The organism is Candidatus Zixiibacteriota bacterium, from assembly GCA_016933955.1.
GTDB lineage: Bacteria > Zixibacteria > MSB-5A5 > GN15 > PGXB01 > JAFGTT01.
In genome coordinates this window covers 1-115,343 of record JAFGTT010000004.1, presented here as the reverse complement: position 1 = coordinate 115,343, position 115,343 = coordinate 1, and the positions used below count along the sequence as shown (strand labels likewise).

The following is a 115,343-nucleotide window of genomic DNA, read 5'->3' as shown; positions in this document are numbered from 1 at the left end:
AGATCAAGGCCTGGATGGAAGGCGGTCAGATGCCGATTCAGCGCCGTATCCCCAAGCGGGGTTTTACCAATAACTTCAGGGAAGAATATCAGGTCGTCAACCTGTCCTCGCTGGGCCGGTGCGAACCGGGCGAGGTGACTCCCGAAACTTTGAAAAAACTGGGAATCATCAAGTCGACCCGCCTGCCCGTCAAGATCCTGGGTATGGGCAAACTCGAGTCGGCGTTAACTATCAAAGCGTCAGCCTTTTCAAAGTCTGCAGCGGAAAAGATAAAAGAGGCCGGCGGCAGTATTGAGGTGATATAGTGTTTGGTACTTTTCAATCGATATTCAAGGTGGAAGAACTCCGCAAACGGATTCTCTTTACCCTGGGTATTCTGGTGGTTTATAGAATCGGCGGTCATATCCCGACCCCGGGCGTCGATGGTTCGATGCTCCAGCAATTACTGGCCGGGGATACTATTTTCGGACTGCTGGACCTGTTTGCCGGAGGGGCTTTTGCCAAGGCGACCATTTTTGCCCTGGGTATTATGCCCTATATCTCGGCCTCGATCATGCTGCAGCTTCTCGGAGCCGTGGTGCCATATCTGCAGCGGTTGCAGAAGGAGGGCGAAGAAGGCCGGAGAAAAATCACCCAGTATACCCGTTACCTGACTGTTCTGATTGCCGCCCTGCAGGCCTTCGGAACCGCCCAGTTCCTGTCTTCCATTCAGGGTCCATCAGGTTCGGTGGTTCATATGCCATACGGTCAGTTTGTCATACTGACCATGCTGACTTTCACCTGCGGGACTATTTTCATCATGTGGCTGGGTGAACAGATCACCGAACGCGGAATCGGAAACGGTATTTCATTGATTATCTTTATTGGTATTGTGGCCCGATTCCCGGAAGCCGTAATTCAGGAAGTCCAGTATCTTTTCGCGGGAACCCGTAGTTTGTTCTTGGAAGTTGTACTGGTTGTTCTCATGGTTGGTGTTGTTGCCGCGGTCATCATGGTGACCCGCGCTCAGCGTAAAGTGCCGGTCCAATACCCGAAGCGGATTATCGGCCGCAAGGTATATGGCGGGGCCACCACCCATCTGCCGCTGTCGGTCAACTCGGCCGGTGTGATTCCGATTATTTTCGCCCAATCAATAATGTTTCTGCCGGCAACAGTTCAGCAACTTTTCCCCAATGCCGAGTGGATTTCGAATGTTGTTACCGATTTTCTCAATCCGGGAGGCTGGAGTTATTCAGTCATTTATGCTTTGATAATTATTTTCTTTGCCTATTTCTACACGGCTATTGTTTTCAACCCGATTGACATCGCCGACAACATGCGGAAAAACGGCGGTTTCGTCCCCGGTATTCGGCCGGGAAAGAAAACAGCCGAGCATATTGAACGAATTCTAACCCGAATCACTCTGCCGGGGGCCATATTTTTTGCCATAATTGCTGTTCTCCCGTGGGTGTTGATGGCGCAATTTGATGTAAATTATTTCTTCGGCGGCACGGGACTGCTTATCGTGGTTGGTGTTGCTCTGGATACTCTGCAGCAGATTGAATCGCATCTGCTCATGAGGCATTATGAAGGATTTATGAAAAAAGGCAAAATTCGAGGGAGATCGTACTGATGAATTTAATCTTCTTGGGTCCGCCCGGGTCCGGTAAAGGAACCCAGGCCAAAAGAATATGCAAAGAGTTGAGGATACTCCATCTTTCCACCGGTGACCTGTTGCGGGAGGCAGTTAAAAACGGCACCGAGTTGGGTCATAAGGCCCGGAAATATATGGAGGCTGGAGAGCTGGTTCCAGATTCACTGATTATCGGTTTGATTGAAAACAAACTTAAAAGCGGTGATCTGGATAAAGGTTTTATTCTGGACGGTTTTCCACGAACGGTTCCTCAGGCTGAAGCACTCAAGGAGATGTTTGCCAAAAATGATAAAGCGGTTGATCGCGCCATTCTTCTGGATGTTTCGGATAACGAGGTGATTAAACGTCTATCGGGCCGTTTTTATTGCCCTAAATGCAATGCCGGTTATAATTACCCGGCTCAGATGCCCAAAAAAACGGGTATCTGCGACCATGATGGCGAAAGGCTGTTACGCCGTCCCGATGATGAGGAAGATGTCGTAAAAAACCGCTTGGAAGTTTATAAAAAACAGACCGAACCGATTGTTGATTTTTATAAGAAGGAATCTCTGCTGGCCAGCGTTGATGGCGAAGGTAATATTGACTCCATTTTCACGGAATTGCTTCGGGTGGCCAGGGAGTCGGCATAAGAGTGATTTTTATTAAGACCGATGCCCAGATTGAAATAATGCGTAAAGCCGGCAGAATAGTGGCCAAGACCCTGGCTCTGGTCGAGAGAGAAATAAAGCCGGGGATTACCACCGCGGAACTTGACAAAATGGCTGAGGAATATATTTTGTCAGAGGGTGCCCGGCCGGGTTTCAAGGGATATCAAGGTTTTCCGGCGACGGCCTGTATTTCTATTGACGATGAGGTTGTCCACGGAATCCCTGGCTCCCGGAAACTGGTTGAAGGGCAGATTGCCTCGGTGGATCTTGGATGTATTGTCGATGGTTTTTATGGTGATGCTGCCGCGACTTTTCCAGTTGGGGAAATTTCTGAAGAAAAAAGGAAACTTCTCGAGGTGACCAGACGTTCTCTGGAGGCCGGGATTGCCCAGGTCAGGGATGGTGTTCGCCTCGGCGCGATTTCTTCGACCATTCAGAAAGTCGTGGAAGAGGCTGGTTTTTCGGTTGTCCGGGATATGGTCGGTCACGGGGTGGGGAAGAATCTGCATGAGGATCCCCAGGTTCCGCATTTTGGCCCGGCCGATGCCGGCCCGGTGTTAAAAAAAGGAATGGTTCTGGCCATTGAGCCCATGGTGAATATCGGTGATTATAAAGTCCATCAGAAGACCGATGGGTGGACAATCGTAACGTCAGATGGATCTGACTCGGCTCATTTCGAGCATACGGTTGCCGTCACCGCTGATGGGGCGGACATTTTGACTTTATTATAAGGAGTCTATGGCAAAAGAAGATACAATACAGGTGGAAGGCAAGATACTGGAACCATTACCGAATGCTATGTTTAAGGTCGAGCTTGATAACGGTCACGTTGTCCTGGCCCATATCTCGGGTAAGATGAGAATGCATTTTATCAAGATTCTGCCGGGTGACCGGGTGACCCTGGAATTGTCGCCATACGATCTTAGTCGGGGCCGAATTATATATAGATACAAATGATCTGATGGTTGCATGGAAGGTAAGGTATTATGAAGGTACGTTCGTCGATCAAGAAAAGATGTGAACACTGCAAGATTATCAAGCGTAAAGGCGTTTTGAGAGTTATCTGCAGTAAAAACCCGAGCCACAAACAGCGGCAGGGTTAGAAATTATTTAGTGTATTAGGAGGTCATTTTGGCGCGAATTGCCGGGGTGGATTTACCCAAGGACAAAAGAATAGAGGTGGGCCTGACATACATTTTCGGTATCGGCCAGACTTCGTCCCGCAGAATTCTTAGCATAACCGGTATCGACCCCGATACCCGGGTCCGTAAGCTGACGGAAGAAGACGTTGCCAAACTTCGTAATGTCATTGAAAGCGAGTTTAAGGTTGAGGGTGCGTTGCGCGGTGAAATCTCCATGAATATAAAAAGACTGATAGATATCGGCAGTTATCGCGGGCTCAGACATCGCCGCGGCCTGCCTGTCCGAGGTCAGCGTACCAAGACCAATGCCCGAACCCGCAAAGGGCCCAGAAGAACCGTGGCCGGCAAGAAAAAGGCTCCTACGGCGAAGTAATTATAAAGAGGTAAAACTGTGGCTGAACAGAAGAAAAAAGTCAAAATCAAAAAACGAATTGGCAAAATTGATAGTTTCGGGGTTGCCCATATCAAGGCCACCTTTAACAATACCATTGTAACCATAAGCGATTCACAGGGGCGGACTGTTTCATGGGCCTCGGCCGGCAAGGTCGGTTTTAAGGGTTCTAAAAAATCCACGCCGTTCGCGGCTCAGATGGCGGCCAAATCGAGCGCCACTGAGGCGATGGATGCCGGAATCCGTAAAATCGAAGTTTGGGTTAAAGGTCCCGGGGCAGGACGTGAAGCGGCTATTCGTTCGCTTTCCGCGGCCGGGTTAGAAATCACCGCCCTGAAAGATGTGACGCCGATTCCACACAATGGTTGCCGTCCGCCCAAACGGCGGCGGGTCTGATTGATAAATGAAATGTATCTGAGTTTTTGATAGGAGAAACATGGCTCGATATCGTGACGCTAACTGCAAGCTGTGTCGCCGCGAGGGCGAAAAGCTCTTTTTGAAGGGGCATCGGTGTGTGACCGATAAGTGCGCTTTCGAGAGAAGGGCCTTTGCTCCCGGACAGCATGGGCAGAGAATGCGCTATAAGGTTTCCGATTATGGAAAACAGCTTCGGGAAAAACAAAAGGTCCGTCGTATTTACGGTATTCTTGAAAAACAATTTCGTAATTATTTCGCCGAGGCCGACCGGAGAAAGGGCGTAACGGGGGAAACCCTTTTGCAACTCCTGGAAACACGCCTTGATAATATCGTTTATCGGCTGGGATTTGCACCGTCACGAAAAGCGGCCAGACAGCTGGTTCGCCATCGTCATTTTCTGGTCAACGGCCGTATTGTGGACATTCCGTCATTTCAGGTCAAACCGCATGACGTTATCAAGGTGAAGGATCGATCCAAGAATATGGATTCGATTCATTCGTCATTGAAGGAATTCGCCCAGACCGATGAACTCGGTTGGCTCCGGTTGAACAAGGCGGCACTCGAAGCGGAACTGCTGGAAATCCCCAGCCGGGGGAATATCCCCGTTTCCGCCAATGAGCAGTTAATCGTGGAATTGTATTCTAAATAGAAATTGATCAGCCTTATTGGAGGCTTTAGCCTATGAAATGGAAACCATTGCAGATGCCGAAAGAAGTCATTTCGGACCAGTCTTCGGCGACTGAAAACTATTCAAGGTTTATTTTCGAACCTCTCGAAAGGGGTTTCGGGAATACCCTGGGCAATTCACTTAGACGCGTCCTGTTAAATTCCATCCAGGGTGCGGCAGTGGTGTCAATAAGGATTGATGGCGCCCTGCATGAGTTCGACTCGCTTGAGGATGTCTACGAAGATATCACCGAGATCGTCCTTAATGTCAAAAAAATGCGGGTCAAACTGCATGCCGATGAAATGAAGACGGTTTTTCTTAAAATCAATAAAAAAGGAAAAATTACCGCCGGGATGTTTAATATCGATCCCGAGATTGAAATTCTCAATCCCGATCTGCATGTTGCCGAACTGGTCACGGATCGCGATTTTTCCATAGAAATCGATATCGATTCCGGGCGCAGTTATGTCATCGCCGAGCAAAATAAACGTCCCGATGCACCGGTCGGCACCATTTTCATCGACGCCCTGTTTTCACCGATCATCAAGGTCAATTACGAGGTCGAAAACACTCGGGTCGGTCAGCGAACCGACTATGATCGTTTGATAATGGAAATAACCACCGACGGTTCCATTACGCCGGAGGATGCCCTTTCGTTCGGAGCCAAAATTCTCAAAGATCATCTTCAGCTACTCATCAACATCGATGAGGAAATCGAGATCGAGGAGGAAGAAGAAGAAGACGAGGAAACCGTCAGGATTCGGCAATTGCTTCAAACAAGAGTTGATGAGTTGGAACTTTCGGTTCGTTCCTCAAACTGTCTCCGGGCCGCCAATATTCAGACTCTGTCCGATCTTGTCTCCAAAACGGAATCGGAAATGCTCAAATATCGTAATTTCGGACGTAAATCGCTTAACGAATTAAACGCCATTCTGGATGAATTGAATCTGTCATTTGGAATGGATATCTCCAGGTATCTGGAGACCAAGTCATAGAGGATTGAAATGCGACATCAGATAAAGGTCAGAAAACTAAGCCGAACCAAATCCCACCGGGATGCCATGCTTGCCAATATGGCTATATCGCTTTTTGATAATCGGACCATTGAAACGACCGAGGCCAGGGCCAAAGAGCTGAAAAAAATAGCCGATCGGTTAATTACGACAGCCAAAAAGGACAGTCTTGCGGCGCGGCGGGAAGTGGCCCGAACTATTAAGAATAAGGCTGTATTGAAAAAGCTGTTTAATGATATTATCCCGCATTTTAAGGAACGCCAGTCGGGTTTCACGCGTGTGATGCGGGTCGGTTATCGCCGTGGTGACAGTGCTGTGATATCAATGGTGGAACTTTTGACCCCAAAACCAAAGATTGAAAAAGAGAAAACCAAGAAGGAAAAGAAGGTCGCCAAGAACTAATCGATGTCGCTTTTGCGATAACTCATGATTTCAGGATACAACCGTTCCCGAAGGGGAGCGGTTTTTTTATTTGGAAATTCCATTTGCTATTTTCCGATCATTATCGTATAGTAAATTATCTTAAACGACAATATTAAGTGCGTTCTTTATTTGGTTGTGAGATAACCTCTTAGACTGCAAGCCAAATGGCCGTGTAAGGCTTGGCCGGCTTTGAAAGGAGTCCAACAATGACGGAAGGCAAAAAGGGAATGTCAAAAGGGTGTCTTATTGGTCTGATCATTCTTGGTGTAATAGCGGTTCTGATTATAGTAACCGGCATTGTCTGTTATATCTATCGGGATGAGTTGATCGATATGGGCATCAGTAAAATAACCGATTCTGTTGCGACCGAAATTAAGGCCAATCTTCCTGATGGCGTAACCGAAGAAGAGGTGGATGAGGTCCTGACCAAGTTCCGGCAATCAATTAAGGAAGGGAAAATCGACCAGGCGGAAATGCAGGCCCTGTCTTTGACCTTCAAGGATGCCACGGAAGATAAAAAAATCGATAAGGATGAAGCCCAGCAATTATTCGAGCAAATTAAAAAGGCCATTGAATAATATATTTTCAATCCTCTTGACTTTGATGATGGAGTGAATTCGGCACCTTTGGAGAGGATTTTCACCGGTTCAGTATTCAGGTGCTGAAATATTCATTTTAACCTGAAAAGTTGGGCATAAATTGGCATAATGTACGGTACAGCGGCGATTATCAGCGGTTACCTTCTGGGAGCCATTCCCTTTGCGCTGATTATTGCCCGGATGTTCGGCATCGGGGATATCCGCAGGGTTGGCTCCGGGAATATCGGTGCCACCAATGCCTGGCGGGCGGCAGGGCCGGCCGCGGGGATTCTGGTGGCTGTTTTCGATATTGGGAAGGGTGTTCTGGCTGTGTTACTTGTATCGATTTATCCCGATTCGTCGATTCCGGCGGAATACCTTAAGCTGATTGCCGGAATGGCCGCTGTTGTCGGCCATATCTTTCCGATTTTTTTGTTGTTTCGCGGCGGTAAAGGAGTCAATACCGCCTTGGGTGTGATGCTAACCCTGCTTCCTATCGAAGCCCTAATTGCCTTACTGGTTTTCATCCTGACCGTGTCGCTCAGCCGATATATTTCTCTGGGTTCCATTCTGGCCGCCTTCGCTTTTTTTGTCGCGGTTGTAATTGCTTGGAGCCTGAAACTGGCGGATATACCTATTCTTTATGTCCTGATCGCGGCGTTGTTGATGCTTTTAATTATTTTCAGCCACAGATCCAATATTAAAAGACTCCTGAATGGTACCGAAAACAGGTTTGCCATTCATTCCGGGCAATCAGCGGAAGGGAAGGGTGATAATGTCTGAAAAAATAGTGGTTCTGGGTGCCGGTAGTTGGGGAATTGCCATTGCTAATCTTCTTTCCGAAAACGGTCACCGGGTAATCATGTGGGAATTCAATAAAACCGATTTCGAATATCTAAAGAATAACCGCATGCATGAAAAGAAATTGCCTGGAATAACAATTGCCGATTCCATTTCGATTACCAATGATCTCGGAGATACTGTGGTCGACGCCGCCTATATCGTTCTGGCCATTCCGGCTCAACGAATCAGGGCCGTCTGTCTGTCTCTGAATAAATTTCTAACTGGCCCAATGGGTTTTATTAATCTGGCTAAAGGTATCGAGATGGAAAGCCTGATGAGAATGTCGGAAGTCATTGAATCCGTCATCTTCCCGGAATATATAGCCAATGGCCATGTTGCCACCCTATCCGGTCCCAGTCATGCCGAGGAGGTCGCCCGTCATATCCCTACCAGTGTGGTGGCGGCCTCCGTGGATGTAGATTACGCCCGCCGAATCCAGCATCTTTTTAATAATCGTCATTTCCGAGTCTATCGCTCCGGCGATTTGATTGGTGTGGAACTTGGCGGAGCTCTGAAGAATATCATTGCCATTGCTTCCGGCGTTACCCAGGGGCTGGGTTTCGGGGACAATACCACCGGGGCTTTACTGACCCGGGGATTGGCCGAGATCACCCGGATGGGTGTCAAACTGGGAGCCGACCCACTAACCTTTGCCGGATTATCGGGGTTGGGCGACCTTATAACGACTTGCATTTCCAGACATTCCCGGAATAGATTTGTCGGCGATCGAATCGGGCGGGGTGAGATCCTGGCCGATATTCTGGCCGGGATGGCAATGGTGGCCGAAGGGGTTGATACCTGCCGTTCGGGTTATGCCATGGCCGGGAAATACGAGGTGGAGATGCCAATAACGGTCGAAGTGTATCGAATTCTATTTGAAAATAAACCACCGGGTGAAGCCCTTGCCGACCTGATGGGGCGTTCTTTGAAAGAGGAAGTCTGGAGCTAAATCCATAGAGGTGAGTATGCCACGCCGCAAAACCAAAACCGAAGAGAAGCTCTATTATTCAATCAGCGAAGTGGCCCGGATAACCCGACTGGAGCCATATGTTCTTCGTTTCTGGGAAAAGGAATTTCCAATGCTGAAACCCAGAAAAAACCGGGGCGGGAATCGCATTTATCAGAAAAGCGATATTGAAATGATTAACCGGATCAAGCATCTTCTTTACAAGGAAAATTATACCATTGAGGGGGCGCGCAACCGGTTGAAAGAAATCAAACCAACCCCCGAGAAAAAAGAGCTGCAGGCAACCGCCAGGTACCTGACTATCATCGGCGCCATTAGAAAAGATATCGAGGATTTACTGAAACTTTTCCCTTGCCTTTTAGGGCTGTTAATTTACATTGTGCATACCGTCGGGGCGTAGCGCAGCTTGGTTTAGCGCACTCGCTTGGGGTGCGAGAGGTCGGCAGTTCAAATCTGCTCGCCCCGACCATTTTTCGCCGCAGATCATGAATAAAATTTCCGGAAAAACACTGGTTTTAGTTCCCGCTTACAATGCTGCCCCGTACCTTTCCGATCTGGTCAACCGCGTAAGAAAAGCCGCTCCCAATATTGATCTGTTGATTATCAATGATGGTTCCCTCGATAACTCCGCCGAAGTTCTTGAAGATCTTAATGTTACGTTCCTGTCAAACGATACCAACCGGGGGAAAGGGTATTCCCTTCGCCGCGGGTTGGACTACGCTATCGATAGGGGGTATGAATATGTTCTTACTCTCGATGCCGATCTCCAGCATCTCCCGGAGGAAATCCCGAATTTTTTAAATCATCCCCAAAAGGCCGATCTTTATATCGGTACCAGGACCCGGCACGGATCAAACATGCCGGCCATGAGAAGGCTCTCCAATAAACTGACCTCTGGAATCATTTCCTTTTTATCCAAAAATCGAATCAGCGACAGTCAATCCGGCTATCGGATGATTTCAACTGAATTGCTTAAAAGAATAAAAATAGATTCTGATGGCTACGATTTCGAATCCGAATTTTTATTCAAGGCGGGTCGGCTGGATATCAGAATCGTCGAAATACCGATTTCCACTGTCTATGCCGGTTCCTCGTCCTATATCGACCCGGTTGCCGACACCCTGAGATTTATCCGACTGACATTGAAAAGGATATTTTCGTAAATATTTATAAAACAATCTGGAATTAAGATGAGAAAGAAATGTATGCAGATTCTTATAACAAATGATGATGGTATTTACGCCGAGGGTATCAACGCTCTGGAAAGAGAATTAAGCAAGATCGCCAGCGTAATCATGGTTGCTCCCGATAGAGAGCAGTCAGCCTCCAGCCATTCGTTCACTCTTAATCGGCCCCTGCGTATTTACCAGCGCGGTCCTAACCGCTATACCTGCGACGGCACTCCAACTGATTGTGTCATGCTCGGTGTTCACGGTATCATGAAACACCGGTTACCCGATCTTCTTATTTCTGGTATAAATCATGGAGGGAATATGGGTGAAGATGTTACTTATTCCGGGACTGTTGCGGCGGCAATTGAGGGTTCGATTCTGGGTATTCCTTCGCTGGCCGTTTCCAATACGGATACAGAGCGAATTGCATCATATACTGCGGCCGCCAAATTTATCGCCAAATTCGTCAGTCAACTGGATCGCTTTAAATTACCGGTTGATACCTTCTTGAATATAAATTTCCCGATGCTTATGGGAAATCGTTTTATCAGATACCGCTATACCTGTCTGGGAAAACGCATTTATAACGATATCGTAATAGAGAAAACCGATCCGCGCGGAAGAAATTATTACTGGATCGCTGGAGAATCAGTTTGGAATGATGTGGAGGGTTCCGATTTCGAAGCCATTTCGTTGGGAGCCGTTTCTATCTCGCCTCTCAAGGTTAATTTTTCTGATCTGGATGAATTGGAGAAGATGCGACCAATCAGGTTAAAATTTTAATTAGTCAAATCCACGCGATAAATAACTTGACTTCGGGGGCCGATTATGTATAATGAAATTCTACTTAAATCGGGGCGTAGCGCAGTTTGGTAGCGCACTTGGTTCGGGACTAAGGGGTCGCTGGTTCAAATCCAGTCGCCCCGATTTAATTGAAGGACAATCTGTAGTATCGAAATTTCATGGGACACATAAAATGGCAGGAAAGGCACGGCCGATTATAGGTGTTATCGGAGCCGGGCAATGTCCATCTGAAATAAGTCAAATGGCGGAAGCAGTTGGTCGGGCCATTGCCCAAAAGGGGGGAATTTTGGTTTGCGGCGGCCGGGGAGGCATTATGGAAAGCGCCGCAAAAGGAGCCCGGGAAAACGGTGGAATAACAATCGGGATTTTGCCCGGATCGTCGCGAAATGAGGCCAATCCGTATATCGATATAATAATTCCTACAGGTCTTGCGGAAGCCAGAAATCTTGTTATTATTAATACAGCCGACGTGGTTATTGCTCTTCCGGGAAAGTATGGGACGTTATCCGAAATGGCTTTTTGTCTTAAGGTTGGTAAACCGCTTTTATCTTTGGGGGCCTGGGATATTTCAAAGGATATAGAGAAATTCGAATTTCCGGAGGAGGCTGTGGCCAGGGCTTTTGATCTGGCCGGAAAATAAAAATGACAATGATCGGAGCGAAAATAAATATTCGGGGAGTCGTTCAGGGAGTCGGGTTCCGCTTCTGGACCCTGAGAAAGGCGCAGGATTATGGTTTATCGGGATATGTTGCTAATCTTCCCGATGGTTCCGTGGAAGTCAAGGCCGAGGGCGAGCGGGGCCTGATTGAGTCTTTTCTTGCGGATCTTAAGGTTGGTCCCAGTTATTCCCATGTAAGCGATCTCAATCTTGAATGGTATGAACCGCCTCGCGGATTTGAAAATTTCAGTATAAGGCATGGAGACTATTGATGATTGATTTTAAAACTGCTATTCGTTCCATACCGGATTTCCCCAAAAAAGGGATTGTATTTCGGGATATAACCACGCTTTTACTTAATCCGGAAGCCTTTCGGACAGTCCTGGACAAAATGCAGGATTTTTGTCTGGATAAAAAAGTCGATTACGTTATTGGGATTGAATCCCGGGGATTTATTCTGGGAGGCGCCCTGGCCGATCGGCTGGGAGTCGGCTTTATTCCCATACGTAAGAAAGGCAAACTGCCCGGGCAAACAATCCGTTATGATTACCAGCTCGAGTATGGCGCCGACACCATTGAAATTCATGCCGATGCCTTAAGTCAGGGACAATCGGTTTTGATTGTCGACGATCTGGCGGCCACCGGAGGGACCCTTGCGGCGGCGGCGGGCTTGGTCGAAAAAACCGGCGCCGAAGTGGCCGGGATTGCATTACTGGTCGATTTAGCCTATTTGCCCTGGCGGGAAAAGGTCAATAAATACAAGGTTTTAAGCCTGGTTACATACGATTCGGAATAAAATTCCGCGCCCCCGTAGCTCAGAGGATAGAGCAGTGGTTTCCTAAACCATTGGTCGCAGGTTCAACTCCTGCCGGGGGTAGTTTTTTTGCTTAAGATTCCTGCTGATATAGGATTTTATGATATTGGGCCGTATCGTTTCCGGGTCTGGCCGCCCGATTTCATCGATTCCCAATTGAAATTCTGCTATTCCCTTGATTGAGGGGATTTTAATAAGGAGTAATATCCAAAAAAAATTTGACATGTAGGGGGGCGATTGTTATATTTTCCGTCTGATGTTTTATGAGGTTATGCGTCTGTTATTAAGATAATGAAATGAAATATCCTATTATGGGAGGCTCGAATATTATGAAATTGTCGTTGTTCAAAGTTGTCATCCTATTATCATTAATCCTCGCAACGACAGCCTTTGGCCAGCAGCAGGGTCTGACCTTTAATTTTTTTGGCGGCGGTGCTCGATCTGAGGGTATGGGGCAGGCGTTTACGGCGGTTTCCGATGATGCCACGGCGGCCCGATGGAATCCGGCCGGGTTATATGTTCATGAAAAAACTCTTATGGTCTTCAGTTATGCCAGTCTGATGCCGCGCGGAGAATATTCATTTTATCCATATAATTCGGGCAGCAGGGTTGATGTTTTTGACCATTCCGGGAATTTTGGTTCACTGAGTAATTGGTCTATAGTAACGCCGTTACGAGTTAAGGGACACCATGTGGTCGCCTCGGTCGGCTATAATGATGATTTTGATGTCTATTATAAATTTGGAGAAAATCTTTTTGGAGATTGGACCGGGGAAAATCCCAATGCATTATTTGAGAAGCATGGTCGGATCAGCAGTCTCAATCTGGGTATGGGGACGAGAATTTATCAGAATATTTCAATCGGGGCAACCGGCAACATCTACACCGGTAAAGTCGTTACCAATGAAGGCCGTTATTATTATCGCGATGTTGATTACAATAATGGTTATGCCACCTATGCCAGTAATGTAACGGTTTTGGATTCAACCTCGTTTTCCGGTTTCAACACGACTCTCGGAATTCTCTATTCCGGTGATAATTTCCGGGCCGGTTTCACGGTGAAAACGCCATTTAATCTTGATGGTGAATCGGATACATCGCAATACCGGATTTCCACCAGAAACGGGGTTGGGATCATTCAGGATGATTGGAATATCACCGGATTCGGTATATTTAAGACCGATACAATTTATGTCGATAACAGAACCTTCAAAATTGAAATGCCCCTGATGATGACCATGGGTATGGCCATGAACACCGATATCAAACTTCTCGGCAATCTGCTGGGAGTTCAGGATGAATCTCTTCTTTTATCGGCTGATGTGGAATATCGGAAATTCTCGGATAGAATGATAAAGAACCTGGTTAATTTTGTTATCAACGCCAACGGCGATCGAATTGAAACTTATGAAATCAGAGATCCTAATTGGAGTGATGTCTGGCAGGTCAGGTTGGGTGCGGAATATTTATTCAATACCGGTTTCGGCGAAATACCAATACGTCTCGGTTATCGTAATGAATCTTATCCCCAGGGTGATATCGCCTCTTATTCCGTTGAATATGTTAATGAACGTGATCAGGTTGGTGATACCACTAACACATTGAAAGTATTCTATGTTTTCGATTACGATAAGGGCAATACGACGGGATATAGTCTTTCTTTCGGGACGGGTATTCACTGGTCTCGGATTTTGCTTGATTTCGCCTATACATATACCACTTACAATCAGATGATTTATGTCAGCGATAACGTGTTGCGTTCGGAAAATGACTGGAAGAATCATCATCTCAATTTTTCCTTTACAGGGTACTTTTAATCAACAAGGAATTTATACGGGGCCGGCTTTCGGCGGCCCCTTCATATATCAGGGTAATGGAAGTTGACAGGGGCGCCGATAAATATTGTAACCAGGTGTAAAAAAGAAAGAATCAATGGCGATGCGAAATAAGGTTAAAATTACCAAGCGGCAGATTAAGGAAGACCGATTCACCACCAATATGCTTCTGGCCAAAGACTGGATTATGGAAAACTGGCAGATGGTGTCGATTGTGGCGGCAATTGCCGTTATTATTATTGTGGCGGTGGCATACTTCATAAATGTCGGCAAATCCCGGGAAACGGAGGCGTCGGATCGTTATTATCGGGCGATGGCGGAATTTCGGCGTCAGAATTACCAACCGGCAATTCTGGAATTCACGAGTATTGCCGATGATTACAGCGGCCAGATTGCCGGACTGGCTCAGTTTAATCTGGCCAATGCCCATTTCGAAAGCAAAAACTATGATGAGGCGATAACCAATTTTCAAAAGTATATCGATAAATTCCATGGCGATAAACTGATGACGGCCTCAGCCTACGCTGGGATCGGAGCCAGCCTGGAGAATAAAAGCGAATTCGGGGCGGCCGCCGATAAATTTATGGAGGCAATCAATTATTATCCGGATTCACCCGGTGCTCCAGATTATTACCTCGGGGCGGTACGCAATTACGTGATGGCCGGCGATGCCGACAAAGCCGATAAAACATTGAAAGAACTCCAGGAGAAATTCTCGGGTTCAAACCAGGCCCGTTCCGCTACCAGGTTGGTGATGCGCCTTAAAATCCAATAGAGTTTTTAAATCATGCCGGGGGATACCAGATTAAAGGTTGCCTTTCTCTGGCACATGCATCAACCGTTTTATCTTAATCCGGAAGATAATAAGTTCTTTATGCCTTGGGTTCGATTGCATGGGCTCAAGGATTATCTTGATATGCCGCTTCTGGCCGCGGAAAATAATATCAAGGCCACTTTTAATCTCGTTCCGTCACTTCTGGATCAGATAGAAATGTATTGTCGGGGATACACCGATCGTCACCTTGAATTATCACATATTCCGGCCCGGCAACTTCTTCATGAAGAAAAAAGGGAGATTCTTCAGACTTTTTTCATGGCGCATTACCCGACCATGATCGAACCCTATCCGAGGTATCGCCAGCTTTATCGGAAAAAAGATAGCTGTGGCAGTGATATTAATCTGGCCTGTGAAATATTTTCGACTTCGGAGCTTCGAGATCTTCAGGTATGGTCCAATCTGGTCTGGATCGATCCCATGTTTCGCAACCGTGCTCCCATTCAGGATCTATATGAAAAGCAGCGTGATTTCACCGAGGAGGAGAAAAGCCAATTGCTCGGGTTTGAAATCGAATTGCTGAAAGAAATTATTCCGACCTACCAGAGGCTGTACAAAGAGGGGAAAATCGATATTTCCTTTACTCCCTATTATCACCCGATTCTGCCTCTTTTAATCGATACTGACTCGGCCAGGGAAGCGATGGCGGATATCCATTTACCGGAGAACAGATTCAGGTATCCGGAAGATGCGACCTGGCATATTGACCGTGCGGTTGAAAGATATCACCAATTGTTCGGAGGAGAGCTGGCCGGGATGTGGCCATCGGAGGGATCGGTGTCCGAGGATGCCCTCGGTCTGATTTCGAAAAGAGGAATTCGCTGGGTGGCCACCGATGAGGAAATTCTGTATAACTCACTCCTGAAATCCGGGTTAAGCAAACGGGACTTTTCGCCACATCAGGTATATTCCCTTGAGGGCATTCCTGGAACGAAAATGTTATTCCGTGATCACGGGTTATCGGATAAAATCGGCTTTGTATATTCGGGCTGGGAAGCCGAGCGGGCGGTCAGTGATTTTATCGGGACCATTAAAAGCATCCGTGATTTCTATGGCGATAGAGCTGGCAACTGCGTTATCCCAATTATTCTCGATGGAGAAAATGCCTGGGAATATTTCCCTGATGATGGTCAGGATTTCCTGCGCCGATTATACCGGGGTCTTGGGGAGTGCAATCATGTTGAAATAGTATCGATGACCGAGGCGGCCGATTGTCTTAAGCCCATAACTCTGCCGTCTCTTTTCCCCGGCTCCTGGATAAACCATAATTTCCGGATATGGATCGGCCATAATGAAGATAATCAGGCCTGGGATTTCCTCTATGAGGCTCGACGCGCCTTGGTTCATTATGAAAAAAGCCACCCCAAGGCCGATCCGGGCAAAATCAAAGCCGCCTGGGAAAAACTCTATATAGCCGAAGGATCGGACTGGTGCTGGTGGTACGGCGACGATCATCTGGGTGCCCATAACAGCCTTTTTGACCGGTTGTTCCGTAGGCACCTGATGGCCATGTACAGAACGCTCGAACTTGAGGTGCCTCCAGAATTAATGATGCCGATTCACCGCGCCAGAGTGGATTCATTTATTACTCCTCCCGAATCCTTAATTACGCCCCGGCTCGACGGTCTTTTGACGCATTATTATGAATGGACTGGCGCCGGGTGTTATGATTGTGTCAAAGCGGGCGGCGCCATGCATCGCGTGGAACTGATAATTAAAGCCGTCTATTTTGCCTTCGATTATGACTTCTTTTATATTCGTCTTGACTTTGATGACAATTTTGGTTTAGTTGGCAAAAATAAATTTAGAATCGTATTGGATTTTAAAGATATCGGTATCAGGGAAATCCCCCTGGAAAAGACGGTGGAGAAGGATCTCGGCCAGACGATTTTTTCATTTAAACAGATTCTGGAAGTTAAAATAGGTAGAAAGACATTAACAGATACCGGATGCGGTAGAATAGGCTTTTTCGTATTGTTCTATTCTGAAAACGAATTGATGGAAAAGTGGCCCTTTGGCGGGCCAATCACCGTTACTCTACCGGAACGGGATAAAGAAATCTTCTGGCAGGTTTAATCAGCGAGGCAATTATGGAAGATTCATTCTTTGGCAAAGATGAAAACCAGGGTGGTCAGACAGAAATACCGCGGTTTGAGGAGGCCCAGGATGTTCGGGATGATTCCACCTCGAGTCTCGACCGGGACAGGGGATTAATTGCGGCCATTTTATCCTATATACCGTTTCTCTGCCTGATACCGTTATTACAAATGCGCGATAACGAACAGGCTCGCTTTCACAGCCGGCAGGGATTGATACTTTTTCTTATTGAGCTTATGGCAGTTCTTTTCCTTATTCCGGGATTGTCAAGTATGTTCTGGAAGACAATTATCATCGCGGCTCTTGGGGCCTCGGTAGCCGGTATCATTCTGGGGATTCAGGGTCGTAAATATAAATTGCCATTGATCGGCGACCTTGCCGAGAAAATTAATCTGTAGTAATTTATATTTATTTTCTTAACCCATAAGAGCTACTCAATCCCTTGAAATTTAAATCAATTTTATGCTGGTAATTCAGCATAAAATTATTTATATATCACACCTATAGCGGAATCGGTACAAAACCAAAGTATATCTCGATTACTACCTGTTACTTCTGTAAGTGACTGATAGTCAAGGCCGATTTTGAAAAAATAAATACATTATTTGTAATATTTTTGTTGACAATAGGTTATATAAAGATATATGGTTATAAAAAAGTATGGGGCAAAACCAATATTTGGTTAAATGATATGGCCAAAAAGCCGACATTATCAATAGGTATGTTCAATATTTGAACCTTAAATGTAAGGTCTAATATTACAATGACTTATTGTCTATGTCGGGGCTAAAGAAGGATATATGTTCATGGAAGGTGCAGGCGGGTGGATTTTTGGCCTGGACAGGGATGTTGATTTTTTTTAGGGGTGGAGATGGGCGAGTCTAAAAACTGCCGTAAGTCTTTGCATTTTAATACCATAGATTGTCATCAAGGGGCTTTCAATATTTTTCTTCACATTTCTTTGTCTTATCTGGGATGGGCATTTCCATTGCAATTCTTATCCAATAAATTATAGGGAAATGCAGAGGGTAATTATGTCGCAACGAAGTCTTTTCAAGATTCTGGTCATCTGGGGTTGTCTTATTCTGGTGACCGCCCTTCTGGGCAGAACATCAATAGCCGCCGGTAGCGGAGAGGCCATGGCGGAATTTCTTAATATCGGGATTGGTGCCAGAGCGGCCGCCATGGGAGGCGCTTTTTCTTCGGCGGCCGATGATGCGACCGCCTCGTACTGGAATCCGGCCGGCCTTGTGGAAGTAACAAATCTTCAGTTAGCCCTGTCTCATTTTTCGTGGTACCAGGATCTCAGTTATGAATATTTGTCGATGGCCTACCCGGCCTCCGATCGATTGACTCTTGGTTTGGCCTTTTCCTACATGAATTATGGTGATATTGAGGGCTATGATCAGTATGATGCTCCTACCGGGAGTATCAACGGCACCTATGATCTGGCGACAAGTTTTTCAGCCGGATACAGGGTTGGTGAATATTTTTCCCTCGGTTCTGCCGTCAAATATGTGGTAATCAGTCTGGCTGATCAATCGGCTTCAGCTCTGGCTGTGGATCTGGGTGCCAGATATCACACCGATCTTTTCGCGGCGGCAGTGACGGCCATTAATCTGGGACAGAAAATCAAATTTGATCAGATTGAGGAGAATCTTCCGGCCGGTATAAGAGCCGGGGTGTCAATCCGACCTCTGGGATCGTCTTTTCTGGCTGCTCTGGAAGTCGAGAACCAGTTTTACGGCACGATGAGTGTGAAGAACGGTTTTGAATGGAACTACGAAGGCAAATATTTTATCCGGACCGGTTATGCCTATTATCCCAACCAGGATGAACGCGAGTTTGGGCAGTCGCTTTCATTTGGCGTTGGGGCTCTTTTTGGCCCGGCCCGATTGGATTATACTTTTTCTCCCCAGGAGAAATTCAGTTCCGAGAATCTACATCGATTCAGTGTCATTCTTGATCTGTAAGACAGGTCTCAATCTATAGTTGTATGGGCCGGAATTCGATTTCGGCCTTTCTTTTTTCGTGCAATTCTTTTCGTATGTTATGCGCAATTCATTGCACGTATTGTGTTGAGTGCTTCAGGAATTCACACCATAATTTTCTTTGTTAGAGTTTTATTACAGGATTGCCATAATATTAACAATTGCAGTTGTGGCTGTAAGTGATTAACAGACAATCTATTATGTGGCAGATTCCTTATTTTTGCCGGGATTTGCCGCAAAAATGGCCATTTGGGGTGTTTGGGCAATTTATTTGCTGAAGATTCATCTGAGTGATTAAAGTATTCTAAAATAAGAAAATTAATACCGTTACAGCTGATATCGAATAATGAACGAAAACCGGATTAACAGCAGTATAGAAACCAAGGCGACTCCTTCCATTGCCATCCCCTCAACCATGGTTGGATACGGGCGGGTTATCAGTCTGAATCGTGGTGCCATTTCTGCCAGTAAGCGGCGGCAATCGCCCGGCGAATTGGCCAATTTCTATTATGGGGAAATAACAACCGGTATTTTATTTCTTTTGGCTCTGATTTCATATACTTTGATAATTCCGGAGGGAGTCTCGAACCCTTTAAAATATGTTGTTGGTATGATTGACAAATTATTCAAAAAGGTTCTGGATATTTTCGGATCGATTCTGGGTCTGATACTGGCCCTTCCCATTTTGGTAGTCATACCGATTTTGATTAAACTTGGTAGTCCCGGGCCGGTGTTTTACACGCAGGAACGCGTCGGTATCAATCGTCGCCGTCGCAACCGCAGACTATATAGGACCGACTCCGATGAAAATCGTCGGTCGCGTGACCGGCGGCGTGTCGATAATTTCGGCAAACCTTTTAAGGTTATAAAATTTCGTACAATGGTTCAGGATGCAGAGAAAAAGTCGGGACCGGTGTGGGCGACCCAAAATGATTCTCGCGTGACCCGTTTGGGGCGTTTCATGAGAAAGACCAGAATCGACGAGATTCCCCAATTGATTAATGTTCTCATGGGCGATATGTCATTGGTTGGCCCGCGTCCGGAGCGTTCGGTGTTTGTCCGGGATCTTAAAGAGAAAGTCCCCAATTATGGCGTTCGCCTGCGTGTGAAACCGGGTGTTACCGGATTAGCCCAGGTGAGTAGCGGCTATGATTCCTCGATTGAATCGGTTATCACCAAGGTGAAGCATGATGTCAATTATATCCGTAACTGGTCAATCCGGAGCGATTTGAAAATCCTTGCCCGAACAGTGTTGGTTGTTTTGACGGGCAAAGGTGCCTGCTGAGTGAATAAATTTGAACGCCGCATCACTCTCTTTGATGCGGCGTTTTTTATTTGTTGAATTATTGTTTGGATTATTTTATTTTTTTCCGATTAGATTGATAAAACAAGGAAGTGGGTTTTATTATGTCATCCAAAGGGAGTTTGATTCTGGCCCTTATCATTATTATTCCTCTGGTGTCGGCGGCCCAGGATAAGCAGGCCGGGTTGACAGTTACTTCTAATCCGCAGGGTGCTGAAGTTACCTTGAAAGGAAATCTGACCATTATTGGGGTTACTCCAGTACAATTCCTTCAACCCCTGGACGGAAAGTATAATATACAGGTAAAAAAATATGGTTTCGAAACCTATAAATCGACTCTTTATCTTCAACGCGATAAAATCTCCAGTCTGTCGGTCAATCTGAAAGCCAAAACGAGATTCAAAGGATTTGCCCGATCATTGTTTATTCCTGGATGGGGCCAATATTATGCTGACCGGAAATTCAAGGGCGGGATATTTACCGTTCTAGCCATTGGTGCGATAGGCAGTTTTTTAATCGCCGATGCCGATTATAATGACAAGGTCGATCGCTATGAGGACATGGAGGTGGAATACAATAACTTGACATCCTATGGCGAAAAGGAGGCTCTTTACTCGACCCTGGCCGAGGCACGTAAGGATGCTTATGATGCCGAAAGTCTTCGAAGAATAACCATTGGAGCCGCAATTGCGGTCTGGAGTTTAAACCTGCTCGATATTCTGTTTCTTTTCCCCGAAAATGAGGGACTTTTATCGGTTGATAATATTACCGTTAAACCAGATCTAAAACAGGGGGGAGCCCAGGTCATTTTAAGTCATAGATTTTGATGATGGGGTGAAGATATGAAGAATCTAATAGTATTATTGTTGATTATTCTAATGGTGGCCGGATGCAGTCGGTATATAGAATCTGAAAATCTTGATTTTGACCTACCGGCTGAACCGGTAATTCCCGATGCCGTAAAAATCTTGCACGCCGGTGACGGCGTGGTTCTGATCTGGGAAACCGTCGACATATCCGATGATATCTCTTATCGAGTCTATTATTCCGAGGATACGCTGGATACAAGCTACATTCTCTGGGAAACCACCACTGATACATCATCACTAATCACCTCTCTTACTCCGGGGCGAGTGTATTATTTTGCCGTGGCATCGGTTGACTCGAATGGGCTGGAAAGCAATAAGTCCGATCCGGTATTTTCGACTTTCGGGGTGGTTTCACTGAATATCAACGGCGGTTCCAGGTACACAAGTTCACGCAATGTTTCTGTTACTTTTGTTGTCCCGGTGACGGCCGCGCTGGTTGAATTATCCGAGGATCCGGCTTTTTCCGAGACGCGCTGGGAGACTTATTCGACCACCAAGAGCTTTCGTTTGAGCCAGAATGATGGGGCCAAGTATATCTATGCCAGGATTCAATTTGCCGATGGTTCGGAATCTAACAGTCTTCAGCCAATTGCAGATACAATTATTCTGGACACAAAAACGGAAATCGATACGGCCTATTTTAACCCATCTGATATCATCCTTGCCCGGGACAGTGTAATTACATTTACTGTCATTACCGGAGAAATGGATGGTTCGGCCAGTATATCATTCCCGGGGCGAAGCGGCCTTGAATTACAATATAATGTTGACGCCAGTGATTCATCGGCAGGTATTTTTGTCTATAGCTTGGATTTTACCGTGCCTTATAATTTAGAGTTAGTGGATGGAGTAGTGCGAGCGAATTTCTCGGATGCGGCCGGAAATAATGCCGAAGAATACTGGATTACAGAGCCTTTGAATATCTCCAATCCACCTCTTCCGGTTTCCCTGGTGGCCGTGGCCGAATCATCGTCTAAAATCCGTTTGAACTGGTCGGAATCGGCCAATGATGATTTTGCGGCTTATCATATATATCGGGATACGATCACGACTGTCAGTTTGGATTCCGAGCCGATTGAAGTCATCATCAGTAGCGCCACTTTGACTTATAGCGATACCAATCTTGATGACAGCACCCGGTATTATTACCGGGTTTATGTTTTCGACAACACTGGCCTTTCAGCGGCCTCTGAAGCGGTTTCGGCGATGACTCTGGTCAATGCCGCCCCGGCCGCTGTGATTCTTGCCGCCAGGGCTGAAGATGGTACTGTGACCCTGACCTGGACCTCCAATAATGATGAGGATTTTGCTTCATATCGGGTATTCAGGAGGAATTCAACCATCAATTACGGAGATATCCCATCGCTTTCACCGTTACAGATTATAAACAGCCAGGCGACGACCAGTTATGAAGATAATCCCTCCTCGGGAACATATCATTATGTTATTTGTGTCTTTGATCGGCAAGGCAAATACTCCATGTCGGCCGATGTGCAAATTACAAATTAACTTGGGGGATTGGATTTGAACTTCATAGCCAAACTGAATCGCCTTATCGGTCTCTATCTAATTTCGATCCGGTGGTTTTTCCGCGGCCGTTTGTGGCTACCATTCATACTTTACGCCATACTGCAATTTATCATACTCATAATGCTTTGTAATTATGTGAATCCTTTTATTTATACCATTCTTTCACCGCTGGTTGGATTGCTGGGAGATCGGAATGCGGAATATTTCGGGCATTACCCGAGTCTGTATTTAATGCTACCTTTTGTCTTTCAATGGCTTAAGCTGGCCGCAAGTATCATCTTTGAAGGTTTGGCAATAGGTTTAACAGCGGCCTTGTTTATCAGGGCTCTTGAGCCGAGACGAGCGAATAATGCCGAATTTCCTGCCATCTTCCGTAAATGGCCCGCTCTTCTGGTTATCTGGGTGATAATTTCGGGAATTATATTTGCCGTTAACTGGTACGCCCCGGCAATCTTCCACGATTATCTTTCTGGCTCTCCCAGGAGAATGGCGGTCTTTGATATCGCGCTCAAACTGGTAGGCGTGGTTATTTATTCAGTTTTTATTTATGCTGTTCCGGCCGTTATTGCCTATGGCGAAAATATTCTCGGGGCTTTTAAAACATCTTTCAGGTTATTTGCCGAGAATCCGGTTTTTACTTTCTTTTTAACCCTGTTTCCGTTTTTACTGACCCTGCCGATCACCTACCTGTCCGAAAAAGTCGAGATTATTGTTGACAAATTCTCTCCCGAACTGGTTTTTTACATATTGCTAATCGGGATAATAGTAGATGCAATAGTCAATTATATCCTGACCGGGGCGGTGGTCAAATTTCTTCTTGAGGAAGAATAGCAATTAGTCGACCCATTTTCATCAGGTTATAGTATCAGGGGTGTTTTTTCGGCATTCTATTCGATAACACAATAACCAATTCAGATTAGGACAATATTTTTATTTCCTGCCGGAAAGGCTTCGAAAAACGGGAAAAAGGCTATTTTAAAGGCCTTTTGCTTCTCCTGTTGACTAAATAATTCCCTTCAGAATCCGATAAATCTTAATAAATATGAAGGGTATTAACTTTTTATGAAAAATATATTGATTGTCGACGATGATGCCGAAGTTTCAAAGTCATTGGCCAATCTTTTTGATCCCGAGCGGTTCCATTTTTATTTCCTTGGAGATGGCCGCCAATCGATAGATTTTTTAAAAAGCCATGGTGATATTGATGCTGTTTTGCTGGATGTCAATTTGCCCGGGATGTCGGGTCTTGATATTTTAAAACAGGTCAAGCTCAATGACATCAGAATCCCGATCATTATGATTTCCGGTTTCATCTCTACCGAAAACGCTATGGAAGCGATGAGAGAAGGGGCCTATGAATATTTAACCAAACCATTTGAAATCCAGAAACTGATAGACAATGTCAACAAAGCCTGCGGACAGAAAAAAAACCGGAGTAAGACCATCCGACCACTGGGCGAAAGCGAACCCTATGATGTCGATGAAATCGTGGGGAAATCACCTGAAATCGTTGAAATCGCCAAGCTGATTGGACAAGTTGCCAAATCGGATGCGGCTGTTTTGATTTTCGGTGAATCCGGAACCGGGAAGGAATTAATTGCCCGGGCCATCCATCGCTCATCCCATCGTCGCAGCAAACCTTTTCTCTCGGTCAATTGCGCCGCCTTGGCCGAAACTCTTCTGGAATCGGAGTTGTTCGGTCATGAAAAGGGAGCCTTTACCGGTGCCTATTTCAAGCGTCTGGGGAAATTCGAACAGGCCAACCAGGGGACCATTTTCCTTGATGAAATCGCAGACATGTCGATGCTGACCCAGTCCAAACTGCTAAGAGCCCTGCAGGAAAAGAAATTCGAACGGGTCGGCGGTAATGAAACCATTGAAGTTGACGTCCGGGTGGTTGCGGCAACCAATAAATCGCTGGTTCAATGCATGAAAGAAGGCTCCTTCCGGGTTGATCTCTTTTATCGCCTAAAAGTGGCCTCAATCTTCATCCCGCCACTTCGTGAACGTAAAGATGATATCCCGCTTCTGGCCGATCATTTTGTCAACCGCTTTTCCGGACAACTGGGCAAAGACATCCGGGGGGTTTCACAAAAAGCTCTGACCATGCTAATGAAGTATCCCTGGCCGGGCAATGTCCGTGAACTTGAGAATAATATCCATACGGCATGCGTTATGACCAAATCGGACATCCTGCAGCCGGATGATTTTCCGATTTTTTCCGAAATCGAAAGCAGGGTGGAAATCGACCTGGATAATCTTCAAGATGATTATATTGAGGTATTCCGGAAGATTATCGATCCGGTCCTGCCAAAATTGATTAATAATTCTCAAGGAAAGATCTATTATTTCCTGGAATCGGCTTTGGAACGGGCTTTGATTTCATCATGCCTGAAGCATTTTGGCTCCAATCAAGTACGAACCTCGGAAATGCTGGGTATCTCGCGCAATACGCTTCGCGATCGAATGGCCAAGTACAATATCTTTTAATCCGTAAAATCAGTCGTATCAAAGGGCTGATCATCCCTATCCCGCATCACTTTTGTATAACAAAATGCCATCACGCCTATTATCATGCCCCATGCTAATATCATAAATATCCAACCGCCGGTAGTCATGATATGTCACCCTCCTTCTGATTCCGTTTACGCCGTCGCCAGGCCATGCGAACCATTATGGCCAGGATTATCAGGATACTCAACAGAAGTAATCTTGTCCCGAGAACATAGGGAATATTTTCATCGGGAACACCCTGCATGGTTATGACATTCCACCACTCTTCCTTGATCCACCAGGCCAGCAGGACAATCAGGGCGGTGGGGGTGATGTATTTAATGATGAATCGATAAATTCGTGGGATTTTTATTTTGCTTCCCAGGTGTAATTCATCCCAGGCTTTATCAATACCGAATACCCAGGCCAGGAGAATTATCTCGAGCGCCGCTCCAAAGACAATAACAAAATTGGCACCCCAGAAATCAAGATCATCGAGGACTCCCCGGTGCAAAAACCAGAGCGCCGGCTGGCATAAGATAAAAGCCGCGATACCGAATATTTTCACGGCCCTGGGGCGGCTGATATCGAATTCATCTTCCAGAAAGGCCACCGATGGTTGTGCGATGGAAATCGATGAAGTAATCCCTGCCAGAAACAGCATGAAAAACCATAAAAACCCGAAGATAGCGCCAAGAGGCAGTTGGTTAAAGATTTGCGGCATGGTGACAAAGCCAAGGTTAAAGGCTCCTGATTCGGCAATTCCGACGATATCATTGGGACCAAAAAATATAAAGGCGGCCGGAATAACGATGGACCCGCCCAGAATAACCTCGGCAAATTCATTGGTCGAGGCCGCCGCCAAACCGGACAAGGCGACATCATCACTTTTTCTCAAATAACTGGAATATGTCAGGATGACTCCCATTCCGACCGACAGCGTAAAGAATATTTGCCCGGTGGCGGCCACCCATACCTTTGGAGATCCTAAGGCCGACAGATCAGCATTCCATAAAAATCCCAGACCGTTGATAGAACTCCAATCGGGATGCAGGGGGTCCGGGGCGAAAAGAGTGATGACTCTGATAGCCAGGACAATCCCGAAGAAGAAGAGGATCGGCATGGCAATGTTACACAGTTTTTCTATTCCCCCGCGAATACCGAAATAGGTCACCGATATATTGAGTATAAAGGTGATAATGAAAAATATAACCCCCGGAGCAGTCCCGGCAATGAATCCGGCGCTGTCGATACCCTGATAGCCTGAAAGGAAATGTATGAAACTCTCGCTTGATGCCAGATTCGATAATTGCCCGGTAAGGGAATAGTAGGCGTATGCCAGGCACCAGGACTCAATATAAACATAGTACATATAAATTAAAAAGGGACCGAATATCCCGAAAATGCCGAAATATTTAATAAAGCGGTTTTTGTTCCAGAGAGAATGAAAAATGCCGGGGGCGCTGGAATGCCCGAATCCTCCGCCATAGCGCCCGGCCGTCCATTCGACCCACATCAATGGTATTCCAACCAATAACAGAGCGATCAGGTACGGAATCATGAAAGCGCCCTCGCCGTATTTACCGGCCTGCACGGGAAAACGAAGGAAATTCCCCAAACCGACGGCCGACCCGGCAACCGCAAGTATAACTCCGACCCTGGTTCCCCATCGTTGTCTTTGTTCCGCCATAGCAATTGTCTCCGAAAAAACGACTAAGTTCGAACCAATTCAGGGCTTGATCGTATATAATATTTTATTAAGGTTGATATAAAGACATGAGTATTTTATTGTCAAGAAAAAACCGGAGCAGTCGGTATTGCCATCGGCGGGAGTTATTTTTGTTGACATTAACGATAGGTGCCGATATTTTGCTCCAAAAATTTACAACCATTGGAGGGTTAGCGTGAAAAAAGCAATATTACCGGTAATACTTCTGGCCTTGATCGGTTTATCAGCATCAGGGACTCTGGCCGAAGAATCTATTGGGTTGGCAACCGGGTGTCTGACGACGGCCGATGCCGCTGATTTTGGAGTCGGCTATGTCGGCGGTTTTGCAGGTTTTGGAGACGACGTGACATCGGTATTCGGAACAGTGACTTATGGTTTTTCGGATTATACCGAAGGTCGACTTAAATTTGGTTTTGCCGATCTTGATGCACCCAATACGGATCCGCAGATATTACTGGGTGTGGATATGAAATACGAATTGATGGATTATTATGATAAACTGAAAAAGAATCCCTTCGATCTGGCTGTGGGCGGTTTCATCGAATACGTCGATTATGAGAATTACTCTACCTTCGAACTAGGTGCCAACGTGATCGGTTCCCTGCCTTTCAAATTCAATTCCGGTCACAGGATTATTCCTTACAGCCGGTTTAATATTCGCTGGGAGCGGTATTCTGCTAATGATGATTCCGATTCGAATTTCCGTCTGGGGGCAAATTTCGGCGGTAAATTTGAAGTTACCAGGGAATTCAGTCTTTATGCGGAATTGCAAATTGATGGTAATTCCGGGCTCTTTACCGGTTTGGAATTCAGGGCTTTCTAAAAGGCCAATAGTATTTAAAAGGAATTTGGCTCCGGTAATTGACCCCCGGGGCCTTTTATAATGAGTTATCTGGATGCCATTATTCTCGGTCTGGTCCAGGGATTGACCGAATTCCTGCCGGTATCATCTTCGGGACACCTGGTTATAGCCGAAAATCTCCTTCATGCAAAAATCCCCGGGGTCCTGTTCGAACTGGCAGTACATTTCGGGACTCTGATGTCGGTTGTCATTTATTTCCGGCGGAAGATTCTGGATTTGATAAAATCGCTCTTTATTCCCGCCATGAAGAAAGAAAGGGCCATGGTCTTTTATCTTTGTATCGGGACCATCCCGGCCGTGATAATAGCCATTCTTCTCAAGGATAGTATTGAACAGGCTTTTTCCTCACCGCTGGTGACGTCAATTCTCCTGCTGGTAACCGGCCTGATTCTTTTTTCCACGGCTATTCCCAGAAGAAATGAAAAGGATAGTACCATTGGAAATTCGATCATGGTCGGGATCGGGCAGGCCCTGGCCATCTTTCCGGGAATATCACGATCCGGAACCTCCATTTCATTCGGCCTTTTTTCCGGGTTGAAACCGGTGGCCGCCGCGGAATTCTCGTTTCTCCTTTCAATTCCCGCCATTATCGGGGCGATTGTATTCAAGGCGAATGAAATCGCCACAGTAAATCCGGCTATGATCGGGCAATATATTCTGGGTACCACCATGTCATTCCTCTCCGGTCTGGCGGCGGTTTATTTTCTTCTGGATATTATTCGCAAGGGGAAGTTCGAATATTTCGGAATTTATTGCACTATTGTCGGATTCGGCGGCATAATTATATTCGGTTGAAGGTATGCACAAAATACTTGTCATCCGACTCGGCGCAATTGGGGATGTGGTTCTGACCTCAGCGGCCGTTCTGAATTTAAAGCTGTCATATCCCGGTGCCAGAATATATTTTCTGGTCAGGGAGAAGATGGCTGGTCTGGTAAAGAAATTTGCCGGGGTCGATGAAGTTCTTACCTTTCCCCAGCATGCCGGAGCCCGCGATCTGTTTCGTATGGGCGAGTTTCTTGATTCCATCGGTTTCGATCTGCTGGTGGATTTTCACGGTAATATTCGTTCCAGATACCTGATGAAGCATGTCCATGCTTCGCGCAAGGTACAATACCCCAAACGCCGATTTCAAAGATTTGCGGCGGTAAAATGGAAAAAATTCGGTGATAATCATCCGCATACTATCGACCAGTATAATAAGGCAGTAATTAAAAGCGGGGGGAAAGTTTATGCTCGTCGCCCGATTATAAAACTCGATTATGAGAGGGGCGGTAATTCGCTGTTTGAAAATGACCGTCCGATAATTGCCATTGGCCCGCAGGCATCTTATCCGACCAAGCAATGGTTTCCGGAGAGATTTCTCGAATTGATGGCTGAAATTATTGAACAGCTTGGGGCTAATATCGTCATTCTACTGGCGAATAAGGATCCGGAAATTGAGAGTTTCGCCGAAAAAAAAGGGCTTGAAAAAGTGCGCGTCATGGTCGATACGCCGCTTGAAGAACTGGCCGGAATTATCTCACAATGCGGGCCGTTGATTTGCAACGACTCGGCTCTGTCACACCTGGCTTCCGCAGTGGGCACCCCGGTTCTGGCATTATTCGGACCGACCCACCCGGTTCTGGGTTTTTCGCCCCGCGGTTTACGTGATTATGTCATGGAGGTGGATGAATTTTGCCGACCCTGTTCACTTCATGGGAGACGGCCATGTTTTCGAGACCATCGGTATTGCTTCGAGCGTATTACCGTCACAGAGGTGCTTGACCGGGCCACCATGATGCTGGAGTCGCGGTTAAAGGAGGAGAAGGCTATTTTTATCGATCGTGACGGAACTCTGATAAAGGAAAAGAACTTTCTCCATAAACCATCGGAGGTGGAACCCGAAAGGCAATCAATCGAAGCCGTTAAACTGGCCAACCGGACCGGATTTAAAGTTGTGGTGGTTTCCAATCAATCGGGAGTGGCCCGCGGTTATTTCGGTGAGGATTCGGTCAGAGCCGTCAACAGCCGGATTCTTCAGTTATTCAGTGATCGGGGAGCGATGATCGATGATTTCCTGTATTGCCCGCATCATCCGGAAGGTGTCATTACTGAATATAAACTGATCTGCGAATGCCGTAAACCCGCTCCGGGCATGGTTGAGGCGGCCTGCCTGAAACATAATATCAATCCGCACCGGTCTTTCATAGTCGGTGATTCTCTGAGTGATATCAACCTGGCGCAAGTTATGGGTGGTCGGGGAATTCTGGTCCGGACCGGATGTGGGCATTCAACGGAGGAAAAACTCGTTGGCGATAATGCCATGCGGCCGGATTTGATTACAGATAACCTGTATGAAGCCGTAAAATATATTACGACTGATTCGACAGGGTAAATTATGATTATACCGGCCGCATATGCTGAGAAGCTTGACAATAAACGGGTAAAATGCCGGCTATGCCCGGCGGAATGCCTGCTGACCGAAGGCAAATATGGGATTTGCGGCGCCCGTTTCAACAAGCAGGGAAGACTTATGGTCGAGAATTTCGGTGAATTAGTCTCGGCCGCCTATGATCCTATTGAAAAAAAACCTCTTTTTCATTTTTATCCCGGCTCAATCATTTTCTCCACCGGGGCCAATGGCTGCAATTTCAATTGTGATAACTGCCAGAATTGGCAAATTTCCCAACAACAGGTTCCTACCCAATATGTATCTCCCGAGGATCTGGTTGGATTAGCCGGGGATCGTGGTTCGATCGGGGTCGCCTATACTTATTCCGAACCGATGATATGGTTTGAGTATATCCTCCGGGCGGGACATCTGGTTCATGAGGCGGGGTTGAAAAATGTCCTGGTTTCGAATGGCTATATTAATCCCGAACCGCTTAAAGAACTCCTGCCGCTGATAGATGCCGCCAATATCGATCTGAAGAGTATGGATCCTGAATTTTACAAGAAAGTCTGTAAAGGAAGGCTGGAACCGGTCCTGGAAAATATAGCGGCCTTTTATCGGGCCGGAGTCAGGCTCGAGATAACCAATTTAGTTATAACCGATCTCAACGATACCGATCAGGATTTTGAATTATTGGTTGATTTTGTCGCCGGTCTTTCAAATGATATCCCCCTTCATTTTTCAGCCTACTACCCGTCTTATAAAATGAAAAATCCGCCGACAAAGATTGACAGATTAATGAAGGCTTATGATCTGGCTTCGAAGAAATTGAATTATGTTTATCTGGGAAATGCTCGGTTGCCCGGCCGGGAGAATACGATTTGCCCTAAATGCGGAACAAAGCTTATAAATCGTGACGGTTATCATATAGAGATTCTATCGCTTACAGCGGGTAAGTGTGACGAATGCGGATTAGATACGGGAATACCGATGTTGCCGTTGGCGAAATCGTTCAATTAAACATTTTACGACCTCGCCGATACATAGGGATAATGCTGCTCCTGCTCGCCGGCGGAGGGGGAAAAGCCAATGACAACCATAATTGAGGCGTCGTTGTTTTAAATTTGGGAGTTATGTTCTTTAGAGTTTAAACATGTTCGGATTAAGGCTTAAAATACTGCTTCCTGCCATAATTACTCTGGCTATCCTTCCATCGGTTTTATCGGCCCAGTTCTACTTCGGCCAGAATAAGGTCCAGTATACCAATTTTAACTGGCAGGTCATGGAAACCGAGCATTTTCGTGTGTTTTTCTACCCGGAAGAAGAGCAGATTGCCAAAATCGCGGCCAAGATTGCGGAGGACAGTTATCGATCATTAGCCATGCTATTCAACCATGAAATATATAATAAAACCCCGCTCATTATATACAGCTCACCAAATTATTTTACTCAGACCAATGTTATTTCATATTTGCTTCCCGAATCAGTCGGCGGCTTTACCGAGTTTTTAAAGGGACGAGTGGTTGTCCCTTTCCATGGTTCATATTATGATTTTACTCATGTTATCCGCCATGAACTGGTCCATGTTTTTACCATTTCTAAACTGGAGGCTGTGACCTCCCACCAGCAAATATTGCGTATGGCTTCTCCGCCTTTGTGGTTTATGGAGGGAATTGCGGAATTCTGGTCGGTGGAGTGGACCAGTGAGGCCGATATGATCGTGAAAGATATGGTCATCGGGGGCAATATCATTCCTATCGAACGAATGTACGAAGTCTCCGGGTCGTACCTGATGTACAAATTGGGACAATCCATCTGCCAGTTTATCAACGATAAATACGGTTCGGATAAGCTGATTTTAATCCTGGAGAACTGGTGGAAGGGTCATGATTTCAGAGAGATAATGGAAATCACGCTTGGTGAACCTATCACAGAAGTCTCCCGGAAATGGGAATACAGCCTGAAGAAGAAGTATTTCCCGCAAATCGCCACGGCCGGACTGGCCAAGCGTGAGGCCACGCAATTGACCAAGGATGGATACTCACTGAAGGGAGTTCCAATCAAACTGGGCGATAGCAATGATTACCGGGAATGGATTATATTTAAGGCCAATAAACGGGGTTATTCCGGGATATATATGATGCCTCCGGACGGGGAGAAGAAAAAGTTGCGAACGCTGTTAAAAGGCGAACGCACGGCCGGTTTCGAATCATTACATCTTTTTCAGAGCGGAATTGATGCCAATTCTGAAGGCCGTATATTGTTTTCATCCAAATCCAAGGAAACCGACGTCCTTTATTTATATGATATCTTCCATGAGAAAGTAACCAACCGTTATGAATTTCCCGGTCTGGCCGCCATTGTCTCACCTCGCTTTTCGCCGAATGGGAATTACGCTGTTTTCAGCGGCTCCCGAATTGATGGAATCGCCGATATTTATACTCTGAACCTGTTGACAGGTGATCTTCAATCGGTCACCAACGATCTGTACTATGATACCGATCCGGCCTTCAATCAGAGCGGCGATTCGATTATTTTTGCTTCGGATCGATGTCTTTACGGAGATAAAGGCGCGGTCAATCTCTACAAAGTGCCATTTGACGGAGGAACACCGATTCAAATAACTTCGGGTAACTGGCGCGATGCCTCACCTGATGTGTCGGAAAACGGCATATATTTCTCATCCGATCGGGATGGAGCATACAATATCTATCGCTTGAATGAAGACGGCTCTATCAATAAAATTACATCGCTTCTAACCGGGGCTTATGATCCGAGACTGACTCCGGATCGCAAAAATATCATCTTTTCCGGCTATCAGGATTTCAGTTTCCATATTTATCGTCAGTCAGTTCAGGACAGTATTCTCCTGGCCGCCGATACCCCCCCAGCTGGCAAGGTTTTCTGGAAACCAGGGATGCTTAATAATGATTATCTCCGGTCATCGGTCAAGTACCATACTGAATATTCCTTTGATATCGCGCAGTCGGCCCTTTCTTTCGATCCTGTCTATGGTGCTCTGGGCGGTCTTCAGGTGGCCCTGTCCGACATGCTTGGCGATTATACCATCTACTTCCTGTTGACCAATACGGCGGAGACCAAAGACGATATCCTCAGCAGTTTTAATGCGGCCGTGACCTATATAAATAAAAAGAATCGACTTAACTGGGGTCTCGGGGCCTTTCATTTTTATGATGATAATTACTATAACGATTATGAAGGCTATTATTCCGAACGCCAGGTCGGTGGATTGGTATATGTCAATTATCCCATTTCCAGATTTAACCGCATAGAAACCTCAACCTATCTTCGTTATTCCAGAAAAGACATGTGGATGTTTCAGTACCTCCGGCGGGCGGCTTTGATGACCAATTATGTTTCTTTTGTATCGGACAATTCTCTGTGGGATATTTCCGGTCCGATAGAGGGCCATCGCTATAATCTCACTTTCGGCCTGACCACCCGTCTCGATGAGGGGCGGCAATACAATCGAATCGGGCTGGTTGATCTGCGTCATTATTTCCGTCTGGGTAAATATTCGGCCTTTGCCACCCGGATGTTCGGTTACAGCTCCAGCGGCGTGGAACCGCAGCGTCTTTATTTCGGGGGCAGCTGGTCATTCCGGGGTTATGAGCGGCGGGAGTTTTATGTCCGAAATATTGTCTTTAATTCCAATGAATTACGATTCCCCCTGATCGATAACTTGATGATCGGATTTCCATTCGGCGGGATTGGCTTCCAGGCCATTCGGGGTGCCATCTTTTTTGACGCCGGTTATTTGTCCGACCGCGAATTCCATTTCCTGGATGATGAGTTTTTCGATCGGCTGATCGGGTCATACGGAGCCGGATTCCGGATTGCCCTGGGGCGGATGGTGGTTTTGCGTTTCGATTTTGCCAAAACCACCAATTTTGCCAAGACCGCGCCGGGGACCAATTTTGAATTTTTCTTTGGCTGGAATTTCTGATGACAAGATTATTTCTTCCCCTGATAATTATCGCCGGTTTATTGGTTTTTTCCGGATGTGCCAAAAAATACCGCCTTTCGAGGGAAACTGCCGCCCCGGAAAGCGCCTGGGTTTACCCTCGAAAAGATATCCGGGCCAGTGGTCAGATCAATTCCCATTTTTCCGGTCGCCTTGATCTGAAATGGGAAGTCGATGTGTCCGAGGGCCCTATCGGCCCCATGACGATTGGAGCCGGGACTCTCGTTTTTACTGGTTCCCGAAGACGGATATATTTCTTTGATATGAAATCGGGGAAAAGCCTCGGAATTTACCGGGCCCGCCGCAATGTTCCCACCGGGGTGGTGGTGGTCGATTCTCTGGCCTATCTGGGAGTGGCTCCCGGTTGCAATGAGTTTTTATGTCTTAATCTCCATAGTCGAAAAGCAGTCTGGTCCAGAAACTTAAAGGATGTCAACGGGGGGCCGATAATTATAGATAACCGAATATATATCGGCTCGGACCCGGGTTTGCTTTTCTGTCTTGACCGTCTGACAGGAAAAGTCATCTGGAAACAGAAAGTGGATGGCAAATGCCTGGCCGGACCGAGTGGTAATAATGAGACGGTTTATTTCCCGCTCGACAACGGGACCCTGACAGGATTTGATGCAATGAATGGTGCGAAGGTGCTGGAAATAAAACTGGGTCAACCGCTGGTATCGAAGACCGTCGTGGGAGATCGGCTATATGTGGCGGGGATCGAGGGAAGTCTTTTTGCCATCGACCGCGGCTCCGGTCTGGTCGTTTGGGATCGGAAATTCGAATATCCGATCTGGACAACGCCTGCCCTGGATGACGGATGCCTGTACCTGGGTGATAACGGAGGGATCTTTCGGGCCCTGAAGGCCTCCGATGGTTCGACTCTCTGGGAATTCGAGTCCGGCGGAGTGATCCGTGGTTCTGCCATTGTCGCGGGTGATTACGTTTTATTCCCATCTCTGGACAGATTCCTGTATTGTCTGGATAAACAGACCGGCCATCTCGTGTCTCGCCGGGAATTCAAGCACGGCATCAGTTTCTCGGCCATAAGTGACGGGAAAAATATTTATGTTGCGGCGGATGACGGTACCATTCAGTGTTTTGGAGAATGATATGAATGACTATTTTTATTCGGAGAATGACCTCAATATAAATCTGAATGAGTATGTCAACGAGACTCTGCGGGAATTTTACCTGGCCTCAAAAAAAGTATCCATCTATTCAGCAACCCATCCGTTATCCCGGAAGGCCATCGGACATATTTTTCTGATGATGGATAAGCTGTTCAAATATAAAAAATATATTAATCTGCATATTGCCTCCGGTAACCTGTATGCTCTCAATATCAGAATGCGCCGTTCGGTTTTTACGGATCAGATCATGGAATTCATGCAGATCCTCGATTTGAGTGATATTCTGTTCGAGTGGCGGTTAACGGTCGATGATCTGTCTCTTTTCCTGGAACGACTGGTAAAAAAACTGCCGATTTCCGATTACCGGAATCTGATGACATCGTGGCTGGAAGAGCATAAAATCGATACCATCCATATTAATTCCGAAATCGGACAGCAGTTATTCGAACACGGAATTCAGTTTTACGGTGATCTGCCGGATGATTTTTCGGTCAGAACCCTGGTGGGACAGGTTATCGGAAGTGATTACGAGATGCTGGTCGATCTTCTGGCCAATGAAAAACTTGATGTCGACGACCTTGTCCGGATGAATAAGTATGATTATCATCCGGCGCTGATCAGATACTTAATCTCGGAAAAAATCGCCGCCATGCCCAAGGAAAAAATAATCGATGTTCTCGGGGGCCGAATACTGTCAGCCCTTGAATCGCATGACATAATTAAAGGCGTCGATCCGGCGGAACTGAACAAAGCCAGGGAAATGATAGCGGCTCTTAATTATCACCCTCAGCGGGAAGATATTCTCAATAAAATCGGCAATATTATTCTTGAAAAGGGGATCGGTCGCGATATTTATGCCGACTTGTTGCCCAAGACCAGCGCCATTAAAATAGAATCCTCCGAAAAAATCGACCAGTTTTTATATGCTACGTTTAACGATGCTCTGCCTGGATATAATCTTGATGAATTTCAGGATATCTTCAGCCGCCTGCTTCGAACCGGTCAGGAAGGTAAGGCCCGTTCGGTAGTCAATATCCTGATAAACCATCTGGCCGGACCAGACCTTAATTTCCGAAAATATGCTCTGATATTATTTCATCACATATTTGAGGTGTATCCGAAAACAACCGCTGGCTACCTGCTGGACCACATTATCATCAAGATAAACGAATATACCGCCGACGGTCGCGATACTTTCGAATTCTCAGATTTAATCTGGGAGCTGGCCCTGGCAACCCTCAAGGAGAAGAACTATCGTCAGCTGGATGCTCTGTGCGGGATTATTGAGGGAAAAAGATCATGCCATGAGGGCGTCTGGACCTATGAGTCAGTGGCTCTTAAAAAGGCCATCGAGGAATTGAACCGCCGCGAAATAATCGCCCAGCTGGTGAATGACCTGGTTTCGGGTTCGGGAACGGTCAGTCAACTGATAAAACACATTCTGGTAACAATTGGGTCCGAAGAAGTCGCTCTGGCGCTGTCTCATATCATCTCACACGAATCGCGTCAGGTAAGAATGATGGTATTGAAAATACTTTCCGAGATGGGGCGCGCTTCGCTGGTGGTGTTTTCCGATATACTCAAAAATGAAAATTTCTTCGAACGGGAAGCCGGGAAACGGGAACTGCCCGACGATAAATGGTACGTAATTCGCAATTCCATCTTTGTCCTGGGCTCCCTTAAAGATCCCGATGCTTGTCCGGCGCTTAGAATGGTCATCAGCGATGAGGATACCCGGGTGCGTCTGGCGGTGGTCCAGGCCCTTGAAAAAATAGGTGGCGATAAAGCGGTTGACCTGCTGTTAATGGCGGCTAATGACAAGGAACATGAGGTTCGCGAAGCGGCCCTGATTGCATTGGGCTTGACCGGTAATATGGAGATCGTTCCGGAATTGATCGATATTGCCGAAAAACAACCCTCGGAAATTATAAATGCAATTGTGGTGCTGGGAAAACTGGGCGGGAACGATGCTAAAAAATTTCTCAGTTGCCTTCTGAATGATCGCCAGTGGCAATCAAAATTCACTTCGGGGCGTTCCTCTCGTGATGACCTTCGACTGGCCACAATTAAGGCATTAGGACGTATTGGTGATACGGAATCATTGTCCAGCATCAAGCAATTTAACGAATCCATGAAAGCCTCGCAAAAAATTCTCTTTGGCGGTTCAAAACTCTCCAGGGCCGCTGAGGATGTCTTGAACCGCGATAATAAATAAACTGCCAAAATATCAATAATTTCGCCATTCTGGCATGCCTTGATGCCATGATGGCACATATGAAATGCCGTTGTGGCAGTATTTTTTCTTCGTAATTTTACCATCAGATATTAATATTATGTCCCATAATGTCTTACGATTATTGGCACGATTCTTGATTTAATATCTATTGAAAATTGATAAAACAAAAAAACTATATAAAGAAGGAGGTTGATGAAAATGACACTCGTACGTTACAACCCGAACAGACTGCTGAAAAACTTCGGCGGTGAATTTGATTCGTTCTTTGAAAACTTTTTCAATGCTCCGGTTTTTAAAGGCAACACGGATTGCGATTTCATGCCGAGGGTTGACATTGTAGAAAATAAGGAGGCTATCGATCTGCATTTTGAACTGCCCGGAATGGAAAAGGATCAGATCAAGGTTATGGTCGAGGATGGTGTCCTGACGGTCAGCGGTGAGCGGAGACAGGAGAGCGAAGAAAAAGACAAGAACTATATCCGTACCGAACGGTCCTACGGCTCTTTCTCCCGGTCTTTCACTCTGTCCGAAAATGTCGATCATGAGCATATCCAGGCCGAATATAAAAACGGAATTCTGAATGTATCGCTCAAGAAAACGGAGAAAGCCAAACCGAAAGAAATTTCTGTAGCGGTTAAATAATGCATCTGTAGGGTCGGATATGAGACCTGTGAAGCGGGCGGGTGTATGATCCGCCCGTTTTTTTCGAAATAAGAAAAGAAAGGAAGACAATATTATGGGTAAAACAATTGGAATAGATCTGGGAACCACCAATTCGGTGGTGGCCGTTGTCGAAGGAAAGGACCCGGTGGTAATTACCAATTCCGAAGGCGGCCGAACGACTCCATCGGTATTTGCCGTGGATAAAAACGGGGAACGGCTGGTCGGTCAGGTGGCTAAACGCCAGGCGGTCAGCAACCCGCTTAATACCGTCTTTTCCATAAAGCGTTTTATGGGACGGAAGTTCGATGAGGTCAAGGAAGAAATCAAGAATTTCCCTTTTAAGGTGAAATCCGATAACAAGGCCGATGCCGTAGTGGAGATTAACGGTAAAGATTTCGTTCCGCCCGAGATTTCAGCGGCCATCTTAACGAAAATGAAAAAAACGGCTGAGGATTTTCTGGGACAAAAGGTCACCGAAGCGGTTATCACAGTTCCCGCTTACTTCAATGATCGCCAGCGTCAGGCTACCAAGGATGCCGGGCGTATTGCCGGTCTTGAGGTCAAAAGGATTATCAATGAACCGACGGCGGCGGCGCTGGCCTATGGTCTTGACAAGAAAAAGACCGGAAAAATCGCCATCTATGATCTTGGCGGCGGGACTTTCGATATTTCCATCCTGGAATTATCCGAAGGCGTCTTCGAGGTTCTTTCAACCAATGGAGATACTCACTTGGGCGGTGATGATTTCGATAAGCGGGTGATCGACTGGCTGGTGAGTGAATTTAAGAAATCGGATGGAATCGATCTCTCACGCGATCCGATGGCCCTCCAGCGCCTTAAAGAAGCGGCTGAAAAGGCAAAGATTGAATTATCCGCAACCGTCGAAACGACTATTAATCTGCCATTTATTACGGCCGATCAGAATGGCCCGAAACATCTCAATATGACCCTGTCCCGGGCGCGGTTCGAGCAGTTGGTTGATGATCTCCTTGAGAGAACCATTGAGCCCTGCCGCATGGCGGTCGGCGATGCTAAAATCAGCTTCAATGATATTAATGAGGTTGTCCTGGTTGGCGGTATGACCCGGATGCCCAGAGTTGGGGAATTGGTTAAAAAGCTTTTTGGCAAAGAACCCAACAAGAGTGTTAATCCAGATGAAGTGGTGGCGATCGGAGCGGCAATCCAGGGGGGAGTTCTGGCTGGCGATGTCCACGATGTTCTGCTTCTCGATGTAACCCCGCTGTCGCTCGGAATTGAGACGCTGGGTGGAGTCACGACCCATCTGATCGAGCGGAATACGACTATCCCGACCCGCAAGTCCCAGGTTTTCAGCACCGCGGCGGACAGCCAGACGGCGGTCGATATTCATGTTCTACAGGGCGAACGCGAGATGGCGATTGATAATAAAACCATCGGGAAATTCATCCTGGATGGTATTCCACCCGCCCCGCGCGGGATTCCGCAGATTGAGGTCACTTTTGATATCGATTCCAATGGAATTCTGAATGTGACAGCCAAAGACGTGGCCACAGGCAAATCTCAGAATATCCGGATTGAGGCCTCCTCGGGGTTAACTGAACAGGATATCGAGAAAATGGTCAACGATGCTAAATCGCATGAATCCGAGGATAAGGAAAAGAGACGGAAGATTGATGTGCGGAATGTGGCCGATGCGACTGTTTTCCAGACCGAGAAAAATCTGAAAGACTATGGTGAGAAACTGGAACCCGACAGCAGATCGAAGATTGAAACCGCGGTGGCCAGGGTGAAAAAGGCGATGGAATCGGACAATATTCCGGAAATTGAAGCGGCCGTCAATGATCTCAACCAGGTTTGGCAGTCGGCGGCGGCAGGTATGTACCATCGGACCTCAGCCGGATCGGGTGGGCAGACCCATAAAAATATGGGCGGGGCATCATCCGGCGCAGGCGGACCCGGAGAGAAATCATCTCAGGGTGAACCAACGGTCGATGCCGATTATGAAGTGGTTGAGGACGAGTGATAAAAAGGGGGCCTTATGGCCCTCTTTTAATTGACAATGATGAGAATCTGCTTTAAGCTGTTATTGCCGTATATCTACAAGGAAGGTGGCTGATGAGAATAGATGTCTAAGAATTACTATGAAATTCTCGGGGTGCCCGAAAACGCTTCGGTTGATGAAATAAAAAAGGCTTTTAGAAAACTGGCCATGAAATTTCATCCGGATCGCAATCCCGGAAATAAAAGTGCCGAAAATCATTTTAAGGACATTTCCGAGGCATATGATATTCTTGGCGACGAACAGAAACGTCGCCAGTACGACACCATGCGAAAATACGGCGCCTTCGCCGGAACCGGTTTCGATCCCCGGCAGGGAAGTGCCGGAGGTTTTGATCCATCGAAGTCCGGGCAGAATTTTCGTTTCGAGGATCTTGGCGGACTGGGATCATTTGCCGATATTTTCAGTTCTATTTTCGGTGGTGAAGACCTGTTTGGGCGGAGGCGTGGAGGGATGCCGAGACAGCCGCAGAAACGCCGTGGAAGTGATATTACCATAAAGCTTCCGATTGATTTTTATGAGGCGGTGAAAGGTGCTACCAAGACCATTCACCTCAGCAAGCCGACTACCTGCCGGGTCTGCGGCGGAACCGGTGAACAGGCCGGAAGCGGTCAACATGTCTGTCCGCAGTGCGGGGGCAGAGGAACGGTCAGTTATGCCCAGGGGGCCTTTTCTATTTCCCGCCCCTGTCCCAGATGTCTGGGCAAAGGGATAATCCCGGGAAAGCCCTGTGACCGTTGCGGCGGCTCCGGGCGTGTAAAGGAAAAGAAAACCATTAAGATAAAAATCCCCGCCGGTATTAGTGATGGGGGCCGGATTCGCCTCAAAGGAATGGGTAATCCGGGTACCAATGGCGGGCCGGAAGGAGATTTAATAGTCATCGTGAATGCCGGAAAGAATCAGCAGTTTGATCGCCAGGGGAATGATATTTATACCCGGGTGGAGATACCCTATCCGAAGGCGGTTCTGGGCGGTAAAGTCCAGGTTAAGACTTTGACCAAAAATATCAGCCTGAATATACCGCCGGGAACCAAATCGGGAACAAAACTGAGGCTGAAGAGAATGGGTCTTTCGGTCAATGGATCACAGGGTGACCAATATGTCGAAATCGGGATTGCCGTTCCCACTGAAGTTACAGCGAAACAACGGGAACTTCTTGAAGAACTGGCCAAAACCTTTTAGGATTTACCGGAATTCAAATCGCCGGGCGGAATAAGATTCTCATCGATTGAAACCCCGGAATTATTCCGTATGAAGATTATGCCGGATATGAATGGCAGGCGGTGATATATATGAATACTAACAAGTTGACTCAGAGATCGGCCGATGCTTTGAATTACGCTCAACAACTGGCCCAATCGGAATCACACGCGGAAGTGATGCCGATACATCTTCTGGCGGCCCTTCTCAATCAGCAGGAAGGACTGGTCGGTCAGGTAATCAAGAAAATCGGGATTGATCTCGAGGAATTGAAAAATAAAGTATCCGAGCAACTCGGCCTTTTGGCCCGCCAACAGGGGGGACAGATTTATGCCTCGAACCAGCTAAGCCAGGTGCTGTATCGAGCCGAAAACGAAGCGACACAATTGAAAGATGAATATGTTTCAGTGGAGCATCTATTCCTGGCCCTGCTGGAAATTAAAAGCCGGGCGCAGGATATTCTCAAATCATCCGGTATCAGACGGAATGATGTCTTGAGTGCTCTGGCTACGATACGAGGCAAAAGCCGGGTTACCGATGATAATCCGGAGTCGAAATATCAGGTTCTTGAAAAATATTCCCGCGATCTAACCGCCATGGCCCGCGCCGGAAAGCTGGATCCGGTTATTGGTAGAGATGATGAAATCAGAAGAGTAATAAAAATACTCTCTCGCCGGACCAAAAACAACCCGGTTCTGATTGGCGAACCGGGCGTCGGTAAGACGGCTATTGTGGAAGGCCTGGCCCAGAAAATAGCCATCGGAGAGATCCCCGAAACCCTGAAGGACAGAACCGTAATCGCCCTTGACCTGGGGTCACTGATTGCCGGTTCCAAATTCCGTGGAGAATTCGAGGAACGGCTGAAAGCCATTTTGAAGGAAGTTGAAAGTTCCGGGGGCAAAATCATTCTGTTTATAGATGAACTTCACACCATTGTCGGAGCCGGTGCTGTTCAGGGGGCAATGGATGCCTCCAACATGCTCAAGCCGGCGCTGGCGCGGGGAGAATTGAGATGTGTCGGGGCCACCACTCTGGATGAGTATCGCAAGAATATCGAAAAAGACGCGGCCCTGGAACGGCGTTTCGCTCCGGTCCTGGTCGAACCGCCCAGCGTCGAGGAAACGGTATCAATTCTCCGCGGTCTGCGAGAGCGATATGAATTGCACCATGGTGTTAAAATCAGGGATGAAGCCATGGTTGCGGCGGCCCGTCTTTCAGACCGTTATATTGCCGATCGTTTTCTACCCGATAAGGCCATTGATCTGATCGATGAATCGGCGGCGGAACTTAGAATAGCTATTGACTCCATGCCCGAGGAACTGGATACGGTCGAGAAAAGGATTCGGCAATTGGAAATTGAAAAAGAGGGAATCAAACGCGAAAAGGACGCCGGTGACCGGATGAAACCGATTGAAGAAGAATTGAAAGATTTATATGTCCGGCGGGATGATTTAAAAACTCAGTGGCTTAAGGAAAAAGAAGCAGTCGATAGCATTCGAACCATCAAGTCCGAGATTGAGCAATTTAAACAAAAGGCGGCCGAGGCGGAAAGAAAGGCCGACTACGAGGAAGCCGCCAGGATAAAATATGGTTCCCTGGTCGAAGCTGATAAAAAACTTCAATTCCTCACCCACTCTCTGACCTCGATTCAATCAAAATGTAAATTGCTGAAAGAAGAAGTTGACGCCGACGATATCGCTGAAGTCGTTTCCAAATGGACCGGTATTCCGGTTTCTCGTTTGACCGAATCAGAAAAAGAGAAACTTCTTCATCTTGAAGACAAACTGCACGATCGGGTGATCGGCCAGGATGAAGCGGTAAAAGCAGTAGCCGATGCCGTCAGGCAATCGCGGGCGGGATTATCCGATCCCAACCGGCCGCTGGGATCGTTCATTTTTCTCGGTCCCACCGGAGTTGGCAAAACCGAACTGGCCCGAGCCCTGGCTGAGTTTCTATATGGCACCGAAGATGCCATTGTCCGAATCGATATGTCAGAATACATGGAGAAATTTTCAGTTTCGCGACTGATCGGAGCGCCACCGGGGTATGTCGGCTATGAAGAAGGGGGACAGCTTACGGAAGCGGTCCGGCGTCGGCCGTACGCTGTGGTCCTGCTTGATGAAATCGAAAAAGCTCATCCGGAAGTGTTTAATATCCTGCTTCAGGTGCTCGATGATGGCCGTCTGACCGATAACCAGGGACGAATTGTCAATTTTAAAAACATCATTCTGATAATGACATCAAACCTTGGAGCCGAATATATCCAGTCCGAATCAGCTCGGATCAGCGATTCCAACCGGGATGAAATCTATTCCAGGATGAAATCGGAAGTTCTTGCCATCCTCCGGCATAATCTTCGCCCGGAATTTCTCAACCGGGTCGATGAGACTATTGTCTTTGCGGCTTTGAATCGCATGGAAATCACGCAGATTGTCAAACTTCAATTCCGACGGCTGGAAAAGCTCCTGGCCGACCGGCAGATTGAGGCGAGTTTGAGTGGGGCCGCTCTGGAATATCTGGCCGCGATCGGGTATGATCCGGCCTATGGTGCCAGACCGATCAAGCGTCTGATAAACAAGGAATTGAGCCAAACAATCGCCAGGATGATTCTTTCGGGAGAATTAAAACCGACCGGACGGATTAAGATTGATTATAAGGATGGTTCGATTCATATCAACCAGGAAGAAGTTACTGATATCAAGACATCATCCAGCTGACATTCGTGGTGGAATTAATTAATAGCGGCCGCCCCTGGGATATCCCAAAGGCGGCTTTTCTTATGGGTTTACATGGGTTCTGATTCTTCTGGAAATGATATTCTCGGGATTGATACCGGCATTATTCCTGATTTTCATGAAATAGACCGTGGTGTCAGAAAGAGCTGATGGAATAAGATGACTTTCAACCATATTCCCCCGGGTCAATTGCCCTAGATACTCAACCTTCAATAGATCAATTCGTGAAAACCAGGCCGGGTGAAATGATATCGAACCGGTCAGGCTTATACAATCCGAAACATCGGTAGGTGAAGGCGGATCGGGGGGAGGATAAAGCAGCGCTGTTATGGAATTGATTTTTGATTGCGTAGCTCTGGCAAGATCAGGGCTAATAGCGGAGTAAACACATATATTCAGTTGCCCGATCGCTTCCTGCCCGATATTTTTCAACACCTCCATACCGGCTCCGGAATTTTTCCGAGCCAGAAACTGCTCATATAATTCCCCGCCGGTTCGACAGGCATAATCAGGATCCGGCAAAGCAACCTCAGTTCCGATATATTTGTTCAGGAAAGACGGTTTGGCCAGCAGAATAATCCCAAGGCCGAGAAAGATTATAAGCAGGGCGGACAGGGTATATTTCAAGGCCTTGATTTTTGCCAGAGCGGTACTCCAGAGAACTTTGATTGTCAGGAAAAGGAAGATTAAGATCAATACAATTATGACGATCCGGGCGCCGGTTCGAGCCAGACTGCTGACGAAGACTTTTACATTGTATTGTCCCTGCTCGATTATCATACCCTTTTTTTGTTCCAGTTGCCCAATCGCGTCTCCCAGGGCGGCGCTGAAGTCACCGGTAATTTCCGTAATGGAATCTTTAATCTGGGCCATTCGTTCGGCCGTGGCGCGGTCAAGACATTCCCGGTCCTGTTCGATCATCTTGTCTATTTCGCTTTTCAATTGCCCGGCCTTAGCTTTAAGTTCCTCCAGGAGTTGCATCAATTTGCCCTTGGCCGCTTCTTTAATGCCATCGGATGTACTCTTCAGATAATCCAGCACCTGAGTCATTTGATCGGTCAATTCCGTCACAGTCTGACGGATTTGCACACCCGCTTCCCCCGATACCCGACCGGCGGCATCCTGAAGATCCTGAATCAAGCCTTCTAATTCTTCTTCGGGGAATTTGAATGAAAGACATCCCGCATTGAATATCAGAGGTGCCATTATCCCCAGCATCAAGACCCATATGGCAAATAGAGATACCGGTTTTTTTAAATTCTGCGGCATAAGCTTCTCCTTAATGCCCAAATTTTCACATAAATAATTACTATGCTCTATTACTCGTATTATTAATATCCATCGGGGCAAATATCCCGATTAAAGTCGCCGGATTATGTCCCGGCGACCTTAAAGTTTGATTTACATGGAATCCCGGAATACCCGAACCGGCTGCATTATAATCGCCTCCGGCCTGACATTGGGGATTACCCTTAATTTCATGAAATACTGCGTCGTATCATGCTTTATCAGAGGCACCGCGCTTTCTCTGAGAACATTACTGCCGACCAGTCTTTGCAGTTTGTTCACCTTCAGGAGATCATACTTGGATAGCCAGGATGGATTGATTGATCTGGAACCGGTGGAGCTTTCACAATCGGATACGACTGGAGTCGATGACGGCGGATCGGGGGGCGGATATAAAACCGCGGCGATGTCGCCGATTTTATTTTGAATGCCCCGGATGAAATCGGTACTCATCGACGTGTAGGCACAAATGCTCAGATAATGAAGTGCGGAATCTCCGGTATTTTTCAGGAGCAGGGAGTCGGCCTCGGTATTTTTGAGATTCATAAACTGGCTGTAAAAATTATCGCCGTTTTCACAGGCATTATCGGATTTGGGGATTTGTACCTCATACCCGATGATTTTCCCCAGAGTGACAGGACTGAGTAAAAGAAAAACTCCCAGAGCAATGATAATTACCGCCAGGGAGGGGAGACCGTATTTCAAAGCCGCAACTTTGGGGAAAGCACCTTTCCAGAGAGCCCGAATCAACCAGAAAAGCAGGATAAAGATAAATATCAGGATTATGACTTTGGCGATTATATTAATAGTCGAATCGACCATTACTGTGATATTATAGGTGCCTCGATCTATTACCGAGATAGCTCTAAGATAGATCAGGTTCACGGCGTCACGAACGGCGGCACTGACCTGCTGAATAATATCGACGATAGAATCCTTAACCTGGGCGATACGCTCGGCCAGTGCCTGGCTGATACATTTAATATTATCCTGAATCATCTGGTTAACTTCACGCAGAAGGTTGCGTGCCTGTTTAATCAGATTGTTCAACAGGCTGCGGATCTGCGCCGCGGCGGCATTAATGACCTCGATAGCCGCCCCCTTAAGCTGGTCAATGCAATCCCGCATTTGACTGGCCATTTCGGCGATGCTTTGCCGTAGCTGAACTCCAGCCTCGCCGACAATTCTTGATCCGGCATCTTCAAGATCCTGGATCAGCCCCTCGATTTCGTCAATGGGCAGAATAATTTTAATATCACCCCCACCACCGCCGGCAATGGCATTGACTGGTATGATATTGATTGTCAGAATGGCCAGCGTTAAAAGGGCCATGGTCTTTCTCAGTTTTAACAGCATATTCACCTCCTGGTATTTTGCCCGGAAAAGCTTTATTGACCATAGACAAACGTAAATGTGGTTCCCTTGTTTTTCACAATTGTCCCGCGTCGGGTCTGGCTCCAGTTTCCAATGGTAACCTTCATATCCCAGGTCCCCGGCTTCAATTTTTTGCGCTCCAGCGAGGGAGCTGGATTAACATTGGTCGGGGTTACCTCATAGGTTTTGTTGACATTAAAGGAACCATCGCCGGTACCTTCACCGGGTGTGACTATTGTTCCCGTAAAGGCAACGGAAATATATTGAGTGGTACCCTGTGTTCCCAGGGCGGTCAAATTCTGGATTTCCAGAATCGCTTCACCACTGGCGCGAACAGGTGTCGGATCGACTTCATCCGGAATACACCCGCATCCATCACATCCCCCGCAACCCCCAATTCCAAGACCAATAGCCAGTATTATCATCAGATGCAGGATGGCCCAGCGGACAGGGATATTTTCCGGGAATCCCAAAGTCCTCAAAAGTTTTCGCGACATAACTTGCCTCCTTTTGCAGGTTGATGCCATTTAAATAAAACTTAGAAATCTCGAGATAATTGATGCCTATTTCGTGATGAACTGATCGTGCTGAAAAGCAAATCGAAATAGTCTATTTAAATTAAAGGAAAGATTCTATATACAATTTGTCAAGTTTAAAATGAACGGAATTTGATCATGAATGTTATAGGTTGTAAATGCGGTATACGATTATTCTTCAGAATCGGTTATGCGCCTCAGTTCGTTTATTGCCTGGTGAAGATGTTCTGCAATATCAGTATGGAACCTTCTCTCAGCGATATGTGCCTCATAAATAACGATTTCTGATATCAGGTCGAAATATGTGATCGAGACGATATCGTAAATCGCCCCGGGATCATCCGTTTCAAGAGTCGTGAATCTCAGGCTGTCGGAATTAATACCCGGTTTATTGGCGATAAAAGACAATCCCTCATGGGTTTTTATATAATGGGCCGAATCCCTGGTGATAAATTCCTGGAAGGCCATAGAATCTTTCGGGAAGATCCAGACATAAATTATCATATCGGAATAATCATAGGATTGACTATCGGGATACATGGCGGCCGTATATCCGTCAAGATGGGCGTTATCAAGATCAAGAATCCATCCGGATGGGGCGCGGAAGAAATAAGCATATGTCCCTCCTTCGTAATAAGCATAATCGGAGCTTTTGGCGGTCATTTCTTCCGCGCCGGAAATAAAAAAACATATAAGCAAAATAATCGCCCAATACTTCATTTCTGTCTATCCCGTTATTCGCAACCAATATAATAGTTTTAAACGGACAAGGGCAAATGGTGATTGAACTTAAGAGAATAATCACGGTTTAAAAAACTTGCGTATGGGCCAATAATCGGCTATATTAATAATCTTTATGGAAGTCATGTTCTATTTGGCGTGCCAAACGGTTGTGTTATAAACATATATAGTGAGGTAAAATATGGCAGGAATCGTCGGCTACGGCGCTCATATTCCACGCCACCGGATCCAGGTCGAGGAAATCGCCAAGGTCTGGGGGGCGGATGCGCCCAGCTACAAGAAAGGATTAATGCTCAGGGAAAAATCGGTCCCGCCGCCGGATACCGATACCATTACTCTCTCGGTGGAAGCCGCCAAAAACGCTTTCAAGAGAGCCGGTCATGTTAAGCCGGCGGAAATAGGGGCCATTTATATTGGTTCCGAATCACATCCCTATGCTGTGAAACCGTCCGGAACAGTGGTGGCCGAGGCCCTCGGCGCCACGCCTGATATTCATTGTGCCGATTATGAGTTTGCCTGTAAAGCCGGATCGGAGGCTATGTTTGTAGCCCTTGGATTGGTTAAATCAGGTTATGTAAAATACGCTTTGGCAATCGGAGGTGATACCTCTCAAGGAGCGCCCTCGGACGCTCTGGAATACTCGGCGGCAGCCGGGGCCGCGGCCTTCATTATGGGGATGGATAAACTGATAGCCGAGGCTCTTTATACTTATTCCTTTATGACCGACACTCCGGATTTTTGGCGTCGCGAACATGAGTTTTATCCTCAACATGCCGGGCGTTTTACCGGTGAACCGGCTTATTTCAGAACCACCATGGGCGCCGCCAATGGAATTTTGAAAATGTCGGGTATGAAACCGGCTGATTTTAAATATGCCGTATTTCATCAACCCAACGGCAAATTCCCGCAAAGGGTGGCCGGAATGCTTGGTTTTACGCAGGAGCAGATCGATCCCGGGTGGTTATCACCGCGGCTGGGGAATACTTATTCAGGTGCCTCACCGATCGGGTTGACATCGACTCTTGATGTAGCTCAACCCGGAGATATGATCCTGATGGTTTCGTACGGATCAGGTGCCGGTTCGGATGCCTTTATCTGGAAAGTTACCGAGCGTATAAATGAAGTCCGCGATAAGGCTGTTAGAACGACCAAACTGCTCGATGAAAATAAAGTATACGTTGACTATGGAACCTATGCCAAATACCGGCGCAAAATCCTGAAGAATAATTAGGAGGTGAGATCAATGAGAGACGTTGCAGTAGTTGGCATAGGCATGACCAAATTCGGCGAGATATGGGAAAAATCATTTCGCGACCTCTATGTCGAAGCGGCTCTGGCCGCAATCGATGATGCCGGAGTGGATCATCTCGATTCCATGGTTATCGGTTGTATGACCTCCGGATTATTTGTTGGCCAGGAGCATCTCGGTTCTCTTATGGCTGACTACCTGGGGCAGAAACAGCTGGCCGCTTCACGGGTGGAATCAGCCTGTGCCTCGGGTGGACTGGCTTTCAGGACCGCTTTTCTTGAAATCGCTTCAGCGGCCTCGGATATTGTTATGGCCGGCGGTGTGGAAAAAATGACCGACATTTCCGGTGACGGGGCAACCTACGCTCTGGCCGCGGCGGCCGATCAGGAATACGAAGTTTTCCACGGCGCCACTTTTCCGGGATTGTATGCCCTGATGGCGGTGGCCCATATGAATAAATACGGAACCACGCGGGATATGCTTTCGGCCGTGGCGGTCAAAAATCATCACAACGGTTCCATGAATCCCTATGCGCAATACCCCTTTAAAGTCACTATGGATCAGGTGGCCAAATCGGTCAAGGTGGCCGATCCGCTTAATATCCTGGATTGTTCTCCGATTACTGACGGGGCGGCGGCGGTTATTTTAACGACGGTCGAGATTGCCAAAAAACTGGGCAAGCCAATTATCAAGATAATCGGTTCTGGCCATGCCACCGATGCCATTGCGCTGCATTCCCGTGATGATTTAACCACTCTCAAGGCGACTACCGTGGCGGCCGAGAAGGCTTTCAAGATGGCCGGGAAGACCATCAAGGATATCGACTTCGCCGAGGTCCATGATTGTTTTACCATCGCCGAATTGATGGTGATGGAATCGCTCGGTCTCTATACTCCCGGCAAAGCCGGTCAGGCGGTACTAAACGGGGAGACTGCTCTTGACGGCAAGTTCCCGATTAATACCTCGGGCGGTCTTAAATCGAAGGGACACCCGGTGGGCGCCACCGGTGTGGCCCAGGTGGTCGAAGTGGTCAAGCAGCTTCGCGGCGAGGCCGAAAATGGCCGGCAACTGAAAAGTAATCCGAAAGTCGGTATGACACAGAATATGGGTGGTTCCGGTGGATCTACTCTGGTTCATATTATGGAGGTGGCCTGATGTTTCCATCACGTATCTGGAGAGAAAGCAAACATCGTTATCGGCTCGAGGCGGGGAAATGCAAGAAATGCGGGAAGATAGTTTTTCCATACCGTTTGATCTGTCCCGAATGCGGTCATCGTGAATTCGAGAATATCAACCTGCCCGATACCGGCAAGCTGGTAACCTATACAGTTATTCGCGTGGCTCCTTCGCAATTCACCGACCAGGCTCCTTATGCCGTCGGTATCGCGGAATTGGCCAACGGTGTCAGACTGCTGGCCCAAATTGCCGACTGTGAGATCGAGAAACTCAAAGTCGGGATGGATATCCGAATCGAATTCCGTCGTATCCAGACCGATGGGCACCACGGTGTCTTAAGCTACGGTTACAAATTTGTACCCAAGTGGTACTAATTAATTTTAAATAGTACAACCGGGCCGCCATTTATTGCGGCCCGGTTTCACCCGCCATCCTGAATCCATGGGCAGGGAGGATATGTTTAGAATTGAATCCAAAATCAATCCCTCATCACCAGACTTCAAGGAGAATTTCCAGAAAAACAAAGAGCAGCACCTGATTCTCAAGGAACGTCTTGAAAAAATCAAAGAGGGCGGTTCGGAAAAAGCTCGGAAAGTCCATCTCGACCGGGGGAAATTGCTAACCCGGGAGCGGGTCGGCCTTCTTTTCGACAAGAACACTCCCTTTCTGGAGCTGTCGCCGCTGGCCGCTTATGATATGTATGATAATGATGCTCCAGCCTCGGGTTTGATTACCGGGATCGGGATTGTTCACGGCCGGGAAGTGATGGTGATCGCCAACGATGCCACCGTCAAGGGTGGCACCTATTATCCCATCACCATTTTAAAACATGCCCGGGCCCAGCGGATTGCTGAGGAGAACTATTTACCTTGTGTTTACCTGGTCGATTCCGGGGGAATCTACCTGCCATTGCAATCCGGCGTTTTTCCCGATAAGGATCATTTCGGACGAATATTTTATAATCAGGCGAGGATGTCGGCCAAAGGTATTCCGCAAATATCGGCGGTTCTGGGTTCGTGCACGGCCGGCGGAGCCTATCTCCCGGCCATGTCGGATGAGACGGTGATTGTCCGCAAGCAGGGGACCATTTTCATTGGCGGCCCGCCACTGGTTAAAGCGGCCACCGGCGAGGTGGTCTCAGCCGAGGACCTGGGTGGCGCAGATGTTCACTGTCGAACTTCGGGCGTGACCGATCACTATGCTCTCAATGATAAACATGCCCTGCAGATATGCCGCAATATTATCGAGAATGTCAATCGTCAGCCGAAATTCCGGCTGGATATGGCCGAGCCGGAAGAACCTTATTATGATCCTGAGGAACTCTATGGTGTTATCCCCAATGATGTCAGGAAACAATACGATATCAGGGAACTGATTGCGCGGATCGTCGATAGTTCGAAATTCCATGAGTTCAAAGAGCTGTACGGAATAACACTGGTCTGCGGATTCGCGCGGATTATGGGATATCCGGTTGGTATTTTGGCTAACAACGGGGTGCTATTCTCGGAATCGTCGCTTAAGGGGGCGCACTTTATTGAGCTGTGTACCGAGCGCAAAATCCCGCTCTTATTCCTGCAAAATATAACCGGTTTCATTGTCGGACGGCAGTACGAAGCGGGCGGGATTGCCCGCGACGGAGCCAAACTGGTGCATGCCGTAGCCAATGCCCAGGTACCTCGATTCACCGTTATTGTCGGGGGATCGTACGGAGCCGGGAATTACGCCATGTGCGGCCGGGGTTATTTCCCCAGGCTACTCTGGATGTGGCCTAATTCGAAAATATGCGTTATGGGCGGTGAGCAGGCGGCTGATGTTCTGGCCACGGTTAAAGTCAAACAACTGGAACGAGCTGGCCAGAAACTGACGAAGGAACAGATCGAAGAAATCCGCCGACCGATTCTGGAAAAATATGAGGCCGAATCCTCGCCTTATTATTCCTCGGCCCGCCTCTGGGATGACGGCATTATCGGCATGACGGATACGCGCGAGGCCGTTGCGTTGGGAATTGCCATGTCCCTCAATGCCGATATTCCTGATCAGAAATATGGTGTCTTCAGGATGTAGGTGAAGGCTATTATGTACAAAACAATCAGTTGTGAAATACAGGATATGGTTGCCCGGGTGGATTTTTGTCGCCCTGAGGTGCATAATGCTTTCAACGACACCGTCATTTATGAAATGACCGAACTCTTTGACCGGCTTGACAAAGAAAAATCCCTTCGCGCGGTGGTCCTTTCCGGGCAGGGGAAGTCATTTTGTGCCGGGGCCGATCTCAACTGGATGAAACGGGTGATCACCCAATCCTTTGAGGAAAATTTGATGGAATCAAATGCTCTGGCTGATCTTTTTGGGAAAATATATAATTTCCGCTGTCCGGTTATCGGTAAAATCAACGGGGCCGCTATTGGCGGGGGAGTCGGCTTTGTGGCCGTGTGTGATATCGCCCTGGCCGCCGAATCGGCGGTGTTTTCCTTCTCCGAAGTCAAAATCGGGTTGGTTCCGGCGTGTATCGGGCCGTATGTGGTAAAAAAAATAGGCGAGGGCAGAGCCCGTGAGTTTTTTATCACCGGGGAGAGGATGAAAGGGGAGAAGGCTTTCCATATTGGCCTGGTTAACCAATGTGTCAAGGATGAGGCACTTGATGGTGCGGTCAAGGATTTGTTAAAAATGATTAAATCATCGGGTCCGGAAGCAATCTCGGTAGCCAAAGTATTGGTGTCATCGGTTCCCAATATGCCCGAGAAGCAGTATAAGCCGTTCACGGCCGAAATGATTGCAAAACTCAGGATCTCAGATGAAGGACAGGAAGGTATGAACGCCTTTCTGGAAAAGCGAAAACCAAAATGGGTTGATGAATAAATGGGTGACAAATTATTCAAGAAAATTCTGGTGGCCAATCGCGGCGAAATCGCGGTAAGGATATTGAATGCCTGCGGGCTTCTGGGAATTCCAACATTGGCAGTATATTCATCGGCTGATAAGGGAGCGGTACATGCCATGATGGCCGATGAGGCGGTAGAAATCGGGCCACCCCCGCCCAATGAATCCTACCTGGCGATTGACAGGATAATTAAGGCGGCGGTCGATTACAAATGTGACGCCATTCATCCCGGTTATGGTTTTCTGGCGGAGAATCCGCGCCTTCCGGAAGCCTGCGAGAAAGCCGGAATTGTCTTTATCGGGCCGACCGCGGAGGCCATGAGGCTGATGGGTAATAAGGTGGAATCCCGAAAAAAAATGGCTGAAGCCGGAGTCCCGCTGATTCCGGGAATGAAAACCGCCGGAGCGAGTCTTGTTGCTTTTGAACAGGCGGCCGATAAAACCGGTTATCCGGTTTTAATCAAGGCGGCGGCTGGCGGAGGCGGCAAAGGCATGAGGATCGTCCGCGAGTCATCGGAATTGAAAGCGGCCATAGAGGCGGCTATGCGGGAAGCCAAAAACGCCTTTGGCGATGATACGGTTTATCTGGAAAAATATATTGAAAATCCTCGCCATATCGAATTTCAGATCCTGGCCGATAACCACGGTAATACGATTCACCTGTTCGAACGGGAATGCTCGATTCAGCGCCGTCATCAGAAAATAATCGAAGAAACACCATCGACGGCGGTGACTCCCGAAATCCGAAAACGGATGGGAGAGGTCGCGGTCAAAGTGGCCGAGGCGGCCGGGTATCGCAATGCCGGGACGGTGGAATTCCTGCTTGATCAGACCGGCGGTTTCTATTTCCTGGAAATGAATACGCGAATCCAGGTGGAGCACCCCGTGACCGAAATGGTGACCGGGGTTGATCTGGCGGTGGAGCAAATCAGGATTGCCGCCGGGATGCCGATCTCGGATTATGTCATGAAGGCCGTACAGCGGGGTCATTCTATTGAGTGCCGTATCTATGCCGAGGATGGTGAGAATGACTTCCTGCCATCGTCGGGCCATATCCATTACTACCGGGAGCCGGTCGGACCGGGTATCCGGGTGGACAGCGGGGTCTGTGAGAATAGCGTGGTGGGAGTCGAGTATGACCCAATTCTGGCTAAGCTTATTGTTTATGCGCCAAATCGCGATCTGGCCATAACCAAAATGATAAATGCTCTCATTGGCTATAAAATACTTGGGATAAAAACCTCACGCCGTTTTATGATCGATGTTCTCTCCCATGAGGCCTTCCGAAAAGGGGAAACCTACACCAATTTTATAGAAAATAACATGGCCGACCGCGGGACCGGATTTGAAGATATGATCGATCTGGCCGCGGCAGTATCATCGGCGGCCTTGATGAAAAAGACAAAGTTTTCAACCGGCGGCGGACCGGTGGAGTCACCATCACCCTGGCAGACTATCGGACCGTGGGAGATTGGAATGAGGATTACCAGATGATTAATGAATTCCAGTATCAGGATGATTTAATTGAGACTAACGCGGAGTTGGGCGAAAATGGAGTAAAAGTCTCAGTCGGCGATAAAATCTACTTCATTACGGAAAAATCTCCTGGTTTATATTGTGTTATTATTAATGGTCATAAAGTGGATGTTTGCTGCATTATCCGCGATGGAAAGGCTTATCTGGATATCGAGGCAAGGTTACTGGATTTAAAGATTCCATCCGAAGATGGTGCCACCGCTTCCGGTGCGGCCGGAGGGGTCGGGGTTAAGGATAAAATTTTCGCTCCCATGCCCGGCAAGATTGTCAAAATACAGGTTGGCGAGGGTGAAGAGGTGAAAGAAAAACAGCCGATGGTGATTGTCGAGGCCATGAAGATGGAGAATCAGCTTATTTCACCGGCGGCTGGCAGGGTTAAAAAGATTAATTTTTCCGAGGGTGATCAGGTTGATACCGAAACACCGATAATCGAACTGGAATTACCTGAAGAAGAGTGAAATGACCCACGAAAAAAAACCGGGGTTGGAAGACCCCGGTTTTTTTATGGGAATTTAAAAGATCGGTCAATGGTATTAATATCCCAGAACATTTATGGTCAGGCCAAATCCCAGGAAATCGCCATTATATTCGTCATACTCAGATTCCTCGAGAGTCCTTTTGGCGTCCCCCCAGATAACACTTGCCTCCAGACACCAGTTGCGTGCGAACTCATAGCCAATACCCCCGGATATTCCCAATCCGGTTCTGGTATCGGTACCCTCGAATGGCAATGACATGGCTGAAAGACCGGCTCCGGCCGTGACAAAAATCGATGGAGCCTTGGGGCGGAAAAAGTATGTCACTCCAATACCGCCGACACCGGAAAGAAGCGTCACATCATTGTAGGGAAGGTATGATTCCTTGTCGCCGTCATAATACATTTCGACACTGGTATCGATGCCGTACCAGGCCACATTACTGAGCCAATAAACCATAAGCTGGTTACTGGGAGCATATCCGATTTTAAAGTTACTTAAAAAAGAGAATTTGCTGCCATCCTGCGTAACATCATCCTGTCCGCTTTCCACCCTGGTTTCGCTGTATGAAGTAAAACCGGGTCCCAATCCGAATCCGAGAATGAAACCTTTTCTTTCTTTGTCGAAGGCGAATCCGGGGGCTGCCATCCCGAAAATAAAAGCCATAACCAGGGCGACCAGTACCGCTCTATGGTACATCGATTTTCTCATCTGTTTCTCCTTTCTGAGAACTCGGACGCACGTCATCATAAAAAAACATCTTTATACTTATAACAAATTGTGACCAATAAGTTTGCAAAAAAAGAACTTGTCAACTAAAATAATGCAAAATTGAATCTTGTGATTGGTTTCACTTGATTTCAGCCAGTCCATGTGTTATATAAACAACACGAATTCAAAAGACCAAACAATCATTCTGGAGGAATAATGGCTGAAAGAAACGATGCCTATATAGTGTCTGCCTGCCGGTCCGCTATCGGTACCTTTTTGAGCGGGTTGTCAGGATTTACGGCAACGCAGTTGGGAGCCCTGGCCATTAAAGAGGCCGTCAAACGGGCCGGTGTGGACCCCAAGAAAATTGATGAAGTTATAATGGGACAGGTGGTTCAGGCCGGATTGGGACAGGCTCCAGCCCGGCAGGCCGCCATTTTCGGCGGGATTCCTGCTGAAGTTCCGGCCATGACTATTAATAAGGTTTGCGGTTCCGGTTTAAAAGCCGTGGCGCTGGCCGCGCAGTCGATCCGAGCCGGGGATCAGGATTGTATCGTGGCCGGGGGAATGGAATCGATGTCCGGGACACCATATGTCCTTCATGGAGCCAAGGCGGGTTTCAAGTACGGGGATAGAAAACTCCAGGATTCAATGGTTCTCGACGGTCTCTGGTGCGCCTTCAAAAATTGGCATATGGGCAGTGCCGCCGAATTGACAGGGCGGAAAGCCGGTATCAGCCGCGAGGAGCAGGATGAGTTTGCCTTTAATTCCCATAAAAAGGCCGTGGCCGCCCAGGAAGCGGGAAAATTCCAGGCCGAAATATTCCCGGTTGAAATCCCCCAGCGCAAGGGTGATCCTGTTATTTTCGATAAAGATGAGGGCCCGCGGGGGAATATTTCAATGGAGGTCCTGGCCCGGTTAAAGCCGGCTTTTGAAAAGGATGGCACCGTAACAGCCGGAAACGCCCCGGGACTCAATGATGGATCATCGGCAACTGTTGTTGTTTCCGAAAAATTCATGAAAGACAACAACCTGAAACCGCTGGCCCGAATTATCGATTATACTTCAGTCGGAATCGAACCGGAATTAATTTTCTTCTCACCCATCTATGCCGTACGGAAGCTTATGAAAAAAACGGGTGTTGATATTAATCATTTCGATCTGATTGAGGCCAATGAGGCCTTCTCCGTTCAAGCTCTGGCTGATGGCAAGGAACTTGGCTGGGATTGGAACAAGGTCAATGTTCACGGTGGCGCGGTGGCTCTGGGTCATCCAATCGGTGCCTCCGGAACTCGGGTGTTGACTACTCTTATTTATGCTCTCAAGGACAGAGGCCTGAAGAACGGTTTGGCGACCCTTTGCCTGGGCGGCGGTAACGCCGTGGCCATGTCAATCGAAATTGTTTAAGAAGGGAGAATACGGACTATGCGTGTTGACAATATAATTAAAATCGGTGTTATCGGCGGCGGGACCATGGGAAACGGGATCGCTCATATTTGCGCCATGAACGGGTATAATGTTGTTCTCGTGGAAACCAAGCAGGAATTTCTCGATCGTGCCCTGGCCACTATAACAGGTAATCTTGATCGTATGGTCAAAAAGGAAAAAATAACCGCGGCCGATAAGGATAATGCTCTGGCGAGAATAAAAAAGTCGACCAATCTGAATGATATCAAAGACTGTCAGATCGTAATAGAAGCAGTCTTTGAAAATCTGGATGTTAAACTCGATATATTTAAAAAACTCGATACGATCTGCCCGGGCGGTGTGATCCTGGCGTCGAATACCTCGTCAATTTCAATAACCAAACTGGCATCAGCCACCAAAAGGCCGGCGGATGTGGTCGGGATGCATTTTATGAATCCGGTTCCGATGATGAAACTGGTGGAGATGATTCGCGGATTTGCTACATCCGACGAGACTTTCGCCACGGTCATGGAACTGGCCAAGAAGCTGGATAAAACCCCAGTCCCATCCAATGATTATCCGGGATTCATTGCCAATCGGATTTTGATGCCGATGATCAATGAAGCTGTGCAGGCCCTTTTTGAGGGGGTCGGGACGGTCGAGGATATCGACAATGTTATGAAGCTGGGTATGGCGCATCCCATGGGGCCATTGACATTGGCTGATTTCATCGGTCTGGATGTCTGTCTGGCCATTCTGGAGGTTCTCCACGACGGTCTGGGCGATCCCAAATATCGGCCCTGCCCTCTTCTTAAAAAATATGTCGAGGCCGGATTCCTGGGACGTAAGAGCGGTCGCGGATTTTATGATTATTCCAAATAGCGAGGTCCGATATGGATTTTAATCTGAATGAAGATCAGGAGATGTTTCGGGATTCGGCCCGTGAATTCGCCGAAAAGAGGCTTTTCCCGATCGCGGAAGAACTGGATGAAAAAGGAGATCTCCCGGAGGAATTATTGCGGGAAATTGCTGAACTGGGGTACTTCGGGCTTCTTGCCCCGGAAGAATACGGCGGCCTGGGAGTCGATACTCTCAGTTATGCGCTGGTGATCGAAGAAATTTCGAAAGCCTGCGCCGGTCTGGCGATTTCGATAAGCGTTCATAATTCGCTGGCGATTAAGGCTATTGAAAATTACGGGTCGGATGAATTGAAAAAGACCTATCTTCCCAAGCTGGCCGCCGGTGAGATTGTCGGAGCTTATTCGCTTTCAGAGCCGGGTTCGGGAACCGATGCCGGGGCTATGTCCTGCCAGGCTATTCCAGACGGCGATCATTTTATATTTAACGGCACCAAAAACTGGGTGTCCACCGCGAAACATGCCGGTATCTTTATTGTTTTTGCCCTGACCGATCCGACTCAGGGTTCCAAGGGTGTCTCGGCTATTATAGTTCCCAGGGATACGCCGGGATTGACGCTTGGGGCCAATGAGAAAAAGATGGGGATGAAGTGTTCTGATACCCGGGAGTTATCCTTTATGGATGCGCAGGTTCCAAGAAAAAATCTCCTTGGTGAGGAAAACAGCGGTTTCAAAATTGCCCTGTCGTTACTCGATAACGGCCGGATAGGTATTGCGGCCCAAGCTCTGGGTATTGCTGAATCAGCCTTTAAAGAAGCCCTTAAGTATTCCCGCGAGCGCAAGCAATTCGGGCGGCCTATTTGTGATTTCCAGGCGATTCAATTTAAACTGGCCGACATGGCCACAAGAATTGAATACGCCCGGTTGATGGCCTACCAGGCCGCAGTTCTCAAGGATGCCGAAGGACGCCATTCCCGAAAGATTTCGATGGCCAAACTGGTGGCTTCGGAAACGGCCAACTGGGTAGCCAATGAAGCGGTTCAGATTCACGGAGGCTATGGCTATGTTAAAGAATATCCGGTGGAGAGATACTTCCGTGATGCCCGGGTGACCGAAATTTATGAGGGGACATCGGAAGCACAAAGGATCGTAATTTCCAGGGATATCCTGAAGGAATAGCCATGGATTTCGATATCAAGTACAAAGATTTCAGGCAGGAAATCCGAGCCTATTGCGAGGAGAAAATCGCGCCCCATGCCGTTGAGGTTGATCGGGACCAGTTTTATTCCCGAGAAATCCATGAAGATATCAACCGGAAAGGCTGGTGGGGATCAATTGTTCCGAAGGATTATGGCGGACTGGGATTGTCAACGGTGGAGTACGCGATTATTGTCGAGGAAATATCAAGAGTCTGCGGATCGACTGGTTTGACTTTTGCGGCTCATAATTCCCTGGGGACATTCCCCATATATGCTTTCGGAACTGAATCCCAACGCAAAAAATATCTCCCCGAGGCGGCCGAAAAGGGAAAGCTGATAGCCTTTGGATTGACCGAACCTGAAGCCGGGTCCGATGCGGGCGGAACCAAAAGCCGGGCCGAGAAGAAGGAATATGGATACCTGATCAATGGAACCAAATGCTGGATCACTTCGGCCAATGTCTGCGATACGGCTATTATTACTGCCCGAACCAGCGATGAGGGAGGAGTTCACGGGATATCTTCTTTCATAGTTGAAAAGGGGATGGAGGGTTTTTCGGCCGGTAAGAAAGAGAATAAGATGGGTTGCCGAGGGTCCAATACCGCCTACCTGCATCTGGATGATCTGAAAATCAGCATTGATTATCTTATCGGTAAGGAAGGCGAAGGTTTCAAACAATTCATGATCACTCTTGACGGCGGCCGGATCTCGATCGGGGCTATGGCTATCGGCCTGGCCCAGGCGGCCTTGGAAACAGCGGCTCGTTATTCGGAATCCACCCTGGAAAATGGCAAACCGATCAACCGGCATCAATCCATTCAGTTCAAACTGGCTGATATGGCCATGCAGGTTGAAGCGGCCCGGTTGCTAATGTATAAAACGGCTTGGCTGAAGGACAATAAACATCGCTATACCAAGTTGTCAGCCATGTGCAAGTTATATGCTTCCGAGGTCAGCCATTACTGCACTTATCAGGCGATTCAGATTCTCGGACTCGATGGTATTACCGAGGATTTTCCGGCGGAACGCTATTTCCGCGATATGAAGCTCTGTGAAATAGGCGAGGGGACATCGGAAGTCCAGCGGATTGTGATTGCCCGCGAGGCTCTCCATGAATTGATCCCGAAGATTTAATTTCCTGACAGCTAATTACGGGGCGGCCGGATAATTAGGCCGCCCCAGTTTCCCGAAATTAAAAAGCCAATTCCCATCCATTCTGTTAAATAATTTTATTCCCCTCTCTTGACAATCCGGCAATTCTAATTATGAATATACCTGTATTAATGAATAACTGACCCGAATAAGTGTTTTATGAGGAAAGTCGGTTAATGTATATTTATGGACCGGTTTTATCCCGCCGCCTGGGTCGCTCGCTGGAAGTCAGTCTTGTTCCGTCCAAAACATGTACCTGTTCATGCGTTTATTGTGATCAGGGAGCCACTGATCGGCTCCAGGTGATTCGGGAGTCATTTTATCCGCGACAGGATATTCTTGATTCTGTGGTTGAGCGCGCCCGGGATATAAAGCCGGACCATATAACTTTTACCGGACATGGAGAACCTACCCTGTCGGCCGATCTGGGATGGCTAATCAGGCAAATCAAATCGAAATTGAGTATTGACGTTGCAGTCATGACCAATGGTTCACTTTTGCCTGATAAAGACGTCAGACTCGATCTGAATCGGGCGGATATCATCAATATTTCACTCAATGCCGGGAACGAAAAAATGTATCGCTCAATCAGCCGGGCGCATCAGAGTCTTGATTTCAGCACTATCCTGAAAGGTTTGATAGATTTCCGGCGCGGATACTTCGGCCGTCTCTGGATCGAAACCATGCTTATCAAAGACTGGAATGACAGCGAGGAAGAACTCTGGAGTATTCGCCATGCTATCGATGAGATCGAACCAGACCGGGTTTATGTCACGATTCCGACTCATCCCCCGGCCGAAAGCTGGGTCCGGCCGCCGGATCCCCAGACCGTGATTCTGGCCCAGGAAATTATCGGCCGGGCCGTTCCGATGCTCGAGGTGGAAAAAGGGGAATATGACCTTCGGGGTTTTGCCGATGCCCGTCAGGCCATTATTGAAATCGGTTCCCGCCACCCACTTCGTTTGGACCAGGCAGAGAGAATCGAAGCGGCTTTTGTGGAACATGGGACCGTAAGTCGTTTGATCAAAGATGATGAAATGTGTGAGGTCAGATACGACGGCCGGCATTATTTAATCCCCAAGAGATTCAGCAACAAGAATCCAAACCGCTATTGAAATCGAAAACTGGCGTATTTCAAAACCTCTTCTTTATTAATTAAATAACCAAAACTCTCAAGATTTAAAAATCCGGTTAGTTCTTGAAATCGTCAGAATTATTTAATATATTTGACTGGCTCGCATTTAACCTTTTGATTTCAGGAGGAATCTATGCCTTTTAATAAAGTCGATTATATCTGGATGAACGGCAAAATGGTGCCCTGGGACGATGCGAAAATCCACGTTCTGTCTCATGTCGTTCATTATGGCTCATCGGTTTTCGAGGGCCAGCGTTGCTATAAAACACCCAAGGGACCGGCCACTTTCCGTCACCAGGAACATGTGGATCGGCTGTTCAATTCCGCCAAGATATACCGCATGGAAATTCCTTTTACCAAAAAGGAGATTTACGATGCCATGCTCAATATCATTGCCGTAAACGGACTGGAAGAATGCTATATTCGGCCGGTTGTTTATCGCGGATATGATTCCCTGGGGGTTGATCCTTCCCGTTGCCCCGTCGATGTCGCCATTGCCGTCTGGCCGTGGGGGAAATATCTTGGCCCGGAGGCCATGGAGAAAGGGGTCAAGGTATGTGTCTCGACGTGGAGGCGATGCGCTCCGGATACCATGCCAATGATGGCTAAATCAGGCGCCAATTATGCCAGCGGGCAATTGATTAAAATGGAGGCGCTTGCCCGCGGTTATGTGGAGGGTATCGCTCTTGACGCTTATGGTCTGGTTTCCGAAGGTTCCGGCGAAAATATTTTCGTGGTTTACAGGGGGAAAGTCTATACGCCGCCGTTTTCGAATTCAGTCCTGCCGGGGATCACGCGCGATACCATAATCACCCTGGCACGGGAATTCAATATCGAGATTGCCGAGCAGAGTATCCCGCGGGAAATGCTTTATATGTCCGACGAAGTTTTCTTCACCGGATCGGCCGCCGAAGTCACGCCTATTTCTCATATCGATGATTATCAAATCGGGATTGGCCGGCGGGGACCGATAACCGAGAAACTTCAGAAACGGCTTTTTGATATTCTTGAGGGGCGGGCCGATGATAATTATGGCTGGCTGACATTAGTCCCCTCACGGGAGAACGTGTAAATTTAATATAGGGGATATGGCAATGCTGGTGGCCGTTGGATCGGATCATGCCGGTTTTGAGTACAAGGAAAAGATCCGCAGGATACTTATGGACCATGATATTGATGTACTTGATTTTGGCCCCGCTGGAAAAGATTCCGTCGATTACCCGGATTATGGACTCAAAGTGGCCCGGGCCGTGGCTTCCGGTAAGGCCGACAGCGGGGTGGCCATATGCTGGACCGGGAACGGTATGGCTATGACTGCCAATAAGGTTAAGGGGATTCGCGCGGCTCTGTGTTTGACCCCGGACATGGTCTATTACGCCCGTCTTCACAACAATGCCAATGTGCTTACATTGGGGCAGAAATATGTCAAAGAGACTGATCTGCCGAATATAATCAAAACCTGGCTGGAAACCGAGTTTGAGGGTGGACGCCATATAGCGAGATTAGAGAAAATAGCGGCGGCCGAAAAAAACAAATAATCGCTTTCCGCATTTCCGGGAAGCAGGCTTTTGGAGCGCCGATCAGTATAGCTGGAGGATAGCATATCATGTCTTATCTGAAAAAAACCGATCCCGAAATCTATGATGCGATGTTAAAAGAGACGGAACGGGAATCGGATAAACTGGAATTAATCGCCTCCGAAAATTTCGTATCCGAGGCGGTTCTGGAAGCTAATGGCGGCGTCATGACCAATAAGTACGCCGAAGGTTATCCGGGCAAGAGATATTATGGCGGTTGTGAATTCGTTGATCTGGCCGAGGATCTGGCCCGCGAAAGGGCCAAAAAGCTGTTTGGTTGCGAGCATGCCAATGTGCAGCCGCATTCCGGCTCCCAGGCGAATATGGCGGTATATTTTACAATTCTAGAACCGGGTGATAAGGTGATGGGACTTGATCTGTCTCATGGCGGACATCTGACACATGGTCATCCGCTCAATTTTTCGGGCAAACTGTATCAGTTTCACGGATACCAGGTGGAGAAGGATACCGAGGTTATCGATTATGATAAATTAATCGCCATGGCCAGAGAGATCAAGCCAAAATTAATCGTGACCGGGGCCTCGGCCTATCCGAGAATACTGGACTTTATAAAATTTCGAGAGGCGGCCGACGCCTGCGGCGCCTATTTGATGGTTGATATTGCCCATATCGCCGGACTGGTGGCGGCCGGTTTACATCCGTCGCCGATTCCCTATGCCGATTTTGTCACCACCACCACTCATAAAACCCTTCGAGGGCCGCGCGGCGGGATGGTCATGTGCAAAGAAAAGTATGCCGCCGATCTTGATCGTACCGTGATGCCGGGTATTCAGGGCGGGCCATTGATGCATGTTATCGCCGCCAAAGCGGTGGCTTTCAAGGAGGCTCTGTCCGATGATTTCAAGGCATACCAGAAACGAATTCTGGAAAACGCCAGAATTATGTCGGAAGAATTGAAGGGCAGGGGACATCACATTGTCTCAGGCGGAACCGATACCCATCTGTTTTTAATGTCTTTCATTGATCGCGATTATTCGGGAAAGAAAATTGAAAGGGCTTTGGATAGCGCCGGGATTACGGTGAACAAAAATACGGTGCCGTTTGATACTCGAAAGCCGCTGGTAACATCGGGGATTCGGATCGGAACCCCGGCTATTACAACCCGGGGGATGGGGCTGTCCGAAATGAAAACTATCGCCGATTTTATTGATACGGCTATTGAGAACAGGGAAGATGAAAGGGTTCTCGAAGGGATCCGCGGTGAGGTCAAAACCTTGTGTGATAAATTCCCGCTATACGAAGAGCGTAAAAAATAACTCGGAAATTTAAGGTATTAAGGCCGCCTTTTCAATAAGTCGGCCTTCTTTATTTATTGCCTATACTATTAATCATTGATTTTAAAGCCGTAATATCTTTGAATTGGGAAACGGGAGATAAGATAATGTCTCTGACAATGGATTCCACCATTAAAGGGGAGAAATAAAATGCTGATTCAGTTTTCCATGTTTCCGGCAGGCAATAAGGAGTCGGCCTCGGCCGAGGTTGCCAAAATCATTGATTTGATCGACAAATCCGGTCTTCCCTATAAAACCTCAGCCATGTCAACCGTGATTGAGGGCGAATGGAATGAAATAATTAAATTAATTAATAAATGTCGGCTGCGTTTAAGACGAAATAATAATAGAATCTACATGGTCCTGACCATGGATGACCGGAAACAGGCCAGAAAACGTCTGATGGGGAAAATAGATTCGCTTGAAAAACGGCTTAAAAGGAAAATTAATTCGTAACATAGAGGTTTCCAGATGTCCGCATTCAGAGTTATGCTTATTACCGTTTCGGTTGACAAGGCCGAGGAGCTTTCCCAGAAAATAGTCGAAAGCCGGCTGGCAGCATGTGTCAATATCGTTGATCACGTGAAATCCATTTATCACTGGAAGGGTGTAATTAAAAAAGACGCCGAAAGCATGCTTATTGTCAAGACGACCACCAAAAAGGTAGAAAACCTGATTCGTTTTATTCGGGAAAATCATTCATATGAGGTACCCGAAGTGATTTCACTGACTGTCGCCGAAGGAAATCCCGACTATCTTGACTGGGTCGATAAGGAGACCAGCCAATGAAGTACCGGCCGGTTGAGGATGGGTATCTGGTTCTTCTGGAAAGGGGCGAAAACATCCTGGAATCACTCCGGGGTTTCGTTAAGCAACATCATATACAGGCGGGTATTATCTCAGGAGTCGGGGCGGTTACCGAGGCGACTCTGGGAATCTATGATTCGGAACAGAAGGAATTCGTCACCAAAACCTTCATGGATGAACTCGAGGTAGGCCATTTAAGCGCCAATATATCCTACCCGCCGGATAGTGATGAGCCGTTTATTCACTGTCATATGGTCGTATCCGACCGTTCTTTGAGCGCCTTTACCGGTCATTTAGTTGAAGCCACCGTGCTACTTACGCTTGAAGTTTATATTAGAACTTTAAAAGATAAAATCACCCGGACACAGGATCCGAAAAGAAATATCGGCCATTGGCAATTGTAAATACAAAATCTCCGGTAATCACTCTGACCACCGATTTTGGCTGGCGGGATAATTATGCCGGGATTGTCAGGGGGGTAATAACAGGATTGAACCCTCTGGCAAGAATCATTGATATCAGTCACGCGAGCCCGGTTTTCAATATTGAAGCCGGTAAATATCTCATTGAAACATCATACGGCAATTTTCCTTCAGGGACAATCCATGTCGGAATTATTGATCCAACCGTCGGAACCAAAAGAAAGGCCATTCTGATAGAAACTGAGGATTATTTCTTTATTGGCCCCGACAATGGTCTTTTCTCATTTCTGGCAACGGATTCGATTCTCCGGATTATTTCTCTGACTGCCGGGAAATATCACCTGAGACCAACCTCTGCCACCTTTCATGGCCGTGATATTTTCGCCCCCGTGGCGGGCTATCTGTCGCTTGGAGTTATGCCTGATGAGTTTGGAAGGAAACTGCCGAAGTTAATCAGATTGAAGGAAAGGCGGTATACAAAAAGGGGGGGGCAGCTGATCGGACGGATTATATATGTCGATCATTTCGGGAATCTCGTGACCTCCTTTCGGCAGACGGATTTACCGGAAAGCAGATATTCGGTGTATTTAAATGGCCATAAAATCGGTGCCCTTCGGGAGACATATGACCGGGCGAAAAAGGGGCGGGCGTTGTGTTATATCAATTCCTTCGGTTATCTCGAAATCGCGATAAATTGGGGCTCGGCGGCCGACTATTTTGATATCAACTCTGATCTATCGGCCAAGATTTTAATTGCGCCGGTTATTTGCAACGCGTAAATTGCACCCCATGAGTGAACATTTGAATTCCCGGCGGCCGTCATGGAACGAGTATTTCATGCGGATCGCCATGCTGGCGGCGTCGCGATCAACCTGTCTTCGACGCCAGGTCGGGGCGGTTATTGTTAAGAACAAAAAAGTCCTGGCAACCGGCTATAACGGAGCTCCCTCGGGATTGCATCATTGTCTGGAAACCGGATGTTTGCGCGAGAAAATGGGGATCCCTTCCGGGCAAAGACATGAATTATGCCGGGCGATTCATGCCGAACAAAACGCCATTATCCAAGCCGCCACATCGGGCATCTCGATCGAAGGCGGTATTCTGTACACGACAACCTTTCCATGTACCCTGTGTGCCAAGATGCTGATAAATTCGGGAATACGGGAGATTTATGTGGCCGAGGGGTATCCCGATGATCTTTCAAAGGAGATGATGGAAGAGGCCGGGGTGGTAATTCATCGGTTGCTGATAAACCAGCCCGATAAACCGATTGAGGACCTGATCAAATGAAATGTCCTTTCTGCGGACATGAGGAAGATAAGGTGGTTGATTCCCGGAGCGCCCAGGACGGGCGGGCGGTCCGCCGCCGCCGCGAATGTCTTAAATGCAAAGAGCGATTTACCACTTATGAATATATCGAAAATGTCGTTCTGACTGTTACCAAATCGGATAACCGGCGGGAACCCTTTGACCGTCAGAAAATAATTCAGGGTATCAAATTGGCCTGCAACAAACGCCCGGTTTCACAGAAGAAAATTGAGGCGATGGTCGATGAGATCGAGGCGCGGCTACAGGAACGCTCCAAAAGCGAGGTGACCAGCAAGTATATCGGGGAACTGGTCATGGAAAAGCTCAAGGAGACTGATGAAATTGCCTATGTCCGATTCGCCTCGGTTTATCGTAAATTTCAGGACAAGACGGAATTTCTTGAGGAATTGAAGAAACTTCTGAGTTAGAAATACAATACCGGCTCTTAGTAATACCCACAGCAGATTAAAAATCATTTGACTTAATTCCGAAGTTTCCTCTAATTCATTATCATTATGGCGGATAACCAAAAATCGGATACTTCGGAAGAAGTCGTTAAAAAATCCAGTATGCCATTTTTGGAGCATATTGAGGAGTTACGCCGGCGGCTGATTTGGTCCCTGGTCGCCATCGGCGTGATGACCTGCATTTCATTTGGATTTGCCCAATATGTATATGAATTTATAACCGCCCCATTGGGTGATACCAAATTGCATTTCACGGAAATCACCGGGTCTTTTTACGCCTATCTGAAAATTTCGCTTATCACCGGCATCTTTGCCGCATTACCGATAGTCTTTTACCAGCTTTGGAAATTTATTGGTCCGGGATTATATAAAAAGGAAAAGAAAACGATTCTGCCGATGGCTTTCTATTCTACCGGCCTTTTTCTGGCCGGGGCGGCTTTTTGTTTTTTTGTGGTATTGCCGTTTGCGCTTGATTTTCTGATTCACTACGGGGAAGGGGAGATGACCCCGATTATAACCGTGTCCAGCTATATTTCATTCGCCGGGATGCTTCTTTTGGCTTTTGGGCTGGCCTTTCAATTACCCGTGGTCGGTTATTTTCTGGGGCGAATCGGTGTTATTACGGGGAAAGGGCTGGGTCGTATTCGGCCCTATGCTCTGGTTGCCATATTAATAGTGGCCGCTATATTGACCCCGCCCGACGTTTTTTCTCAATTGTTGCTGGCGGTGCCGCTGTATATTCTTTATGAAATCACCATTATTATCGTTAAAATAAGCGGCAGTAAAAAATAATTGAGAAACTTGAATTATTCAAAATTGGCCATATCTTATATTTGTATAACAGGCTAATAAAAGCTTGAGGAGACGTGAATGGTATGAATGTAATAAAAAAATGGATCACGGCGGCTCGGACGCCATTCTTTACCGGAATCGGTATCCCTATAATTTTCGGTGCGGCTCTGGCCTATTATCAAGTCGGAGAATTCCAATGGATGTTGTTTTTTATCACCTTGACCGGGGGGATTTTTGCCCATGCCGCCGCCAATATGGCCAATGATTATTTCGATCATAAATCCACCGATGATGATATAAATGAAAACTACACTCCGTTTTCGGGCGGATCCCGGGTGATTCAAAAGAAGATATTAAAACCGGGATCGGTTCTGACCGCGGCACTTGTATGCTGGGGGATGGCTCTGGCGGCCGGGATTTATCTGACCATGATGACACCGGGTTATTGGATTATTGCCCTGGCTGTAATGGGTTTTATCGGTGGTTTCTTTTATACCGCATCCAGGTACGCCTTTTCATACAACCGAATCGGCGAACTGGCTATCCTGATCAATTTCGGGATACTGCCTGTTATGGGTTCTTACTACGTGCAAACAGGACAATTCACGTGGTTGTCATTCTGGTCATCGCTTCCAATAGGTTTCTTAATTACGGCCATTTTATATATCAATCAATATCCTGACTATTTGGCTGATAAATCTGTCGGCAAGAATCACCTGGTGGTCACGCTGGGCAAGAAAAGGGCCCGGTACGGTTACTATTTTCTGATTTTCGGCAACTATGCCATCATTATTCTGGCAGTGGCTTTTGCCCGATTAACGCCATATGCATTATTGGCCCTGTTGAGCCTTCCGATAGCCCTGAAAACGGTTCGTTTGTTTTCGAGGGAATTCGATAAGATTGCGGAATTGATCCCGGCTCAGGCCGGTACGATTCAGGTTCATTTGGTAACCGGGTTGCTGATGGCCATCGGCTGTGTAGCGGGAGCATTGATTTAATGGTGGTTACAAATTCCCTTGACTTGGGGAATTATTGAAATAAATTAATTAAAGCTGTCTAAGCGGGCGTAATTCAGCGGTAGAATGCAAGCTTCCCAAGCTTGACGTCGAGGGTTCGACCCCCTTCGCCCGCTTTTGCTTATGGTCATGAAAATCACTGCTGTCAATCCCGATTCACCCCTGTTCGGTCATATTCGACCAGGTTATAATCTGATTTCGGTAAATGGCGAGTCGGTTCGGGATAATATCGACTGTATGTATAAACTGGCCGAAGATATTGTGGAACTGGAAATCGAAGATAATACGGGATATAGACAGCGATTCCGATTTGATTATCCCGAAGATATCGGTCTGACCTTTGAATCCGATCGTATTAAACGATGCCGGAATACCTGCATTTTTTGTTTTATCCACCAGCAACCCCAAGGGATGCGGCGCTCGTTATATATCAAGGATGATGATTATCGACTTTCATTCACGCACGGCAATTTTATTTCGTTTTCCAATATTACTGATAATGATATCTCGAGGATTATCGAGCAGCGTCTTTCACCGCTCTATATTTCGGTTCATACGACTGATGATCAATTACGCCGGGTCATGTTCGGTAATCGTAATCTTCCTCCCATAATGGAACAACTCAGGGCGCTGACCGAAAAGGGAATTGTTTTCCATACCCAGGTGGTGATCTGTCCTGGAATCAACGATGGAATTCATCTGGAGAAAACGATAAATGATCTTTATTCATTATGCCCGGGGGTGGCGACCCTGGGTATTGTTCCGGTCGGATTAACCCGTTACAGGGAAAACCTCCCGCAACTGAGAGCCTTTGATGCTATTGGCGCGGATCTCATGATAAAATATGTTCATCGGCGGCAGAGGGAGTTTTTCAGAAGGGGAGGGTCACGTTTTGTTTTTGCCGCTGATGAGTTCTATATTCTGGCTGGTCATGATTTCCCCGGAATCTCGGAGTACGAGGAGATGGAACAATTCGAAAACGGAATCGGTATGATGCGTCATTTCCTGACCGATTTTAACCGCCGCAAGCGTTTTCTGAAACCGGGCGACAGGAGATATCGTCTGGCCATTCTGACCGGGGAATCGGCCTTTACGGTTCTTGAGAATCGAGTCAAGCCTGATTTAAAAAGAAAAGGATTTTTTGCTGATATCATTCCGATAAAAAATAATTTCTGGGGCGAAAAAATCACTGTCAGCGGTTTGTTGACCGGCCGCGATATTTTAAAAAAAGCCGCTCAGTTGCGCCGAAATTATGATATTGCCATCCTGCCTCCGAACTGCTTAAATAATGATAACCTCTTTCTGGATGATCTTTCACTGGAGGGTTTCCGGAAGGAATCGGGACTTGATATTAGAACGGGGAAATACAGCATGATTGATACTCTAAATGAGGTTTGCCAATGAGTCTTCCTCTGGTAACATTGATCGGACGCCCGAATGTCGGAAAATCATCGCTGTTTAACCGTTTTTTAAGAAAGAAAATCGCCATTGTCGATGATACCCCGGGTATTACGCGCGATCGTAATTATTCGCTGTGTGAATGGCGGGGGAAGGAGTTCTATCTGGTTGACACCGGAGGAATGATCCCGGGCAGTAAAAGCGGGATTAATCGTCTGGTTCTCGAACAATCCGAAATAAGTATCGACCAGGCCGACCTTGTTGTTCTGATTGTGGATTGTCAAGCCGGCGCTGATGAAATTGATGAGCAGATTGCCACCCGTCTGCAACGGGCCGGCAAAAATGTCATCCTCCTGGCCAATAAAGCCGACAGCGATAGCGGCGAACTGGATATATATGAATTCATGAGGCTCGGGCTGGGAGAACCACTCCCGATTTCAGCCACGGGAGGGAGAAATATCGGCGAGGCCCTCGACGCTATCGTGGATGCTTTGCCGGAGACCGATCAACAGGCAGAGGAAGCTTCGGCCATAAGAATTGCTGTTATCGGCAAACCGAATGTCGGGAAATCTCTTTTCATCAACCGCCTGATCGGGGAGGAGAGAGTGATTGTCTCGCCCGTGGCCGGAACCACCCGGGATGCGGTCGATACTCCCTTTACCCTTGACGGCCGTAAATATGTTCTGATCGATACGGCCGGATTGAGGAGAAAATCCAAAGTAACCGAGGCGGTTGAATATTTTACCACCCTGAGAACTCTGCGAGCCATCGAAGGATGCCATGTGGCGGTGGTGCTGGTAGACGCTCAGGAGGGTCTCTCGGTCCAGGATTTGAAAGTTATTGAGGATGCGGTGGAAGCTCGCCGTGGGCTGGTCCTGGCGGTCAATAAATGGGATCTCGTGGAAAAGGATCATCGCACGGCCGATATTTTCACCTCGCAAATCAAAGAATTCGCTCGGACGATTGCCTATTTGCCCATCATATATATTTCAGCCCTGACCGGACAACGGGTGATCAAGACCATTGATCTGGTCGATCGGGTTTACGAAAACTGGGAAAGACGAATCCCGACCCCGGAACTGAATACACTTCTCGAGGAGATTGTCCAGAAACAGCCGCCGGCGGCCGTTCAGGGTAAGTACGTCAAACTTTTTTATGTCACCCAGCCCGATATCCGCCCCCCGACCTTTATTTTCTTCTGTAATTATCCTCAATCACTGCAAAAAAGCTATTTGCGCTATATCGAGAATCAGATTCGAAGTCGCTATGATTTCGAGGGTATACCCATCAGGATAAAGTTTCGCAAAAAATAATTAATCGCTGTTTGGGCCAAAGCCGGAACGGAATCGGCCGGGACCGCTTATTTCCTTCAAGTTATTGGCATAACTGCCGATTTTCCGGGTATGACATTGCCAATATCTACTGAAGATGAAATTTTCGACCTCGAAAGCAAGCTTGAAAAAACCAGATTAAAACTGCTTGATTTGACCACTATGGGGGCTCTTATCACCTCGATTTTGAACCTTGAAACAATCTTATCGGTGGTGATGGAAATGTCTATCAGGACGGTCGATGGTGAAGTTGGTCTGATTCAGCTCGAAGAAAACGGCGAACTTGTTTCTAAAATAACCTGGGGCGTGGATGATACGGTTATCAGGAATATTATTTATCGCGACGACAAAAATGTCGCCGATTACTGCTTTATCCGGCAGGAACCGGTAGTCATGAGTGATTTCGGTCATAATACGGATCTTGGGCCGAATCTGACCAGTCTTCTGGCTCTTCCCATAAAATCACGATCCCAGTGTCATGGCGTTATCGTCATCATTAATAAAACCACCGATGAGTTATTTACCGATGAGGATCAAAAAAATCTGGAAATGCTGATTAATTTCGCGGCCGTCGCGATAGATAATTCCATTCTCTTGAAAGAGTCTTTGCAGAAACAGAAAATCGAACAGGAGTTGACTATCGCCCGACAGATACAGGAAACCATATTGCCCAACAGCGCCATTAAAATAAAAGGTGTGGACATTGGACGATTGTATCGACCGGCCCGTTCGGTCGGGGGCGATTTCTATGATATTGTTAAACTCAGTGACAGCGAATTCGTGATAATTGTCGGCGATGTGTCCAATAAGGGAATACCGGCGGCCATGCTTATGGCGGCCTCGATTGCGATTATTCGATGCGAATTGATGAAATGCCCTGATATCAGTCCGGGAACGCTGATGAATAATCTGAATAATGTACTTTGCAGTCGAATAATCAAAAGCCATGATATGTTTGTGACGATGTTTATCGCTCATATTAATCTTGACAGTCGGGAAATAGTTTATTGTAATGCCGGGCACCTGCCGCCGCTATTCTGGGATTCGGGGCGGCGCGAAATATCGGAATGGCGTCCCGGTGGCACTTTCGTGGGCCAGTTTCCGGATATGCAGTTTAAAGAAGACACCATGGTCTTTAATCCGGGGGATCGTTTTCTGGCCTTCACCGATGGGATTACCGAAGCAGAGGATATTAATGGACGTCAGTTTGGGACGGAACGTCTCAAGCGGATGTTTTTACGTGAAATAGATATGTCGGCGGAGAAATTTTGCAGCCATGTAAGGGACCAGGTGGACCGTTTTACCGAAGGTGCGGGAGAAGAGCCCTTTGATGATTTGACATTGCTGGCAATCAGAATGTTGCGGGATGATCAAAAATGAAAAAGGTGTTCAATTATCCATCATGTCTGGAATCCGAAAGCCGGATGTATCAGGATGTCAAAGGGACACTTTCCCTGGCTGGCCTTCCCAAAACGTTATTGTACAAAATCATACTGGCCATATCCGAAGGCTTTACCAACGCTCTGATCCACGGCAATAAGTATAATCGGGAGAAGTCCATCCAAATCTCGATTACCATTAATAAGCGCCTTGTTATTGCCGATATAATGGATGAAGGAGCGGGAAATATTGAAATTCTCAGGTCAAGAAAGGCTCCGGATTTATTTCAGGAGGGGGGCCGCGGAGTCGATCTTATGGAATCATTGGCCGATGAAATTAGGTTTGAAAAAGGCCAGAATGACTCCGGTCTGAAAATCTCAATGATTTTTGACCGAAGCAAATATATAAGCGATGATTATTCATTATCAGATATGGAGGACAAGATGGAATTCCGGAAAAAAGACGCCGGCAGTACAACCGTTATCAGCATGTCAGGGCGTCTCGATTTAAGCAACGGAGGGAAATTGAAGGAGGAAATAAAAAACCTCCTGACCTCAGGGAAAATATCAATCCATCTCAATCTCGGTGAGGTTGAATTCGTCAATAGTTCCGGTCTGGGGGCTCTGGTCTCCATGATGAAAGAAATAAGGATTCATCGGGGCCGGTTGACCCTTTCCAATCTGGCTGATTATGTCCAGGAGATATTCGACATTACCCAGCTGTCGCATATTTTCGAAATCTATAACAGCGAAGAAGAAGCTCTTAAATCATATAGCGAAATAACGGTGTGATCAATTGATCGACCTGATCCCGGATTGGAGGAGTTAAAGGTTGAGCCGGAAAAATATTATTATCATCGATGATGAACTTCTTATCAGAGATCTGCTATATGATTTTTTCTCTGAGAAGGACTGGGGAGTGTCGGTTTTTGATACCGCCGAACGTGCCCTGGAAAGCCTTAAAAATCGAAAATACGATATTGCTTTGGTCGATTTAAAAATGCCGGAAATCGACGGGATAGCCTTGATAAAGAAAATCCGCGATCTTTATCCGGATCTCCCGGTTGTCATAATGACCGCCTTTCCTTCGGTTGAGACAGCCATAGAGGCCCTTCGGGTGAAAGTCGAAGATTATATCATCAAGCCTTTCAATATCAATAAGCTGTACAAGGCCATGGATGATATTGCAGAAAATAATCATTCCCGGGCTGGTGATCGCCGGACCGAAGATGTCGAATACCATTAGCCCAAAAAAATCTGATTAAGTCATTCTTAAAAAGGCACCCTTTGTCAGGCGCCTTTTTTATTATTCAGTATATTCAACTTAAGAAGTCTTTTCTATCTCAAACCCCTGATAAGGATTTTTGCCATACCGTCATTTTTTGCTTTTGCGGGATATGCGGATCAGGTATAATGGCATTGCTGTTTTTCTTTTTATGGGGCTTAATTTATTGCCGGGGTATCGGATACTGATATGTTTTTGTTGATTATAACATATCGTCGGTTATATATTTCCGGCATCCTTGAGGAGATGCAAAATGGATGAACGGGAAGCCATGGAAGTTGAAATCGCCGATGATGTCGGGCGTTTTGCGGAAACCTATTCTTCCTTTAATCAGATAATCAATAAACTCCAGCGGCAATATCTTTCTCTGAAGGAAATGTATTCTCATCAAAGCGAGGAATTACAGGCTGTCAACAAGACTCTTCAGGTCTTAATGGGGGAAAACCGGGCGGTCACGGAATTTTTGAACAACATTCTCAATTCGCTGTCATCGGGAGTAATGGCTATTGATTCCGTCGGACGGATATCACATATGAATCCGGCCGCCAGAAAGATTCTTGGTTTTGGTGAGGCAGATGACGGAATTCTGGGCGCGCAATATAATGATATCATGCCGGTTTCGCAAGATCCGGAATTATCCGCCCTTGAAGCCATACATTCCGGACACGAAATTGAAGGAAGGGAAAAGGAGATAAAAACCAGGTACGGAACCGATGTGAATCTATCAGTTTCCACTTCTCTTCTAAAAAACCAATCCGGGCAGATAATCGGCGCGGTGGAGCTGTTTCATGATATTTCCAAGCTGAGAAAGATGGAAGAGCAATTGTCGCAAATGAAAGTTTTGGCTTCGTTAGGCGAAATGGCGGCTTCCATAGCCCATGAAATCCGTAACCCTTTAAATGGTATTGGTGGTTTTGCATCACTTCTAACCCGCGATCTTGAAGATGACCCGGCCAAAAAAGAGATGGCCCGGAAAATTGTCGGCGGAGTGGAGAGTATCAATCGAATTATTCAAACTCTTCTCGACTTCGCCCGGCGTGAGAAAATTCAGAAATCTCCGATTGATTTAAAGAATTATCTGTCGGCTCTTCTGGTTGCTTATGCCGAGGAATATGGCCCGACGGATATCGGCGACAAACTCAAATTAGAGGCATCATCGGGAGACCTGATAGTCAATCTGGACCAACATCTTTTCAGACAGGTATTTTTTAATCTTATAAAAAATGGATTTGAAGCCGGCGGCAAAGATACGCAAGTAACAATTCGATTTGGACTCCTTCCCCTGGTTGACGCGCAGAAGGAATATTCCGAGGGGTTGGGACTGGCCGGAACCGAGACTCTGGTCCAGATTATAGTTGAAGATAATGGTCCGGGTTTTTCCGAAGCGGATTGCCGGAAAATGTTTTCTCCATTTTATTCCACCAAGGAAAACGGTATTGGTCTGGGTTTGTCGATTGCCTGGAAAATTGTCAAGGCCCACGGCGGGGACCTGAGTGCCTGTTCGCAGCCTGGCCGGGGAACAAAATTCTCGATTTTAATACCTGTGAATATAAATTAGGGCAGGAGGGATAGCATGAAAATAAATGTTCTGGCGGTTGATGATGATAAACTGGCCAATGAATTTTTCACCGAAACCCTGAAACGGGCGGGATACGAAGTCACTTCGGCATTTTCGGCTGAGGAAGCGCTTCAGGAAATCGAGAATAAGCCATTCGATATTGTGGTTTCCGATATTCGCATGAAAAATATGGATGGCATCGAACTACTTCAGAAAGCCCGTCAACTGCAACCCGAAATGGTGGTAATCCTGGTTACGGCTTACGGTACGGTTGAAAATGCCGTCAGAGCCATGAAATTGGGTGCTTATGATTTTCTTTTGAAACCGGTTTCGCCTGATGCTCTTGAAATTGTGGTGGAACGAGCCGCCGAATTGGTCAGTCTAAGAAACGAGAACCGCCAGTTAAAATCGGACCTGGCCAACCGCTATCAGGATATAATCGGTAAATCATCTCAGATGAGGCAGATATTCGATTTGATCGCCACCACCGCCAGGGCGCGCTCAACAGTTATGATAACCGGAGAGTCCGGGACCGGAAAGGAAATGGTGGCCCGGGCCATACATTATGCCTCGGATCGTAAGGATCGTCCGTTTATAACTCTCAATTGCGCCGCTTTACCTGAAAACCTGGTAGAGGCTGAGCTGTTTGGTTATGAAAAAGGTGCTTTTACGGGAGCCATAAAACAGCATAAGGGTCGATTCGAAATCGCCGACGGAGGGACTCTGTTACTTGATGAAATTTCCGAAATGCCGACCGGTTTACAGGCCAAGTTGCTTCGGGTTTTACAGGAAAGATGTTTCGAGCGAGTCGGTTCAACCGCTACGATCGAGGTTGATGTTCGGATTATCGCCACCTCCAATCGTAATCTCAAGGAATTGATAAAACAGGAAAAATTTCGCGAAGACCTTTATTATCGTTTGAATGTCATTCCTGTTCATCTGCCGCCTCTTCGGGAGCGCCTGGGCGATATCCCGCTTCTGATACAGCATTTTATTGAAAAGTACAACGATGAAAATGGTAAGATGGTATCCGAGGCCGACGAAAACGTGATGCGAATGATGATGAGATATCACTGGCCGGGAAATGTCCGGGAGCTTGAGAACTATATCGAGCGGGCGATCGTTACATCATCGTCAAACATCTTAAGCCAGAATGATTTCCCCAACGATTTGGTCTTAGGCAAACTGGCTGATGAAATTTCAGGGATTTCGGTAGGTATGAGTCTGGCCGATGGCGAAAAATATCTTATCCTCAAGACCCTTGAGCAATATGGCGGGAATAAAACCAAAACTGCTGAAATCCTTAATGTTACACCGCGAACTATAAGGAATAAGCTGGCCGAATACAATATTGAGACCGACGACTGAAATAGTGGGGCTAATTTATTGCTTTTTAGAGGCTTCCGCGGCCCCTGGCCGCTTTAAAATATTTCATAATTGCCGATACCAGTATTGATCGGCGGATGAAATTAAATATCCGCCGGGGTAGTAAAATATTGGTTTTTTTATGGATATAGCGACTATTGGTGGATTGATAATTGGCATCGGGGCCGTGATCGTTTCATTTCTTCTTGAGGGCGGGCACCTGAGCGCCATTGTCCAACCCCCTGCCATGATGATTGTTATCGGCGGCACAATCGGGGCTACCATTGTTACCACCTCGGTCAAGACTCTCGGAAATATTCCCAATTTGCTAAAAATGGCCTTTTTCAGGAAGCCTCCCGATTCTCTGGAGACGGTTGACCAGTTGGTCCATATGTCCGAAAAAGCCCGTAAAGAGGGTGTCTTGGGGTTGGAAAAAGATATGAACCATATCGCCGATCCCTTTTTCCGGAAAGCCATTCGGCTGGTTATTGATGGCACGGAAACATCAGTACTGAAAAACATTCTGGAAACGGAAATAGCATATACTGAGGATCGTCATAAAAAAGGAATCCTCTTTTTTCAAAAAATGGGTGGTTTTTCACCGACCCTGGGAATTATCGGGACTGTATTGGGGCTGATTCATACGCTAGGGAGTACGTCCGATGCCGAGCGTATGGCTCAGGCCATAGCCGGGGCTTTTATCGCCACTCTCTGGGGAGTGGCCCTGGCTAATCTCTGTTATCTGCCAATTGGTGACAAACTTAAACTTCGTCATGAAGAAGAGCTGGCCAATCTGGATTTAATTATGGAGGGTGTTATTTCAATCCAGTCGGGTGATAATCCACGGGTGGTCCGAACCAAACTGCTGTCTTTCGTTTCGCCCCAGTTACGCGGCGAAGAATAGGTCTCTATGATACGCCGTTCCAAAAAAGAAGACCACGAAAATCTTGAAAGATGGTTGTTGACCTACGCCGATTTGATTACTCTTCTTCTGGCCTTTTTTATTGTCATGTATTCCATGTCACAGGTCGATGCCAAGAAATTCGGTAAAATGTCCAAAGCCCTTTCAGGCGTTCTCAAGGGCGGTGAAATCGCGGTCCGGCGCGGGGATGATATAGGTACGGCACCTGGACGCGGAGTTATGCAGGTCGGGCATCTGGTTTCAATCGGCGATAAAATCCGTGAAAAAATAAAAGAAAAATCCGGCGATAATAAAACGGTCAGCACCGAAATCACAGAACGCGGCCTGGTTATACATATTATGGAATCGGCCCTGTTTAAACTCGGTTCCGCAGATCTGGAACCTCAGGCCAGAATGGTCCTCGATATTGTCTCCGATAATCTGCATGATATCCCCAATCATATCCGGGTTGAAGGTCATACCGACAATGTTCCCATCGCCACCAATAAATATCCATCCAACTGGGAATTGTCATCAGCCCGGGCAACTGAGGTTGTTCGCTACCTGATTAATACCCATTCCATCAAACCGAGCGAAATCTCGGCTCTCGGTTATGGTGAATTCCGTCCCATGAAACCCAACAATACCATTGAGAATCGGGCCCAGAATCGCCGGGTCGATATTGTCGTTCTCACCATGGAACTGACTGCGGCCGAACCAAGCTCGGAATTGTACCGCCAGTAGCCGCCTTTCCGGAAAATTATTCTCGTTCGGTGAGTATTATATTCCAGACCGACATCCCGGTCCGGAATTTATCTCGCACGTAAGTAATTGACTGGCAGTATGTTAGTCCGGCCCTGAAACATTGGCATTATCTTTGCTTAAGGCTTTGGCGGGTAATGCTATGTCGAACTTGATAAAAAATGTAATAATCGATAAAAGCGGAATTCCATTGCTGGAAAAATTCCTCGATTTATCATCGACCAGGCAGAAATTGATTGCCGGGAATTTGGCCAATGTTTCAACCCCCAATTACAAAAGCAAGGATATTGATTTCCATGGCGAATTAAAAAAGGCGGTGGGTCAATCGGAGCATATTGCGGGAAAACTGACCAATCCGGCCCATCTGCCGCTCGGCCAGAATAAGAACAGCGCCCCGGAAGTTATTGTCAATGATTCAAGAGATGCCAACGGAATAAATAATGTCGATGTCGATCGGGAAGTGGCTAATCTGGCCAGAAACCAGATCTATTATTCTGTCGGTGCGCAAATACTGGCCAGGAAAATCACCGGATTGAAAAACGCCATAAAGAGCAAGTAGATAAAACGGGATGAATAATTATGCCGGGAATTTTCACATCAATTGATATCTCCGCCACCGGATTAACGGTCCAGCGACAGAAAATGGATGTGGTCGCTGAGAATATTGCCAATGCTGAAACTACCAGGACCCCGGAAGGCGGTCCGTATCGAAGGAAACGGCTGGTCGCCGCTGAAAATACGCGGGAGACTTCTTTCCGCAACGAAATGACCCGGGCGAAATCACGTCTGGTGCGTACCGATCCCGGTCATATTTCCGGCGGTACCAAGCGTTTGCCGCAGACATCCGAATTATCGGAAGTGAAGGCGGATATTAAGGCGGCCCCGGCGGACGATTTCCGTCTCGTTTATGATCCGTCGCATCCCGAGGCCGATCAGGATGGTTTCGTGAAAATGCCGGATGTTGAGGTTGTCACCGAGATGGTCGATATGCTGGCCTCATCTCGAGCCTATGAAGCCAATACCATGGCCATTTCCGCGGCCAAGGATATGGCCAAGAATGCACTTGAAATTTAGCAATTAGAGGGAATAGACCATGAAAATCAATCAAATCGGAATTGACACTTATCGCCAGATGACAAACCGGCCGCAGTCGGAGACCAGAATGGCCGCTGAAAATAAAAAACAGGCCCAGCAGGCGGAAACCATACAAATTCCAGGCCAGGGTGAAAAAGTCGGATCGGAGCTTTCGGTACAACTGAAGCCCGGTACTTTTGTCGATATGCTTTCGGCAGAAGAAAAGCAGGCCATGGAAATATTCTTCGATAAGTACCAGGGTGTAGCACCCCGGCAGGGCGCATATTCAAATGATGGACAAACGAATAGCTCTTATCTTGGAAAACAAATTGACGTGAAATTATGAGCGGTAATATCGGACAAGTGAGCCGGCTGGTTCCCGGTTTACAGGAACAGCTCAATCCCGGACAGGTTTCGAATGAACAACCCGATAAGGGTAAATTTACGGAACTTTTCAACAATCTGCTGGATTCGGTTAATGAGCTTCATCTGGATGCGGGTAAGGCCCAGGAACTTTTGGCGACGGGGGAGGCTGAGGATCTGCACCAGGTGATGATTGCTATAGAAGAGGCCGGTATCGCAACCGATTTGCTGCTGGAAATAAGGAATCGGCTGATGGATGCATACCAGGAAATCATGCGTATGCCAATGTAGAAAATAAAAAGCTGAACTGCCATGGGATCGGCAATCAGGCATAAATAGGATTTACAATGGAATACTTTAAACAGCTTTTTCGGAATATTTCCGAATTTATCCGGGCCATGTCGCCCAGTCAGGCGATAATGCTGATTGGCATTACAGCCGGTATCGTTGTCGGCGCTATTGCCATGACCGGTTGGATCGGCAGCGTTAATTATGCCACCCTCTATACCAATCTTGATCCATCGGAAGCGGGCGAGATAACCAATTATCTTAATGAACAGAATATCCCCTTCGAACTCTCCGATGGCGGTCGGACAATTGCAGTTCCGTCGGGCGATGTCTATCGCCTGAGGATTTCTCTGGCTTCGGAAGGTATGCCGCGTTCGGGTAACATCGGGTATTCGATTTTCGACCAGTCCAATCTCGGGATGACGGAATTTCTGCAGAATCTGAATTTCCGCCGGGCCCTGGAAGGCGAGTTGATGCGGACAATCATGCAATTATCGGATGTCCAGGCCGCCCGGGTCCATATCGTTATGCCGAAAGACCGGCTCTTTGCCAAGGATAAAAAAGAAGCGACCGCCTCGGTCGTTCTTAAGCTCAGGAACCCGGCCGGTCTCAGTAAAAGCCAATTGGCCGGAATCAGCCATCTCGTGGCTTCCTCGGTCGAAGGTCTCAAACCGGAAAATATCTCTATTATCGACTATGATGGGAATCTGCTTTCATCAAAAATGGAGATGGACGCGATTGCCGGATTGACGGCCTCGCAACTGGATGTCCGTCAAAATGTCGAAAAATATCTCGAAGAAAAGGCCCAATCACTGCTTGATGGTGTCATAGGTCGAGGCAAATCTATTGTCCGGGTCACCGCCAAACTCAATTTCCAACAGGTCGAACGGACCTCGGAATTGTATGACCCCAACTCGGCTGTCATTCGAAGCGAGGAACGGACTGATGAAACCAAAACGGCCAAGGATAAGCAGGAAGAACTGGCTGAAAAAAATGATGAATCAAAAATCGAATCTTCGATTACCAATTATGAAATAAATAAAACCGTTGAACATATTGTCGGCGAAATCGGTGATATCAGCAAACTATCCATTGCCGTTATGCTCGACGGGGTGTATCGCGACGTGGAAAACGCCGAAGGCGTAACCGAACGGGTCTATGAACCTCGTTCGCAGGAAGATATTGATCGCATTACGGCTATTGTCAAAAACGCGGTCGGTTTCGATTCCGAGCGCAACGATCAGATCGAAGTGACCAATCTGTCTTTCGACAACACTTCCATGAATTACGAGCAGGATAAGCTGGATCAGATGTATATGCAGGAGCTCTATCTGGATATTGGTAAGAAAGTCGGGTTGGTCGTTCTGGCTATTCTGGCTCTTCTGTATTTCCGAAAAAAAGCGAAAAAGCTGTTCGCCGCCCTCGGTCAATTCCTGCCCCCGGCGCGCCCGCAGAAGGCGGCTTATTCGGGTTCAACTCCAATAGTCGAAGAGGAAGAAGTGGAAATTCCCAAAATCCAGCCGGAGAAGAGACGCAAGAAATTGGTAGACCAGATGCAGGAAACCGCCAAGGGGCAGCCCGAGGAAATTGCCAAAGTCATTAAGACGATGATGCTTGAATAAGGTGGTGCAACGTGAATTATGAAGATTTGTCAAATTTGCAGAAAGCGGCCATCGCTCTGGTAGCCTTCGGAACCGAAGTGTCATCGCTGGTACTTAAAGGCCTCTCCGAATCGGATGTGGAGAAAATAACCGTTGAGATCGCCAACCTTGGTGACGTTCCGGCAGAGATCGAAGAAAAAGTTATCGGTGAGTGTTATCAGATATTCATGGCCCGCAAATATATTTCCCAGGGCGGCGTGGATTTCGCTCGGGAAATTCTGGAAAAGGCGGTAGGGGCCAAGAAAGCCACGGAAATTATGGCCCGTCTGGAATCATCTTTCCGGACTTCCGGATTCAACCTCCTCAAGAATATCGATTCGCGCCAGCTGGTTCAATTTTTGCAGAATGAACACCCGCAGACAATTGCCCTGATTCTATCGCAACTGGCCTCACATCAGGCCGCCGGGGTACTCTCCGAACTGCCCTCGGAACTGCAGTCGGAGGTGGCTCTCCGGATTGCCACCATGGAAAAAATCTCGCCGGAAATACTGAAAGATATTGAATCGACCCTGGAGGGGCATTTTGATACCACCAATACCGGCGATCTGTCATCGTCGGGTGGGGCCAAAACCATGGCCGAAATTTTAAACCTGATAGAGAGCTCAGCCGAGAAGAATATCCTTCAGTCGATTGAGGCCAATAATGCCGATCTGGCCGCTGAAATTAAAAATATGATGTTCGTTTTCGACGATATAATTCTTCTTGACGATCGTTCCATCCAGCGCTTACTCAAAGAAGTGGAGACCAAGGATCTGTCGATTGCTCTTAAGGCCGCCTCGGAAGAAGTCCGAGGGAAGATTTATGCCAATGTCTCCGAGCGTGTGGCGGTGATGATAAAAGAGGAAATGGAGTTTATGGGGCCCATGAGGCTTTCCGACGTCGAAGCGGCTCAGCAACGTATAGTCGAAGCGGTGAGAAGACTCGAGGAGGAAGGGCAGATTGTTATCTCGGGACGCGGCGGCAAGGAGGATGTCATTGTCTAAGCTGTACCATACCACGGTCGGCCCGGACAAGGTCATCATTGGTGAATTTCGTGCCGATATCGAAGCCGACCAGAGAGCCGAAAAAAAATTGGCGGAAGTTTTTCTGGGGATAAATGTTTTTACCACCATCGACGGGAAAAAAATGGTTCCTATTCAGGAACTTCTTAAGATCGAAGAACAGGTTATAAAAGAAAAGGCTGAAGTCGAAGAGCAAGGGTATGATCGGGGATACAAAGAGGGTCTTACCAAGGGGTATGCCGAAGCCAAAAAAGTCATCGACAATTTTACCCGGCTAATTCAGGATGCCGTGAGTGAGCGGGAAGTACTGTATAATGAGGCACGGCGGAAAATATTGGAATTGGTCCTTCAAATCGCCCGTAAGGTCACCTTCGATGCCGCCCGCATTGACGCCGATGTAACGGCCAGTATCATATCCGGGGTCATTGATCGGCTGGTTGAAAGATCAAAAATCAAAGTCAAAGTTCATCCCGACCATCTTCCTCTGATCGAACAGCAAATCGATCGTTTCCGTGGTGATTCCAATGTGGTTAAAGAAATATCCATTGAACCCGACACCCGGGTCCGTTTCGGTGGCTGTTTTATCGAAACGCCGACGGGTGATATCGACGCCCGGGTGGATACCCAGATGGATGTCATTGCCGAGGCTATTCAGGCCTACGAGGATTAAACATGAAAACGATTCCCTATGACCTGTTTGCCGGTCAGATAGACCAGGCTTCGACTATTAAACACTCCGGGCGAGTTGCCCAGATTATCGGACTTGTTATTGAATCAATCGGGCCGGCGGTCTCAATCGGGGATCTCTGCCAGATAGAGAATCCGGAAAACGGCGATAAAATTCGCGCCGAGGTGGTCGGTTTTCGGGATAATCGTATTTTATTGATGCCCCTTGGGTCGGTATCAGGTATAACCCCGGGGTCCATTGTGGTATCGACCGGGGAACAACTACGGGTTCCGGTCGGGGAGCAGTTGATCGGCCGCGTTCTGGGCGGATTGGGTCAGCCAATCGATAGCCTGGGGCCAATTCTCACAGGAAAGATGCGGCCAATCGACAGTCTCCCGATTTCGGCCCTGAAACGTACCAGAATCACCCGGGCGATCTGGACCGGTATTAAGGCTATAGATATAATGGCTACCTGCGGTCAGGGCCAGAGGATGGGGATCTTTGCCGGTTCCGGGGTGGGTAAATCAGTTGCCCTGGGCATGATTGCGAGGGGTTCGACGGCCGATGTCAATGTGATTGCTCTGGTGGGTGAACGGGGAAGAGAAGTCCGCGAATTTATTGAAAAAGACCTTGGGGCAAACGGCCTGAAACGGTCAGTGGTGGTCGTGGTTACCTCCGACCAACCATCACTTATTCGAGTCAAAGGCGCTATGGTGGCCACCGCCATTGCGGAACATTTTCGGGACCAGGGAATGAATGTCATGTTGTTAATGGATTCACTGACCCGGATTGCCATTGCCCAGCGCGAAATCGGTCTGGCCGTCGGAGAACCTCCGGCGACCAAAGGTTTTACACCATCGGTTTTTGCCCTGTTACCACGTCTATTGGAACGGGCCGGAACCAACGAACGGGGTTCCATCACCGGTCTTTATACTGTGCTGGTGGAAGGAGACGATTTCAACGAACCGGTCTCCGATGCCGTCAGATCTATCCTTGATGGTCATATCGCCCTGTCGCGCCGATTGGCCTCCATGAATCAGTACCCGGCAGTGGATATTCTCGATTCCATCAGCCGGTTGATGATTGAGGTCGCCACTCCCGAGCATCTTGAACTGGCCGCGAAAGTCCGCCAGATTGTTGCCACTTATCGGGAGGCGGAGGATTTGATAAATATCGGCGCCTATGTTAAAGGATCCTCATCTCGAATAGATTACGCCATATCCAAGATCGATGATATTAATAACTTTTTCCGACAGGAGATTTCGGAGAAATGTCTTTTCGATGATTCCCTGAAGGAATTGGCGAAAGTATTCGAAACCGATAATGGTCGGACAGGCAAGGATGAAAAAGTTCAGATTCCGGCTGGAAAGAATGCTCCAGCTAAAAGAACATAAAGAAAAAGAGCGGCAGAAAAATCTGGCCCAGGCCACCCAGAAGGTAGTCAACCAGGAAAATCATCTGGCGGGACTCGGCCAAAAACGGCTGGAAACCCAGGCCGATCAACGAGGTTATCTTACCGGCCGACTGGCCCTGACATCTCTGACCATGTTTTCCCGATATTATACGCTCCTTAAGAAAAATGAATTAACCGGGCGGGAATTGCTTCGCATATATCAGCGGGAACAGGAAAAAAAAAGGCTCGATCTGGTTTCGGCGACACGGGAAAAAAAGATATATGAGAAGCTGAAAGAAAAAAAACGACAGGCTTACGATAAGGAAATGGAAACACTCCAGCAAAAGGAACAGGATGAAATAGCCTCGCAAATGTTTATACACAAAAAAAAACTCCCGTTATAACCGGGAGCTTTTTTGGATGATAGGTATAATGTCCGCAGGAAATCTATTTTATCAAAGTCATCTTCTTGCTCTGATGGAATTCTCCTGCGCTGATACGATAGAAATACACACCGGAAGACAGTACTTGTTCGTTATCACCTCTCCCTTCAAAGGTTATTTTATGATGGCCTGCGGGCATGGGCCCGTTAACTAAGGTTTTGACTTTTTGTCCAATTATATTAAACACTTCCAATCGGATATCGGATGCCGTCGGCAGATCAAATGATATGACTGTCGAGGGATTAAATGGATTGGGAACATTTTGCTCCAGAGCATAATGTTCGGGAATCAAAATATTATCATTATCTTCAACGGCTGTGGCCGAATTTATCTCAACATAACCGGCGGTGAAACGGGGGGTGAAGGTAAGCCCGCCGTAATCTTCTGTAAGAGTAATCTCCAGCGGCTGAGCCCCCAGGTAGCTTATGGAATCTATGGCCACCTGACCATCGGGGGCAGATGCCTCTATATCGAATAATATTGTTGCCATGACGCCTGTCCCGGGCGCCAACGGGGCGTCATCATCAAAAATCAGCGTAACCAGCAAATGCCTCAGCGATTGACTGCTGGGACTAACAATTTTGCTGATCGCCGCCTCTCCTCGAGTCCCTGTGAAAATTGTGCTGTTGTATATCAGATCATTGGAACCATAGATAAGAGCCAATTTCATATTGGCAATATCCTCAGTGTTGTAGGCGTTGATATTTACGGCGACTGTCTGGCCTGGGGAGCCTGTTACCTTATCAACCCAAATCGAGTCGGAGCTGGGTGGAGGTTCATTGATATCGATCAAACCCTTGACGAATTCCGGATATATGGGCATGGCCGAGATATCGGCAAAACAGGTTCGGGCTACCGACCTGGAAACCGTATCGATTGCGGTTTGCCCGGGGATTGCGGCAGCGTGAGCGGTGAAAAAAAGATTACAGAAAAGACCGTTTCCTTCGGGGATGTAGGTTGACCAGTCCATAACGTTAATGTCGATAGTGTCGCCGGCAATATAACTGAATACCGTATTTTCATCGACATATTCCAGACGTCCGCCAACCAGCGAAAATGAATCAAGGTCCATTTTACTGGATTCGAATTTCAGAACTACTTCCGCGGCATTCAGGAGTTCGTCATTGGAGAAATAAACCGGTACCGTGAATTGATCACCGGGGAGAGCGGATAATGATCCCACCCGAACCGTATCGCGAACACCGGGATCGGCCATGGCCACAGCCGAAATAGCCAGAGCAATAAGGATTGATAAGGTATAATAGATTTTCATAATAACTTTTCCCTTTAGTGTCATTACACTGAGAGCAAAAGAGATGCGAAAATCAAATAATTCCTGCGGCCCTGTTTAAAGAAATGTTTAAGCGGCAGTAAGTATATATGTATCAACGAATAATTCTTATAAAATATATATCCTTTTTGGCCCTTAGGCAAGTAAAAAATCGATAGAATCACCGGGCTTATGAAATAGATTGCAGGGTAATCTGCGGCCGGATTCTGTCCCCTGGTAAAATGGACCAGTTCCCGAGAAAAAATAAACCGGATTTTTCATTATTTGTTAAGATCAGCTCAGTTTGAATTTATTCCATTTTCGGAAAGACCTGACCCTGTGGTCTGGAAATCTTTTCCGTATTCCGAATGATACAATCTTTTAGTAATCCGATCAGGCTAAAATATTATGGCTCTACCACAATGATTCACAACAGGATAGGGTTATTCCACCGCTGGCAAAAAATGAGCGGCACAGGCCTTGCTTATAGGAACCCCGGAGAAAACCATGATTAAAGGATTGTACCGTTCGGCCTCGGGCATGTTGCCCCAGATTAAGAGACAGGAAGTGGTAGCCAATAACCTGGCCAATGCTTCGGCTCCCGGATTTAAGAAAGATATGGTCTTTACTAAAGAATTATCACGGGCTGAAGCCCGGAAGGTTCCCCGTCAGTCAGATTGGGAAACCCCCATGATCGACCAGGTTTACACCAAATACGAGCAGGGTAATTTCGATCAGACCGGCAATCCGCTGGATCTGGCTATTGAGGGTGACGGTTTCTTCATGTTCGATTCCGGCGACGGCAATAGTGTTTTATCCCGGGCCGGAGCCTTGACCGTGAGTTCCGATGGTTTCATAGTCAATCCCGATGGTCAACAATTGCTTGGCGACGGCGGACCGATTGCAGTCGGCGGCGGCAATGTTTCCGTTAACGAGTCCGGGCAGGTCGAGGTTGATAATACGGTGGCGGCCAATATCCGGGTGGTCAATATCGAAGACCCGACTATCCTTGTTAAAGTTGGTAAGACATCGTTCATGGTTCCGGATGGTATCGAACCGGCCCCGGCGGTGAATATCATCATTCGCCAGGGATATCTGGAGTCATCCAATGTCAATGTCGTCGAAGAGATGATTGGCATGATTACGTCGTACCGTAATTTCGAGGCTGATGCCAAGGCGGTTCAGGCTCAGGATGATTCCCTGGAAAAGTTATTCAATAATGTCGGACGGGTATGATAAACAGGAAGGATGGAGTATAAAGCATGCTTAAAGCAATGAGGACGGCGGTCACCGGGATGAGCGCCCAGCAGATGAATGTTGACAACATCGCCAATAACCTGGCCAACGTCAACACTACCGGTTTCAAACGAAGCCGGGTCGAATTTCAGGATATCCTGTATCAGAATTATCGAGAGGCCGGAACCGCTTCGGCTATCGGTTCGATGATACCGACCAATCTTGATGTCGGATACGGCACCAAACCGGTGGCGACAGTTCGTGAATTTTCGGTCGGAGATTTCCAGCAAACCGGAAATGCTCTCGATCTGGCCATCAGCGGCAATGGCTTTTTCCAGATTACCATGCCCGATGGAACCATTTCATACACTCGCGACGGGTCTTTCAAGCTGTCGGCCGATGGACAGGTGGTTAACTCCGATGGTTTTTTCCTTTATCCGGAAATATCTGTTCCGGAGGATGCCACCTCGGTTTCGGTGGGTATCAATGGTGAGGTTTCCGTTATGGTAGTCGGCACTGACGAACCACAGGTGATCGGGCAAATCGAACTGGCCCGGTTTATCAATCCGGCGGGTCTCTCGGCGGTGGGACATAATCTTTATAACCAGACGGTCGCCTCCGGCACACCGATTCTGGGCAGTCCTTCCCAGGACGGATTGGGAAAAATCGACCAGGGCTACCTGGAAATTTCCAATGTCGAGGTCGTCGATGAAATGGTCAACATGATTGTAGCCCAGCGCGCTTATGAGCTGAACTCCAAAGTAGTCCAGACCAGTGAGGATATGATGCAGGTTTCCAATAACCTGAGAAGGTAATGGTGATTGATGATTAACCGGAGCATATTCGCCCTGTTACTGCTTGGATGGATTGCTTTGCCATCAGGTATCCGGGCCGATGAGGCACTCGATCGGGCCATATCGGAAATGATAATCCAGTATTATGACCTCGATACGGCCCGGGTTGAAATTGAAATGCGCCGAAACCGTCTGGAAACAGCGACAGGTAAATATGACCGCTTGGAAATCGAACCTATGACCAAGTCCGATCCCAGAGGACTGATGCCCTTTATGGTTCAACTTTTTAACAACGGCAGTTTGGTTGAACGGCGGCAGGTCCGGGTGAAGATAGCCTGGTACCAAGAATCCCTGGTGGCGGCCGAACGAATTACGATGCACGATATAATTACGCCCGAGCAGTACTCTCTCCAACGAGTCGAAGTGACGTCGCTGACCGATCGCCCGTTAACCTCGGCCGGGGATCTTGATGGCAAACGAGCCAGAAAAAATATCCGCCGGGGACAGATCTTGACCGCGGGATTAATTGAAACCATTCCCGATATTCAAACCGGGGACGCTGTGGCGATTGAATATATCAACAATCTTCTGGAAATAACGGCCCGAGGGGTGGCTCTTGAAACCGGAAACATAGGAGATGTTATCCGGGTCAAAAACGCCGGGTCGAATAAAATAATTGCCTGCACCATCGTAGATGACGAAACCGTGCGGGTATCATCACATTGAGGTGCATGATATGAATTTGAAGAAAATCCTGTTTATCACCCTGCTTTTGCTTCTTTTGCCGTTCACTCTGAGAGTCCTGTCGGGTGATTTTGGACAGGGCACGTCTTTGTTTACGGATATTAAGGCGCATAAGGTGGGCGATATCCTGACCGTCCTGATTTATGAAGCCTCGAACGCTTCCAGTCAGGCCGAAACCAAGACCGAAAAAAGCGGTGAGTTTTCCACCTCAGGCGGACCAGGAATCGGGACTCTTGATTTTATCCCGCTTTTCGGGGCGGCCGGGAGTAATGAAAACTCATATAACGGCAAGGGCGAAAACCTGCGAAACCAGAGTCTCAGGGCCAAAATGTCGGTAACCGTGGTTGAGGTCAGAGAAAACGGTGATCTGGTCATCAAGGGAAGCCGGACGATCGGGATTTCCAAAGACAAGGAAACGCTGGCGTTGACCGGGGTGATCCGCCAGAAGGATGTCACGCCAGAAAACACGATCGACTCATATCTGATCGCCGATGCCGAGATCAATTATAACGGCAAGGGGGTGGCCGATTCGGCCAGCCGGCCCGGTATCGTCATGCGTTTTCTGAACTGGCTGTTTTAGGAGGGGCGATATGAAAAACATGATGCACTATCAGTTTTCCTTACCGGTCGTCTCTATTAGCGTTTTGTTACTGGTAATAAGCCTGTTCTGCCCGTCATCCGAAGCGGGAACCAGGATCAAGGATATAACCCGCTTTCATACTGAAAACCAGATTGATTTGATCGGTTATGGTCTGATTATCGGATTGGATGGAACCGGGGATAGCAAAGGCGCCAAATTTACGGTCCAGTCACTTTCCAACATGCTGGAAAGAATGGGCATGACGGTTGACCCCTCGCAGATGAAAATTAAAAACGTGGCGGCGGTAGTGGTAACAGCCCGGCTGTCCTCCAACCAGAGAATGGGTGACCGGCTGGATGTGACGGTTTCATCGATCGGCGATGCTTCCTCTCTGCAGGGTGGAAATCTCCTGCTGACGCAACTGGCCTCGCCTGATGGCGATGTTTATGCCGTGGCCCAGGGGCCGGTATCGATCGGGGGGTTCAATGTTCAGGTGGATGAGGGCAACAAAATCATCAACAATTATACCGTGGTCGGTCGAGTTCCGGACGGGGCCAAGGTGACTCGCGAAGCGGAGGGCCGAACCAATGACAAAGATATTCTCCTGACCCTGCGTAATCCCGATTATGCCACGGCTTCGAGAATAACCAGAAAAATAAATATCAAATACGGCACAACGGCCTATACGATTGATGCTGCCACCATCAGAATAGAAGTTCCCGATTCGCTTTCATACCCCAATGAAAGGGGGGAATTCATTGCGGATATCGGATCGATGGTGATTACGCCGGATGCGGCGGCCAGGGTAGTTATTAATGAACGAACCGGGACTATTGTCGCCGGGGAATTCGTCTCAATCGCCCCGGTGGCGATTGCCCACGGGAATATTACAGTTAATATCAAATCATTCCCCTCGGTATCGCAACCGGAACCCTTTTCCCAGGGCGAAACGGTAACAACCACAGAATATCAACTATCGGTCGAAAACGAGAAAGCGCGGGTGGTGAATTTCGAGGAAACCATGTCGCTGGCCGATGTGGCTAACGCCCTGAATATGATCGGGGCCGCCCCGAGGGATATCATTGCCATTTTCGAAGCCCTCAAACAAGCCGGAGCTCTCCGAGCCGAACTGGTAATCATATAGAAACCATGAGTATAGATAATACGACCAGCATTCTCCTGCAGGAAAACCGGGAACCGGTTGCCATCAGCGGCAAAAAAAGTCTCGAGTTCGAGAAAAAACGTCTGATGAAAGCCGCCAAAGAGATGGAATCGGTTTTTCTATACCAGGTCATGCAGGCCATGCGCAGTGCCATTCCCAAAGCTGATGAAGAAGACGGCTTGGGAATGGGCGGGGGATTGGGAAAAGATATCTATACTCAGATGTTTGATCAGGAATTAGCGCGGAATATGGCCGGTGTCAGTGACCGGAGTCTGGCCGGGGTTCTTTATCGTTCGCTTGAAGAAGTTCTCGAAAAGCAGGCTGGAACCGGGCCAGAAGATGAGACGGTCGAAAAATCACTTTTCCCGACACCGACTTATCTTCCAATAAAGAAGGAAACACCGGATGCGGCAAAATCTGTAAAATCCTCAGATGAAATAACATCAAATTCTCAAAACGACGATTACCGGGAACATGTTAAAACAGCGGCACAAAAATACAAAATCAGTGCTGAATTAATTGAGGCGATTATCAAAAGGGAGTCAGGGGGCAATCCGGGCGCGGTTTCAGAGGCCGGGGCCAAAGGATTGATGCAATTAACGGATACTACCGCGGCCGATATGGGAGTGGATGACGTATTCAATCCCGCCCAGAATATCGATGGCGGCAGCAAATATTTAAGAAAAATGATAGACCGATTCGGAAATCTCGAATTGGCATTGGGGGCCTATAATGCCGGTCCTGCGACAGTTGATAAATATGGTGGGGTGCCACCGTATCCAGAGACCCGGAATTATATCAAAACGGTTCTCGCAGAATTGTCGGCAAAACTTCCGGACAAATGATAAACCACCTGACTAAAGAGATTTTTCAAGATGCCGAAAGAAAATATTGAAAATAGTTCAAATTCTGAACTTATCAGAGAGCTGGTAGAAACACTGAAAAGGGAGGCATCGCTTTTCGAGTCATTTCTGGAATTGCTTGAACAGCAGCAGCAGGCCCTGATCGAAAACAATCTCAACGCCCTGAAGGAGACAACAGAACGGCAACGTGAAAGGGTAATTGAAAGCGGGATTCTGGCTCGAAAGCGAGAGCTATTGACCAGACAGCTTGCCGAGGAACAAAATATAACCGGGGATGTGACGGTATCGAGGCTTATGGAACTGGTGTTGCCGGGTCAGGCGACAACCCTGGAATTGTTGCGAGACACGATTATTGATCTTAATGGAAAAATAATGAAGATAAGATCGCAGAATGAACTGCTGATCAATCATTCCCGGGAGACCATAATGAAAACAATGGAACTGTTGGGGCGATTCAAATCGCCATCGGGAAATTATCAGGGAAAAGGGAAGATGGAGTCTTCGCAGACCACGCTGGCCCTTGATCGGAGGGCATAATGGCAGGGCTTTTTGAAGGATTGGAACTGGGCAAACGAGCCTTGGCGACGCACCAGTTATGGCTGAATACGATCGGCCACAATATCGCCAATGTCAATACCCCCGGCTATACCCGGCAGCGAGTAACCATAACCACCACAACCCCGTCCGATAATCCGGCCGGGCCAGTGGGAACCGGAGTTCAAGCCACCGAAATTCTCCAAGTAAGGGATCTCTTTTTAAATCAGCAATACCGCCAGCAAAACAGCTCCCTGGGGCAATGGACATCACTGGAAAAAACTCTGACACAGATTGAATCCCTGTTCAATGAGCCGGATGGCGATTCTTTGAGCGGCCTGATGGACGATTTCTGGAACAGTTGGTCGGATCTGGCCAATAATCCTGAGTCTTTGGCCGCTCGCACCTCGCTGAAAGAGCAGACCAATCTTCTGACCAGCAGTTTCCATCGATTGTATTCCCAGTTAAACGATTTGCGCGCATCGGTTGACAACGATGTTACCCTGGCTGTCGAAAATATCAACAGTATTTCAGCCGAGATAGCAGATCTTAATGTCCAGATATCCCGAACGGAACTGGGCGGGGATAATGCCAATGATCTTCGCGATAAAAGGGACCTGTTGATCGAAGGTCTGTCGGAATATGTCGATGTCAATGTCTCCGAACAGAAAAACGGCACCGCTACGGTTTATATCGGTTCCCTGGCGATTGTTGACGGTTCGTCATCCTACAAAATCGGGACATATAAAGCGGGGACCGAAAATGCGACTATCAGTAAAGTAACCTGGGCTGGAACCACCAAGGAGATCAAGATTCTGAATGGTGAGTTAAGCGGTCTGATCGAAACCCGAGACGAAATTATCCCGGAATACATGGCGGCGCTTGATGATATGGCGGCCTCTCTGGCCGCCAGTGTCAATGCTCTGCATCAGACCGGTTATGGTCTGGATGGATCCACCGGTATAAGTTTTTTCGACATGTCCGATGTTTCGGCCTCGGGTCTCAGTCTCAATTCAATCATTGAAAACGATGTTAACAATATTGCCGCTTCGCAATCGGGGGCGATCGGGGATAATTCCAATGCTCTGGCCATTGCGGATCTGAGGAATTCACGCTTTATGTCCCGTGGAACGGCGACCATTAGCGAATTTTACCAGGGATTAGTCGGCCAGATAGGCGTGGAAACCGGCAAGGCGACGACATTAAAGGAAAATTATTCACTTCTGACCTCCCAAATCGATAATTCCCGGCAGTCCGTCCAGGGTGTCTCATTGGATGAAGAAATGGCCCAGATGATAAAGTTCCAGCATGCGTACGATGCGGCGGCCAGGATAATTACGGTGATGGATGAAGCGCTGGATACGGTCATCCTTGGAATGGGTGTGGTCGGCAGATGAAAAAATAACCATTAACAGGCCACGGAGGGTTAATGCTGATACTGACAAGGAAGTTGGGTGAGTCGATTACTATCGGCGATGATATCAAGGTTACGGTACTTGGTGTCTTCGGCCGACAGGTTCGTATCGGCATCGAGGCACCATCAAAAGTGGTGGTCCATCGAGAAGAAATCTATGTGAAGATTCAAAAGGAGAATCGGAAGGCAGCCAAGACAGTCAAACAGGATCTCACCAGTGTCGTCAAACTGCTCAAGGATAAGATTACGGGTGATATCGGAAAGAAAAGGAAGTCACCGGATATTAAATACAAAAAATCCTCAAAGGGAAAAGACCAGAGCGATGATCGAGGTAATATAAAAAACATCGATTGAGCCTTTCGGACTAAATTGGGGCAGATGACAGGCTACCGTACGGAGACGGGGGAGTCTGCACCGGGGAGTAGAGAATTATGCGAGTCACCAATCAGATGATTTCCGACCAGGTGGTTTACAACCTCAGCCGGTCATTGTCTCAATATATGAAGCTGCAGTCCCGGATGTCTTCGGGACGAAGGCTTGAAAAACCATCTGATGATCCGGTGGGAACCCAGAAAGATTTACGGTATCGGAAAACTCTTACGGAAATCGCGCAGTACCAGCGCAATATCTCCAGTGGACTCAGTCTTCTGTCGGGTTATGACAACACTCTCGGAGATCTTAAGAACATTGTATCCTCGGCCAATGAAGTGGCTGTCTCACTGGCCAATGACACTTACGATGCTACTGCGCGGAATGCCGCCGCCAACGAAATAAAGGAACTAATTGACCAGATGCTGAGTCTGGCCAATAACCAGGTTGACGGGCGTTACGTTTTTTCAGGATACCGAACCGATGTCCAAACGATCCGAGCCAGCGCCTCCGGTTTTACTTATCAGGGGGATTTCGGCAATTTTCAGATTGAGATTGAACCGGGATCGAAGGTTGGTATCAATCTCATCGGCGCGGATTTTCTGTTGAATGAACTTTCCATTCTTGGGGAAGATGCCGATTTGGAGGTTGGCGTAGATGCGGCGACTCTCCTTGCCGATCTGCATCTCGGCGAGGGAGTTGATCTGACCACGGGAACCAATCCGGGCCAGATCTCCATCACAGATAATAATTCCGGTATAACCGTTCTGGCCGATATCAGTGCCGCGACTACTCTCGACGATGTCGTGACGGCCATTAATACGCAGCTGGCGGCGGGCGGCATCACCAATCTGGCTGTCGACTACGGGTTGGAAGGCAATAACCTGCGCTGGGTAACAGCGGATAATGGTCTTATCTCGGCCCAGACACCGCTTTCAAATTTGAATAGCGGCAACGGAATAGATATGTTGAATGGCGGCTTCATAGTACATAATGCCGATTATTCAACCAATGTCGAAGTCGATTTATCATCGGCCGCCAATATTGGCGATGTTATAAGCACTATCAATACCGCTCTGACGGCCGCCGGGGTAAACGCCACGGCCGCAATAAATGGCAGCGGCACAGGAATTGATATTACGGACAACACCGGGGGAACTCTGGGCCTGAGTATCAGTGAGGTCAATGGTTCGGCAACCACGGCGACCGATCTGGGTTTACTGGGCGATATCGATCCGGTTCTGAATGGTAAGGATCTCAACCCGGTTCTGGATTTTTCAGTTACCGAAGCCGGCAGCGGCCAGACAACCGCGGCCGACCTTGGGCTGGAGGGTGATTTCTCAATTAATTTTTCGGGATCGTCACTGCAACCGACGGTAAATTTGAATACGCCTCTATCCCTGATTAAAAACGGTCTGGGCTTGGATCTCGGGGTCATCAAGGTTTCTCAGGGAGACCGGGTCGTAAACCTCAATCTGGGCGATTCATCGCTGAGTACAATCGGCGATCTGATTGATGTGTTCAATAACAGCGGCCTTGATATCGAGGCTTCGATTAATGCCGATCAGACCGGCATCCAGGTACGTTCAACTTCAACAACGACATCTTTGAAAATTGAAGAAATAGACGATGGGCAGACGGCTCATAATCTCGGGATTTTCGGTTCACCGGATATCCTGGGCTCAATGACGATACTTGAAAACGCTCTACGCAATGACGACCGCGATGTTGTGGCTCAGATAATCGGCAATCTCGACAAGGGTATGCAGGAAATGTCGAATAATCGGGCTTCAATCGGGTCCAAGGTGATCAGGCTGGAGAATACCAATTCCCGGTTGACCGATCTGGATTTGAATTACACCAATCTGCTGAGTGAAGTTGAGGACGCCGATCTGACCGAACTGGTGACCGATCTGGCCATGCAGGAAAACAATTATCAGGCCGCCTTGATTGCTGCAGCCAAAATTATCCAGCCGACCCTTCTGGATTTCTTAAGTTAAAAAATTCTTTACAGAGGATGTATAGATGATGATATCGACCCTTCGCTTCGGAGACCTGGAAATACCTGGTGACAGGATTATTACCATGGCCAAACCGGTCCTTGGTTTTGAACAGCTGAAGAAATACTGCATAATCGAACGGGAGGACTGCCAGCCTTTTCTCTGGTTCCAATCGGTAGATAATCCGTCAGTGGCTTTTCTGATGGTGAACCCGCTGTTCTTTTTTGAAGATTACCGGATTGAAGTCAATCCCAAAGAAATAGAAGAATTGCGGGTGGATGACGTTCATACGGTCGAGACCTATGGCATTGTGACGATTCCCCCGGCCGACCCGGCCAATATGTCGATCAATCTTCAGGGGCCGATCCTGATTAATACCCGAACGCGGTTGGCCAAGCAGCTGGTTTTGGTGAATTCATCTTACAGCATCAAGCATTATCTGATGAAAGACCTGGAAGCTGTCATCGCCACTGGGCAATCGATAGAAACGATGGAACCGGCCGTGCCGGTATAATTGCCATGGCCGCAAAGAAAAGTAAAGTACCCTCGCGAAAAGCGCGATCCGGTAAGACTCCGTCAGCCGGGAAAAAGAATCCGGCCGGCAAGCGGACCGGGAAATCGTCAGTCACGGCCATACGCAATACTCTTAAGAAAGCGGCGGCGGTTTATTTCGAGAGAAACTTCGGCGAGGCCATAGCCTATCTTGATTCACTGGCGGAAATACTGGACAATGCCCCTGATACGGAACGCCTGGATTATTATCGCTTATTGACATTCTCGTATGCCAACAGCGGAAGAAGCGCTGATGCCGAAAAGGCCGCCTTAAAAGGTCTGGAATTGGATTCCGATGATCCGGATTTCCATTTTGGCCTGGCCTATGTCTTTACCGGTTTTAAGGATTATAAGAGAAGTCTCGAACATTCAATAAAATTTGTCAAACTGCTCGCACGCATGAAAAAAGGCAAGGACGGGATTCGTTATCTCAGCGAGGGACACGAGCATCTGATATTCAATTATCTGGGTTTGGCGTACAAGGCCAGTAATGAATTCGAAAAAGCCGAAGTAGCTTTCCGGAGGGTAATTGAACTCAATCCGGCCTATGAACACGCTTATTTGAACCTGGCCAATTTGTATCAACACCGTAATGATTATATGCAGGCCGAAAAAATCGTCGATTTGGGATTAAAGCAATCTTCCCAGGTGCAGGAATTGCGGTTGATTAAAAAATCGCTGGAAAATCGGGCTACCATATGCGCCTGCCTGATCGTCAAAAACGAGGAAGAACTGCTGCCCAATTGTCTTGATTCGATCAGGAGCTGGGTGGATGACCTGATTATTGTTGATACCGGCTCTACCGATCGGACGGTCGAAATCGCCCACCAGTATGGAGCCAAAGTTTTTTTCAAAGAGTGGGAAGGAAGTTTCTCCGCGGCCCGTAATTTCTCCATATCCAAAGCCACCTGCGACTGGATTCTCTATATTGATGCCGATGAGGAATTCGTGCAGGAAGATGTCGGCCGTCTGAGGCAAGCCATGGCGCTGGAAAACTGCCGGCTTATATCGGTTGATATCTACAATATCAAAAAAGAAACAGGTGAATGCACCTCGATATTATCATATCCCCGGATTTTTCGCAGTGATGCGGGATTCCAATTCGAAGGAATTGTCCATAATCAGTTGAAGTACGATGAATCGGAAGTCATTGTCCAGGCCGGAATCCGGTTGAAACACTATGGCTATAATCTTGCCCCGGATAAAATGAAACAGAAAATCGCCCGTTCAACCGCTCTGCTGGAAAAACAATTACAGGATTTTCCGGATGACCCGTTTGTCCATTTCAATTATGCCCAGATACTCCGAAGCAGTACCAACGAACCGGATGAAAGTTTATGCAATAAAATTCTGAAACATGCCCGGATAGCGGTAGATCTAAGTAATACTCACGAACATCATTCACCGGGTGTCCGTCTTCAGGCCTTGCACCAACAGGCCACAACCCTGTTGAGAATGGGGCAATTCGAAGAATCCAAAAATATCTGTCTTCGGGCTCTGGAATTGAAGCCGAATTACCTGGATGCGCTTTTCACTCTGGCCGAGGCCTATGCCAAGCTTTCCGACCTGGATCGGGCCGAGGAATATTTTCTTAAATATTTGCATGAACAGGAAGTCTATGATCCGGCCAAAGAGCAAATCAGTATGATCCAGCTTTACGCCATGGCCCGTCACAAGGTTTATTACTGGCTGGGTACGATTACCAATTTCCGGCAGGAGTTCAAATCCGCCGAGGAGTATTTCCTGAAATGTCTTGATGAATTGGAACCATATAGCGACACGTATTTGAAATTGGCCGCCATATATCTGGATCGGCGGGAACTTGAAAAGGCGAATGATTATATTGACCGGGAACTGAACCGTAATCCCGAATCCGATATGGCCAATCTCTATAAAGCACGTTATTTCGGTTTGAAAAATCTAAATGCAAAGGCCGAACACTATTTAAGTAAAGCCGTCGATTTAACCCGGGATAATCCTGAAATCCTTGAAAGAGCAGGAGTTTACTGGGCCGGTTCAAATAATTATGACCGGGCTATTCCCATTCTGGAACGTCTGCTCGACCTGAGACCGGGTTACGAACATGGCTGTTCATTGCTGGCCAGGGTTCATTATGACCGGGGAAATTTCGAAACAGCTTATGAATGGTATAAGAAATATACCCAAATGGCTCCCGATAATGCCGAGGCTATCAACGACATGGCCGGCTGTGCCTTTAAACTGGGCAGATTTGAAGAGGCCGAGGAGTTGTTTGGCCGATCTCTGGAATTAAATTCAAATATTGCCGCCACCTATCGCAATATCGGCCTGACCAAACTGTGCCTGGGCAAATTAAAGGAAGCCCGGACATATCTTGAAAATTATAACAAAATCGCCCCGGACGATCTGGATGTTGTTATGGCTCTTGGGATTATCGATTTTCAGGAAGGTGCTTTCGGGGCGGCAATCCCGCATTTTGAAAAATTCCTCGGGAGAAACCCTAAAAATATTGATTGCCTTTTCAACATCTCGGAGTGCTACCTCAATCTCGGCTATGCCGATTCCGCGGCAATAGGTTACCGGCAGATTCTCAAGATCCGTCCGGATTTTGAACCGGCCGCCCGCCGCCTGAATGAAATGGAAACCGCCAAAGCCCCGGCCTAAGTCATTGAAATTCAGGTCCGATTTAAAAATACCGCGGGAAGTGTTCTGTAAAGTTTCGCGGTTTTATGCCGATTTAATTATCAAAAATATGAATAGAAGAAAAACCACTTATAAAGTCAATTTTAAACTAAAGGGGAGGTGTATCGAGGAATAAGTTCCATCCAATTATTAGTCTAATAGGAAAGTTGACATCGGATGTAACCCTGCACAGGGGTAGTCAAGTATGTTGGGGAACGGAAACCCCGGCACTATTCAAGGAGGAAATGACTGATGTCACTTCGTATCAACAACAATATTGCCGCCATTAACGCGCATCGCAATCTGGTTAACACCACGACCGATCTTTCCAAGTCCATGGAAAAATTGTCGTCCGGTTACCAGATCAACCGGGCGGCTGATAACCCGGCCGGTCTGGTGATTTCGGAGCAGTTCCGTGCCCAGATTGCCGGTCTCAACCGCGCCATCGAAAACTCCGAGGGATCGATCAACATGATCCAGACGGCTGAAGGCGCTCTGAACGAAATCAATAACCTGTTGGTCTCCATGAGAGAATTGGCCATTCACGCCGCCAACGAAGGTTTCAACGACACCGCCCAGCTGGAAGCCGATCAGGCTGAAATCGACAATGCCATCAAGACCATTGATCGTATTGCCGCCAACACCCAGTTTGGAACCAAGAAGCTGCTTGATGGCACCAAGGCCAATACCGCCACCATCACCAGTGCCAATACCACCGGTATTACAATTAAGGACAGCTACCTGACCACCGGATCCCATTCTATCGTGGCCACCAAGACAGCTGATCCGACAGCTTCGCTTAATACCACTTCTTATGGTCTTTCGCTCGACAGTACCATAACGCCATATAACCTGACCGATGGTATACACAACCTCGACGTTATCCAGGCTTCCGCGGGCGCTACAAAATCGGGTGATAGCATCAACATTCTCGATGCCTGGGGCAATGGTATTACTTTTGATACCGCCGCCGCCAAAGCCATCGTGGATACCGGTGGAGCTATCGGTGCCGCCGCGACTCACAGCGGAACCTACACGGTGAAATTGAATTATCAGGAAAACGGTGAATCCACCACCGGCTGGCAGACTTTGAACATCGATGTTTCGACCGCCGCCGGCGCCACGACCCAGAGAGCCGATCTGGTTTCGTTGTGGAATGCGGCCATCAACTCCAATGCCGAACTGGCCGGTAAAGTTGAGGCTGCTCTTGACGGTGCCACCCTCCAGTTCACTTCGACCAACGAGGGTTCCGGATACTCCGTGGCCGTTGATGATTCTTCAACCACCGCCGGCGTGGCCTGGTTCAGCTTTGCCGATGCCTCGTCCCGCGGCGTTTCGCATCAGGATCTGAGATTCCAGATTGACGTGGCCAAAACCTCGGCCAGCGTCGACACCACCATTCAGATCGCGGCCAATACCTATACTTCGCTGTCAGCCTTGATAACCGAAATCAATGACAAGCTCGATGATGCCACCGCCTTTGGCACCGTTGAGGGAACCAGCGTGGCTAACCTGACAGCCAGCGCTCTCGGGACGGATCGGATCAAGTTCACCCTGAGTGATGAAGGTTCGGACTACAGCATTCAGCTGAAAGCCGCCGTCTCCGGCGATGGTGTGGGTTCGGCTCGAAGCGTTCTCGGCCTTACCACTGATGCCGTGGCTGTTCAGGGGACCGATGCATTAATCAGCTTCGACAATTATACCAACACGATTTCGGCTGTCGATTATGGCAGCAGCCGCAACGTGACCATAGCCAATAAGGCTACCGGCGAATCCGGTCGCGGAACGATAGGTATTACTCTGGCAACCGCCAACCAGGGCGTCAACCTCGGTAATATGCTGCTTGATGTCACGGCGGCGAAATACGATGTCCGTCTCGACTCCGGTCCGGCTACGGCCGTTACCGCCGGTGTTGATACGCTGGTTTACAACGCCGATCGGACGGAATCGATGAAACTCAATATCGACCTTACCTCCAACGGTGGCAGCGAGCAGATCACCAATACCGACCAGTCGCTGGTCTTCCAGATTGGTGCCAACGTTGGACAGATCGCCAAAATCGGTCTTAACAACATGTCCGCTTCCGCTCTGGCTAAGAATGTGGCCGGTAACATGTTCAGCTCATTGTCAGCAATCAATGTGACAACGGTCCAGGGCGCTCAGGATGCCCAGTCCATCATTGATCAGGCCATCGATGAGGTTTCCACATCCCGCGGCACTCTCGGTAGTTTCCAGAAAAACACTCTGGAATCCAACCTGAGAAACCTGCGGGTAGCCTCGCAGAACCTGCAGTCCTCGGAATCCAGTATTCGCGATACCGACATGGCCAAGGAAATGTCGACTTTCGTGAAGAGCCAGATTCTGTTGCAGGCCGGCACCGCCATGCTGGCCCAGGCCAACCAGGTTCCGCAGGTTGTGCTGTCGCTCTTCGGTTAATACCATGTCTGATAACCGGCGGGGAATATACCCGCCGGTTTTTTTTTGCCATTCTCCCTTTTTGCGCCCTGTCCAATTCATGGTTATGGCTGAATAAAATCGCGAAATTACCGATAAAATAATGTAGGGGAAAAAGGCATAATAACGGGTATTGAAATGATCGATAACCGGTTATCCGAAATTTTTATGCCGCTATTAGCTAAACAAGGGACACCTTTTTTTCAAAGGAGTTGCCATGCCCGGCACACAAACTATTGAAGGTCTTGCTTCCAACCTTGATATCACCGAAATGGTCGATACCCTCATGTCATTTGAGAAGGTTGAAGTTACATACATGGAGCAGGAAAAGGAGCTAAAAACTCAGCAGGTGGCGGCCTATAATGCCGTTCTGGCCAAATTCATTGCTCTTCAAACCCAGATTAAATTACTGAAAAAAGAATCATCATATAACAAAGCCAATATTGAAATTTCCGACCCGGATGTTTTAAGCGCGACGGCCACCGACCGCGTGACCTCGGGGTCATATAATCTCCGGGTAACTTCGCTGGCCCATAATCATCAACTCGCCTCGCAGGGAGTCGATGACGCTACTTCCAATATCTTTGGAACGGGGACTATTCAACTGGCTGTTGGCGATGCCAGTCTTACGACCATCAGTATCGATGACGGAAATAATAACTTGATCGGTATCAAAGACGCTATTAACAATGCCGATGTCGGTGTAACCGCATCAGTAATAAATGATGGGTCTTCATCTAATCCGTACCGCCTGCTTTTAACAGCCGACAAAACCGGGCAAACCAACTCCATAAAATTGAATGTCTCGCTGGAAGGCGGCGAAACTCTGGATTATGTCAATAGCTCCTTTGATACCCCCGAAGAGATATCATTCGCAACCACTTCCACTGCCGCCGTCGCTCTTGGCTCATCGGCCTCATATTCCGGATGTAAAAATAAAGTATATACCTTTACCGTGGATGGTAGCGGAGCGCAGACAATCGGATCGGATATTATTACCATTAATTGGAGTGACGGCACCAATTCCGGGTCGATTCAGGTCACTCAGGCTGATAGTGAGGTCGAACTTGTCGGTGAAGGTGCGGATGGACTCAAATTATCCTTATCTTCGGGAAGGCTGACCGGGGGAGATACCTTCCAGGTAACGGCTTTTTCGCCGGTCCTCCAGAAAGCCAGCGATGCCACGATTGAAATCGGTGGTGACACTGATTCCGGCGGATCATCGATCGTCATCAATTCCAGCACCAATGAATTCAAAGAAGTAATTCCCGGATTGAGCCTGAAGGTGGCCAAGCTGACAGAATCCGGCGAAACGGTTTCAATCAATACCTCAATCGATACCGACGGCATCAAGACCATGATTACCGATTTTATCAGTAAATATAATGATATCATGGATTTTATCGACAATCAATTTACCTATGATCAGGATACCGAAGAGTCCGGAATTCTATTTGCCGATTATTCACTTCAGGTAATGCAATCCAGCCTGCGGTCTTCGGCCGCACTGGCTATCAATGAGCTGACCGGTGATATTAGGAGTTTGGCTTCGATCGGCATACGTTCCGGGATCGATGGTAAATTGAGTATCACCAATTCATCTCTTCTGACCGAGGCGCTTACAGGTAACTTCGACAGCTTTTTAAAGCTATTCACCGATTCGGCCGAATCATCGAGTCCGTACATCGAATTCGTTTCGGCCGGAACCGATACCAAGCCGGGTACGGCTTTTGATGTAGATATCACCCAGGTGGCCACGCGCGGTTATTATCAGGGCACAAGTATTGACCCGGCCGGCACGGCGCTGACCCTGGATAGTAGCAACAATCGGCTCCAGATAAAGGTGGATGGAATGGTATCGAACGAACTGGTTCTTTCGGAAAGAACTTATGTTTCCGGTGAGGATCTGGCCAATGAGGTTCAGACCAGGCTTGACGCTGATTCCAAGTTAAAAGGCCGCGGCGTAACTGTTGAATGGGTGGAACAACTCAACGGCGGCGGCTATCTTAAATTAACCAGTGGATCATATGGTTCAACTTCAAGCGTGCAGATGATGACCGCCATCTCCAACAGTGCATTCTCAAAATTGGGACTGGCCTCGGGTATGGTGCATAACGGTGATGATGTGGCAGGGACCATCAATGGTGAGGCAACCACCGGCAAAGGGCAGATTCTAACCGGGAATGATGATAATGCGACAACGGCCGGACTGAAGCTGAAGGTGACCATGTCAAGGAGTCAACTGGTGTCAGGCAGTGCCGAAGCGACCGTTACCGTTACACAGGGACTCTCGACCAAGATGGATAGCACGCTGGAAAATATTACCAAGAGTATCGACGGTTCGATTGCCCGCCGGACTTCGGCTCTTAATAAACAAATAGAAGAGATTGACGGACAGATAGAGGATTTCAATGAGCGCCTGGAACTGAGAAGGGAAGACCTGTATACTAAATTCCAGGCAATGGAAACCGCTATATCGGAGTATCAATCGGTGGGAACATATCTCGATACACAACTGGCAAATCTAAGTAGTAATTGGAGTCAAATATTAGGATCAGATTAATGCAAAAAGGTTTACAAAACTATAAGGCCGTGGATACTCTGGGGAAATCCGCCCCGGAGCTGGTTGTCAAGGTTTATGACGGCGCCATAGGCAACCTTCGCGAGGCCGTAGCATGTTATCGCGAGAATGAATTCGATGCCGCTCAAGGGAAGATGGAAAAAGCCAAAAAGTTCGTGGTCCATCTCTATACGACTCTCGATGAGGAGAAGGGCGGCGAAATTGCCCGAAATCTCTCCCGGCTTTATGCCTTCGTAATCGAACAGATTAATTTTGTCGAAGCCACCAAGGAATTATCATTGATCGAGGATTCCATTATCGTTCTGAATAATATTCGCGAAGGCTGGGTGCAACTGGCCGAGGAATATAAACGAAATTCCCGGTCGTTAACCGAAAAAACGAATGCAGCGAAAAACACCGATAGCGTATCACTTTCGGTTTGAAGAGGCTTATAAATATGGAATTTAATCAGATTACGCAGTTGGAGCGCGAACTCGTCTTTGTCCTGAAAGAGGAATATTCTTTCTATCAGTCGCTTTATATCCTTCTGGATAAGCAGAAAGATATGGTCAAGTTCGAGAAGGATGAAAAATTGATTGACCTTTTCACTGAAATTGAACGCTGTCATCAGCGGATCGAGCAATCGGAGCAGAAAATATCATCCATGAGAGAGAAAGACCAGAAGATATTTCATATTGCCTCGACCGCTCCGGAAGTGAAGAAACTCGTGAACAGTATTATTACCATGGTGAAGAAAAGTATCTCCCTGGTTCAGGACAATGAGAGCTACCTTCGCGGTCGCCACAGCCGGCTGAAATCCGAACTTCAGGAATTGAAAAACAGCCAGAAGATATTGCAGTATATCCGGGATAGCGAACCGGCGGCGCCGCAATTCGTGAATGGTAAGAATTGACAATAGAAATTATCGCCTTCGTCCTCGGCGCCGGCGGTATAATTGCGGCCTATGGCAACCAATTAAGAAGTACCTGCCGATGATGACCAAAGACAGTAAGACACGAGGTATTTATGACATCGACTTTAGCGGTAGCATCGCTTGAAAACAGATTAAAACAAATCATCAATAATATCAGGAATTTGCCTACCCCACCGATTGTTTTTGAGCAAATTCAAAAGGTCATCAATAATCCGGATACTTCGGTTGCCGATGTCGCCGGTATTTTATCCGAGGACCCGGCTATGTCCGTAAAGGTGTTGAAACTGACCAATTCCGCTTTTTATGGTTTATCGCGTGAAATCGACTCGGTTCGGCACGCCGTCATGATAATCGGATTGGAGGCAGTTAAAAATTTGGTTCTGTCAGCCTCGGTTCTGAGTATGTTCAAGGCCAATAATGAAAACAAGGAATACCATGAGAATTTCTGGCGTCATTCCCTGTCCACCGCGCTGGCCTCGCGTCTTTTGGCTCACGAGCATCGAGGAGGCAAAATCTTCAATCCCGACCCGGCCTTTTCATCGGGCCTTATTCATGATATCGGGAAAATGATAATCTGCTGTTTTATGCCTGCGGAACATAAACAAATCATGGAATATATGGAACAGCATCCCAAGGTTTCGGAGATGGAAGCCGAGGTCGCCATTCTCGGTTTCAATCATGCCCAGCTGGGACGTCAGCTGGCTGTTGCCTGGAAGCTTCCGGAACGTCTGGCCGACACCATCGGCTATCACCATTCGCCCGGAATCGAGAACAAAAGTGATAATTTTGCCCATCTGATAAACCTGGCCAATTATGTTGTTCATATTTCAACTCTGGTTGACGACTCGCAATCATTGCGGTATAAACTCAATTCCGAAACCGGGGAATTATTTGAAGTCGATGACGCCCTGATTAAAAAGCTTAAAGGCAAACTGATTGAGGAATATTCCAAAGCCGAGATTTTTATGACTATCGCAGGTTTGAAATAAAGTGAGACAAAAGGTTTATGGCCGGGCCATTTCCCGGCCTTTTTTTATAGCTACAGGACGAATTTGACAAAAGTTTTCGAAAAAACTGATCCGGCCCTGATGGGGAGTCTTATTATTGGCATATTCATGTTGACAAATGGCCCCGTTTAATCATCTTATGCCGATTAAAACAGAAGTGGGATTAATGGATATATCGCTTTTTAACTATGATTTGCCGCCTGATGCCATTGCCTATTATCCGGCCCGGCAACGCGATCTCTCACGATTGATGATTCTTGATCGGGTGAGCGGCCGGATTTCGCACGATAAATTTACCGGAATCGTCTCATATTTGAATGAGGGCGATGCTCTGGTTGTCAATGACACCAAGGTGCTGAAGGCTCGTCTCTTTGTGCATCGTCAGACTGGAGGGAAAATCGAGCTGTTTTTACTCAATAAAATATCTTATGAAAACAGAGACTGCTGGGAAATTCTGTCACACCCCACCAAAAGGCTGAAGGAAGGCGAAGAGGTTGTGGTTGATGATGGCCTGATGATCGAGGTCATAAAAAAAGTTCCCGGCGGGCGGTCGTTAATAAGTTTCCGGAACAAAACGGAAGAAAAAAAGATCATCTCCAAATATGGTCATATCCCCCTGCCGATCTATATCCATCGTCCCGATGAAAAGACAGACGAAAGTCGATATCAGACTATTTTTGCCAAAGAATCCAAAACCTGGGCGGTGGCTGCCCCGACCGCCGGTTTGCATTTTACCCCGCGCGTCCTGAAAAAAATCACGGGAAAGGGGATTAAAGTTATTCCGATTACGCTTCATGTCGGGTACGGCACTTTTAAACCGGTCAAGGTCGATAACATTGAGGATCACTCGGTTGATGCCGAATATGCAGAAATTTCCAAAAGTGCGGCGGCTTCTATTAACCGGATTCGGGCCGCCGGAGGCAAAATTTTTGCCGTTGGAACCACTTCGGTAAGAACCCTGGAATCCGCGCCGCAGATTAATGGCGAAATCCAGCCTTTTGCGGCACCGGTTGATTTATATATCAGACCGGGTTACCAATTCAATGTTGTCGATCATCTTATTACTAATTTCCATCTGCCAAAATCATCTCTGATTTTATTGGTTTCAGCCCTGGCCGGACGGGAAAAGATTTTAGAAGCCTATAAACTTGCGGTTAAAGAGAAATATCGGTTTTACAGTTACGGCGATTGCATGCTGATTCTTTAGGGCATCTTTTTCCAAAATATCCTTTTTATTGAATCATCCGGAAGATATATTACCCCATTATGAAAACCGTTGCCTTAATCGTTGCGGCTGGACGCGGGGTACGCTTCGGTGGCGATGTCCCCAAGCAGTTTCGCCATATAATGGAAAAACCGCTGTTGTCGTGGACAATTGAGCAGTTTGAAAAAGCTGCTTCAATAGATGATATTGTGGTCGTCGTTGCCGAGGAAGCCCTGTTGTTTACGAATGAAAAAATCGTCAATCCGTTTGCTTTTTCCAAGGTCCGGCTGCTTGTCAAAGGCGGTGCCACCCGCCGGGAATCGGTCTGCCGGGGTTTAAAAGCCCTTCCCATCTCAACCAATTTTGTCGCTATCCATGACGGCGCAAGACCATTGATCGATCATGCTGATATAGACCGGGTGGTGGATGCCGCCCGAAAAGACAGGGCGGCCATTCTGGCTCGCCCCATATCCAGCACGGTCAAAAGAGTGGAAGGTGATTATATTATCTCAACCCTTGACCGAACGAAATTATATCTGGCAGAAACTCCCCAGGTGTTTCAATACGATTTGATTATGAATGCTCATGAAAAAACGGCAAGCGACAGCGAGATCACCGATGATGCCTGTATGATAGAAATGATGGGTTTTAAAGTCCGGAGGGTGATACCGAAAAGCATAAATATCAAAATAACGACCGAGGAAGACCTGATTATAGCGGGATTAATTATAGGGATTAGAGCATGAAACCGGATATCAAGATTGGTATCGGCTATGACTCTCACAGGTTTGTTGAGGGACGCCCGCTGATCATGGGTGGGGTAATTATTGCCCATGATAAAGGCTTGCAGGGACACAGCGACGCCGATGTATTACTCCATTCAATAGCCGATGCCCTGCTGGGAGCCATTGGGCTGGGCGATATCGGGCAGCATTTTCCCGACACTGATGCGGCCATAAAGGATATTCAATCAACAAAAATTCTCGCCGAGGTTTTCAAAATGGTTGTCATGGAGGGATATCAGGTGGGTAATGTCGATGCCGTTATAATTGCCGAAACGCCCAAAATGTCGCCTCACATCCCGGCCATGAAATCCAGAATTGCAAGGATACTGGTTATATCTGAAAATGATATCTCAATCAAGGCCACCACCAATGAAAGAATGGGTTTTGTCGGGCGCGAGGAAGGGATCGCCGTTGTAGCCAGCTGCCTGATATACAAGGACAATGGAACAATCACTCAACCTGATTAATGAATTCCTGGAAAGGCTTTTCACCTACGGGCCGGGCTGGATATACCTGGCGCTGTTTATGGCCTCATTTATTGAGAATGTATTTCCTCCTTTTCCGGGTGATTTCTTTACAATCACGGCCGGTGGTCTGGCGGCTTCAGGCTGGTTGAATATTTTTCTTATTTTTATCGTGGTATATCTGGGGGGAATTGCCTCCACCATGCTGGTTTATTATTTCGGACGACATTACGGGCGGGAGTTCTTTATAAGGAAAAATTATCGGGTTTTTTCGGCCGAAGATATCGACAAAATGGAATCCTGGTTTATAAAACAGGGTGCTTTGTTACTGGTTTTCAGCCGCTTTATAGTTGGGGCCCGGGCCGCTATCGCCCTGGTTTCTGGAATCGGCCGTTATAATCCCGGCAAAATGGTATTTTTTACCTCACTTTCTTTCTGGCTTTTTAATGGTATCCTGCTTTTCAGCAGTTTTATTTTTGTCACAAATTTTGAGACAATTGCGCATTATTTTCATATGTATGAGAAAATCGTTTGGCCGATTATAATATTGATTGTTGCGGCCCTGATTATCGTAAAGGTATATAAATCGTACAAGAAATGAAAAAGAAATTGAATATTCTGATTTTGGCCGGGGGGTACTCCGAAGAAAGAGATGTTTCCCTATCCTCATCTCGCGCTATTTTTGAGGCCCTGGTTAGACGCGGTCATCAGGTTGCGGTTATTGATTCCGCCACCGGTCAATCGCTGACTGATGGTCGGGGACAGTTTCTTCTGGTCAAAGATAAAAACTCGACCTCGAAAATTGCCCTTAAAGATCGAGGCGGCTTGGCTCTGACCAAAGTGATGAGTCGCGATGAATTCGGTAAACTGGATGTGGTTTTTTTGGGGCTTCACGGCGGAGCCGGGGAAGACGGCACTATTCAGGCGGTGCTGGATCTGGCCGGAGTTAAATATACCGGTTCCGGACGGCTGGCATCGGCGGTGGCGATGGATAAAGCCTTCACCAAGCGAATTCTTAATAATGAAGAAATCCCGACCCCAAGCTGGATTTTGTATAAAAATATCAGGCCCGCAAAGCTAAATGATTGCCTGGGTGAAATAAAAACAAAATTCGATTTCCCGGTTATTATCAAGCCCAATAATTCCGGTTCAACCTGCGGCCTGACCCTTGTTAAAAATGAGAAAGGCCTCAGGGCCGCCTTTGATGCGGCTTTAGAGGTCTCCATGGAAGTCCTGGTTGAAAAATATATCCAAGGGCGCGAAATCACGGCCGCTCTTCTGAATGGGCGCCCGTTGCCTCTGGTGGAGATTGTGCCGTCCAATGAGCTGTATGATTATCAGTGTAAATATACCAAAGGCAAATCGCAATACATTTGCCCGGCGCAAATTCCTGAAAATATCACCGGATTAATCCAGAATCTGGCAGTTCGCGCCTATGATATAATCGGTTGTGCGGGTCTGGCCCGGGTCGATTTCATCCTGGATGATAAGAACCGGCCGTATTTCCTCGAAATTAATACCTTGCCGGGTATGACAGAGCTGTCTCTTTCCCCGATGGCGGCTAGTGAAGCCGGAATAAGTTTCGATGATCTGGTCGAGGAAATATGCCGGGCGGCGATTGAGTAAAGAAAATAATAGCATGGCCGAAATAAAAGGCGTTCTATTTGATCTGGGTTCAACCCTATTGGAATATGAGACTATTCCATGGGAAGAATTAAACATCAGGTGTTTTGATGCCGGTTATAGTTTTCTGGTGAAAGATGGGATTGATGTCCCACCACGGGATGTTTTCTGGGAAAAACATCTTGAAATAAGGCAGAACTACAGGAAATACGCCGCGGATACGCTCCGAGAATGGAATGTTGTCGATGCTCTAAATGAACTGCTTAAATCGGTAGGAATTAACGGCGAAAAATCGCTGGCTGAAATATTTTTCCGGGCTTTCTATCAGCCGATTTCAAGGCAATTGTCATTATTCGCCGATAGTCAACATATTCTGAGAGAACTGAAGCAAAGAGGATTTAAAATCGGACTGGTTTCCAATACGATTTTCCCGGCCGATTATCACCTTGATGAGTTAAAAAAATATGGCCTTCTGCCGTATTTTGATTTTACCATCTTTTCATCATCCTTTGGATTCCGGAAACCGCATCCGTCTATTTATCAACACGCCCTGAAATTAATTGACCTTCCACCCGAAAATCTGGTATTTGTTGGCGATCGCTACCAGGAAGACTGTCTGGGACCTCAAAAGATGGGTATCAGGCCGATTCTGAAATATCGGGAGGGGCGGGATTATCCCGATCCCTTGCCATCGGATTTAACCGTAATTAAATCCCTGTCTGAATTACCGGCGCATATCGGAGTCTGAATTGACGATCCTTTGAAATATGCTTATATTTTGATTTTAATGCCGTCGAGAATAAGGAGGAGATGTGGATCAAACTGAAATTCTGTTAAAAGAAATAACGGATGCTCATGGAACATCGGGTTATGAAGGTGGCGCCCGGGACGTGATGATCCGCCATTTGAAAAAATATGCCAAACTCAGCTATGATAAACTGGGCTCCGTAATCGGCACCAAAAAGGGAACCTCCGACAGCCCGCGGGTGGCGGTGGTTGGCCATCTGGATGAAATCGGTTTCATGGTCAGTGAAATTACAGAAGATGGGTATATTAAATTTATTCCGCTGGGAGGCTGGTGGGGGCATGTGGCACTGGCTCAGCGCGTCCGGGTAATAACTTCCAAGGGGCCGGTTCTTGGAGTTATCGGATCGACGCCACCTCATCTGCTTAAGGAAGATGAGCGGAAGAAAGTGCTTGATATCGATGATATGTTTATCGATGTTGGTGCCATGGAAAAATTTGATGTGGCAAAAAAACTCGGGATTCGAGTCGGCGATCCGATTATTCCGGATTCGAACTTCGCCATCATGAATAATAAAAAACTGTATATGGCCAAGGCTTTCGATAATCGCGTCTGTTGCGCCATGGTGGCCGATATTCTAAAGTATTTCAATAAAAATAATCATCCCAATACCATCCTGGGGATCGGGACGGTTCAGGAAGAGGTTGGTTTACGGGGGGCCCGTACGGCGGCATATGAAAGTAATCCTGATGTGGCCCTGATTCTCGATGTCAGCGTGGCCCGTGATATTCCCCCCGATGGATTTAAAAGAGCCGAAAAACTTGGGGGCGGTCCGGGAATCCTTGTTTATGATGGTTCTATGATACCCAATCAAAGGCTTCGGGAACTGGTTATCAGGACGGCCGAACTTAAGAAACTGCCATTTCATCTGACATCCCTTAGAAGAGGCGGCACTGATGGCGGGGCCTTCCATATCAGCCGATCCGGTGTCCCGACTATTTTTATAGCCATCGAAACCAGGTATATCCATTCGCATAACAGTATTATCCATCGTGATGATTATGATAATGTGGTCAGGCTGACTTGCGAGGTGATAAAGAAACTGGATCGAAAAGCAGTCGCAGTCTTGACCGAAAATTAAGGTATTCGCTTATGACCCTGAAAGTTACTAATACGCTTACACGCCGACTGGAGGAATTTAAACCAGTCGAAGATATGAAAGTCCGGATGTATACCTGCGGGCCGACTATTCATGATTATGCCCATATTGGGAATTTCCGGACCTATATTTTCGAGGACCTATTGCGTCGATTCCTGAAATATAAAGGTTACCAGGTTATCCAGGTTATGAATCTGACTGATGTCGATGATAAGACTATCAGGAAATCAAAGGCTGAAGGAAAAACCCTGACGGAATATACCGAAACCTATAAAAAGGCTTTTTTCGAGGATCTGGATATGCTTCGGATTGAGCGGGCCGAATACTATCCCGCGGCGACGGATCATATTGATGAAATGGTTGCCATGGTAAAGATTCTTGCCGAGAAAGGTCTGGCCTATGAAATCGACGGCAATTATTACTTTTCTATTGCCAAATTCCCCGGTTACGGCAAACTGGCTCACCTTGATCTGGAGGGACTAAGACCCGGAGCCCGGGTGGCCAATGATGAATATGAAAAGGAATCCCTTTCCGATTTCGCAGTGTGGAAAGCCTGGGATGAAAACGATGGAGATGTATTCTGGGAGACAGAACTGGGAAAAGGACGGCCGGGCTGGCATCTGGAATGTTCGGTTATGTCCATGAAATATCTCGGAGAATCCTTTGATATTCACACCGGCGGGGTAGATAACATTTTCCCTCATCATGAAAACGAAATCGCCCAATCGGAAGGGGCCACAGGAAAACGTTTTGTCAATTACTGGATGCATAGCGAGCATCTTATTGTTGAGGGTCGTAAAATGTCGAAATCCTTTAATAACTTTTACACCCTCCGACAGATTCTGGATAAAGGCTATAACGCCCTGGCGGTCAGGTATGCCCTAATGGCTACTCACTATCGCCAGCAGTTGAATTTCACCTTCGAGGGGATTGAAGCCTCCAGGAATACTCTGGAGCGATATAATGATTTCTATCAGAATCTAAAATCGTATTCGGGAGGTAACTCCTCGGGCGAAGCCGGCGGTTATGTCGAGCAGTTTTTAAAGGAGTTCGAGGAAGCTCTGGATGATGATTTAAATATTTCTGCCGCCCTGGGAAAGGTCTTTGATTTTATCCGGGATATTAATCGTCTCAAAGCGGAGAATAGACTATCAAAATCCGAGGCGGATAAATCCATTGAGGCCATCGACAAAATCGATTCAGTATTGGATCTGCTTCAAAGCGAGGAAAATAATCTTGATTCCGAGATTGAGGATATGATCCGGAAGAGAGTAGAGGCGAAGAAAAAGCGTGATTTCAAAACGGCCGATGCCATCCGTGATCAACTCCTCGAGCGCGGAATCATTCTGGAAGATACCCCAACCGGGACCAAGTGGAAACGCAAACTCTGATGATATTATTTAGATTGTATCGTGCCACATTTGACTTGACTTATTCGGCAAAATTAATATAATAGTTTCCTGTTTGTCGGCGCCGGCGTAACTCAGATGGTAGAGTAGCTGATTTGTAATCAGCCTGTCGGGGGTTCGAGTCCCTTCGCCGGCTATTTTTAGGGTGTGGGACGTGAACTAATAGGCCGATATAAAAATTGAATATTACGGAGGGGTTCCCGAGCGGCCAAAGGGAACAGACTGTAAATCTGTCGGCGAAGCCTTCGGAGGTTCGAATCCTCCCCCCTCCATTTAAATTAAGCCCCGCGTAATTGGCGGGGTTTTTTTATTTGCTTCGGGGGTATCCGGAAATCAATTTATTCCACTTATCGGATTTATAACCCGATGGTGGAATGGAACTGCCCGGGCACACAAAAGCCCCGCTATTGCTAGCGGGGCTTTTGATTGGGTGGTGTTCCTGAAGTAACGTCAGGTCGGGCGTTGACGTTACTTGAT

The 115,343-nt window shown here is 47.4% G+C and carries 114 protein-coding genes and 6 tRNA genes (1 of these 120 running past the window's edge); 113 read left to right on the top strand and 7 right to left on the bottom strand.

Annotated elements, in window-relative coordinates; translation table 11 throughout:
• From rplO to JXQ28_01010, 33 genes are all read left to right on the top strand, one after another.
• Positions 1–305, top strand: partial view of a 50S ribosomal protein L15 gene (rplO, locus tag JXQ28_01170; GenBank protein ID MBN2276331.1) — the 3' portion only. It extends 142 nt beyond the left edge of the window; 305 of the gene's 447 nt are visible here — the last part of the coding sequence; its start codon lies beyond the left edge, outside the window; its stop codon occupies positions 303–305.
• Positions 302–1,612, top strand: a complete 1,311-nt coding sequence (gene secY / locus JXQ28_01165; GenBank protein MBN2276330.1) for a preprotein translocase subunit SecY — start codon at positions 302–304, stop codon at positions 1,610–1,612. Before rplO ends, secY begins: the two co-directional genes overlap by 4 nt.
• The gene (locus JXQ28_01160) at positions 1,612–2,262 is read left to right on the top strand and encodes an adenylate kinase (GenBank protein ID MBN2276329.1); all 651 of its coding nucleotides are present in this window, start codon (positions 1,612–1,614) and stop codon (positions 2,260–2,262) included. Before secY ends, JXQ28_01160 begins: the two co-directional genes overlap by 1 nt.
• A gap of 2 nt (positions 2,263–2,264) precedes the next feature.
• On the top strand, positions 2,265–3,011 hold the full coding sequence (gene map, locus JXQ28_01155; protein ID MBN2276328.1) for a type I methionyl aminopeptidase: 747 nt from the start codon (positions 2,265–2,267) through the stop codon (positions 3,009–3,011).
• A 7-nt stretch (positions 3,012–3,018) separates the two neighbouring features.
• A complete protein-coding gene (gene infA / locus JXQ28_01150; GenBank protein MBN2276327.1) occupies positions 3,019–3,237 on the top strand; it encodes a translation initiation factor IF-1 in 219 nt (72 codons plus the stop codon).
• A 29-nt stretch (positions 3,238–3,266) separates the two neighbouring features.
• Positions 3,267–3,383, top strand: a complete 117-nt coding sequence (rpmJ, locus tag JXQ28_01145; GenBank protein MBN2276326.1) for a 50S ribosomal protein L36 — start codon at positions 3,267–3,269, stop codon at positions 3,381–3,383.
• Positions 3,384–3,411: 28 nt separating this feature from the next.
• The gene (rpsM, locus tag JXQ28_01140) at positions 3,412–3,795 is read left to right on the top strand and encodes a 30S ribosomal protein S13 (GenBank protein ID MBN2276325.1); all 384 of its coding nucleotides are present in this window, start codon (positions 3,412–3,414) and stop codon (positions 3,793–3,795) included.
• Between the two features lie 18 nt (positions 3,796–3,813).
• Complete coding sequence (rpsK, locus tag JXQ28_01135; protein MBN2276324.1) at positions 3,814–4,209, top strand: 30S ribosomal protein S11; 396 nt, start codon at positions 3,814–3,816, stop codon at positions 4,207–4,209.
• 40 nt (positions 4,210–4,249) lie between these two features.
• Positions 4,250–4,879 carry a 30S ribosomal protein S4 gene (rpsD, locus tag JXQ28_01130; protein MBN2276323.1) on the top strand — a complete coding sequence of 210 codons (630 nt, stop codon included), beginning with the start codon at positions 4,250–4,252 and terminating at the stop codon, positions 4,877–4,879.
• 32 nt (positions 4,880–4,911) lie between these two features.
• Positions 4,912–5,892, top strand: coding sequence for a DNA-directed RNA polymerase subunit alpha (locus JXQ28_01125; GenBank protein MBN2276322.1), 981 nt, complete (start codon positions 4,912–4,914; stop codon positions 5,890–5,892).
• A gap of 9 nt (positions 5,893–5,901) precedes the next feature.
• Positions 5,902–6,312, top strand: coding sequence for a 50S ribosomal protein L17 (gene rplQ, locus JXQ28_01120; GenBank protein ID MBN2276321.1), 411 nt, complete (start codon positions 5,902–5,904; stop codon positions 6,310–6,312).
• 227 nt (positions 6,313–6,539) lie between these two features.
• Positions 6,540–6,911, top strand: a complete 372-nt coding sequence (locus JXQ28_01115) for a hypothetical protein (protein ID MBN2276320.1) — start codon at positions 6,540–6,542, stop codon at positions 6,909–6,911.
• Between the two features lie 129 nt (positions 6,912–7,040).
• Positions 7,041–7,694, top strand: a complete 654-nt coding sequence (gene plsY / locus JXQ28_01110; protein MBN2276319.1) for a glycerol-3-phosphate 1-O-acyltransferase PlsY — start codon at positions 7,041–7,043, stop codon at positions 7,692–7,694.
• Positions 7,687–8,703: an NAD(P)-dependent glycerol-3-phosphate dehydrogenase gene (locus JXQ28_01105; GenBank protein MBN2276318.1), complete on the top strand. Its 1,017-nt coding sequence runs from the start codon at positions 7,687–7,689 to the stop codon at positions 8,701–8,703. Before plsY ends, JXQ28_01105 begins: the two co-directional genes overlap by 8 nt.
• A gap of 16 nt (positions 8,704–8,719) precedes the next feature.
• A complete protein-coding gene (locus JXQ28_01100) occupies positions 8,720–9,121 on the top strand; it encodes a MerR family transcriptional regulator (GenBank protein ID MBN2276317.1) in 402 nt (133 codons plus the stop codon).
• Positions 9,112–9,190 (top strand) — tRNA-Pro (locus JXQ28_01095). The genes JXQ28_01100 and JXQ28_01095 overlap by 10 nt, the downstream gene beginning before the upstream one ends.
• Positions 9,191–9,206: 16 nt before the next feature.
• The gene (locus JXQ28_01090) at positions 9,207–9,884 is read left to right on the top strand and encodes a glycosyltransferase family 2 protein (protein ID MBN2276316.1); all 678 of its coding nucleotides are present in this window, start codon (positions 9,207–9,209) and stop codon (positions 9,882–9,884) included.
• 42 nt (positions 9,885–9,926) lie between these two features.
• Complete coding sequence (gene surE, locus JXQ28_01085) at positions 9,927–10,676, top strand: 5'/3'-nucleotidase SurE (protein MBN2276315.1); 750 nt, start codon at positions 9,927–9,929, stop codon at positions 10,674–10,676.
• Between the two features lie 70 nt (positions 10,677–10,746).
• A tRNA-Pro gene (locus JXQ28_01080) sits at positions 10,747–10,820 on the top strand.
• A 49-nt stretch (positions 10,821–10,869) separates the two neighbouring features.
• Positions 10,870–11,337, top strand: coding sequence for a TIGR00725 family protein (locus JXQ28_01075; GenBank protein MBN2276314.1), 468 nt, complete (start codon positions 10,870–10,872; stop codon positions 11,335–11,337).
• Positions 11,338–11,339: 2 nt separating this feature from the next.
• A complete protein-coding gene (locus JXQ28_01070) occupies positions 11,340–11,627 on the top strand; it encodes an acylphosphatase (GenBank protein MBN2276313.1) in 288 nt (95 codons plus the stop codon).
• Positions 11,627–12,151, top strand: coding sequence for an adenine phosphoribosyltransferase (locus tag JXQ28_01065; GenBank protein MBN2276312.1), 525 nt, complete (start codon positions 11,627–11,629; stop codon positions 12,149–12,151). The genes JXQ28_01070 and JXQ28_01065 overlap by 1 nt, the downstream gene beginning before the upstream one ends.
• Before the next feature lie 8 nt (positions 12,152–12,159).
• Positions 12,160–12,232 (top strand) — tRNA-Arg (locus JXQ28_01060).
• A gap of 266 nt (positions 12,233–12,498) precedes the next feature.
• Positions 12,499–13,986 (top strand): hypothetical protein, encoded by a 1,488-nt coding sequence (locus JXQ28_01055; GenBank protein MBN2276311.1) that lies wholly within the window; start codon positions 12,499–12,501, stop codon positions 13,984–13,986.
• A gap of 115 nt (positions 13,987–14,101) precedes the next feature.
• Complete coding sequence (locus tag JXQ28_01050; protein MBN2276310.1) at positions 14,102–14,779, top strand: tetratricopeptide repeat protein; 678 nt, start codon at positions 14,102–14,104, stop codon at positions 14,777–14,779.
• 12 nt (positions 14,780–14,791) lie between these two features.
• On the top strand, positions 14,792–16,915 hold the full coding sequence (locus JXQ28_01045) for a glycoside hydrolase (GenBank protein ID MBN2276309.1): 2,124 nt from the start codon (positions 14,792–14,794) through the stop codon (positions 16,913–16,915).
• Between the two features lie 14 nt (positions 16,916–16,929).
• Positions 16,930–17,334 carry a hypothetical protein gene (locus JXQ28_01040; GenBank protein MBN2276308.1) on the top strand — a complete coding sequence of 135 codons (405 nt, stop codon included), beginning with the start codon at positions 16,930–16,932 and terminating at the stop codon, positions 17,332–17,334.
• A gap of 636 nt (positions 17,335–17,970) precedes the next feature.
• Positions 17,971–18,909 (top strand): PorV/PorQ family protein, encoded by a 939-nt coding sequence (locus JXQ28_01035; protein MBN2276307.1) that lies wholly within the window; start codon positions 17,971–17,973, stop codon positions 18,907–18,909.
• A gap of 364 nt (positions 18,910–19,273) precedes the next feature.
• Complete coding sequence (locus tag JXQ28_01030) at positions 19,274–20,212, top strand: sugar transferase (GenBank protein MBN2276306.1); 939 nt, start codon at positions 19,274–19,276, stop codon at positions 20,210–20,212.
• 122 nt (positions 20,213–20,334) lie between these two features.
• Positions 20,335–21,057: a PEGA domain-containing protein gene (locus tag JXQ28_01025; protein MBN2276305.1), complete on the top strand. Its 723-nt coding sequence runs from the start codon at positions 20,335–20,337 to the stop codon at positions 21,055–21,057.
• Positions 21,058–21,072: 15 nt separating this feature from the next.
• The gene (locus tag JXQ28_01020) at positions 21,073–22,608 is read left to right on the top strand and encodes a fibronectin type III domain-containing protein (protein MBN2276304.1); all 1,536 of its coding nucleotides are present in this window, start codon (positions 21,073–21,075) and stop codon (positions 22,606–22,608) included.
• A gap of 15 nt (positions 22,609–22,623) precedes the next feature.
• Entirely contained in the window at positions 22,624–23,460 is an 837-nt protein-coding gene (locus tag JXQ28_01015) for a hypothetical protein (GenBank protein ID MBN2276303.1), read from the top strand.
• Between the two features lie 231 nt (positions 23,461–23,691).
• Positions 23,692–25,119 carry a sigma-54-dependent Fis family transcriptional regulator gene (locus JXQ28_01010; GenBank protein ID MBN2276302.1) on the top strand — a complete coding sequence of 476 codons (1,428 nt, stop codon included), beginning with the start codon at positions 23,692–23,694 and terminating at the stop codon, positions 25,117–25,119.
• Positions 25,120–25,243: 124 nt separating this feature from the next.
• Here the strand turns inward: JXQ28_01010 and JXQ28_01005 are convergent, their stop codons facing one another.
• Positions 25,244–26,812, bottom strand: a complete 1,569-nt coding sequence (locus JXQ28_01005) for a sodium-dependent transporter (GenBank protein MBN2276301.1) — start codon at positions 26,810–26,812, stop codon at positions 25,244–25,246.
• 214 nt (positions 26,813–27,026) lie between these two features.
• On the opposite strand from JXQ28_01005, the gene JXQ28_01000 reads away from it, so the two are divergent.
• The 11 genes from JXQ28_01000 (at position 27,027) to clpB (ending at position 44,056) form a co-directional block, all read left to right on the top strand.
• Positions 27,027–27,674, top strand: a complete 648-nt coding sequence (locus JXQ28_01000; protein MBN2276300.1) for a hypothetical protein — start codon at positions 27,027–27,029, stop codon at positions 27,672–27,674.
• A 60-nt stretch (positions 27,675–27,734) separates the two neighbouring features.
• Entirely contained in the window at positions 27,735–28,508 is a 774-nt protein-coding gene (locus JXQ28_00995) for an undecaprenyl-diphosphate phosphatase (GenBank protein ID MBN2276299.1), read from the top strand.
• 4 nt (positions 28,509–28,512) lie between these two features.
• Positions 28,513–30,090: an HAD-IIIA family hydrolase gene (locus tag JXQ28_00990; GenBank protein ID MBN2276298.1), complete on the top strand. Its 1,578-nt coding sequence runs from the start codon at positions 28,513–28,515 to the stop codon at positions 30,088–30,090.
• 6 nt (positions 30,091–30,096) lie between these two features.
• On the top strand, positions 30,097–31,107 hold the full coding sequence (gene amrS, locus JXQ28_00985; GenBank protein ID MBN2276297.1) for an AmmeMemoRadiSam system radical SAM enzyme: 1,011 nt from the start codon (positions 30,097–30,099) through the stop codon (positions 31,105–31,107).
• Between the two features lie 133 nt (positions 31,108–31,240).
• The gene (locus JXQ28_00980; GenBank protein MBN2276296.1) at positions 31,241–34,054 is read left to right on the top strand and encodes a PD40 domain-containing protein; all 2,814 of its coding nucleotides are present in this window, start codon (positions 31,241–31,243) and stop codon (positions 34,052–34,054) included.
• On the top strand, positions 34,054–35,181 hold the full coding sequence (locus tag JXQ28_00975; GenBank protein ID MBN2276295.1) for a PQQ-binding-like beta-propeller repeat protein: 1,128 nt from the start codon (positions 34,054–34,056) through the stop codon (positions 35,179–35,181). The genes JXQ28_00980 and JXQ28_00975 overlap by 1 nt, the downstream gene beginning before the upstream one ends.
• A gap of 1 nt (position 35,182) precedes the next feature.
• Positions 35,183–37,417 carry a HEAT repeat domain-containing protein gene (locus JXQ28_00970; protein ID MBN2276294.1) on the top strand — a complete coding sequence of 745 codons (2,235 nt, stop codon included), beginning with the start codon at positions 35,183–35,185 and terminating at the stop codon, positions 37,415–37,417.
• Between the two features lie 219 nt (positions 37,418–37,636).
• Positions 37,637–38,080, top strand: coding sequence for an Hsp20/alpha crystallin family protein (locus tag JXQ28_00965; GenBank protein MBN2276293.1), 444 nt, complete (start codon positions 37,637–37,639; stop codon positions 38,078–38,080).
• A gap of 94 nt (positions 38,081–38,174) precedes the next feature.
• The gene (gene dnaK, locus JXQ28_00960) at positions 38,175–40,103 is read left to right on the top strand and encodes a molecular chaperone DnaK (GenBank protein ID MBN2276292.1); all 1,929 of its coding nucleotides are present in this window, start codon (positions 38,175–38,177) and stop codon (positions 40,101–40,103) included.
• A gap of 102 nt (positions 40,104–40,205) precedes the next feature.
• Positions 40,206–41,321 carry a molecular chaperone DnaJ gene (gene dnaJ, locus JXQ28_00955; GenBank protein ID MBN2276291.1) on the top strand — a complete coding sequence of 372 codons (1,116 nt, stop codon included), beginning with the start codon at positions 40,206–40,208 and terminating at the stop codon, positions 41,319–41,321.
• Between the two features lie 110 nt (positions 41,322–41,431).
• Entirely contained in the window at positions 41,432–44,056 is a 2,625-nt protein-coding gene (gene clpB, locus JXQ28_00950) for an ATP-dependent chaperone ClpB (GenBank protein ID MBN2276290.1), read from the top strand.
• Positions 44,057–44,116: 60 nt separating this feature from the next.
• Here the strand turns inward: clpB and JXQ28_00945 are convergent, their stop codons facing one another.
• The 4 genes from JXQ28_00945 to JXQ28_00930 form a co-directional block, all read right to left on the bottom strand.
• Positions 44,117–45,343: an apolipoprotein A1/A4/E family protein gene (locus JXQ28_00945; GenBank protein ID MBN2276289.1), complete on the bottom strand. Its 1,227-nt coding sequence runs from the start codon at positions 45,341–45,343 to the stop codon at positions 44,117–44,119.
• A 132-nt stretch (positions 45,344–45,475) separates the two neighbouring features.
• Positions 45,476–46,717, bottom strand: a complete 1,242-nt coding sequence (locus JXQ28_00940; protein ID MBN2276288.1) for a hypothetical protein — start codon at positions 46,715–46,717, stop codon at positions 45,476–45,478.
• 32 nt (positions 46,718–46,749) lie between these two features.
• Positions 46,750–47,232, bottom strand: coding sequence for a hypothetical protein (locus JXQ28_00935; protein ID MBN2276287.1), 483 nt, complete (start codon positions 47,230–47,232; stop codon positions 46,750–46,752).
• A gap of 210 nt (positions 47,233–47,442) precedes the next feature.
• On the bottom strand, positions 47,443–47,970 hold the full coding sequence (locus tag JXQ28_00930) for a hypothetical protein (protein MBN2276286.1): 528 nt from the start codon (positions 47,968–47,970) through the stop codon (positions 47,443–47,445).
• 223 nt (positions 47,971–48,193) lie between these two features.
• On the opposite strand from JXQ28_00930, the gene JXQ28_00925 reads away from it, so the two are divergent.
• The 7 genes from JXQ28_00925 (at position 48,194) to JXQ28_00895 (ending at position 55,311) form a co-directional block, all read left to right on the top strand.
• Positions 48,194–49,243, top strand: coding sequence for a hydroxymethylglutaryl-CoA synthase (locus JXQ28_00925; protein MBN2276285.1), 1,050 nt, complete (start codon positions 48,194–48,196; stop codon positions 49,241–49,243).
• A gap of 12 nt (positions 49,244–49,255) precedes the next feature.
• A complete protein-coding gene (locus tag JXQ28_00920; GenBank protein MBN2276284.1) occupies positions 49,256–50,416 on the top strand; it encodes a thiolase domain-containing protein in 1,161 nt (386 codons plus the stop codon).
• Entirely contained in the window at positions 50,416–50,811 is a 396-nt protein-coding gene (locus JXQ28_00915) for a Zn-ribbon domain-containing OB-fold protein (GenBank protein ID MBN2276283.1), read from the top strand. The genes JXQ28_00920 and JXQ28_00915 overlap by 1 nt, the downstream gene beginning before the upstream one ends.
• Before the next feature lie 82 nt (positions 50,812–50,893).
• On the top strand, positions 50,894–52,501 hold the full coding sequence (locus JXQ28_00910) for a methylcrotonoyl-CoA carboxylase (GenBank protein MBN2276282.1): 1,608 nt from the start codon (positions 50,894–50,896) through the stop codon (positions 52,499–52,501).
• Between the two features lie 12 nt (positions 52,502–52,513).
• The gene (locus JXQ28_00905) at positions 52,514–53,296 is read left to right on the top strand and encodes an enoyl-CoA hydratase/isomerase family protein (protein ID MBN2276281.1); all 783 of its coding nucleotides are present in this window, start codon (positions 52,514–52,516) and stop codon (positions 53,294–53,296) included.
• Entirely contained in the window at positions 53,297–54,811 is a 1,515-nt protein-coding gene (locus JXQ28_00900) for an acetyl-CoA carboxylase biotin carboxylase subunit (protein ID MBN2276280.1), read from the top strand.
• Positions 54,808–55,311 carry an acetyl-CoA carboxylase biotin carboxyl carrier protein subunit gene (locus JXQ28_00895; GenBank protein MBN2276279.1) on the top strand — a complete coding sequence of 168 codons (504 nt, stop codon included), beginning with the start codon at positions 54,808–54,810 and terminating at the stop codon, positions 55,309–55,311. The genes JXQ28_00900 and JXQ28_00895 overlap by 4 nt, the downstream gene beginning before the upstream one ends.
• Positions 55,312–55,386: 75 nt before the next feature.
• Here JXQ28_00895 and JXQ28_00890 read toward each other — a convergent pair whose 3' ends face one another.
• A complete protein-coding gene (locus JXQ28_00890; protein MBN2276278.1) occupies positions 55,387–56,040 on the bottom strand; it encodes a hypothetical protein in 654 nt (217 codons plus the stop codon).
• Between the two features lie 216 nt (positions 56,041–56,256).
• On the opposite strand from JXQ28_00890, the gene JXQ28_00885 reads away from it, so the two are divergent.
• The 35 genes from JXQ28_00885 to fliJ all read left to right on the top strand — a co-directional run bounded on the left by JXQ28_00885 (position 56,257) and on the right by fliJ (position 86,304).
• Positions 56,257–57,447, top strand: coding sequence for an acetyl-CoA C-acetyltransferase (locus JXQ28_00885; protein ID MBN2276277.1), 1,191 nt, complete (start codon positions 56,257–56,259; stop codon positions 57,445–57,447).
• Positions 57,448–57,465: 18 nt separating this feature from the next.
• Positions 57,466–58,329, top strand: coding sequence for a 3-hydroxybutyryl-CoA dehydrogenase (locus tag JXQ28_00880; protein MBN2276276.1), 864 nt, complete (start codon positions 57,466–57,468; stop codon positions 58,327–58,329).
• Positions 58,330–58,340: 11 nt separating this feature from the next.
• On the top strand, positions 58,341–59,483 hold the full coding sequence (locus tag JXQ28_00875) for an acyl-CoA dehydrogenase family protein (protein MBN2276275.1): 1,143 nt from the start codon (positions 58,341–58,343) through the stop codon (positions 59,481–59,483).
• A 2-nt stretch (positions 59,484–59,485) separates the two neighbouring features.
• Positions 59,486–60,637 carry an acyl-CoA dehydrogenase family protein gene (locus JXQ28_00870; GenBank protein MBN2276274.1) on the top strand — a complete coding sequence of 384 codons (1,152 nt, stop codon included), beginning with the start codon at positions 59,486–59,488 and terminating at the stop codon, positions 60,635–60,637.
• Between the two features lie 194 nt (positions 60,638–60,831).
• On the top strand, positions 60,832–61,770 hold the full coding sequence (locus JXQ28_00865) for a radical SAM protein (GenBank protein ID MBN2276273.1): 939 nt from the start codon (positions 60,832–60,834) through the stop codon (positions 61,768–61,770).
• 153 nt (positions 61,771–61,923) lie between these two features.
• Complete coding sequence (locus tag JXQ28_00860) at positions 61,924–62,862, top strand: branched-chain amino acid transaminase (GenBank protein ID MBN2276272.1); 939 nt, start codon at positions 61,924–61,926, stop codon at positions 62,860–62,862.
• 22 nt (positions 62,863–62,884) lie between these two features.
• Entirely contained in the window at positions 62,885–63,328 is a 444-nt protein-coding gene (gene rpiB, locus JXQ28_00855) for a ribose 5-phosphate isomerase B (protein MBN2276271.1), read from the top strand.
• Positions 63,329–63,396: 68 nt separating this feature from the next.
• Complete coding sequence (locus tag JXQ28_00850) at positions 63,397–64,644, top strand: serine hydroxymethyltransferase (GenBank protein ID MBN2276270.1); 1,248 nt, start codon at positions 63,397–63,399, stop codon at positions 64,642–64,644.
• Between the two features lie 168 nt (positions 64,645–64,812).
• Positions 64,813–65,118, top strand: coding sequence for an MTH1187 family thiamine-binding protein (locus tag JXQ28_00845; protein ID MBN2276269.1), 306 nt, complete (start codon positions 64,813–64,815; stop codon positions 65,116–65,118).
• A 15-nt stretch (positions 65,119–65,133) separates the two neighbouring features.
• The gene (locus JXQ28_00840) at positions 65,134–65,451 is read left to right on the top strand and encodes a divalent-cation tolerance protein CutA (GenBank protein MBN2276268.1); all 318 of its coding nucleotides are present in this window, start codon (positions 65,134–65,136) and stop codon (positions 65,449–65,451) included.
• Entirely contained in the window at positions 65,448–65,873 is a 426-nt protein-coding gene (locus JXQ28_00835; protein ID MBN2276267.1) for a DNA-binding protein, read from the top strand. Before JXQ28_00840 ends, JXQ28_00835 begins: the two co-directional genes overlap by 4 nt.
• Complete coding sequence (locus JXQ28_00830; GenBank protein ID MBN2276266.1) at positions 65,861–66,670, top strand: SAM-dependent chlorinase/fluorinase; 810 nt, start codon at positions 65,861–65,863, stop codon at positions 66,668–66,670. Before JXQ28_00835 ends, JXQ28_00830 begins: the two co-directional genes overlap by 13 nt.
• 10 nt (positions 66,671–66,680) lie before the next feature.
• Complete coding sequence (locus JXQ28_00825) at positions 66,681–67,181, top strand: cytidine/deoxycytidylate deaminase family protein (GenBank protein ID MBN2276265.1); 501 nt, start codon at positions 66,681–66,683, stop codon at positions 67,179–67,181.
• Positions 67,178–67,627: a transcriptional repressor NrdR gene (nrdR, locus tag JXQ28_00820; protein ID MBN2276264.1), complete on the top strand. Its 450-nt coding sequence runs from the start codon at positions 67,178–67,180 to the stop codon at positions 67,625–67,627. Before JXQ28_00825 ends, nrdR begins: the two co-directional genes overlap by 4 nt.
• Before the next feature lie 87 nt (positions 67,628–67,714).
• The gene (gene tatC / locus JXQ28_00815) at positions 67,715–68,458 is read left to right on the top strand and encodes a twin-arginine translocase subunit TatC (protein MBN2276263.1); all 744 of its coding nucleotides are present in this window, start codon (positions 67,715–67,717) and stop codon (positions 68,456–68,458) included.
• Positions 68,459–68,541: 83 nt separating this feature from the next.
• Positions 68,542–69,456, top strand: coding sequence for a 1,4-dihydroxy-2-naphthoate octaprenyltransferase (menA, locus tag JXQ28_00810; GenBank protein MBN2276262.1), 915 nt, complete (start codon positions 68,542–68,544; stop codon positions 69,454–69,456).
• A gap of 62 nt (positions 69,457–69,518) precedes the next feature.
• Positions 69,519–69,590: transfer RNA gene (locus tag JXQ28_00805), tRNA-Gly, on the top strand.
• Between the two features lie 13 nt (positions 69,591–69,603).
• On the top strand, positions 69,604–70,878 hold the full coding sequence (locus JXQ28_00800; GenBank protein ID MBN2276261.1) for a DUF512 domain-containing protein: 1,275 nt from the start codon (positions 69,604–69,606) through the stop codon (positions 70,876–70,878).
• A complete protein-coding gene (der, locus tag JXQ28_00795; GenBank protein MBN2276260.1) occupies positions 70,875–72,185 on the top strand; it encodes a ribosome biogenesis GTPase Der in 1,311 nt (436 codons plus the stop codon). The genes JXQ28_00800 and der overlap by 4 nt, the downstream gene beginning before the upstream one ends.
• A gap of 90 nt (positions 72,186–72,275) precedes the next feature.
• Positions 72,276–73,583: a SpoIIE family protein phosphatase gene (locus JXQ28_00790; protein ID MBN2276259.1), complete on the top strand. Its 1,308-nt coding sequence runs from the start codon at positions 72,276–72,278 to the stop codon at positions 73,581–73,583.
• On the top strand, positions 73,580–74,374 hold the full coding sequence (locus JXQ28_00785; GenBank protein ID MBN2276258.1) for an anti-sigma factor antagonist: 795 nt from the start codon (positions 73,580–73,582) through the stop codon (positions 74,372–74,374). Before JXQ28_00790 ends, JXQ28_00785 begins: the two co-directional genes overlap by 4 nt.
• A 40-nt stretch (positions 74,375–74,414) precedes the next feature.
• Positions 74,415–74,828 (top strand): response regulator, encoded by a 414-nt coding sequence (locus JXQ28_00780; protein MBN2276257.1) that lies wholly within the window; start codon positions 74,415–74,417, stop codon positions 74,826–74,828.
• 292 nt (positions 74,829–75,120) lie between these two features.
• Positions 75,121–76,425, top strand: coding sequence for a PAS domain S-box protein (locus tag JXQ28_00775; GenBank protein MBN2276256.1), 1,305 nt, complete (start codon positions 75,121–75,123; stop codon positions 76,423–76,425).
• 15 nt (positions 76,426–76,440) lie between these two features.
• The gene (locus JXQ28_00770; protein ID MBN2276255.1) at positions 76,441–77,793 is read left to right on the top strand and encodes a sigma-54-dependent Fis family transcriptional regulator; all 1,353 of its coding nucleotides are present in this window, start codon (positions 76,441–76,443) and stop codon (positions 77,791–77,793) included.
• A 139-nt stretch (positions 77,794–77,932) separates the two neighbouring features.
• Positions 77,933–78,694, top strand: a complete 762-nt coding sequence (locus tag JXQ28_00765; protein MBN2276254.1) for a flagellar motor protein — start codon at positions 77,933–77,935, stop codon at positions 78,692–78,694.
• Positions 78,695–78,700: 6 nt separating this feature from the next.
• Entirely contained in the window at positions 78,701–79,435 is a 735-nt protein-coding gene (locus tag JXQ28_00760) for an OmpA family protein (GenBank protein MBN2276253.1), read from the top strand.
• Positions 79,436–79,595: 160 nt separating this feature from the next.
• A complete protein-coding gene (flgB, locus tag JXQ28_00755) occupies positions 79,596–80,012 on the top strand; it encodes a flagellar basal body rod protein FlgB (GenBank protein ID MBN2276252.1) in 417 nt (138 codons plus the stop codon).
• Between the two features lie 20 nt (positions 80,013–80,032).
• Entirely contained in the window at positions 80,033–80,527 is a 495-nt protein-coding gene (gene flgC / locus JXQ28_00750; protein MBN2276251.1) for a flagellar basal body rod protein FlgC, read from the top strand.
• Between the two features lie 88 nt (positions 80,528–80,615).
• On the top strand, positions 80,616–80,873 hold the full coding sequence (locus JXQ28_00745; protein MBN2276250.1) for a hypothetical protein: 258 nt from the start codon (positions 80,616–80,618) through the stop codon (positions 80,871–80,873).
• A complete protein-coding gene (gene fliE, locus JXQ28_00740) occupies positions 80,870–81,181 on the top strand; it encodes a flagellar hook-basal body complex protein FliE (protein MBN2276249.1) in 312 nt (103 codons plus the stop codon). The genes JXQ28_00745 and fliE overlap by 4 nt, the downstream gene beginning before the upstream one ends.
• A gap of 56 nt (positions 81,182–81,237) precedes the next feature.
• Complete coding sequence (gene fliF, locus JXQ28_00735; protein MBN2276248.1) at positions 81,238–82,800, top strand: flagellar M-ring protein FliF; 1,563 nt, start codon at positions 81,238–81,240, stop codon at positions 82,798–82,800.
• 11 nt (positions 82,801–82,811) lie between these two features.
• The gene (fliG, locus tag JXQ28_00730) at positions 82,812–83,822 is read left to right on the top strand and encodes a flagellar motor switch protein FliG (protein MBN2276247.1); all 1,011 of its coding nucleotides are present in this window, start codon (positions 82,812–82,814) and stop codon (positions 83,820–83,822) included.
• Positions 83,815–84,510 (top strand): hypothetical protein, encoded by a 696-nt coding sequence (locus tag JXQ28_00725; GenBank protein MBN2276246.1) that lies wholly within the window; start codon positions 83,815–83,817, stop codon positions 84,508–84,510. Before fliG ends, JXQ28_00725 begins: the two co-directional genes overlap by 8 nt.
• 2 nt (positions 84,511–84,512) lie before the next feature.
• Complete coding sequence (gene fliI, locus JXQ28_00720; protein ID MBN2276245.1) at positions 84,513–85,901, top strand: flagellar protein export ATPase FliI; 1,389 nt, start codon at positions 84,513–84,515, stop codon at positions 85,899–85,901.
• Positions 85,849–86,304: a flagellar export protein FliJ gene (gene fliJ, locus JXQ28_00715; GenBank protein MBN2276244.1), complete on the top strand. Its 456-nt coding sequence runs from the start codon at positions 85,849–85,851 to the stop codon at positions 86,302–86,304. The genes fliI and fliJ overlap by 53 nt, the downstream gene beginning before the upstream one ends.
• Positions 86,305–86,347: 43 nt before the next feature.
• Here the strand turns inward: fliJ and JXQ28_00710 are convergent, their stop codons facing one another.
• Entirely contained in the window at positions 86,348–87,616 is a 1,269-nt protein-coding gene (locus tag JXQ28_00710) for a T9SS type A sorting domain-containing protein (GenBank protein MBN2276243.1), read from the bottom strand.
• 504 nt (positions 87,617–88,120) lie between these two features.
• Between JXQ28_00710 and JXQ28_00705 the strand changes: the two genes are divergently transcribed.
• From JXQ28_00705 to JXQ28_00575, 27 genes are all read left to right on the top strand, one after another.
• A complete protein-coding gene (locus JXQ28_00705) occupies positions 88,121–88,849 on the top strand; it encodes a flagellar hook-basal body protein (protein ID MBN2276242.1) in 729 nt (242 codons plus the stop codon).
• A 26-nt stretch (positions 88,850–88,875) separates the two neighbouring features.
• A complete protein-coding gene (flgG, locus tag JXQ28_00700; GenBank protein MBN2276241.1) occupies positions 88,876–89,664 on the top strand; it encodes a flagellar basal-body rod protein FlgG in 789 nt (262 codons plus the stop codon).
• A 6-nt stretch (positions 89,665–89,670) separates the two neighbouring features.
• A complete protein-coding gene (flgA, locus tag JXQ28_00695) occupies positions 89,671–90,369 on the top strand; it encodes a flagellar basal body P-ring formation protein FlgA (protein MBN2276240.1) in 699 nt (232 codons plus the stop codon).
• A gap of 10 nt (positions 90,370–90,379) precedes the next feature.
• Complete coding sequence (locus JXQ28_00690) at positions 90,380–90,967, top strand: flagellar basal body L-ring protein FlgH (protein ID MBN2276239.1); 588 nt, start codon at positions 90,380–90,382, stop codon at positions 90,965–90,967.
• 22 nt (positions 90,968–90,989) lie between these two features.
• The gene (locus tag JXQ28_00685; protein MBN2276238.1) at positions 90,990–92,111 is read left to right on the top strand and encodes a flagellar basal body P-ring protein FlgI; all 1,122 of its coding nucleotides are present in this window, start codon (positions 90,990–90,992) and stop codon (positions 92,109–92,111) included.
• A gap of 239 nt (positions 92,112–92,350) precedes the next feature.
• Positions 92,351–92,974, top strand: a complete 624-nt coding sequence (locus tag JXQ28_00680; GenBank protein MBN2276237.1) for a lytic transglycosylase domain-containing protein — start codon at positions 92,351–92,353, stop codon at positions 92,972–92,974.
• 30 nt (positions 92,975–93,004) lie between these two features.
• Positions 93,005–93,529 carry a flagellar protein FlgN gene (locus JXQ28_00675; GenBank protein ID MBN2276236.1) on the top strand — a complete coding sequence of 175 codons (525 nt, stop codon included), beginning with the start codon at positions 93,005–93,007 and terminating at the stop codon, positions 93,527–93,529.
• Entirely contained in the window at positions 93,529–94,923 is a 1,395-nt protein-coding gene (gene flgK / locus JXQ28_00670) for a flagellar hook-associated protein FlgK (GenBank protein MBN2276235.1), read from the top strand. Before JXQ28_00675 ends, flgK begins: the two co-directional genes overlap by 1 nt.
• A gap of 32 nt (positions 94,924–94,955) precedes the next feature.
• Complete coding sequence (csrA, locus tag JXQ28_00665; GenBank protein ID MBN2276234.1) at positions 94,956–95,294, top strand: carbon storage regulator CsrA; 339 nt, start codon at positions 94,956–94,958, stop codon at positions 95,292–95,294.
• A gap of 77 nt (positions 95,295–95,371) precedes the next feature.
• Positions 95,372–97,309 carry a flagellar hook-associated protein FlgL gene (gene flgL, locus JXQ28_00660; GenBank protein ID MBN2276233.1) on the top strand — a complete coding sequence of 646 codons (1,938 nt, stop codon included), beginning with the start codon at positions 95,372–95,374 and terminating at the stop codon, positions 97,307–97,309.
• 25 nt (positions 97,310–97,334) lie between these two features.
• Positions 97,335–97,823 (top strand): flagellar assembly protein FliW, encoded by a 489-nt coding sequence (locus tag JXQ28_00655; protein ID MBN2276232.1) that lies wholly within the window; start codon positions 97,335–97,337, stop codon positions 97,821–97,823.
• Between the two features lie 5 nt (positions 97,824–97,828).
• A complete protein-coding gene (locus JXQ28_00650) occupies positions 97,829–100,504 on the top strand; it encodes a tetratricopeptide repeat protein (GenBank protein MBN2276231.1) in 2,676 nt (891 codons plus the stop codon).
• Between the two features lie 270 nt (positions 100,505–100,774).
• Positions 100,775–102,958 carry a hypothetical protein gene (locus tag JXQ28_00645; GenBank protein ID MBN2276230.1) on the top strand — a complete coding sequence of 728 codons (2,184 nt, stop codon included), beginning with the start codon at positions 100,775–100,777 and terminating at the stop codon, positions 102,956–102,958.
• 235 nt (positions 102,959–103,193) lie between these two features.
• Positions 103,194–105,539, top strand: coding sequence for a flagellar filament capping protein FliD (gene fliD, locus JXQ28_00640; protein MBN2276229.1), 2,346 nt, complete (start codon positions 103,194–103,196; stop codon positions 105,537–105,539).
• Positions 105,539–105,979: a flagellar protein FliS gene (locus tag JXQ28_00635; GenBank protein MBN2276228.1), complete on the top strand. Its 441-nt coding sequence runs from the start codon at positions 105,539–105,541 to the stop codon at positions 105,977–105,979. The genes fliD and JXQ28_00635 overlap by 1 nt, the downstream gene beginning before the upstream one ends.
• Before the next feature lie 14 nt (positions 105,980–105,993).
• A complete protein-coding gene (locus tag JXQ28_00630) occupies positions 105,994–106,449 on the top strand; it encodes a hypothetical protein (GenBank protein ID MBN2276227.1) in 456 nt (151 codons plus the stop codon).
• A gap of 113 nt (positions 106,450–106,562) precedes the next feature.
• Entirely contained in the window at positions 106,563–107,459 is an 897-nt protein-coding gene (locus JXQ28_00625) for an HDOD domain-containing protein (protein ID MBN2276226.1), read from the top strand.
• Positions 107,460–107,643: 184 nt separating this feature from the next.
• The gene (queA, locus tag JXQ28_00620) at positions 107,644–108,684 is read left to right on the top strand and encodes a tRNA preQ1(34) S-adenosylmethionine ribosyltransferase-isomerase QueA (protein ID MBN2276225.1); all 1,041 of its coding nucleotides are present in this window, start codon (positions 107,644–107,646) and stop codon (positions 108,682–108,684) included.
• Positions 108,685–108,743: 59 nt separating this feature from the next.
• Positions 108,744–109,427 carry a 2-C-methyl-D-erythritol 4-phosphate cytidylyltransferase gene (gene ispD / locus JXQ28_00615; protein MBN2276224.1) on the top strand — a complete coding sequence of 228 codons (684 nt, stop codon included), beginning with the start codon at positions 108,744–108,746 and terminating at the stop codon, positions 109,425–109,427.
• A complete protein-coding gene (locus JXQ28_00610) occupies positions 109,424–109,933 on the top strand; it encodes a 2-C-methyl-D-erythritol 2,4-cyclodiphosphate synthase (GenBank protein ID MBN2276223.1) in 510 nt (169 codons plus the stop codon). The genes ispD and JXQ28_00610 overlap by 4 nt, the downstream gene beginning before the upstream one ends.
• Complete coding sequence (locus tag JXQ28_00605; GenBank protein ID MBN2276222.1) at positions 109,908–110,531, top strand: DedA family protein; 624 nt, start codon at positions 109,908–109,910, stop codon at positions 110,529–110,531. Before JXQ28_00610 ends, JXQ28_00605 begins: the two co-directional genes overlap by 26 nt.
• Complete coding sequence (locus JXQ28_00600; protein ID MBN2276221.1) at positions 110,528–111,556, top strand: D-alanine--D-alanine ligase; 1,029 nt, start codon at positions 110,528–110,530, stop codon at positions 111,554–111,556. Before JXQ28_00605 ends, JXQ28_00600 begins: the two co-directional genes overlap by 4 nt.
• Positions 111,516–112,301, top strand: a complete 786-nt coding sequence (locus JXQ28_00595) for an HAD family hydrolase (GenBank protein ID MBN2276220.1) — start codon at positions 111,516–111,518, stop codon at positions 112,299–112,301. The genes JXQ28_00600 and JXQ28_00595 overlap by 41 nt, the downstream gene beginning before the upstream one ends.
• A gap of 145 nt (positions 112,302–112,446) precedes the next feature.
• Positions 112,447–113,439 (top strand): M42 family metallopeptidase, encoded by a 993-nt coding sequence (locus tag JXQ28_00590; GenBank protein ID MBN2276219.1) that lies wholly within the window; start codon positions 112,447–112,449, stop codon positions 113,437–113,439.
• An 11-nt stretch (positions 113,440–113,450) separates the two neighbouring features.
• Positions 113,451–114,848, top strand: a complete 1,398-nt coding sequence (locus JXQ28_00585; GenBank protein MBN2276218.1) for a cysteine--tRNA ligase — start codon at positions 113,451–113,453, stop codon at positions 114,846–114,848.
• An 81-nt stretch (positions 114,849–114,929) separates the two neighbouring features.
• A tRNA-Thr gene (locus JXQ28_00580) sits at positions 114,930–115,002 on the top strand.
• A 54-nt stretch (positions 115,003–115,056) separates the two neighbouring features.
• A tRNA-Tyr gene (locus JXQ28_00575) sits at positions 115,057–115,138 on the top strand.
• Positions 115,139–115,343: the final 205 nt, after the last annotated feature.

Coding starts and splice junctions, on each gene's coding strand:
- JXQ28_01160 (MBN2276329.1), top strand. CDS start 1,612: ATGAATTTAATCTTCTTGGGTCCGCCCGGGTCCGGTAAAGGAACCCAG.
- infA (MBN2276327.1), top strand. CDS start 3,019: ATGGCAAAAGAAGATACAATACAGGTGGAAGGCAAGATACTGGAACCA.
- rpmJ (MBN2276326.1), top strand. CDS start 3,267: ATGAAGGTACGTTCGTCGATCAAGAAAAGATGTGAACACTGCAAGATT.
- rpsD (MBN2276323.1), top strand. CDS start 4,250: ATGGCTCGATATCGTGACGCTAACTGCAAGCTGTGTCGCCGCGAGGGC.
- JXQ28_01125 (MBN2276322.1), top strand. CDS start 4,912: ATGAAATGGAAACCATTGCAGATGCCGAAAGAAGTCATTTCGGACCAG.
- rplQ (MBN2276321.1), top strand. CDS start 5,902: ATGCGACATCAGATAAAGGTCAGAAAACTAAGCCGAACCAAATCCCAC.
- JXQ28_01115 (MBN2276320.1), top strand. CDS start 6,540: ATGACGGAAGGCAAAAAGGGAATGTCAAAAGGGTGTCTTATTGGTCTG.
- plsY (MBN2276319.1), top strand. CDS start 7,041: ATGTACGGTACAGCGGCGATTATCAGCGGTTACCTTCTGGGAGCCATT.
- JXQ28_01105 (MBN2276318.1), top strand. CDS start 7,687: ATGTCTGAAAAAATAGTGGTTCTGGGTGCCGGTAGTTGGGGAATTGCC.
- JXQ28_01100 (MBN2276317.1), top strand. CDS start 8,720: ATGCCACGCCGCAAAACCAAAACCGAAGAGAAGCTCTATTATTCAATC.
- JXQ28_01090 (MBN2276316.1), top strand. CDS start 9,207: ATGAATAAAATTTCCGGAAAAACACTGGTTTTAGTTCCCGCTTACAAT.
- surE (MBN2276315.1), top strand. CDS start 9,927: ATGCAGATTCTTATAACAAATGATGATGGTATTTACGCCGAGGGTATC.
- JXQ28_01075 (MBN2276314.1), top strand. CDS start 10,870: ATGGCAGGAAAGGCACGGCCGATTATAGGTGTTATCGGAGCCGGGCAA.
- JXQ28_01070 (MBN2276313.1), top strand. CDS start 11,340: ATGACAATGATCGGAGCGAAAATAAATATTCGGGGAGTCGTTCAGGGA.
- JXQ28_01065 (MBN2276312.1), top strand. CDS start 11,627: ATGATTGATTTTAAAACTGCTATTCGTTCCATACCGGATTTCCCCAAA.
- JXQ28_01055 (MBN2276311.1), top strand. CDS start 12,499: ATGAAATTGTCGTTGTTCAAAGTTGTCATCCTATTATCATTAATCCTC.
- JXQ28_01050 (MBN2276310.1), top strand. CDS start 14,102: ATGGCGATGCGAAATAAGGTTAAAATTACCAAGCGGCAGATTAAGGAA.
- JXQ28_01045 (MBN2276309.1), top strand. CDS start 14,792: ATGCCGGGGGATACCAGATTAAAGGTTGCCTTTCTCTGGCACATGCAT.
- JXQ28_01040 (MBN2276308.1), top strand. CDS start 16,930: ATGGAAGATTCATTCTTTGGCAAAGATGAAAACCAGGGTGGTCAGACA.
- JXQ28_01035 (MBN2276307.1), top strand. CDS start 17,971: ATGTCGCAACGAAGTCTTTTCAAGATTCTGGTCATCTGGGGTTGTCTT.
- JXQ28_01030 (MBN2276306.1), top strand. CDS start 19,274: ATGAACGAAAACCGGATTAACAGCAGTATAGAAACCAAGGCGACTCCT.
- JXQ28_01025 (MBN2276305.1), top strand. CDS start 20,335: ATGTCATCCAAAGGGAGTTTGATTCTGGCCCTTATCATTATTATTCCT.
- JXQ28_01020 (MBN2276304.1), top strand. CDS start 21,073: ATGAAGAATCTAATAGTATTATTGTTGATTATTCTAATGGTGGCCGGA.
- JXQ28_01010 (MBN2276302.1), top strand. CDS start 23,692: ATGAAAAATATATTGATTGTCGACGATGATGCCGAAGTTTCAAAGTCA.
- JXQ28_01005 (MBN2276301.1), bottom strand. CDS start 26,812: ATGGCGGAACAAAGACAACGATGGGGAACCAGGGTCGGAGTTATACTT.
- JXQ28_00995 (MBN2276299.1), top strand. CDS start 27,735: ATGAGTTATCTGGATGCCATTATTCTCGGTCTGGTCCAGGGATTGACC.
- JXQ28_00990 (MBN2276298.1), top strand. CDS start 28,513: ATGCACAAAATACTTGTCATCCGACTCGGCGCAATTGGGGATGTGGTT.
- JXQ28_00980 (MBN2276296.1), top strand. CDS start 31,241: ATGTTCGGATTAAGGCTTAAAATACTGCTTCCTGCCATAATTACTCTG.
- JXQ28_00975 (MBN2276295.1), top strand. CDS start 34,054: ATGACAAGATTATTTCTTCCCCTGATAATTATCGCCGGTTTATTGGTT.
- JXQ28_00970 (MBN2276294.1), top strand. CDS start 35,183: ATGAATGACTATTTTTATTCGGAGAATGACCTCAATATAAATCTGAAT.
- JXQ28_00965 (MBN2276293.1), top strand. CDS start 37,637: ATGACACTCGTACGTTACAACCCGAACAGACTGCTGAAAAACTTCGGC.
- dnaK (MBN2276292.1), top strand. CDS start 38,175: ATGGGTAAAACAATTGGAATAGATCTGGGAACCACCAATTCGGTGGTG.
- dnaJ (MBN2276291.1), top strand. CDS start 40,206: ATGTCTAAGAATTACTATGAAATTCTCGGGGTGCCCGAAAACGCTTCG.
- clpB (MBN2276290.1), top strand. CDS start 41,432: ATGAATACTAACAAGTTGACTCAGAGATCGGCCGATGCTTTGAATTAC.
- JXQ28_00945 (MBN2276289.1), bottom strand. CDS start 45,343: ATGCCGCAGAATTTAAAAAAACCGGTATCTCTATTTGCCATATGGGTC.
- JXQ28_00940 (MBN2276288.1), bottom strand. CDS start 46,717: ATGCTGTTAAAACTGAGAAAGACCATGGCCCTTTTAACGCTGGCCATT.
- JXQ28_00935 (MBN2276287.1), bottom strand. CDS start 47,232: ATGTCGCGAAAACTTTTGAGGACTTTGGGATTCCCGGAAAATATCCCT.
- JXQ28_00925 (MBN2276285.1), top strand. CDS start 48,194: ATGGCAGGAATCGTCGGCTACGGCGCTCATATTCCACGCCACCGGATC.
- JXQ28_00920 (MBN2276284.1), top strand. CDS start 49,256: ATGAGAGACGTTGCAGTAGTTGGCATAGGCATGACCAAATTCGGCGAG.
- JXQ28_00915 (MBN2276283.1), top strand. CDS start 50,416: ATGTTTCCATCACGTATCTGGAGAGAAAGCAAACATCGTTATCGGCTC.
- JXQ28_00910 (MBN2276282.1), top strand. CDS start 50,894: ATGTTTAGAATTGAATCCAAAATCAATCCCTCATCACCAGACTTCAAG.
- JXQ28_00905 (MBN2276281.1), top strand. CDS start 52,514: ATGTACAAAACAATCAGTTGTGAAATACAGGATATGGTTGCCCGGGTG.
- JXQ28_00900 (MBN2276280.1), top strand. CDS start 53,297: ATGGGTGACAAATTATTCAAGAAAATTCTGGTGGCCAATCGCGGCGAA.
- JXQ28_00895 (MBN2276279.1), top strand. CDS start 54,808: ATGATTAATGAATTCCAGTATCAGGATGATTTAATTGAGACTAACGCG.
- JXQ28_00890 (MBN2276278.1), bottom strand. CDS start 56,040: ATGAGAAAATCGATGTACCATAGAGCGGTACTGGTCGCCCTGGTTATG.
- JXQ28_00885 (MBN2276277.1), top strand. CDS start 56,257: ATGGCTGAAAGAAACGATGCCTATATAGTGTCTGCCTGCCGGTCCGCT.
- JXQ28_00880 (MBN2276276.1), top strand. CDS start 57,466: ATGCGTGTTGACAATATAATTAAAATCGGTGTTATCGGCGGCGGGACC.
- JXQ28_00875 (MBN2276275.1), top strand. CDS start 58,341: ATGGATTTTAATCTGAATGAAGATCAGGAGATGTTTCGGGATTCGGCC.
- JXQ28_00870 (MBN2276274.1), top strand. CDS start 59,486: ATGGATTTCGATATCAAGTACAAAGATTTCAGGCAGGAAATCCGAGCC.
- JXQ28_00865 (MBN2276273.1), top strand. CDS start 60,832: ATGTATATTTATGGACCGGTTTTATCCCGCCGCCTGGGTCGCTCGCTG.
- JXQ28_00860 (MBN2276272.1), top strand. CDS start 61,924: ATGCCTTTTAATAAAGTCGATTATATCTGGATGAACGGCAAAATGGTG.
- rpiB (MBN2276271.1), top strand. CDS start 62,885: ATGCTGGTGGCCGTTGGATCGGATCATGCCGGTTTTGAGTACAAGGAA.
- JXQ28_00850 (MBN2276270.1), top strand. CDS start 63,397: ATGTCTTATCTGAAAAAAACCGATCCCGAAATCTATGATGCGATGTTA.
- JXQ28_00845 (MBN2276269.1), top strand. CDS start 64,813: ATGCTGATTCAGTTTTCCATGTTTCCGGCAGGCAATAAGGAGTCGGCC.
- JXQ28_00840 (MBN2276268.1), top strand. CDS start 65,134: ATGTCCGCATTCAGAGTTATGCTTATTACCGTTTCGGTTGACAAGGCC.
- JXQ28_00835 (MBN2276267.1), top strand. CDS start 65,448: ATGAAGTACCGGCCGGTTGAGGATGGGTATCTGGTTCTTCTGGAAAGG.
- JXQ28_00825 (MBN2276265.1), top strand. CDS start 66,681: ATGAGTGAACATTTGAATTCCCGGCGGCCGTCATGGAACGAGTATTTC.
- nrdR (MBN2276264.1), top strand. CDS start 67,178: ATGAAATGTCCTTTCTGCGGACATGAGGAAGATAAGGTGGTTGATTCC.
- tatC (MBN2276263.1), top strand. CDS start 67,715: ATGGCGGATAACCAAAAATCGGATACTTCGGAAGAAGTCGTTAAAAAA.
- menA (MBN2276262.1), top strand. CDS start 68,542: ATGAATGTAATAAAAAAATGGATCACGGCGGCTCGGACGCCATTCTTT.
- JXQ28_00800 (MBN2276261.1), top strand. CDS start 69,604: ATGAAAATCACTGCTGTCAATCCCGATTCACCCCTGTTCGGTCATATT.
- der (MBN2276260.1), top strand. CDS start 70,875: ATGAGTCTTCCTCTGGTAACATTGATCGGACGCCCGAATGTCGGAAAA.
- JXQ28_00790 (MBN2276259.1), top strand. CDS start 72,276: ATGACATTGCCAATATCTACTGAAGATGAAATTTTCGACCTCGAAAGC.
- JXQ28_00785 (MBN2276258.1), top strand. CDS start 73,580: ATGAAAAAGGTGTTCAATTATCCATCATGTCTGGAATCCGAAAGCCGG.
- JXQ28_00775 (MBN2276256.1), top strand. CDS start 75,121: ATGGATGAACGGGAAGCCATGGAAGTTGAAATCGCCGATGATGTCGGG.
- JXQ28_00770 (MBN2276255.1), top strand. CDS start 76,441: ATGAAAATAAATGTTCTGGCGGTTGATGATGATAAACTGGCCAATGAA.
- JXQ28_00765 (MBN2276254.1), top strand. CDS start 77,933: ATGGATATAGCGACTATTGGTGGATTGATAATTGGCATCGGGGCCGTG.
- JXQ28_00760 (MBN2276253.1), top strand. CDS start 78,701: ATGATACGCCGTTCCAAAAAAGAAGACCACGAAAATCTTGAAAGATGG.
- flgB (MBN2276252.1), top strand. CDS start 79,596: ATGTCGAACTTGATAAAAAATGTAATAATCGATAAAAGCGGAATTCCA.
- flgC (MBN2276251.1), top strand. CDS start 80,033: ATGCCGGGAATTTTCACATCAATTGATATCTCCGCCACCGGATTAACG.
- JXQ28_00745 (MBN2276250.1), top strand. CDS start 80,616: ATGGCCGCTGAAAATAAAAAACAGGCCCAGCAGGCGGAAACCATACAA.
- fliE (MBN2276249.1), top strand. CDS start 80,870: ATGAGCGGTAATATCGGACAAGTGAGCCGGCTGGTTCCCGGTTTACAG.
- fliF (MBN2276248.1), top strand. CDS start 81,238: ATGGAATACTTTAAACAGCTTTTTCGGAATATTTCCGAATTTATCCGG.
- fliI (MBN2276245.1), top strand. CDS start 84,513: ATGAAAACGATTCCCTATGACCTGTTTGCCGGTCAGATAGACCAGGCT.
- fliJ (MBN2276244.1), top strand. CDS start 85,849: ATGAAAAAGTTCAGATTCCGGCTGGAAAGAATGCTCCAGCTAAAAGAA.
- JXQ28_00710 (MBN2276243.1), bottom strand. CDS start 87,616: ATGAAAATCTATTATACCTTATCAATCCTTATTGCTCTGGCTATTTCG.
- JXQ28_00705 (MBN2276242.1), top strand. CDS start 88,121: ATGATTAAAGGATTGTACCGTTCGGCCTCGGGCATGTTGCCCCAGATT.
- flgG (MBN2276241.1), top strand. CDS start 88,876: ATGCTTAAAGCAATGAGGACGGCGGTCACCGGGATGAGCGCCCAGCAG.
- JXQ28_00690 (MBN2276239.1), top strand. CDS start 90,380: ATGAATTTGAAGAAAATCCTGTTTATCACCCTGCTTTTGCTTCTTTTG.
- JXQ28_00685 (MBN2276238.1), top strand. CDS start 90,990: ATGCACTATCAGTTTTCCTTACCGGTCGTCTCTATTAGCGTTTTGTTA.
- JXQ28_00680 (MBN2276237.1), top strand. CDS start 92,351: ATGTTTGATCAGGAATTAGCGCGGAATATGGCCGGTGTCAGTGACCGG.
- JXQ28_00675 (MBN2276236.1), top strand. CDS start 93,005: ATGCCGAAAGAAAATATTGAAAATAGTTCAAATTCTGAACTTATCAGA.
- flgK (MBN2276235.1), top strand. CDS start 93,529: ATGGCAGGGCTTTTTGAAGGATTGGAACTGGGCAAACGAGCCTTGGCG.
- csrA (MBN2276234.1), top strand. CDS start 94,956: ATGCTGATACTGACAAGGAAGTTGGGTGAGTCGATTACTATCGGCGAT.
- flgL (MBN2276233.1), top strand. CDS start 95,372: ATGCGAGTCACCAATCAGATGATTTCCGACCAGGTGGTTTACAACCTC.
- JXQ28_00655 (MBN2276232.1), top strand. CDS start 97,335: ATGATGATATCGACCCTTCGCTTCGGAGACCTGGAAATACCTGGTGAC.
- JXQ28_00650 (MBN2276231.1), top strand. CDS start 97,829: ATGGCCGCAAAGAAAAGTAAAGTACCCTCGCGAAAAGCGCGATCCGGT.
- JXQ28_00645 (MBN2276230.1), top strand. CDS start 100,775: ATGTCACTTCGTATCAACAACAATATTGCCGCCATTAACGCGCATCGC.
- fliD (MBN2276229.1), top strand. CDS start 103,194: ATGCCCGGCACACAAACTATTGAAGGTCTTGCTTCCAACCTTGATATC.
- JXQ28_00635 (MBN2276228.1), top strand. CDS start 105,539: ATGCAAAAAGGTTTACAAAACTATAAGGCCGTGGATACTCTGGGGAAA.
- JXQ28_00630 (MBN2276227.1), top strand. CDS start 105,994: ATGGAATTTAATCAGATTACGCAGTTGGAGCGCGAACTCGTCTTTGTC.
- JXQ28_00625 (MBN2276226.1), top strand. CDS start 106,563: ATGACATCGACTTTAGCGGTAGCATCGCTTGAAAACAGATTAAAACAA.
- queA (MBN2276225.1), top strand. CDS start 107,644: ATGGATATATCGCTTTTTAACTATGATTTGCCGCCTGATGCCATTGCC.
- ispD (MBN2276224.1), top strand. CDS start 108,744: ATGAAAACCGTTGCCTTAATCGTTGCGGCTGGACGCGGGGTACGCTTC.
- JXQ28_00610 (MBN2276223.1), top strand. CDS start 109,424: ATGAAACCGGATATCAAGATTGGTATCGGCTATGACTCTCACAGGTTT.
- JXQ28_00605 (MBN2276222.1), top strand. CDS start 109,908: ATGGAACAATCACTCAACCTGATTAATGAATTCCTGGAAAGGCTTTTC.
- JXQ28_00600 (MBN2276221.1), top strand. CDS start 110,528: ATGAAAAAGAAATTGAATATTCTGATTTTGGCCGGGGGGTACTCCGAA.
- JXQ28_00595 (MBN2276220.1), top strand. CDS start 111,516: ATGATCTGGTCGAGGAAATATGCCGGGCGGCGATTGAGTAAAGAAAAT.
- JXQ28_00590 (MBN2276219.1), top strand. CDS start 112,447: ATGATCCGCCATTTGAAAAAATATGCCAAACTCAGCTATGATAAACTG.
- JXQ28_00585 (MBN2276218.1), top strand. CDS start 113,451: ATGACCCTGAAAGTTACTAATACGCTTACACGCCGACTGGAGGAATTT.